Consider the following 87,617-nt stretch of genomic DNA (forward strand, 5'->3'; position numbering starts at 1 on the left):
GAGATCCTGACCATGGCACTGACCCGCGAACAAATGGCGCAACGCGTCGCCCGTGAACTGAAAGATGGGTACTACGTAAACCTGGGCATCGGCATCCCCACCCTGGTAGCCAACTACGTACCGGCAGACATGGATGTGATGCTGCAGTCGGAGAACGGCCTGCTGGGCATGGGCGAATTCCCCACCGAGAGCACGCTCGATGCCGACATGATCAACGCTGGCAAACAAACCGTCACCGCCCGGGTAGGGGCGTCGATCTTCGATTCGGCGCAGTCCTTCGCCATGATTCGCGGCGGCCATGTAGACCTGACGGTGCTGGGCGCCTTCGAGGTGGATGTGCACGGCAACATCGCCTCGTGGATGATCCCCGGCAAGCTGGTGAAAGGCATGGGCGGCGCCATGGACCTGGTGGCAGGTGCCGAGAACATCATCGTCACCATGACCCACGCCTCCAAAGATGGCGAGTCCAAGTTGCTGCCCCAGTGCAGCCTGCCCCTGACCGGTGCGGGCTGTATCCGCAAGGTGCTCACCGACCTTGCCTATCTTGAGATCGAAGACGGCGCTTTCATCCTGCGCGAGACAGCGCCAGGTGTGAGCATTGAGGAGATCGTGGCGAAAACCGCCGGCAAGTTGATCGTGGCCGATGATGTGAAGGAAATGACCTTCTAAGCCACACCCTGCAGCCCCGCAGCCGCAGGCCCACCCGCGCATTATCCGGTGTTTGCACCGGCGTATGCGCGGGCACGCCTGTTGCTGCGGGGTTTGGTTGTTGTTAGCTGAAAATGCTGAACCCGGATAAAACCAATAAAAGGAACGACACTGTGGCCGCTGAAATTCAAGACAGCCGCTCCGCCCGCTTTGCCTTGCGCTGTTCCAACTGGGCCGAACGCTGGTTCCCAGACTCCTGGGTATTCGCCGCGCTGGCGGTATTGCTGGTATGCATCGGTGCCCTGGCCATGGGGGCCAAGCCACTGGATACCGCCAAGGCGTTTGGTGACGGGTTCTGGAGCCTGATCCCCTTCACCATGCAGATGGCCTTCGTGGTGATAGGCGGGTATGTGGTCGCCAGCTCACCCCCTGCTGCCCGCCTGATCGACCGGTTGGCACGTATCCCGCGCAATGGCCGCACGGCGGTGTGCTGGGTCGCACTGATCTCTATGCTGGCGTCGCTGCTCAACTGGGGGCTGTCACTGGTGTTTGGGGGGCTGCTGGTGCGTGCCTTGGCCAGGCGCACCGACCTGAACATGGACTACCGAGCCGCAGGCGCCGCCGCCTACCTCGGCCTGGGTGCCGTGTGGGCGCTCGGCCTGTCATCTTCGGCGGCCCAACTGCAGGCCAACCCCGCCAGCCTGCCGCCGTCGATCCTGTCGATTACCGGGGTCATTCCGTTCACCGAAACCATCTTCCTGTGGCAGTCCGGTGTCATGTTGGCAGCGCTGGTGCTGGTATCGCTGGTGATCGCCTACGCCACCGCGCCCGGGCCCAACAGCGCCCGCAGCGCCGCCGACTGTGGTGTCGACCCCAGCTTCAGCGCACCGCCTGCCCCCCAGCGCACCCGGCCGGGTGAATGGCTGGAGCACAGCCCCTTGCTGATTCTGCTGCTGGTGGCGCTGGCCGCGGGCTGGCTGTACCAGGAGTTCGCCAGCAAACCGGCGATCACCGCCATTTCCGGGCTGAACACCTATAACCTGCTGTTCATCATGGTGGGCGCGCTGCTGCATTGGCGCCCGCGCAGTTTCCTGGATGCTGTTGCCCGGGCGGTACCCACCACCACGGGCGTACTGATCCAGTTTCCGCTGTACGGCTCGATCGCGGCGATACTCACGCAGGTGAAAGGCCTGGACGAGCAGACCTTGGCCCACCACATTTCGCTGTTCTTCACCCAGATCGCCACCCACGACACCTATGCGGTACTGATGGGCGTGTATTCGGCGGTGTTGGGCTTCTTTATCCCTTCCGGGGGCGGCAAGTGGATCATCGAGGCACCGTACGTGATGCTGGTGGCCAATGACCTGCAGTACCACCTGGGCTGGGCGGTACAGATCTACAACGCGGCCGAAGCGCTGCCCAACCTGATCAACCCGTTCTACATGCTGCCGCTGCTCGGGGTACTGGGGCTTAAGGCGCGTGACCTGATCGGTTTCTCCTTCGTGCAGTTGCTGGTGCATGTTCCGCTCGTGCTGTTTCTGCTCTGGGCGTTGGGGGCCACGTTGCAATACGTGCCCCCTGTGATGCCCTAGGTCTCCCCTAAACAAACGCCTGATGTCGAGGTGGCCCATGCCCATGGGCCGCCGAAAGGGGGTGTCGTTTTTTTGACTAATTCGCTCGACCTCCATTGATTTATATTATGGTGTCGGATCATTGACGTAATAGCACCCTGCCCATAAGCTCAGATCAACACCGCAGCAAATCCCGCATCATCGCGCCAATAACTCATTGAATAGCCTGTTAAAAAGGACGGGGCGTATGCGTACGACACTGATTATCAAATCCCTCTTCTTGTTGGTGCTGTTGAGCGGGGCGGCGAGGGCGGCCGATTCGTATATCAACCAGACCAGTATCATTCCTGTTTCAACGGCGGTCTGGTTCTTTGCATTTGCCGTGGTGGGCTTTGTGGCGGTGGCCAATAGAAGAAAGATTTGAACAGCTGTACCGGGCTGCATGTTCACGGTGGGCCTGCAGGGCACCTGGCTTGTGAATTTGCCAACCATTGCTATATTGCCAGTATCCCCGGTTAATACAGGGTTACTGGGCAAGTAACGCAGGGTGTTGCAAGGGCCTTCAGGACGAAGTTCAGGCCGTCGCGGGGTGTAGGCCCGCGAAGCGGAGCGAGAGTTGGTGTGTTGTTCTCTTCAGTGCTCTAAGTCGGGCCATCTGGCCGGAGGGACCCTCATGGTGCGTTCATTGATTGCCGTCGTAGGCTTGCTGGTAGCGTGGTCGGGGCAGGGCATGGCGGCGCAAAGCGCGCCAGCGTATCTGCTCAGCCCTGGCGATGTGGTGATGATCTCCGTGTGGCAGGAAGACAGCCTGCGCCAGGAAGCCACCGTGTTGCCGGACGGCAGCATTACCTTCCCCCTCGCCGGGCGCATCGATGTTGCCGGCCTGGATGTGACAGCGGTGGAAAAACAGGTCGCCACCAAACTCGAGAAATTCCTCCCAGACCCGAACGTGAGCGTGGTGGTAAAAAGCATCGCCGGCAACTTGGTGTATGTACAGGGCAAGGTGATCAAACCCGGCCCTGTGCAAATGGCCGGCCCCACGGCAGTGTTGCAGGCCCTGAGCATGTCGGGCGGGCTGGACAAGTTTGCCGATGAAAGCGAAATAAAGGTAGTGCGCGGCAGCGGTGCTTCCCAAAGGATCCTGCCCGTGCGATACAAGGACCTGGTGTCGGGTCGTGACATGTCGACCAACTTCCAACTTCAGGCTGGCGACACGCTGGTCGTTCCTTGATCCTGCCTTTAAATAAGTACATTCAATGCCTTTTCTAAAAACAACTCGCATTGCAACGGCACTCCTGGCGTTGCCGCTTACCGGCAGCGCGCTGGCAGCAACTTGGCAATCCACCGTAGTTGTCCCCACGTCGGTCGAATACGACAGCAACCCGTTATTGTTGCCCTCGGGCGAGAAAGGCGTGACCCGCACGCTCATCGCCCCCGACTACACGTTGATCGGCAACTTCGGCCGCGACGAATTGAGATTCGGCCTGGGCCTGCACGTGTTGCGCTCATCCAACACCAACGTGGTCGACAACCGCGAGGACCCGGACATCAGCCTGGGCTGGCAGCGCACTACCGAGCGCGGGCAGTTCGGGTTATTGGCCCGTTACAACGAAAGCTCCACCTTGTCGGGCACGGTGCTCGATACCGGTGTGGTGACCACCGACGGTACGCAAAAGCTCTACACGCTGAGCGGTAACTGGAGCCAGGCCGTCACCGAGCGCAGCACCCTCAGCAACGAAACCACCTTCAACCGTGCTCGCTACGACATCAGCAGCCTGACCGGCTACGACGAACTGGCGAACGTTTCGACCTGGACGTATGCCTGGAGCGAGCGGGCCGATGTGTATACCCGTTTTGGCGTGCGGCGCTACGAGCCTGAGCAGGACCTTACCGCCACCGCTTCCAACAGCTACAGCCCGGCGGTGGGTGTGAAGTACCGGATCTCCGAGAACTTCAGTGCCGATGCCCATCTGGGCGTGAACAAGGTGTCTGGCCCTCAGGGCGGCCGCCGCGGGGAGGGCGGTGTGTCGCTGCTGTACACCGGCGCGCGGACCGATGCCAGCCTGACGGTGGAGCGCAGTACTGTAGCCAGCGCCCAAGGAGGCTTTGCCCAGCTCGACCAGGTGCGAGGCGTGTGGAGTTATGCGCTTGATGAATTGACCCGCGTGGGCGCCGACGCCGCCTGGCAGGACAGCAAGGGGCAAATCCCCAACACCTTGCAGATGTACAGCGTGTGGGCCAGCAGGCAGTTCTCGCCCTATTGGGACCTGCGTCTATCGTTGATGTACAAGGAGCGGCAGCAGGACCTTCAGGGTGATGCCACCGCCACGATCGTTGGTTTGACGTTGACGTACAGGTACCCCGACATCTGAACCCATGGCAGGTGGCCCCATGAAGTCCGACTACGAGCTGTCTCTCAGAGATTACATCGCCATTATCAAGGAACGGGCCCTGGTGCTGGGGGTGAGTGCAGCGGTCATTCTGGCTGCCACCGTGGCGGTAGCGTTGATGGTGCCGCCGATCTACCAGTCGACCGGCACCATCCTGGTGGAATCGCAGCAGATTTCGCCTGAGCTGGTATCCACCAACACCACCACCTTTGCCGATGAGCGCATCGAGTTGATCCGCCAGCGGGTGATGACACGGGAAAACCTGCTGCGCATCATCGACAAGTACGGCCTGTTCGCCGACAAGCGCCTGAGTGAAGGCGACAAGATCGACCAACTGCGCAATGCCATCGTGGTGGAGCCCCTGACCACGTTCGTGAGGGGGCGCGGCGAGGCCACCGTGGCGTTCAACGTGTCCTTCGAACATCGCCAGCCCGAAGTCGCCAAGCAGGTCACCGACGAACTGGTGACGCTGTTCCTCAACGAAAACCTCAAGCAGCGCACAGAGCGGGCCAATGAAACCACCGAGTTTCTGACCCAGGAGGCAGACAAGTTAGGCGCTGAGCTCGCCAGCCTGGAAAACCAGCTGGCCGACTTCAAACAGGCCCATGCCAATGCCCTGCCCGAACACCAGACCCTGCGCATGAACATGTTGTCCCGCTCAGAGCTGGAGTTTCGTGAAGTGGACCGCGACTACAAGGCCGCGCAAGAAGAACTACGTTACCTGGAGCTGGAGCTGTCGGCCGCCAACGCCGGCCTTGCCACCAAAACCGGTGATGCCGCCCGGCCCGCCAGTGCCGACCAGCCCCAGGACCTTGCCAGCCTGAAAGCCGAATACGCGCGCCTGCTGACGCGTTACAAGGAGGCCCACCCAGACGTGGTGGCAGTGAAGCGCAAGATCCAGGCCCTCGAGGCCAGCGGCAACCCTACCGCCGTAGCCTCCACTGTGAGCCTTGATGCTGCACGGGTGCGCGCCAAGATGAGCGCTGCCCAGGAACGCATCGCGTCGCTGGCTGACCAGAAGCGCGAGCTGACCAAGAAGATGGAAGGCTACGAAGCCGAGATTCTGGAGGCTCCGCAGGTTGAACGTGGGCTGGTGACCTTGATGCGCGACCACGACAACGCCCGCAAAAAGTACGAGGAAATCCGCGCCAAGGAAATGGGCGCCAAGATCACCGAAAGCCTGGAGCAGGAAAACAAGGCCGAGCGCTTCGTGCTGCTGGAGCCGCCGCTGATGCCCGAGAAGCCGATCAAACCCAACCGCAAGAAAATCGCCGCACTGGGCCTGGTGCTGGCACCTGCCGGGGGTGGGGCGTTGGTGGTGCTGCTTGAATTGCTCAACCAGCGGGTGCGGGGCGTCGGCGCCCTGGAAAACCTGTTGGGCAAGCGTGTGCTGGTGGCCCTGCCATACATCGATACGCGGGCCGACGTTGCCCGGCGCAAGCGCTGGCGCAACGGGCTGATCCTGGCAGCCTTGGGTATGGCGGCTATCCTGTTGGTGCTGATACACCTGTTCTACATGCCACTGGATGTACTGCTGCTCAAATTCACGTCCAAATTTGCATAGGGAAGCAGTGATGGACAGGATCAAGCCCGCTGTTGGCAATGACGTGCACCCCGTCACCCCCGGGACACCCCAGGCAATCACACCCACACCGGGTACTGGCCTGGCCGAGGTGCCGGGGCAGTTCGATTACGTGAACACCCAGGTGGTCGCGTTGCGCGCAGACCATCTGGAGCGCCACCGTATCGTTGCCTACAACAAGAACTCGGTGATGAACGGCCCCATCGACCTGCTGCGCACCCAGGTGCTCAGGGCGATGGAAGAAAACGGCTGGCGCACGTTGGCCATCACCTCGCCCACGCCGGAAGCGGGCAAGACGGTGTTGGCGATCAACCTGGCCATGAGCATCGCCCATCACACCACCAGGACCGCCTTGCTGGTGGACTTCGACCTGCGTCGGCCCAAGGTGGGCAGCACGCTGGGGTTGCCCATGGAGCGTTCGCTCAACGAGTTTCTGAACGATCAGGCACCGCTGCAGGATTGCCTGGTCAACCCCACCTTGCCCCGGTTCGTGGTATTACCCACCCGCGTGCCGGTGCCGATGTCCACCGAAGTGCTGTGCTCGCCCAAGGTGAACCATTTGATCGGGGACCTGCGCAACCGGTATGAATCGCGCATTTGCATCTTCGACCTGCCGCCGTTGCTCAGTTCGGACGACGCCATCACCGTGATGCCGAAGTTCGACTGTGTGCTGCTGGTGGTGGCCAATGGCATGAACAACAAGAAGGAAATCGAAGATTGCCTGCATCACCTGGGGACGGTGAACTTGCTGGGGACGGTGCTGAACAAGGCCGACGAGAAGCCACGGACGTATTATTGATCCAAGTAGGAGCGAGCGCAGCTCGCGATGGGGCGCCCAGCGCCCCCTGCAACCTGTGACCCAACGCTGGTATCGCTGGAGCTGCGTTCCAGCCCTTCTACGTGCAACCCACCCTGTGGGAGCGGGTTCACCCGCGAATGGCCCCACGCGCCGGCCACGGGTATTGCAACTCCCACTGCCACGCATGCAGCACGATCTGCTCAAGCGCCGCATAGGCCGGCTGCCACCCCAGCACCTGCATGGCCTGGGTGGCATCGGCCACCAGCCTGGGTGGGTCGCCGGGCCGGCGGGGGGCGTCCAGGGTGGCGATGGGCCGGCCGGTGACCGTGCGCGCCGTGTCGATTACCTGTTGCACCGAGAACCCCAGGCCATTGCCCAGGTTGAATGCAGCCCGCTCACCGCCCGCCATCAGGTAATCCACGGCCAGTGCATGGGCCGCTGCCAGGTCGTTCACGTGCACGTAGTCACGGATGCAGGTGCCGTCGGGGGTGTCGTAGTCCCGGCCAAACACCGTCACGGCTTCACGCCGACCCGACGCTGCCTGCAGAATCAGCGGTATCAGGTGCGTCTCCGGCTCGTGCCGCTCACCGAGCAGGCCTCGCGGGTCTGCGCCCGCTGCGTTGAAATAGCGCAGGCACACAGACTTCAAGCCGTATGCGCGGTCGAAATCTTCCAGTATCTGCTCCACCATCCACTTGCTCAGCCCATACGGGTTGATCGGCGCCTTGGGGTGCGCTTCATTGATTGGCACCGCCTGCGGGTTGCCATATACAGCAGCGCTCGACGAAAACACCAGGTGCCTGACGCCGGCATTCACCATCGCCTGCAGCAGGGCCAGCGTCGCGGCCACGTTGTTCTGGTAGTACTTGCCGGGTGCACTGACAGATTCGCCCACCTGAATGAACGAAGCAAAGTGAAACACCGCATCGAACGGGTACATGCCGAACAGCAGGTCCAGCGCCGCCTCGTCGGCAATGTCCAGCCTGGCCCAGCAGATACCCGGGCCGGGTGATACCAGGTCGGCGACCACCACCTCATGGCCCGCCTCCAGCAGGTGGCTGACCATGTGCGAACCGATATAGCCCGAACCCCCGACCACCAGATACCTCATGCCCACCTCCGCGAAGCTGCCATTGACGCATGCAGTGAACTGCCCCAGGAACGTGCAGGTGGGTCACAGGTGACCTGAGCGTAGATGGCCATATGCCCTATTTCAAGAACAGCCAATTGGACATGTAGCTGCCATCCAGCGTGATGCGGTACTGCCCATCCTTGTAGCTGGCCGGCAGCGGCTTGAGCTGGGCCTGGGCATCTCGGGCGAACAGTTTGAGGCCGGCTGGTGCCTTGATACTCAGGTCGGCCTTGAGCGGCTCGACGTAGAAGGGCGTCTTGTCATCGGCCTTGGGGACAGCGCGGGTGCCCAGCGACAGCAGCAGGCTGCGGGATTGGCCCAGAGGCTCGCCGTCCAGGCTCTGCACTGCCACGCTGGCATAAGGCGTATGGGCCTTGATCTCGATGGCACCCAAGGTGAGGGTGCGCTCGCCCAGCCAACCGGTAGCCGCCTGGGTCAGTGGTGTGTCGATGGTGTAGATGCCCTGTTGCCAGTTGCGCGACAGCTCTCCCGTGTCACTGACCACGTGGCTGGCATCGGCTGGCAGCAACGCTTGCCCGGGGTCAACCAACACCTGCGCATCAGCGGGTACGGCGGCAGGTTTCAGCCATGGTAGTTCTGGCGTCACCGGCAGCGCGATCTGCAACTGGCCCAGGCCCACTGCCGTGCGCAGCAGTGCCGAGGTGCGTGGGGTGATCTCCTGGTTGTACAAGGTGGCAGGTGGCGGGGCGAACACGAAGTGGGTCTTGGCCAGTTGCACATCGCCCCGGCGGTACAGCAGGGCTGCTGCGGGCAGGGTGGCGAGCATGGCCGGGTCGTTGTAGGCATGCCAGTTGTCCGCGGTGCGCCAACCGGGGTTGAACGCCTGCTGGCTGTAGGCGTATTGCAGCATGGCGTCCCAGCCCTGGTAGCTGGCGGTACCGGCCACGTACAGCGGCAGTGAATGGCGGTCGGGCAGGGGGAATGGCTCGGCATTCCACTCGGTAACGGTCAGCGGCTTGCCGACAACTTGGGCAGCCGCCAGCCAGTCGATCATGCCATCGCTGGTGAGGGGGTTCTTCTCCAGCTGGCCACCGGCACCGTAGCTGTGGGCATCGATCACATCACCCACGCTCAACGCGGGGAGGGCACTCAGCCCGTTGCCACCCCAGGTGCTGGTGGTGGCAATCGGCACCCGCACCCCCAGGCCCCGCAGGTGCGCGATCATGTCGGCGTTGAAGCGCTGTTCCAGGTCATTGAGAAACAGCTTTGACGGGCCGTGCTCCCAGGCGCGCCAGGTCTGGTCGGCTGGCAGGTTGTGCTGCCTGGCGAATGCCTTGGCTGCGGCCATGTAGCGTTCGCTGTGCTGCGGTACGCCTTTGTCGGGCAACAGCGCGTTGCCGTAATGCTGGGTAATGTCGTTTTCGTTGGTGATGAGCACGGCGGCGATGGCCGGGTCATCCTTGTAGGCAAGCCCGGTGTAGGCGTTCACGTGGGTCAGGTATTGCTCGGCAAAGCGCTTCATCGCCTGCTGGATGCTGGCGTTGACGTAGGCGTAGCCCTTGAGGTCAACCCGGTCGCCGCCCTTGGCCAGCTCAGCGAAATCATCGATGCCGTCGCCCGCGGCAAGCGCCCTTTGCACATGCATGTCCAGCCAGATGTAAATGCCTTCGTCCTTCAACGCCTTGATCCACAGGTCGAGCTTGCGCAGGGCATCGGCGTCCAGCTGGCGGGTATCACGCACACGTGTGCCATCGCCGAACACGTTGGGGCTGACCCAGGGCGAGTCGTGGTGGTGCAGGCGCACCAGGTTGAACCCCAGCGCCGACAGCCGCTTGGCTTGCTGGCGAATCTCTTCGTCAGGGCTCTTGAACAATGAGTAGGCCGACAGGTTGGTGCCCCAGAAGCGCACCAGGGTGTTGTCCTCGAACACCAGTCGCTCGCCTTCAGCCTTCAGGAAGCCGTGCTTGCCGGCAGGCTTTTCCTGGGCGTTGAGAAACGACAGGTCCACCGGGGAGGTGCGCCAGTCCAACTGATCGTCTGGCCAGCTGGCGGGGTCTACCAGGCCAAAGCGTTCAGTGGCCGTGGGCGCCAGGGCGATGTCGCCGGTCACGTTGAGCACGGCTTTTATCTGCTGCTTGCCTGGGGTGATCGGGTCTTTGTACAGAAAAGCGCGGAGCTCGGCCGGGTTGCCCCGCTCGAAGTAGATGTTGGCCAGTGGCGGGTCGAAGCGCATTTCCACGCGCCGCCCCTTGTCTGCATTGCCCCACGACCAGCCGCTGTTGCCGGGCAACAGTTGTGGCGGGCCCATTTCGCCACTGATTTGGGCGGGGTCGAACTGGAACATGATGCCGCCCCCCATTACCCCGGCCTGGCGGCTGTGGGCGGTGAGGTCGAAGGCCCAGACGAGGGTTTGTGGCTGTTCTTTACCGATGCTGGCCTGCAGGTCGAAGTCCAGTGCCTTGTTCTGCCCTTGCAGGCTGTACTGGTAGGGGCCGTCTACCTTGAAGCCGGTCTGGAAGGCCGTCCAGCTCCAGTTCCCTGCCCAGAAGTCGAACTTGGCCGTCATCACTGGCCCGCCGCCCCGGGTCACGGTGGGCAAGCCATTGCTTTCATCGACACTCACTTGCCAGGCCGTCGCCCACCCGGCCAGTGGCAGCACGGCCAGTGCGGCCAGGGTAGAAAGGCGCAGCAGGGATCGCAGCCGGTGCGGGGTCATGGCAAGTTCCTGGGAAGGGAGGGCCTGGGGCCGGTGGCGGGGTCTGCCAGCGGCAACGCCTGGCGCTGGTGAAGCCTGCGCACCATGTGCACATAGGCCACACCAATGCCCGCGATTGACCAGTACACGATGGGGATGAAGGTAATGCTGCTGACGGTGAAGATGATGACCAGAATGCCGACCAGCGTGGCCAGCAGCACCCGGCCCAGCTGCCTTCGCTCGTCGTCCTTGTCTTCGAAACTGCGCATGGCCTTGTAGATGCCATGCAGTACCACCGCGAAGAACGCCACGAACAGGCCCAGCCCCACCAGCCCCACCCGCAGCGCCAGGTTGATGTAAGTGTTGACGATATCAATGATGCCTTCGCCCTGGATCATCGACTGCATTTCCGGCGTGTTGCGGAAATCGAACGAGCCGAACAGCGGATTACGCTGGATGACGATCCAGGCGTTGTCCATCAGCCGTTCGCGATAGGTGATGTTTTCTTTTTCCAGGTTGCCAATGAATGGCAGCAGGTCCAGTACCTTGTCACCACCCGGTACCACGCTGAGCAAGGGCAGGGCGAGCATGCCGGCCGCTGCCAGCAGCGTCAGGCGCTTTACCGCCCCCCTGCCCAAGGCAATGAACACCGCCACGATAACCACCGCGCCAATCCACGGCCCCCGGGACAACGGCGCAAACAGCCCGGCAGCCAGCAACAGTGCGCCCATCAGCCGGTGAAGCGGGCGGCGTACGTACCCCTGCACAAACAGGAACAAGCCAATGGCTACGCTCATCACGTAACCCAGCACGATGGCCTGCCCGGTAGTGACGCTGGCACGCAATGCCCCGCCTCGGCTGAGGTAACCGGACAGGGTCCAGGGCACGCCCATGGCGTCGATCAGCGCGCTGTAGAGCAGCCAGTGCCGCACGTATTCGGCCACCGCAATGATCGCCAGCACAAATGACACCAGCACGAAGGCCAGCAGCGCGTCCTTGAACTCACTGAGCTGGCGCAGCCCGCGGCTGGCAACGTAGTAGGGCAGGAACACATCGATGTACAGGTACAGGGCCTGGCGCAGGGTGTCGGTGAGCGTGGTTTCGCGCAGGTACAGCCCGCCCATCAGCAGCAGGCCGGCTGCCAGCAGCCGGTCGGCCCAGGTGCGGCCAAAGCGCAGCCCATCGGGTTGACGGCGCAGTGCCAGGGCCGCCGGCAACAGCACGCACAGGGTCAATAGCCGGATGTGGTTGAGATCGACCAGGTAGTTGACCACGCCAAACCCTGGCACCTGTACCGCCGCAGGGGGGATCAGGAACAGCAGCATGTAGAACAGCGCCGTTGGGTTGTGCTCCCGGCGCCCGGCCAGGTACAGGATCACGCCCGCCGCAATGACGTACAGCCAGAAGCTCTGGGACACGAACGCCAGCACCGTCAACACGAACCACAGGTTGCGCCTGCGCTTGAAGTCGGCGGGTGGAATCAGGTCAGTGGCTGGCCGGCGAGCCAGCACGAAAACCACGGTTGCCAGAAACAGGATGACGATCAGCGCGCGTAAATGTTCAGGCATCGGCTATGTACACCTTTCCCTTGGTGGGCAACGGCTAGCAACGTGGCTAAATGAAACTATAGTGACTTTTAGCCATTCAGTCAGAGATTGAACGCATGCCGTCGATTGATGTGCCAGCCGCCGCCAGCCTGCGCTCGCGGGCCCTGCATGCCGGGTCCTGGAACCTGGTGTCGCAGGTGGCATCGCAGCTCATGCGCCTGGGTGGCAACCTGATCATGGCGCGCCTTCTGCTCCCGGAAATGTTCGGCGTGATGGTGATCGCTACCACGGTATCCGTACTGCTGCACTTGCTCTCAGACGTAGGCCTTCGGCAGAACATCATCCAGAGCCACCGGGGCGATGACCCTGCGTTTCTCAATACCGCCTGGACCGTGCAGATCATCCGCGGCTTCACCTTGTTCGCCCTGACCTTGCTGCTGTCGCTGTTGGCGTGGCTGGCCCAGGTGGAGAACGTGTGGCCTGCCGATTCCACCTATGCGGCACCGGTACTGCCCTGGGTACTGGCCGCCACCGGCCTGTCTGCGGTGATTTGGGGTTTTCAGTCGACCAAGCTGGATGTGGCGGTGCGCACCTTCCAGCAAAAGCGCGTGGTGCTGGTAGACCTGGCTTCGCAATTGGTCGGTTTGCTGGTGATGCTGGTGCTGGGCTACCTCACCCATTCCATCTGGGCGCTGGTGATCGCCGGGCTGGTGTCGGCGCTGGTGTGGACGGTGCTGGGGCATACCGCGCTTGAAGGCCATGGCAACCGGCTGCAGTGGGACCGCAGTGCGCTGACCGAGCTGATTGTGTTTGGCCGCTGGATCCTGTTGTCATCGATGGTAGGGGTGCTGGCCATGTACGGCGACCGCATCTGGTTTGGCGCCAGCATGACGGCTGCGCAACTGGGCGTGTACTCCATCGCGGTGCTGATCCTCGGTGCTGTGCAGATGGCAATCATGAAGGTGGTGGGGGCCGTGGCTCTGCCCGCATTCAGTGAAGCGGCGCGTGCCGATGACCGGCAGCGCCTGAACGCCCTGTACCAGCGCTTTCGCCTGTTGGTAGACCTGCTGGTGCTGTTTGTCTGCGGCGGCTTCCTGACCGCCAGCCCACTGCTGATCGGCTGGATGTACGACGAGCGTTACAGCGAGGCTGGCCCGATGCTCGCGATTCTTTCACTCTCTTTCCTTACATTGCGCTATACATTGGCGCATCAGGTATGGATTGCCCTGGGGCTGACCAAGTACCAGGCCATGGACAACATCATCCGCCTGGTATCGCTGTGGGGGCTGCTGCCGCTGCTGTTGGCCCTGGGCGGTGTGGACTGGGCGATCTGGGGCGTCGCCCTGCATACCGCCCCCACGCTGGTGTTGATCGTGTACGTGAATTGCAAGCTGGGGATATTCAGCCTGAAACGTGAACTGGTGGTGTTGCCGATGCTGCTGGTCGGCGCCCTGTGCGGGGCATTGCTCACGGCGGTATTCGAGCAGCTGTAGTGGGGCAGGCAAGTGTAACTTTCTTGGGGACGGGTCGGGTGATCATGGGGAAGCTGACAGTGTGTGCGTCGCAAGTGGGTCGTAGGGGCTTTCTGCAGAGTTGCGTACTGTTGGGCGTGGGCGGCGCAGTGCTTGGCCCCCAGGCGGTGCTGGCGGCCAGGCCTGCCGGGCAGGCGGGCTTCGTGGTAATCAACGGTTGGGTGTTGCCCGCCCGGTATTTTCGGGACCAGCCGGCATGATTGCCGATTATCAGCAGCAGAAAACGCTGCGGGGCAGCTATGACGTGTGCATCATCGGCGCAGGCCCTGCGGGCATCACCTTGGCGCTGCGCCTGGCAACTGCCGGCCACAGCGTATTGCTGGCCGAAGGCGGCGGGCAGGAATATTCGCCCCGCTCCCAAGGGCTGTATGCCTGCTCATCCAGCGGCCTGCAACTGTATGCCGAGGAAGCCCGGCTGCGTTACCTGGGCGGTACGTCCAACCATTGGGCAGGCCGCTGCCGGCCGTTCAGCCCCTCGGATTTCACGATCGCGCCCCCGGGCGACCTGCCGGGCTGGCCCATCCCCTATGAGGAAATCGAGCGTTATTTGCCGGCGGCGATGGACATTGTCGACCTGCCTGCCGGCGCGCCGTTCAAGGCCATCAATACCGGCCTGGATGGCGGTGAATTCGACCCGGACCGCTTTCTGCTCAGCCCACCCACCCGGTTTGCGCAAAAGTACGCCACGGCCCTGGAGCAGACCGAGGGCCTGGACGTGTTCCTCAACTGCAATTGCGTCGACCTGGAATTCGACAGTGCCGCTGGCCGCCTGGCGGCAGTGGTCCTGTCTGATTACGAGGGCAACCGCCAGCGCCAGGTGGCGCGCTATTTCATCCTGGCCGCGGGCGCCATTGAAAATGCCCGGCAGTTGCTCAACAGCCAGTCGCTGGCAGATGCCGGTGTGATCAGCAAAGGCGGGCTGGTAGGCGGGTGCTTCATGGAGCACCTGAACGTCGACATGGGTACCTTCATCCTCAAGCCCGGGCTGGACCAGGACGCCCGCGAGTACTACACCACCGACGCCTTCGTCGAGCAGTACAAGATCGGCAAGGGCAACGTCAGGGCCGCGCTGCTGGCTGAGGTGCAAACCTACGGCCGCACGGCCGAGGTGAAGCATTTTCTGGAAAACCTGGCCTGTGACATGGGCGTGGCCGGCAAGGTGGAATTCGTGGCCCGCTTCAGCTGCCCGGGTGATGGGGTGATCAGCACCATGATCGAGCAGTTCCCCAGCCTGCAAAGCCGTATCTCGTTGCTGGAGCAGAAGGACGCCCTGGGCGTGGCCAAGGTCAACGTCAACTGGGTGCTCACCGCCGAGGACCGCAACACCATCAAGTGCATCGGTACCACGCTGGCCACCCAGTGGGCTGACATGGAACTGGGCTTCGTCAAGCTCAACGACTACGTCTACGACACGTCAATACCGCTGAAACTCTCGCCCCACGCCCACCACATGGGCACCACCCGCATGGCCGCTTCACCCCAGCACGGGGTGGTGGACACCGATTGCAAGGTATTCGGCACCGACAACCTCTATGCGGCGGGTAGCAGCATTTTTGCCACCGGCGGTGCTTCCAACCCGACCATGCCGCTGCTGCAATTTGCCGTACGCCTGGCCGAGCACCTTGACGGGAGGATCAGCGCAGCCCGCAGCGCAGCGGCGTAAAAAGGCGACAGGGCATGAGCGCGCACCGGTCAGCAACCACAAGAACGAGACCGTGGCGCTTCAGGGACTATTTGGATTGCATTGATCGCGAGGCCAGGCAGCATGATCGGATGGATACGCAGAGCCGTGACGCACTATGCGCACTCCACAGGGCGAGGACGCGCGTTCTACAAGAAATTCTGCAACCCGTCCGGGTTGGAGTGGGGGGCTTACCTGGCCCGCTGGGGTGGCTTTCATTCGGTGGGCAGTAACTTCTATGTCAACCAGGGCTGCAACATCACCGACCCGTCGTTGGTGCGCATCGGCAACAGTGTGGGGTTGTCCGACTGCACCCTGATCGGGCACGACGGGGTGGTGTTGCTGATCGAGCACCGCTTCGGCAAGCACCTGGATTCAGTCGGTTTCATCGACATCAAGGACAACTGCTTCGTCGGCCACGGCGCCATCGTCATGCCCAGGGTGACCATCGGCCCGGAATCGATCGTGGCCGCAGGTGCCGTCGTAACCAAGGATGTGCCGCCCGGCACGGTGTATGGCGGTAACCCGGCCACTTTTATCTGCACCACCGACGCGCTGATCAAACGGGTGGAAGCCCGCTGTGAGGCCTACCCCTGGATCGACATCGTCAAGCAGCGCAACGGCGCCTACGACCCAGAGGTCGAGCCACTGCTGATGGCGCAGCGGCGCCAGTACTTCTTCGGGGACAGCGACAATGGCTAAGCCCGTGGATGTGCTGGTGGTCAATTTCAACACTGGCGCTTTGCTGCAGCCCATGTTCGACGCCCTGCGGCACGCCGGCAGCGATGAGTTGGCCCGCTACCTGGTGGTCGACAACGCATCTGCCGACGACTCCGTAAAACGCCTGGCCCAGGTCTGCCCCGACGCTGTAGTGCTGGCCAACCAACAGAACGTGGGGTTCGGCCGCGCCAACAATCAGCTGTTGGCGCACCTGCAGGGCCGCTATGCGTTGCTGCTCAATACCGATGCGTTCGTGGCCGCCGACACCCTGCGCAGAACCTTAGCGTACATGGAAAGCGATCCCCAATGTGGGGTGCTCGGCGTCAGACTGGAAGGGCGGGATGGCGACCTGCAGCCAAGCTGCCGGTACTTTCCCACTCCGTTGAATGTGTTTGCAGGGCGTACGGGTTTGGGGCGGTTTTTCCCCGGGCTGAAAATGGTCGACGAGATGGGCTGGGACCATGCCTCGGTACGCGAATGCGACTGGCTGCCCGGCTGCTTCTACCTGGTACGCCGTGAAGTGCTGGACCAGGTGGGCCTGTTCGACCCACGGTTCTTCCTCTATTACGAAGAGGTGGACCACTGCAAGCGGGTCAAGGCCGCGGGGTGGAAGGTGGTGTTCTACCCCGACACCACGGTGGTGCACATCGGTGGCGAAAGCTCCAAGTCGGTAGCTGAACTGGAGGCGGCCAGCCGGCAGATCTCTGCTTACCAGATCGAAAGCGAGCTGCTGTACTTTCGCAAACACCACGGCATTGCCGGCCTGGCCTTGCACATGCTGCTGGTCAGCCTGGGCGACCTGGTGCTGGCGCTCAAGGCCTTGCTCAAGCGCCGGGGGCGGGCTGCGTTGCTGGCCTGCTGGCGCCATAGCAAGGCGACGTGGGCATTGCTGCTCAAAACCCGCTACGCCACCCAACCCACGAGGTAGTACGCGCCATGTTCGAGAATATTCGTGCCGACCTGCGGGCCCATGGGGGCGATTGGGGCGCACAGGGGTTCTGGGTGCTGCTGGTGTACCGCTTCGGGCGCTGGCGCTACGGGGTGCGCCCGGCCTTGTTGCGCAAGCTGTTTTCGTTCATCTACAAAGTGCTGTTCAAGTTCGTGCAGATCATCACCGGCGTCGAGTTGCCCTGCGAAGCGGTGATTGGCCGCAATTTCGTCATCGACCACTTCGGCGGCATCGTCGTCAGTGGCTATGCGCGCTTCGGTGACAATTGCCGTATCCGCAATGGCGTGGTCGTGGGGCTGAAACGGGTGGACAGGCCGGTGGCGCCGGTATTCGGCGATAACGTGGATATCGGCACCGGGGCCAAGGTGCTGGGGGAAATCCGCATCGGTAACAACGTGATCATCGGGGCCAATGCCGTAGTGCTGGTGGATGTGCCGGACGACTGCATTGCGGTGGGAGTACCTGCCACGGTCAAGGCCAGGCGCACAGCCGGTGCGGAGGCTGTCGAGTGAGCGTTACGCCCGAGCTTGGCGTGGTGGTGATTGGCCGCAACGAAGGCCAGCGCCTGGCGCGCTGCCTTCAGTCCCTGGCTGAGCGCACCGACAGCGTGGTGTACGTCGACTCCGGCTCCACGGATGGCTCTGTGGCACTGGCGCAAAGCCTGGGTGTTCAGGTACTCGCGCTGGACCTGCGCATCCCCTTTACCGCTGCCCGCGCCCGCAATGAAGGCTTTGCAGCTCTGCTGCGGTCAGTGCCGGGCTTGCACTGGGTGCAATTCGTTGACGGCGATTGCGAGGTGGCCCCGCGCTGGCTGGCTACCGCCCAGGCCTTTTTGCAGCAGCACGCCGATGTCGCCGTGGTGTGCGGGCGCCGCCGCGAGCGGTTTGCCCGACAGACGCCTTACAACCTGCTTTGCGACATGGAGTGGGACACCCCGGTGGGCGAGGCCAAGGCCTGCGGCGGCGATGCATTGATGCGGGTACAGGCCTTTGACGCCGTCGGTGGGTTTCGCCCAGGCCTGATCGCGGGCGAGGAGCCCGAGTTGTGCGTACGCCTGCGGGCTGCAGGCTGGAAGGTCTGGCGCCTGGACGCCGAGATGACCCTGCACGACGCGGCCATGACCCGTTTCAGCCAATGGTGGCGGCGCTCCCAGCGGGCCGGCTTTGCCTATGCCGAAGGCGCGCAACTGCACGGTGCGCCCCCTGAGCGGCACTGGCTGCAGGAGTCCCGCCGGGCATGGCTGTGGGGCCTGGGCGTACCGTTGGTGGTGGTGCTAGCCTGCCTGGCGCTGGGCGCCTGGGGGTTGTTGCTGCTGGCTGTGTACCCGGTGCAGGTCGTGCGCCTGGCCCGTCGTGGTCAGCGCACCCCCAAGGAAAACTGGCTGCAGGCGGTGTTTCTGGTCATTGGCAAGTTCCCGGAAATGCTGGGGCAGCTGAAATTTTGGCGCCAGCGCCTGCTGGCCGGCAAATCGACGTTGATCGAGTACAAGTGAGAGCCCACCCATGATGCTCGGCACCCTCGTCAAAAGCGTATCCAGCCTGCAACCGGGTTACTCGTTACGGGCATTGAACAGCAAGCGCCGGCTGGTGCAGCAGATGCTCATCCACCGACACGACCTGGGCCGGTTCATGCAACGCATGCAGGCGGCGTTGGGGCCTGATTGCTGGCAGCGGCTGGGCATGGACGGCATAGGCGTCGTGCAATGGCCGTACATCAGCCGGGGCTGGGCGGCGCCGCGCCGGCTGGAGGCGGTGGCTGCGCACTTTGAAGTGGTGGCTGGCCAATTTCCGCACCTGCTGGTGGAGGGCCGGGATCAGTCCATCGTGCTGTACGACCTTTCTGCCCAGTCTGCCGGTTGCAGCCTGGTACTGGACCGCCCAGTCTGGTTCAAGCGCGAGGGCGAGCTGGTGTTGAACCTGTTCCGGGGTGACCTGCGGGTCGCTTCGCTGGCGTTCACTCTTAGCCGCAGCGAAGGGCCGCTGGTAATGTTCGTCGGTGCCGTGCAGGGCATCCACAGGGGTATCGACAGCGACACCTCGCTGGCCATCTACCGCGACCTGACCAAGGATTTCGAAGGCCTGCGCCCCCGCAGCCTGCTGCTGGAGGCGCTCAAATGCCTGGCCCGGTGCCTGGGCGTGGCGGAAATCAACGCCGTGAGCGACGCTTACCGCCACCATCGGCATGCCTACTTCGGCCAAGACGAGGGCAAGCCCCTGGCAGCGGACTATGACGTTATCTGGCAGGAGAGCGGCGGCATGGCGTCGCACCGTGAAGGCTTCTTCGCCATACCCTTGGTGGCCGCACAGCGCGCCGAGGCGGACATCCCGGCCAAAAAGCGTGCTATGTACCGGCGCCGGCATGCGCTGTTGCTGGAGGTTTTCGCAGGTTTGCAGGGGGCATTGGCGGGCGCGGGTGGCAGCCATGAACTACAAGGTAAACAGGGGGATGCATGCGTTGAGCGTGTATCGGCAGTGGGCAGACCGCCGGTGATCGGCAGCCAGGAACAGGGCTGACACAGGCGCTAGGCCATCAAGCGGGTTTGGATCTGGATTCGTATGCGTATCGCCTACTTCATCAATCAGTACCCGAAGGTGAGCCACAGTTTCATCCGCCGCGAGATCCTGGCGCTGGAGCGCCTGGGTGTGCAGGTGCAGCGTCTGGCGCTGCGGGGTTGGGATGCCGAGGTGCAGGACGCCGACGATGCCAGTGAAAAGCTCAAGACCCGTTACGTGCTGCAAGGCGGCTTGCGTGCATTGATCGCACCCACCTGGCACGCACTGCGCCATCAACCCCGGCGGTTCCTTCAGGCATTGTGCCTGGCCCTGGGCATGGGCCGCCGGGCCGATCGGGCCTGGCCCTACCATGTGATCTACCTGGCCGAGGCCTGCCAGTTGCTGCAGTGGTTGCAGGCCAGTGGGGCCAGCCATGTGCATGCCCATTTCGGCACCAATTCGGCTGAGGTGGTGATGCTGGCCAACGCACTGGGTGGCCCTGCGTACAGCTTTACCGTGCACGGGCCTGAAGAGTTCGATAAACCGCAGTTCCTGCACCTGGGTGAAAAGGCCCGACGCGCCGCGTTCGTGGCAGCCGTCAGCGCCTATGGGCGCAGCCAGTTGTACCGTTGGGTGGCCCACGAGCACTGGCCTCGGATAAAAGTGGTGCATTGTGGCCTTGAGCAGGCCTTTCATGCGGTACCGGCTGTAGCGGTGCCCGCTGCGCCCAGGCTGGTGTGCGTGGGGCGCTTGTGCGAACAGAAGGGGCAGTTGCTGTTGCTGGAGGCGGCGCGCAGGCTCGCCGCCGAGGCGACGGCGTTCGAGCTGGTGCTGGCAGGTGATGGCGAGATGCGCGGGGAGATTGAGCGGTTGATTGACCGCTACGGGCTGCAGCGCCATGTACGGGTTACAGGGTGGATCAGCAGCGCACAGGTGCGTGAAGAAATCCTCGCAGCACGCGCACTGGTTTTACCCAGCTTTGCCGAGGGCCTGCCCGTGGTCATCATGGAGGCCATGGCCTTGCGCCGGCCGGTAATCACTACCTATGTAGCGGGCATTCCCGAACTGGTACGCCCTGGTGAAAATGGCTGGCTGGTGCCGGCTGGCGATGTGGAGCAACTGACCGAAGCCATGGCTGACTGCCTGGCGCAACCGGTGCAGAACCTGCAGCGCATGGGCGACGCGGCTTACCACCGTGTACTGCAACGCCATGACATCGATACCGAGGCGGCCCGGCTGGCCGGTTATTTCAAGGCAGACGCATGATTAGTGTATTGGGTGGGTTGCTGGGCGTGCTGGCGTTGATCGCCCTGGTGCCGGTGCTGGTGCTTTTGCTGCAGGTGGTGCTGGCTTGCCTGCCCGCGCGCCGGCAACGGCCGATGGCTGGTGGTGCAAGGCCGCGGGTGGCGGTACTGGTGCCCGCCCATGACGAGGCGTCGATCATCGCCACTACCCTGGCCAGTATCACCCCCCAGCTGCTGCCCGGCGACCGAGTGCTGGTGGTTGCGGACAACTGCACCGATGACACCGCACGCCTGGCGGGCGTTGCCGGCGCTGAGGTGGTCGAGCGCCAGGACGCACGGTTGCGTGGCAAGGGCTATGCGCTGGACTTCGGCCTGCGCCACCTGGCCAGCCAGGCCCCGGACGTGGTGATTGTGGTGGATGCCGACTGCGTGGTGGGCGAGGGCGCCATCGAGCGCCTGGCGCGCCGTTGCGTTGAGGCGGGCAGGCCGGTGCAGGGGCTGTACCTGATGCGCGCACCGGCAGGTGCCGGGGCGAAAGTGCAGGTCGCCGAATTTGCCTGGCGGGTAAAAAACCTGGTGCGCCCACGGGGTTGGGCCCGCCTGGGGTTGCCGTGCCAGCTGATGGGGGCTGGCATGGCGTTCCGTTGGCAGGACCTGGCGGGGGTCGACCTGGCCAACGGCCACTTGGTCGAAGATATTAAACTCGGGCTGGACCTGTGCCAGCAGGGCAAGCCCCCGCTGTTCTGCCCCGAGGCGTTGGTGACCAGCCAGTTTCCGGTGAGCCAGCAGGGCCTCAACAGCCAGCGCACCCGTTGGGAGCATGGCCACTTGGGCCTGATTCTGGCCGATGCCCCGCGGCGGGCCATGGCTGCGGTGCAGCAACGCAACGGTGCCCTGGCAGCCCTGACCCTGGACCTGCTGGTGCCGCCTCTGGCGCTGCTGGTGCTGGCCTTGCTCGGGCTGAATCTGCTGACCTGGCTGGCCTACGCCGTGCTGGGCCTGGCAACGCCAGCCTGGCTAGCCCTCTGGGCGCTTGTGTTGCTGGCGCTTGCCGTGGGCCTGGCCTGGTTGCGCTTCTGCCGGGAGGTCATTCCGTTCTCGGTGCTGCTGTACGCGCCTTTTTATGCCGCCCGCAAAATCCCGCTGTACCTGGGCTTTCTGATCAAGCGCCAGGTCGAGTGGGTGCGCTCCAAACGGGATGACGACTGATGCCTCGACGACTTTGGCGGCAGCGCTGGCAACGCATCATCGATCAGCTGCAGGTTGTGCAGAACAATGACGCAGCCCAGGGGCTGCTTGCGCAGCTCGCCGCCCCCACTGCGCCTACCGTACTGGGGTTCGTCAACGCCCATGCCATGAACCTGGTAGTGCGCGACAGCGCCTACTGCCAGGCGCTGCTGTCGGCAGGCGTGCTGTTGCGCGACGGTTCGGGCATGGCCATTCTGTACCGCAGGCTGGGGCTGGCGCCGGGCCTGAACATGAACGGCACCGACTTCATCCCCAGGCTGCTGGGGGCGTACCGTGGCCGCCGTGTGGCGTTCTGGGGCACGCGCCAGCCCTACCTGGGCCAGGCCGCGCAGCGCTGCGCGGCTACCTTTGGGGTACAGCCGGTGTCGGTGCACGATGGGTTCGCCGCCATCGACACCTACCTGGAACTGGCCGGCAAGCACCGGCCCGACCTGATCGTGCTGGGCATGGGCATGCCACGGCAGGAAGCCGTGGCGGCAGCGCTGGCCGAAAGCGGCCAACCGTGCCTGATCATCTGTGGCGGGGCGATTCTGGATTTTCTGGGGGGCAAGGTCAGCCGTGCGCCGGGCTGGCTGCGGCGCTTCGGGCTGGAGTGGTTGTACCGCCTGGTGCGCGAACCCAAGCGCCTGTTCATGCGCTATGTGGCCGGTAACCCGCTGTTTCTGCTACGCACCCTGCTGTTCAGCAGCCGCTCGCCATGATGCTACAGTGAGATCAATGCATCGGCGCTTCACCCGCTTCGCTTACGCTGTTTTCAGGTTGGCTGTTTGATCGCTGGCAGTTGCCAGGCACCCACCGAAGAGGTCTGAAATGGTTTTCGAACCCCGAAGCAGCCGTTCGTTGCTTCAGCGCAGAAGCAGTGTGAGCAATGCCATTCAGGCGGGCCTGGACGGCATCGCCGTCACCGGGATCGCCTGGTACCTGATCTACGACCAGTTTGGCTACATCACCTCCGACTACGTGATCATGCTGCTGTTGCTGATCGGTGCCCTGGCGGTCATCTATGACCATTACGCCATCTACCGCACCAATGTCAGCTTGTCGATCAAGGCGTTTCGCTTGTTCAAGGCCTGGTCGGCCACCTTCTGCTTCTTGGTGGTGATGGCGTTTCTGACCAAGCAGAGCGAAACCTATTCCCGGCTGTTGGTGGTGCAGCTGTTCATTATTGGCTACATCGCCCAGCTTTTTATGCACATCGCCGTGCGCGAGTTGCAAAAACGGTTCACGGCCCACGCCCGCCTGGAAAATGCCCTGATCATCGGTGAGGGTGACCTGGCCAATTTCCTCTACCAGAAAATCAGCAACAACCCGTGGTTCGGCGAACGGGTGCTGGGCTGCGTGCTGCTGGGCCCGGCCCCTGCCGACGCGCCAGAGGCCGCCGAGGCCAAGCAACGCCTGCCAGTGCTTGGGCATATCGGGGAGCTGGACGACATCGTTGCCCGCCATGCCATCCGCACCGTCTACCTGGTAACCCCCCTGGGCGGTTCCGAGGTGATCAACCAGGTGTATTTCAAGCTGCTGGACAAATGCATCGCCGTGAACTGGGTGCCCGATATCTTCTCGCTGCGCCTGATCAACCACAGCGTGCGGGAAATCGCCGGCATCCCGGTGCTGACCCTTTCCGAAACCCCGCTTACCGGCATGAGCCTGTTCCTGAAAAACCTGGAAGACAAAGTGCTCGCTGCGCTGATTCTGCTATGTGCTTCACCGGTGCTGCTGGCGGTGGCCCTGGCGATCAAGCTCGACAGCCCGGGCCCGGTGTTCTTCCGCCAGGAGCGCACGGGTTGGACCGGTGAGTCGTTCCGTATCTGGAAATTTCGCAGCATGCACGTGCACCAACCGGATGGCGGGGAGATCAAGCAGGCGCAGAAGCACGACCCCCGGCTGACCAAGGTGGGCGCGTTCATCCGCCGCACCAGCCTCGACGAGCTGCCCCAGCTGTTCAATGTGCTGACCGGCGAGATGTCGCTGGTGGGCCCCAGGCCCCACGCCCTGCAGCATGACACCCTGTATTCGCAGGACATCGTCGACTACTTCGCCCGCCACAACATCAAGCCCGGCATGACTGGCCTGGCTCAGGTACGCGGCTTCCGGGGGGAGACCAAGGACATCGAGCAGATGATCCAGCGCGTGGATTCGGACATCGAATACATCAACAACTGGTCGCTGTGGCTCGACTTCGTGATCCTGGTGCGCACCCTCAACGCTTTTACCGGCAAGCACGCCTATTGAGTGGGCGTCGGGCCTTGGCCCAGCGGGTGCAACTCGCGAAAACTGTGGGCCTCGGCCACCAGCCAGTCATGCACGGCCCGCGCGCCGGGTTGGCTCAGGCCGCCAGGCGGGTAGTGCACCACATAGCGCTTGTGGTTGGCGATGGCTACACCAAACGGCACGATCAGCGCGCCACGTTCCAGCTCGTCATTGAGCAGTGTCCGCCGGGCAATGGCCACGCCCAGGCCGGCAATGGCCGCCTCGATGGTGAGGTGGTTGCGATTGAAGGTGTGCCCGCGGCGCACATCCTGCGCGGCGGCGCCGATACCCTCCAGGTAGAACTCCCATTCTGCATACTCCGAGCTGCCCCGCCAGGCGGTGATGTCGTGCAGCAGCGGGTAGTGCACCAGGTCGGCCGGGCCGTGCAGGGGCGGGCGGCCACGCAGCAGGCCGGGGGAGCAGACCGGGAAGATCTGCTCGGCCAGCAGCGGGGTAGAAAGCATGCCCGGGTAACTGCCATCGTTCAGGTCGATGGCCAGGTCGAAGTCCCCCGGGGTCAGGGCCTGGGCACTGTCTTCAGCCACCAGCCGCAGTTCGATGTCCGGGTAGCGTTGCTGGAAGCGCGGCAGGCGCGGGGTCAGCCATTTGGCCAAAAATGACGGGATCGAGCGCACCCGCACAGTCCCGCGGATTTCACCCGCGTCCAGGCGCAGCAGTTCGGCCTCGATGCTGCCGTAGGCCTCAGCCACGGTCTGTGCCAGGCGCTGGCCCTCGGCGCTGAGCTCAACGCCACGCGCCCGGCGCACGAACAGGCGATAGCCCAGGCGGTCTTCCAACTGACGCATTTGCTGGCTGACGGCTCCGGGGGTGATGTGCAGCTCCTCGGCGCAACGGGTGAACGACAGGTGCCGCGCCGCGCAGGCGAAGACATGCAGCCAGACAAACGACTGGCCAGTGAGTTGATGCCGCATTGTTTAGCCCTGCTAAAGCCTTGCTTAGGAAGTATCGTTGGTCATTCCAGAGGATGAGGGCCAGTATTGCCTATAACAGGCGCTAGCGCCCACTTTCTTCGCATATCTGTTGCATGCCACAAGGCATCCAGCGGTCAGGTTTTAGCATGGCTATCAGTGTTTTCGACCTCTTCAAAATCGGCATAGGCCCCTCAAGCTCACACACGGTGGGCCCGATGCGCGCTGCGGCAACCTTTGCCCAGGCGTTGCGCGAGCAAGGCCTGTTGGCCCGCGCCCAGCGTGTCGAAGTGCGTCTGTACGGTTCGCTGTCGGCAACCGGGGTAGGGCATGCCACTGATCGGGCATGCCTGTTGGGTTTGATGGGCCAATGGCCTGATCGCATCGACCCGGCCACCATCGACTCGCGCATCGGCCAGGTGTTGCAGGAGCGTTGCCTGATGCTCGATGGCAGCCAGCCGCTGACCTTCGACTATGCGCAAGACATGCTGCTGCTGGACGAAGACCTGCCGTACCACCCCAATGCCATGCGCCTCGAAGCCTTCGACAGCGGCGCCAGCCTGCTCAGCCAGACCTATTACTCGGTCGGCGGCGGCTTCATCGTCGAGCAGGCAGAAATCGACCAACCGGCTGGCAACAGCCAGGCGGTGGCCCTGCCGTACGAATTCGGCAGCGCCGAGCAGTTGCTGAGCCTGTGCAAGGTTCACGGCTTGAGCGTGGCCCAGCTGATGATGGGCAACGAATGTGCCTGGCGGCCTGAGGCAGACGTGCGCGAAGGCCTGCTGCGGATCTGGGCGGCCATGCGTGAGTGCGTGAACAATGGCTTGCGCAACGAAGGCATCCTGCCGGGCGGGTTGCATGTGAAGCGCCGTGCGGCAAAGTTGCACCGCAGCCTTCAGGAACTGGGCAAGCCCAACGTGATCGGCTCGACCCTCAGCGCCATGGAGTGGGTCAACCTGTTCGCCTTGGCGGTCAACGAAGAAAACGCAGCCGGCGGGCGCATGGTCACGGCGCCCACCAACGGTGCTGCGGGTATCATCCCCGCCGTGCTGCACTACTACATGAAGTTCAACCCCACGTCCTCTGATGCCGATGTGGTGGACTTCCTGCTGGCCGCGGCAGCGGTGGGCATCCTGTGCAAGAAGAACGCCTCTATTTCCGGTGCGGAAGTGGGTTGCCAGGGCGAGGTGGGTTCAGCCTGTTCGATGGCTGCCGCCGGCCTGGCGCAGGTGCTGGGGGCAACGCCGCCGCAGCTGGAGAACGCGGCAGAAATTGCCCTGGAGCATAACCTGGGCCTGACGTGCGACCCGGTGGGGGGCCTGGTGCAAGTGCCCTGCATTGAGCGTAACGCCATTGCTGCGGTGAAGGCGATCAACGCCGTGCAGATGGCCTTGCGCGGCGACGGTGAGCATTTCATCTCGCTGGACCGGGTGATTCGCACCATGCGCGACACCGGGGCAGACATGCACGCCAATTACAAGGAAACGTCCCGGGGGGGCCTGGCCGTCGCCTTTGTGGAGTGCTGATGCCCCTGTGGCGCTTAACGCGCCAGCGTGCCTTTGAACAACCCGCGCAATTGCTCGTTGCCGGCATCGATCAGGTGGTTGTCGTCGAAATACAGCGGCACCCCACCCTTGGACCCCATGCATTTCCCATCAGGGCACAAGTACGGCACCGGGTCGATGACCTTGGCGTTGCACGTGGCCGCCGCCGTGTCCATGGCTGACAGCGCCAGCCGGTTGCGGGCCAGGTAACCCGCCAGTGGGGTTGAGATATCAGCCTTGATGCCCAAAACCCGCGCCTGCAGGTTCAACCCCTTGTAGACACTGAACGGCATTTCCGGGATGGGCTTGACGATGTACACGGGCCGGTGGCTTGCCAGCATGCAGACCGTGTCGGTGTAAGCCTGGATGAACCGCTGCTCGAACGCACGGCTGCCTTGGTCCTGTACCCCCTCGAAGTACAGGCTGTAACCGCTGTGGCGACGCGGGTCGGTGTACAGCGCCGCGCGGCTGAACAGGAACAGCGGCACCCCCTGGTGCTCTGTTTGCAGTATCGCGAACTTCTCGGCATTGAACGCCTTGCAGTTGCGCTCGACCTCCTTGTTGTTCATGTGGAACTCGATCAGGGTAGGGCAGCCCGCACGGGCCCAGCCAAGCGCTGCCTGATCGGTTTCCAGCATCAAGGCCGCCGCGGTTGACTGGGCATGGCTGTCACCCAGCAGAATGGCGGTGATTTCGCCAGCGCCCAACTGGCATTGCGAAGCGCCAAACGCGTTCGGTGTGCACTGCTGGGTATACAGCTTGCTTTCGTATTCCGGTTTTCCGTCCTGCTTGACCCAGCGCACCTGAGGGTTGTGCTTGACCGCAGAACCCAGCGCGCCGGCAGCGGCAACCACCAGCAGGCCCATGCCAACGTAGCGGGCAAGGCCCATGGCTGGCCGTGCCACTTTGCGTGTTCTGGCCTCGACGCCATAGTAGGAGAGCGCACCCAGGCCCACCGACAAGAGCATGGCGACCGCGGTCGCCAGCGGGTCGTCCAGCAGCCCGCAGGTATACAGAAACACCACCAGCGGCCAATGCCACAGGTAGATTGAATACGAGCATTTCCCCAGAAATTGCAGCAACCGGTTGCGTGCGAACGCGCTGTTTGAGTTGGCCTGGATCACCAGCATGGCACCGGCAACGGGCACCAGGGCCAGGTAACCAGGCCAGGCAGCGTCGTGTGGCAGCAGCACCAGGGCAGCGCCAATCAGTGCCAGCCCTAGGGTTTCAGAGGCGGCCACCGCCCGCCCCGAAAGCTTCAGCGGGTACAGGTACACCAGCCCGCCGGCAATCATTTCCCATGCCCGGGTAGGCAACAGGAAGAACGAACCTACAGGGTGGCTGGCGCTGTAGGCCATTGAAGCCGCAAGGGAACAGGCCCCCAGGGCCGCCACCATCAGCTTCACCCTACTCAGGTTGCCCAGCTTGAACAGGGCCATGAGGATCAGCGGGTAGAGCAGGTAGAACTGCCACTCCACCGACAGCGACCAGGTGTGCAGCAGCCAGTTTTCCTGCAGTGGGGCGTCGAAGTAGCTGCCGTCCTTGGCAAAGTAGTGGTTGGACGTGAACAGCAGGCTTTCCTTGGTGGTGCGCAACAACTCCCGGTAGTCGTCCGTGGGCAGGAAGAAGTAACCGAACACGGCCAGCACCACGCACAGTGCGGCAAGCGCGGGAATGATCCGGCGCGCCCTGGCGGCATAGAAAGCGATGAGCGAGAACTGCCCGGCTTGCAGGCCAGTGGCGATGATGCGGGTCATGAGATAACCCGAGATCACGAAGAACACATCCACGCCAATGAAGCCGGCGCTCAGGCCTGCGGTCTTGAAGTGGTAGAGCACGACGGACATCACAGCCAACGCCCGCAAGGCGTTGATGTTCTTGTGGAACTGCATGGGTGAGGAATCCTGAACTAACCGGGGCAGCACTGCCCGCTTCCCTTTGAGCGCCCGCTGGGGTGGCGGTGCGTTTTTTAGCGGGGCAGGTTAGCACAGGGCCTGCTGCACAGGGGGTTAACCGAGCGCTTCGCGCAGGCGGTACCAGAGCATGCCCATGGCCAACAGCGGCGAGCGCAGGGCTTTGCCGCCGGGGAAGGTGAGGTGGGGGACGGCGCTGAACACGTCCAGGCCCTGGCTGTGGCCCACGGCTATACCCTCGGCCAACAGCTTGGCGGTCCAGTGGGTCACGTTCAGCCCATGGCCCGAATAGCCTTGGGCGTAGTAGACGTTGGGGTGCTGGCGCAGCCGCCCCACCTGCGGGAACCGGTTGGCCGTGATGCCGATCATGCCGCCCCACTGGTAGTCGATACGCACGTTGGCCAGCTGCGGGAACACGTTGAGCACCTTGGGCCGCATGTAGGCGCCGATGTCCCGAGGGTCGCGCCCGGAGTAGTGGCAAGCGCCCCCGAACAGCAGCCTGCGGTCTGCCGTGAGGCGATAGTAGTCCAGGCCCACTTTCTGGTCGCACAGGGCCATGTTCTGCGGGATCAGGCTGGCTGCCAGCGCCTCGGGCAGCGGCTCGGTGGCCACCACATAGCTGCCGGCTGGCAACACCTTGCCGCTGAGCGTTGGCTCCAGGCCCTCCAGGTGGGCATTGCAACCCAGTACCACGTGCTCCGCCTGCACGCGGCCGTGGGCGGTGTGCACGGTCACCCGTGGGCCGTGTTCGATGCGCAGCACCGGGGTTTGCTCGAAGACCTGCACGCCAAGGCCTGCCGCCGCACGGGCCTCGCCCTGCACCAGGTCCAGCGGGTGCAGGTGGCCGGAGCCCATGTCGACCATGCCCCCGGCATAGCGATCGCTCGCCACGACCTCATGCAGGCGCTCGGCGCTGACCAGGCGGGTTTCGGGGCGATACCCCAGGCTGGCCAGGTCATCCTGCTCGGCGGCGAACGCTTCGAACTGGGCGGGGGTGTTGGCCAATTCGCAAAAGCCCCAGCGCAAGTCGCACGCGATGCCATAGCGGGCGATGCGCTCGGCCACCAGGGTGACCGAATCGATGCCGGCCTGCTTCAGGTAACGCACGCCCTCCTGGCCCACATGCCGAGCAAAACCCGTGACGTCATGGCCGATGCCACGGATCAGCTGGCCGCCGTTGCGCCCACTGGCCCCCCAGCCGACGCGCCGGCCTTCCAGCAGCACCACCGACAGCCCGCGCTCAGCCAGCTCCAGGGCAGTGTTCACCCCGGTGAGGCCGCCGCCGACCACGCACACATCGGCGCTCAGGTCACCCGCAAGGCTGGGGTAGGGCGCCGGTTGCCGGGCGCTGGCGGCATAGTACGAGGCAGTGTGTTGGCTCTGTGCAGGCATGGGTATTCTCAGCTCAGCGGTTGGACTTGATCTTGGTCCAGGACCGGGTCATCAGGCGCATGATCTTCGGGCTCTGGGTGGTGGAGATGTACAGCTTGTCGAGTACCTCCTGCGGCGGATAGATCTCGGGGTTGTTTACCAAGGCTGCATCCATGAAGGCCTTGGCATCCGGGTTGCCGTTGGCGTACCCGACCGTGTCGCTGACCTTGGCGATCACCTTGGGATCCATCAGGTAGTTGATGAAGGCGAGCGCCTGTTCCGGGTTGTTGGCATCCTTGGGGATGGCCAGCAGGTCGAACCAGAGGTTGCTGCCCTCCTTGGGGATGCTGTAGGCGATTTTCACACCGTTCTTGGCCTCGGCGGCGCGGTGAGCGGCCTGGAACACATCGCCGGAGTAGCCGAAGGCGATGCAGATGTTGCCGTTGGCGAGGTCAGACACGTATTTGGAGGAGTGGAAGTAGGTAATGTACGGGCGCAGCGCCAGCAGGCGTGCTTCAGCCTTGGGGTAGTCGGCCGCATTTTCGCTGCGCGGGTTCATGCCCAGGTAGTTGAGCATGGCCGGGAACAGTTCATCCGGGGAGTCCATGAACGCCACACCGCACTGCTTGAGCTTCTTCAGGTTCTCGGGCTCGAACAGTACCGCCCACGAATCGATACGGTCTATGCCCAGGGCGGCCTTGATCTTGTCGACGTTGTAGCCGATGCCGTTGGTGCCCCACAGGTAGGGCACGGCATAGCGGTTGCCGGGGTCGTTCTGCTCCAGCAGTTTCAGCAGCTTGGGGTCCAAGTGCTGCCAGTTGGGCAGCTTGCTGCGGTCCAGCGGCATGAACGCGCCGGCCTGGGCCTGGCGGGCCAGGAAGTGGTTCGAGGGCACCACCACGTCATAACCTGTGCGCCCGGCCAGCAGCTTGCCCTCCAGGGTTTCGTTGGAGTCGAACACGTCATACACCACCTTGATGCCGCTGCTGGCCTGGAAGTCGGCCAGGGTGGTGTCACCGATGTAGTCGGTCCAGTTGTACACGCTGACGCTGGATTCGGCGTGGCTGGTGGTGGCGAACAGCAGGGTGAGTGCAGCCGCCGTCAGGGTGTGCAGATGACGCATGGGAACACCTCGTTGGTCTTGTTGTTCGAAGTCGGTGTAGCGGGGCTGCGGCGCAGCCCCGGTGGCTCAGACGCTCAGCATCAGGAACTCGCGCTCCCACGAGCTGATAACGCGCTTGTAGTTTTCATGCTCGGCACGCTTGACCGCCACATACCCCTGGACGAACTGCTTGCCCAGGTACTGCTGCACGGTTTCGCAGTCTTCCATGTGCTGCAGGGCGTCTTCGATGGTGATCGGCAGGCGCAGATTGCGTCGCTCGTAGGCACGGCCCTGCACCGGTGCGCTGGGGTCGACCTGTTCGACCATGCCCAGGTAGCCGCACAGCAGGCTGGCCGCGATGGCCAGGTAAGGGTTGGCATCTGCGCCGGGCAGGCGGTTTTCCACGCGCATCGACTCGGGGCTGGAGGTGGGCACCCGCAGGCCTGCCGTACGGTTTTCTTCACCCCACTCCACGTTCACCGGTGCCGAGGTGTCTGGCAGGAAACGGCGGAACGAGTTGACGTTGGGTGCGAACATCGGCAGCAGTTTGGGGATGTACTTCTGCAAACCGCCAATATGGTGCAGGAACAACGTGCTCATGCTGCCGTCGTTGTTGGCGAAAATCGGCTTGCCCGTGGCGATATCCACCACGCTCTGGTGCAGGTGCATGGCGCTGCCGGGCTCGTCGGTGATCGGCTTGGCCATGAAGGTGGCGGCCACGTTGTGCTTGAGCGCAGCTTCGCGCATGGTGCGCTTGAACACCGTGATCTGGTCAGCCAGGTCCAAGGCGTCGCCGTGGCGGAAGTTGATCTCCATCTGCGCCGGGCCGTCTTCATGGATCAAGGTGTCCAGGTCCAGGCCTTGCAGCTCGCACCAATCGTAGACATCTTCGAACAGGGGGTCGAATTCGTTGGCGGCGTCGATGGAAAACGACTGGCGGCCACTTTCGGCGCGGCCAGAGCGGCCCAGCGGTACCTGCAACGGCAAGTCCGGGTCTTCGCAGCGCTTGGTCAGGTAGAACTCCATCTCCGGGGCGACAATGGGCTGCCAGCCTTTATCGGCGTAGAGCTTGAGTACTTTCTTGAGCACATTGCGCGGCGACAGCGCAATGGGGTTGCCCTGTTTGTCGAAGGTATCGTGAATCACGATCGCGGTGGGTTCGATGGCCCAGGGTATCTGGTAGACCGCGGTGGGGTCGGGGCGGCACACCATGTCGATGTCGGCCGCGTCCAGCAGGCTGTAGTAGATGTCGTCATCCACGTAGTCGCCGGTCACGGTCTGCAGCAGCACGCTTTCTGGCAGGCGCATGCCACGCTCATGCAGAAACTTGGCGGTCGGGGCGATCTTGCCGCGGGCGATGCCGGTCAGGTCGCTGATCACGCATTCGACTTCGGTGATGCGGTGTTCTTTCAGCCAGGCGGACAGCTGATCGAAAGGGGCGTTCATACAGACCTCTTGGTTGGGTTTTGGGCGGGTAGCAACGCAGGCAGGTGCTTCCCAGGTGACGCGCTGAGGGCTATCTTGGCGACTGATGATTGGGTGATCTATCCACTTTTACCACTTGCCAATGCACCAAAAGAGTGCAAATGGGATATTGCGTGACAGCCGCCAATGCGATGCAGGTCCAGGCGTTCCACACCACCGACGTCACTGAGCAAGTGCGTGCCACCCCTGGCTGGCAGCAGCAGTACCGGCAGATGTCCCCGGGGCATTTCAATGGTGAGCTGCGCAGCCTGGGCCTCGATGGCGTGCAGGTGTACGAGGAGCGCCTCAATACCCGGGTGGAGCAGTTTTTCCGTGCGCCGCCGGGGTCACTGACGTTCTGTTTCGACCGCAGCGATGACAGCCTGTACCTGCTGAACGAGCACAGCCGCAACATCTGGATCACGCCCGAGAACTACCAAGAGGTGGCGGTGGTGTTCGACCAGGCCTTCCTGGCGCAGCAGGGGCTGCACCCATCGCGGCTGGACGGCCTGTACATGATGCCGCTGGGCAGCAGGCAGAACGCGTTGTTCGGCAGTTGGCTCAGTGCCACATTGCGGCAACTGGCCGAAGCGGGCTGCCCGCACCAGGCCCAGGCCCTGGCGCCGCAATTGCTGGAGGACTGCCTGTTCATTCTGGACAACGCCTGCCAGCGCCTCCAGGGCGCGGCCCTGGGCCGACGTGACGAGGCGCGGGCGATCATGCGTTCGGTCAGTGAATGGGCAGCCGATTGCCCTGAAGAAACGCTCAACCTGGTGAAGCTGGCAGACGTGGCCGGGGTGTCGCTGCGCCAGTTGCAACAGGCGTTCCGCGCATTCACCGGTATGCCACCTGCACAATGGCTGCGCTTGCGCCGGCTCAATGGCGCCAGGCGCGACCTGCTGCGTGACACTGGCGTCACGGTGGCAGAGGTCGCCATGCGCTGGTCGTTTTGGCATTTAGGAAGGTTTTCAGAGAGTTACAGGCAGTTGTTCAAGGAGTTTCCAAGCGAGACATTGAAGCGGGTGAGGGTGGGGATGGGCTGACATGGGCCTGCATTCCCCCCTGAAAATTGCTATGGTGCCGCCCTGATCAACCCGAGGTGCCGATGTTCTATCTGCCTTTGTCTGGCGAACAGGCTGACCGCCTCGCCAACGACACCCCTGCCCACTTCCTGGCCGCGGCCTCGCTGCTTCAGGCTGCGGCTGCCGTGTTCGTGCAGAACCTGCCGCGCCAGCCGTCTACTGCCACAGCAGACGCACAAGAGCGCAGGTTTGCCGAGGTGGTGCGTATCGCCAGCCAGGTCGAGGCCGCCGCACCTGGGCGTTTTCAAGGCCAGGTGCAGCAGCAGTTCGACCGCGAGGCGTTTGCCATGGGGCTGGGCATGTTGGGCGAGAACGGCATCGCCCTGCTGGCGGACGATGTGCCCTGCAGCGCCGACGAACTGCTCGACGAGCAGGGTGAGTGGCGTTTCCAGTTCGCCGACCTGTATCGCCAGCGTGTGACACCGCTGCACCCCGTGTACCTGCCAGCCCTGGCCAGCGACCTGATGCTCAGTGATCAACAGAACCGGTTGCTGCGCGAGTTCCTCAGTGGCGTCGACGAATCGGTCGCCGTGCAGGGCTTCGCCGGTACCGGCAAGACCTTCCTGATCCATCAGTTCGCTCGCCTGCTGGACCCCAAGCGCACCTTGCTGCTGGCCTTGACCGAAGGCCAGTTGCGCGCATTGCAGGCACGGGTGAAGGATGCCGCCGCGTACACCGCGCTCACCTTCGGGCAACTGGCCGACGAGCTGCTCAACCGCGACCTCACCAGCAATGGCTTCCGCCTGCGTGACGCTTACCGCACCAAACGGTCCTGGCGCCCCCAGGAGGCTCAGGTGGTGCGGTGGCTGGGGATTCCCGACATCGGCCCGCTGGCAGCCCGCGACGTGGTTGCGCTGTGCATACGGGCGGTACGTACCTTCTGTTACAGCGCCGACAGCCAGCTGCAATTGCACCACCTGCCCTGGGCCGGGGCGGGCACCACGCCTCTGGACCAGGAAGTGCTGCTGGAAAAGGCCCGCCTATACTGGCAAGAGCTGATTCGCCCATCGGCGCGGGACATCCAGCTGCCCCTGCGCGACTACCACCGGATCAAGTTGTTGTCGCTCACTGGCTACATGATTGATTCACGCTACACCCATGTCATCGTCGATGAGGCCCACGAGCTGTCCGCGCCCATGCTGGCTGTGCTCGACCGCACTCCGCAGTCGGTCATCGCGCTGGGCGACGAGTTGCAGAACCTCAATGGCCTCAGCCCGCACCATGGCGGTTTCATCCGCCAGCGCTACATCGATCATTCGCTGCGTGCGGGCCCCGCCATGGACAACGTGCTCAACCCGCTGATACAGGCGCACCCGGCGTCCATCCAGGCAGCGTTCAGCGGCAGTGCCGAGCACTACACCCGCGTGAGCTTCTTTGACACTGTGACGGTGCCGGAGCAGCCCACCGCCTTGATCGTCGATGACGAATGGGGGCTGTTCGGCTGGTTCCAGCGCCTGACCCACCAAGGCGTGCCCTTTGTGCTGCTGCCAAGTGCGCGCAAGGATTTCGAACTGTTCGTCGAAGACTGCATCGAGCTGTACCGCCATGGGACACGCCCGCGCCACCCCATGCTGTTCCGCTATGCCAGCTGGCAGGCACTGGCCCAGGACAAGGGCGACGACAAGGCGTTTATCGCGGTGCACAACATGCTGGGCAAAGGCTACACGCCAGCGCATTTCGCCAAGGCCAAAAGCCGTTACCGCTGGGACAAGGCGCCCACGTTGTTCCTGGGCCGGGTGCGGGATGTGAAAAACAGGGAGTTCGCCCGGGTGATGGTGTCGCCGGAGCTGATGGTGCCCCCGCAGGTGGCGGGTAATCGCAATGAGCGGGCACGCATGCTGGCGGGGTTGTACACCGCCTGTTCGCGCGCCCGGCACGAATTGATCGTGCCAGGTGGGATGCTGGACTGGGTCAAGGACCAAGTTCGCGATTAAGCCTCAGGGGCTGTGCCACAGCCCCTGAGGGAAGGGTCAGTTGCGGTCAAGCCAAACGGTTTGCGCGTTGGTGAACTCACGCACGCCGAAGTGTGACAGCTCACGCCCAAACCCGCTTTTCTTCACCCCGCCGAAGGCCACACGGGGGTCGGACGCGCAATAGCCGTTGATGAACACCGCGCCGGTATCCAGGGCCGTGGTCATGCGCTCGGCCAAGGCGTAGTCGGCGGTGTAGATGGTCGAAGCCAGGCCAAAATCGCTGTCGTTGGCCAGCTCCACCGCATGTTCCGCATCGCGGGCCGTGATAATGGCGGCCACCGGCCCGAACAGCTCCTGCTTGAAGGCAGTCATGTCCCGGGTGACATCGCCCAGCACCGTGGGCGCATAGACGTTCGCAACGCCCTCCACCTTGCTGCCGCCCAGCAACAGCGTGGCGCCCTCCGCCAGGGTAGCCTGCACCTGGCCGTCCAGCTCATCACGCAGGTCGTAGCGGGCCATCGGCCCGACGTAGGTGTCGTCCTGCAGCGGGTTACCGACCTTGAGTGCGCGGGTAGCTTCCACGAACTTGCGGGTGAAGGCATCGGCGATGCCCTGTTCCACGATCAGGCGCTTGGCAGCCGCGCACACCTGGCCGGTGTTCTGGTAGCGGCCGATCACAGCGGCCTGCACGGCAGCATCCAGGTCGGCATCGGCCAGCACGATGAACGGGTCGGAACCGCCCAGCTCCAGCACGCACTTCTTCAAGGCAGCACCGGCTTGCGCACCGATGGCCATACCGGCACGCACGCTGCCGGTCAGGGTGACCGCGGCGATACGCGGGTCGTTGATGGCGCGGGTAACACCGTCCGGGGTCACGTTCAGCACCTCGAACACGCCGTCGGGCAGGCCGGCATCCTTGAACAACTTGCCCAGCAGGTAGGCGCTGCCCATCACGTTAGGGGCGTGCTTGAGGGCATAGGTGTTGCCGGCCAGAATGGCTGGCACGGCGCCGCGCAGCACCTGCCAGATGGGGAAGTTCCAGGGCATCACAGCCAGGATCGGCCCCAGCGGGCGATACTCGATACGGGCTTTCTCGACCTGGGTCGGTTCCGGGGCCAACATGGCCGGGCCGTGCTCGGCGTACCAGCGGCACAGGCCGACGCACTTGGCCACCTCGCCACGGGCCTGGGTGATCGGCTTGCCGATCTCACGGCTGATCATCTGGGCGAAGGTTTCTGCCTGGCGTTCCAGTGCGTCACCCAGCGCCAACAGGTATTCGCTGCGCTGAGCCAGCGATACCTGGCGCCAGTGCGCATAACCCACCTTGGCACGTTGCAGCGCCGCTTCCAGTGCGGCGTCGTTGTCGAACGGGTAGGCACCAATCTGCTCGCCGGTGAACGGGTCGAGGGAGATGGCGTGGGTCTGGCTGCTGATCGCACTCATGGCAAGGATCTCTCGCTGTTATTAGGCAGTGGAGCCAGACTAGCGGGCTAGGGGTTTAATGAAAACTGAATAATAATGAGCGAAACATTCACGCTTGGAGAATGAAGTGGACCTGGTGCAACTGGAAATTTTCAAGGCTGTGGCGGAGCAGGGCAGCATCAGCGCTGCCGCGCAGCACATTCACCGTGTGCCGTCCAACCTCACCACACGTATCAAGCAGTTGGAAGAAGACCTGGGCGTTGACTTGTTCATTCGGGAAAAAAGCCGCCTGCGGCTGTCACCCGCTGGCTGGAACTTCCTCGAGTACACCCGCCGCATTCTCGACCTGGTGCACGAAGCCCGTGCTGCGGTAGCGGGTGAAGACCCCCAGGGCACCTTTGCCCTGGGTTCGCTGGAAAGCACTGCAGCGGTCCGTATCCCGGCACTGCTGGCCGCTTATAACCAGCGCTACCCCAAGGTGGACCTGGACCTGTCCACCGGGCCCTCGGGCACCATGCTCGAGGGGGTGCTGTCGGGGCGGCTGGTGGCTGCATTTGTCGATGGCCCCATCCTGCACCCCACGCTCGAGGGGATGCCGGTTTTCGAAGAGCAAATGGTGATCATCTCGCCACTCAACCACCCACCGGTTACCCGGGCCCAGGATGTGAATGGCGAAAGCATCTACGCCTTTCGCGCCAACTGCTCCTACCGGCACCACTTCGAGAACTGGTTTGTGCAGGACCAGGCGGTGCCAGGCAAGATCCACGAGATGGAGTCCTACCACGGCATGCTGGCGTGCGTCAGTGCAGGCGCAGGGTTGGCCATGATGCCGCGCACCATGCTGGACAACATGCCCGGGTGCAGCACGGTGAGCGCATGGCCCATGTGTGAAGACTTCCGCTACCTCAAAACGTGGCTGGTGTGGCGACGGGGCACCGTGTCGCAGAGCCTCAGCGCATTTGTGAAATTGCTTGAGGAAAGTAGCCCAACCATCTGATTTGAATGAATTATTTTTAAAATATCAGGTCTGGTGGCTTGGCCACTCGTTCTTCAGGGAAGTTTTTTGGCGTCAATGATGGCATTTTCCTTTCTTCTTCCTGAACAAGTGGACAATAATCAAGAAAGTATTACTTGTTGTGACCAAAAAAAGCTTAATGGTCACCCCATATTTCGAGGGGCCAAAGCCCCCGTTTGCCGTGTACACCATCAGGAGATGTCGTCGATGAAAACCCGTATTGCAGCGTCGCTAGCCGCCGCTTTGCTTGCGTTCGCGGGGGCCAACCTGGCCCAGGCCGCGCAGATTTCCGGCGCTGTAGGCGCGACTAGCCAAGGCGACATGACCTACCGCATCGGCTTGTCCTTCGACTGGGACAAGAAGTGGCTGGAGAGCAGTGTCGGCCACCTGACCGGCTACTGGGATGCAGGCTACACCTACTGGGAGGGCGGTGACGCCAGCGGCGCGCACTCCCTGTCGTTCGCCCCGGTATTCACCTATGAATTCAGCGGCTTCACCTACACCCCTTACATCGAGGCGGGCATCGGTATTGCGGCTTTCTCCAAGACCAACGTGGGTGACCAGCACCTGGGTTCGTCGTTCAACTTCGAAGACCGCATCGGCCTGGGCTTGAAACTGCCGTCGGAGCAGAAGGTCGGCATCCGTGCCATTCACTACTCCAACGCCGGCATCAAGCAGCCCAACGACGGCATCGAGTCGTACTCGCTGTTCTACAGCAAGGGCTTCTGATACCAGGAGCCAGGCCGGTGGGTGGCTCGCTGTCCACAGGCCTGGTGCACCTTAGAACGTGTAGGCAACCCCGGCCTGCAACGTACGCGGTGCCCCCGGGTACACGTAGCTGTTGAATGAGCCTTCGTCGTAGCCTTTGTTGAACACGTTCTTCAAGTCCAGGTTCACACGTACGTGCTCGTTGACCTTGTAGAAGCTCAGCAAGTCCACCACGTTGTAGCGCTCCATGGTGTACGTGGTTGCGGCAGTCTGCCCGGCGCGGTCATCCAGGTATTTCACGCCCACACCCAGCCCCAGGCCCTTGGCCACGCCGTCCTGGAATTCGTAGGTGTTCAGCAGGCTGAAGGTGTTGCGCGGAATGTTGGCCAGTCGCGTGCCCGAGGGCAGGGTGGTGTCCTTGGTGACCTCGGCATCCACATAGGAATAGCCGCCGATCATCCGCCATTCCGGGGTCAGATTGCCGGCCACGTTGATATCCAGACCACGGCTGCGGACCTCACCGGCCGCCACTTTGAAGGTGCCGGTCGGGTCGTTGGGGTCGTTGGCCAGCACATTTTCCTTCACGATATGGTAGATCGCCGCGTCGACGCTGAGCTGCCGGTCCAGCGCTTCCCACTTCACGCCCAGCTCGTAGGACTTGCCTTTTTCCGGGTCGAACCCGCCGCCGTCACTGGCAGGGGTGCCGGTGTTGGGTTTGAACGACCGCGCCGTGTTGGCATACACCGCCACGGTGTCAGTCAGGTCGTAGAGCAGGCCCAGACGGGGCGTGACGCCATTTTCGCCCTTGCTGAAATCGCGATTGGTGGCCAGCTTGTCGTCGTAGTCATGCTCGAAGCGCTCGAAGCGTACGCCGGCCAGGGCCTTCAGGCGGTCGGTGAGGGCGACCTGGTCCTGGATGAAGAACGCCCAGGTCTGCAGGTTTTCCTTGTCCCAGGTGGTGGTACGGGTGAGCGCAGGGCGGGGCTGGCCCAGCACGGGGTGGTAGATATCGATCGGGTAGGTGCCATCTTTTGCCGATGAGCGCTGGATGATCGAGTTGTAGTCGTAATTTTCGTACTCCACGCCAGTTAGCAGCGTGTGGCTGAACGTGCCGGTGTCGAAGTGCCCGGTCAGGTTCAATTGCCAGTCGCGGTCGGTCCACTCCAGCTTGCGGTAGTTGAAGTTGCGCTGCAGGGTATGGCCGTCGGCGGGTGCCTTGTTGGCCTCTACCGCGTTGCCCTTCAGGCTGCCGTCCAGAAACTGGAAACCACCGGCCAGGGTCCAGTCGTCGTTGAGCAAGTGCTCGAAGCGGACCTGGGCCATGTTGTTGTCGTTGTGCAGCAGGTTGTCGCTGCCTTTTTCCCAGATGTAAGTGTCACGCGAGGCGCTGCGCGTCTGGGTGCCATAGCGGGTGAGCCCGCGGTCCAGCGGGTGGTTGTTGCGCATGAAGTCGCCTTCGAAGACGATCTTGGTGCTGTCGTTCACCTGCCAGCTGAGCACCGGGGCCACGTCGTAGCGTTCGCTCTGCACATCGTCGCGGAAGCTTTCACCCCCTTCGCCCAGCACGTTCAGGCGGTACGCCAGGGCGCCGTCCTGGCTCAGTGGCCCAGTGGCGTCCAGCGTAGCGCGGTGCATGCCCTGGTCATCCACCTGGGTGCCCAGGGTTACTTTGGGGTCTGCCAGCGGCTGCTTGCTGACCACATTGAAGGTGCCGCCAGGGTCGCCACGGCCATACAGGCTGCTGGCCGGGCCGCGGATGACCTCCAGGCGCTCGACGGTGTTGGCGTCTGGCGCATTGGGGTAGCCGCGGTTGATCGGGAACCCGTTGCGATAGAACTCGCCGGTGGTAAAGCCGCGAACGGTAAAGGTGGTAAGGCCCTGGCCACCAAAATTGTTGGCCCGGCCGACACCGCCGGCGTAGTCCAGGCCATCTTGCAGGCGGGTGGCACCGGTGTCCTGCAGCACATCCTTGGGTACAACGCTTAGCGACTGTGGCGTGTCGTGCAAGGCGGTGTCGGTGCGGGTGGCGCTGGCTGAGCGGCTGGCCTTGTAGCCGTCCACCGGGCCGTCAGCCCGCTCGCTGTCGGCGCTACCGGTGATGCTCAAGGCCTGGAGTTCGACCTGGGCCGCGTCACCTGGGGCACCCGGTGCGGCAAAAGTCAGGGGGGAAATGGCATGTAGTACACAAAGCGAAACGAACGTGCGACGCATCGACAGTACGGTCCTGAAAGAGGGCAGTGAAGTGGAAGTTATAACTGCGCCGCGAAAGTACTACGAATCATTATCAAATGCATTATTTAGTTACACGATGTGCTTTTGGATTAGCAGGCCCCGGCCATCCACTTGGCCAGGCCATGTCGGCCACTCACACCTAGCTTGGCGGTGGCGCGCTTGAGGTAGGTTTCTACCGAGCTGTTCTTCACATTCAGGCGCTGGGCCATCTCTGGCACGGTGCCCCCGGTGAGCAGGCCCAGGCACACTTCCTGTTCCCGCACCGACAGCCTCACCGCTTCCTTGCTCAAGCGCTCGGCAAAGGCCTGGCGCAGCGCAGTGGGTTCCGAATCGTTCGGTGCGCTACCAGGAGGGTGAATACTGTGGTCCAGTAACTGGCCGTGGTGTTCCACCAAGGGCAGCAAGGTTTCGCAAAGGTTCTTGAGCTGTGACAGGTCGCCGAGGGAGAAGGCCGGCTGGCTGGGCTGCCGGTGAAAGCTGATGACCCAGCGCTTTCTGCCGCTGCAGGACACCACATGGCACTGGTGGCTGTTGTGCTGCTGGCAGCTGCCGTGCGAAGCCTTGAACTCGATCAGCAGCGGGTCGTGCATCTGCCGGATGCGTTGCAGCAGCGGCTGACGCAAGCGGCGGCCACTGTGCTGCACAGGCTCCAGCCCGGCGCTGCCCAGTACCTGGATAGTGCTGGGCTCGGCCTGGGGCAGGTCGAGTGTCCATTCGCTGAGCTCCAGCCAGTGCACGCACACCTGGGCCTGCACCAGCCGCAGCATCTGCCCGGCAAAGCCTGCGCCACCGGTGCCGGCGATGAGTTCGCCCAACTGCAGGTACAACTGCGGGTCGGGGCGGTGTTCGCGGGGGCTGCTCAGCATCATGTCTGTTTTCCTGTAGCCGAAGGTTTGCGGCAGGTGCGCGCTCAGGCGTTCCTCGACGTTGGGGCGGATGGGTGGTTGGCACCTATTCAAGCCCGCCAGGGCCTGGGCGTCTGTAATGGGAATCGGGGACAGAACATGCCATGGTTTGCCGCTGATGAAAGGCCGGGCCGAGCGTGCGGCGACCTGTGAGGTTGCAAGATGCCAGCATTTTGACGTCAGAACTGCGACGGTTGCGACCGGATCGCGCCGCATACGGTATGCCGTGCGCCATCACACGCGCAGGGTTATAGCCAATGTCCTACACAACAATAAGCCAACGGCTGCAACTGGCAGGATGTCCGGGTTTAACAGGCCATACAGCGCGCAGGGCCAGTGGTTGAATCGGCGGATGATCAATCAGAAGGACCTGCCGAATCATGCCCGTCGCCGACACTTTCGACCTGACCGTTGCCCAGCAGGACATCTGGCTGGACCAGCTCAGCCACGGGCCTTCGCCGTTGTACAACATCGGCGCCTACGTGCATGTGCACGGCCCGGTGGACCAGGCACGGCTAGAGCAGGCCGTCGAGCACCTGGCGCGGCTGCACGATGGGCTACGGGCTGCACTGGTCACCGACCAGGGCATCGCGCGGCAGTGCTTTGCCGGCGCCACGCCTGTGCGCTTTGCAGTGGATGACGTGCAGGCCAGCCAAGACCCGGTGCAGGCAGCACGCACCTTGCTACAGGGCTGGATGCAAACGCCTTTCGAACTGAGCAAGGCGCCTCTGTGGGGGGTGATGCTGGTGCGCATCGACGAGCATCAACACCTGTTGGCGCTCAAGGCGCACCACCTGGTGCTGGACGGCTGGGGTGTCGATCAATGGTTCAAGCAGCTTGCCCACCTGTACCGGCAGCTTGAACTGGGCCAGCCCCTGCCGGGCAGCGCACCGTCCTACACAACCTTCATCGAAGACGATGCCCGCTATCAGGCCTCTGCGCGCCATGCCAAGGACCGTGCCTATTGGCTGGCCCGGTACGCAAGCCTGCCCGACCCGCTGTTGCAACCCCGCCAACAACCTGCGCACGCCCCCTCGCCGAGTGGCGCGCTGGAACTGGCGTTTGCCCCAAGCCTGCTGGCACGCATGCGCGAACTGGCCGCGCCGCTGAACGCCTCGCCATTCCACGTATTGCTGGCCGCGCTGCACGTGTGTGTGAGCCGCACTTGGCAACGCGATGAATGGGTGGTGGGCTTGCCTGTGCGCAACCGCAGCAATGCACACTTCAAGGCCACGCTCGGGCTGTTCACGCAAGTGAGTGCATTGCGCATGGGCTTCGGTCGCGGGTTGGCGTTTTCGCCGTTGGTCCAGGGCATCGCCGAGGCGCTGAAACAGGATTTTCGCCATCAACGCTACGCCCTGAGCGCGTTGCAGCGCGAACTGGCCGTTCAACCTGGCGGGCGAGCGCGGCTGTTCGAAGTGCTGGTGTCGTTTGAGGAGGACACCAACGCCCTGTGCATCGGTGACACCGCTAGCCATACCGTGATGATCAGCAACGGCCATGAACCTGCACCGCTGAGTATTCACCTGCGCTGCAACACCCACACCGGCGCAGCGCGCCTGCACCTGGTGCATGATCGCGCATGGCTGGCGGACGACGAAGTGCAGGCCCTGGCGGCGCGGCTGCTGCATGTGCTGGAGCAGGGCTTGGCCCTGCCGCAGCTGGCGGTGGCTGCGTTCGAGGTGCTGACCGAGGCAGATCAACACAACCTGTGGCAATGGAACGACACGGGGCGCACATTGGCCTCAGGCGATGCTGCGTTGATCCAGCGGCGCATCGAGTGGCAAGCCAATACCCGCCCGCACACCATTGCTGCGCGCTTCGGTGAACACCAACTGAGCTATGGCGAACTGGACCGCCGGGCGACCTTGCTGGCCCAGCACCTGGCAAGCCTGGGCGTCACCCCCGAGCAGCGGGTGGCGGTGGTGGGCCAGCGCGGGCTGGACACCTTGGCAGGGCTGCTGGCGGTGCTCAAAAGCGGGGCTGCCTACGTACCCATTGATGCCACTCACCCCACCGAGCGCATCGCCTACCTGCTGCGCGACAGCGCGCCGCAGGTGGTGCTGACCTTGTCGCGCTTCAGTGAGCGCCTGCCTGCCCATGGCCGGCCGCAGATCGAGTTGGACCGGTTTGCCTGGCAGGGCCAGCCCGCCGCTGGCTTCAGGTTCCTACCGCAGTCACCCGAGCACCTGGCCTACGTCATTTATACCTCCGGCTCGACCGGGCAACCCAAAGGCGTGATGGTGGAGCAACGCATGCTGGCCAACCTGGTCGATTGGCATTGCAGCCGCTTCGACCTCGGCCCAGGTCGCCATCAGTCCAGCGTCGCCGGCTTTGGCTTCGACGCCATGGCCTGGGAAACCTGGCCGGCACTGTGCTGCGGGGCGACCTTGCACCTGGCGCCTGTGCGCGACGGCGCCGAAGACATCGATGCATTGCTGGCCTGGTGGCGTGCCCAGCCACTGGACGTGAGTTTTCTGCCAACCCCCGTGGCCGAGCACGCCTTTGCCCAAGGCCACCAGCACCCGACCTTGCGCACCCTGCTGGTGGGGGGCGACCGCTTGCGCCGTCTTGGCCGCGAGCGCGGCTTCCAGGTGATCAACAACTACGGCCCCACAGAAACCACGGTGGTGGCGACGTCGGGCCTGGTGGTACCCGGCGGCCCATTGCACATTGGCGGCCCGGTGGCCAACACCCGGCTGTACATGCTGGATGCGCAGCGCAACCAGCTGCCGGTTGGCGCGGCCGGTGAGTTGTACATCGGTGGCGAAGGCGTTGCCCGTGGCTACCTCAACCAGCCGCAGATGACCGCCGAGCGCTTTCTGCACGACCCGTTCAGCCCACAGCCGGGGGCGCGTATGTACCGCACCGGTGACTGGGTGCGCTGGCAGCCAGATGGTGCATTGCAGTACCTGGGGCGCAACGACGACCAGGTGAAGATCCGCGGGGTACGGGTAGAGTTGGCCGAAATCGAGGCGGCGCTGTGCAGCCACGCGGCAGTGGGCGAAGCAGTGGTCATGCTGCGTGACGGGCAGTTGCAGGCCTGGTTCATGGCAGACCAGGCGGTCGCGCCCCGCGAACTGCATGATCACCTGCGTGACCGCCTGCCCATCGCGTTGCTACCGGCGGCCTACGTACGCGTTGCTCGCTGGCCGTTGACGGCCAACGGCAAGCTGGACCGGCGCGCCTTGCCGGCAGCAGACGAAGCGGCCAGCGTACGGCGTGAGCATGAGCCGCCGCAGGGCGAGGTTGAGTGCTGCCTGGCACAGTTATGGGCCGAGCTGTTGCAGGTTGAACGTGTGGGCCGGCGTGACCACTTCTTCGAGCTGGGCGGCCACTCGTTGCTTGCGGTGCAATTGATCGAACGCATGCGTCAGCAAGGCCTGCAAGCCGATGTGCAGGTGCTCTTCGGCCAATCCACCCTTGCCGCGCTGGCGGCCAGCGCTCGCCCCATCGACACCGTGGCCACGCCGGCGCCCGCCGTCCCCCCGGGCTGCCAGCGCATTACCCCGCCGATGTTGCCGCTCACCTGCCTGAGCCAGGCCACCATCGACCACATCGTGGGCACCGTGCCGGGCGGCGCCGCCAATGTGCAGGAAATCTACCCCCTGGCGCCCTTGCAGCAGGGGCTGCTGTACCACCATGTGACCGATGCGCGGGACCCGTACCAGCAGCAGGCGCTGTTTGCCTTCACCACGGCCGAGCAGTTGCAGGCGTTCGCCGAGGCGCTGCAGCAGGTCATCGACCGCCACGACATCCTGCGCACCAGCCTTGTCTGGGAAGGCCTGCAGGCACCCCAGCAGGTTGTGTGGCGAAACGCCCGCTTGCCGGTACAGCACTGGCACGGCCCGGCCGAGCAGTTGCGCAGCCACTTTGACCCACAGCGACAGCCGTTGTCGTTGCTGGCAGCGCCCATGATGGCCCTGGTGTATACCGAGGACGCTGCGCAAGGCCGTTGGCTAGGCCTGCTGCGCTTCCATCACCTGATCAACGACGCGGTTTCGCTCCAGGTGCTGCTGGGCGAGCTGCGCGCCTGCATGGCCGGGCAGGCGCAACAGTTACCAGCGCCGGTGCCCTACCGCGACTACGTGGCCGTCAGCACCCGCCCGGAGCGTCAGGCCGCCCATGAGGCGTTTTTCCGCAAGCAGCTAGCCGAGCGCCAGCCGCAGCCACCTTTGCAAGGGTGGGGCGGGGCAACGCTGGACGAACAGGACGTGGAAAGCCGCACCCTCGACCTGCAGCCTGAACTGATCGCTGGGCTGCGCCTGCAATCGCGCAGGCACGGTGCCAGCCTCGCCAGCCTGCTGCACCTGGCCTGGGCCCAGGTGCTGGGTAGCCTCGGGGGCCGCGACCAGGTGGTGCTCGGTACAGTGTTGCTGGGGCGCAGCATGGCCGGGCCCGGCGCCGACCGTGCCATGGGCATGTTCATCAACAGCCTGCCGCTGTGCGTCCAGCTGGCCGACCGCTCGCCCCAGCAGGCGCTGAGCGATACCCACGCGGGGTTAGCGGCGTTGCTTGCCCACGAAGATGCACCGTTGATCCTCGCCCAGCAATGCAGTGGCCAGCCCGCGGGCACGCCGCTGTTCGACAGCCTGGTGAACTACCGCCAGGGCGGCGTGGGCTTTGGCCAGGTGCTTCCCGGGGTGGAACTGGTGGAAGCCAGCGAAGTGCACAGCCACGGTTTGGTACTGACCGTGGATGACCTTGGCGATGCGTTGCAACTGGCCGTGCGGGCGCCCAGTGCCCTGGGCGCACAGCGGGTACTGGGCTTTCTGTTCAAGGCCTTGGGCCAGCTCAACCATGCCCTGGCATGCCAGGACACCGCCGGGCTGCACACGCTGTGCCCGATTCCGGAGGGCGAACTGCAACTGCTGCTGCACGGTTTCAATGACAGCGAGGACCGCAGTAGCCCGTATGGCCAGACCCTGCCTGCATTGTTCGAGGCGCAGGTACACCGTACCCCCGATGCCATCGCCGTACAGGACGAGCAAGGCAGCCTGAGCTACCAATGCCTGAATGAACAGGCCAACCGGCTGGCCCATCATCTGATCGCATTGGGTGTGGGCCCGGACCGTCGGGTGGCGGTGTGTATAGAGCGTGGTATCTGCCTGATGGTGGCCTTGCTCGGGGTGATGAAGGCGGGCGGTGCCTACGTGCCGCTGGACCCGGAATACCCTGAAGAGCGCCTGCGCTTCATGCTGCAGGACAGTGAACCGCGGGTTGTGCTGGTACAGGGCGCTACCCATGGCTTGTTCAGCAACGCGCCGTGCCCCGTGCTGGACCTGGGCACGGATGGCTGGCAAGCCAGCGCAGTCGGCAACCCGCAGGTGGCGGGCCTGGGGCCCAGGCACCTGGCCTATGTGATGTACACCTCAGGCTCGACCGGCACACCCAAGGGCGTGATGATCGAACACCGCGGCCTGTGCAACCTCATGCACTGGGGCTCGCACATTCGCCCACCACGGCCGGGTGACGCGTTGCTGCAAAGGGCGCCGTGCACCTTCGACGGCTCGGTGTGGGAACTGTTCTGGCCGCTCACGGCCGGGTTGCGCCTGGTACTGGCCAGGCCGGATGGCCATCGTGACCCGGCTTACCTGGTGGCGCTTGTGCAGGCCAGGCAGGTGACGGTTGTCAAGTTCGTACCCGCGCTGCTGCACCAGTTTCTGGAACAGCCCGGCGTGGAGCGTTGCACCAGCCTGACTGACATTTTCTGTGGCGGCGGCGACCTGACGGTGGCCTTGCTGCGCAGCGTGCGCCTACACCTGCCCAAGGTGCGGGTACACAACGTGTACGGCCCCACCGAGGCAACGGTGGACAGCACCGCCTGGACCTTGCACCCCCACGAACCCGTACCCGAGCAGGCGCCGCCGATCGGCAGGGCGATTGCCAATACCCGTTTGTACGTGCTCGATGAACATGATCGCCCGGTGCCGTTGGGGGCGGTGGGGCAGCTGCACATTGGCGGGGTTGGCGTGGCGCGCGGCTACCTGGGGCTGGCGCAGTTGCAGGCCGAGCGCTTCATCGCCAGCCCGTTCGTCGAAGGCGACCGGCTATACCGCACGGGTGACCTTGTGCGCTACCGGGCCGATGGCCAGCTGGACTTCATCGGGCGCAATGATTTCCAGATCAAGTTGCGTGGTTTGCGCGTGGAGCTGGGTGAAATCGAAGCCTCCCTGGCGGCCCACCCCGCCGTGGGCCAGGCGGTGGTAATGATGCGCGACGAGCGCCTGGTGGCGTATTTCACCTGCCGCCCCGGTACGTCGGCACCCGCCCTGACCGTACTGCGCAGCCACCTGTTGGGGTGCATGCCCGAGTACATGGTGCCCCAGGCGTTCGTGGCTCTGTCGCACCTGCCACTGAGTGCCAACGGCAAGCTGGACCGCGCTGCATTGCCAGAACCGGATGCGCACGCGGTGATCAGCCGCGCCTACCACGCGCCGCAGGGGGAGGTGGAAGCAGCGCTTGCAGCGATCTGGGCCGAGGTGCTGAAAATCGAGCAGGTCGGCCGGGATGACAACTTCTTCGAGTTGGGCGGGCACTCACTGCTGGCGGTCGGCCTGGTCGCACGCATGCGCCAGGCCGGCCTGCACGTCGATGCCAGGACCTTGTTCAGCCAACCTACCTTGTCGGGCCTGGCAGCCAGCACACGGCCGGAACAGGAGCAGGTCGTGATCCCGGCGACCACCATCCCCAGCCTGGGCAAGCGCAGGCGCCTGTGAGATCTGCTTAGGCAAACCAGGCGTACACGCGCACCGGTCACAGGCGTTACTGGCCTGAAAAACGCTCGCGATACGCCGTACGGGCGGCGCTCGATCTTACAAGCGCCGCACCCGCCACGACGCACACCTCTCAGCGCCCACCGCATCAGGCATATCCCCCTTGTCCCCGCTTCCCATGTCAGACCGCCCAGTCACGATCCATTAGCGTGTCGGCCACTACCCATTCCAGGCAAAGCAGGATGCTTACCGATGCACTTCAGCGAATTGATGGCTGCTCTTTCCACCCGTGCAATCCGACTCCAGCGTGAAGACCAGGACCTGATCGTCCTGGGCGACGACGAAACCCTGGACGACCAGCTGTGGGAGGCGCTGTCGCGGCACAAGCCGGCGTTGCTGGAGATGCTTGCGTCACAGGATGACGACTGGCTCAGCCCGGCCTTGCGCATCACCCCCGACATGCTGCCGCTGGTCACGCTGGAGCAATCGGCCATCGACCGCATTGTCGACAGTGTGCCGGGCGGTGCTGCCAATGTGCAGGACATCTACCAGCTGGCTCCCCTGCAGCAAGGCATGCTGTACCACTACCTGTCTGCCACCGATGGCGACCCCTACCTGTCACAGGTGCAACTGCGCTTTGCCAGCAAGGCCCACCTGGACGCATTCGCCCACGCCCTGCAGTGGGTCATCCAGCGCCACGACATACTGCGCACCGCGCTGCACTGGGAATACCTGGACGCGCCCGTCCAAGTGGTATGGCGCGAAGCCGCGCTGGTGCGCGAAGCCTTGCCGCTTGAAGGGCCCGACGCCCTCGCAAACCTGTGCGAACGCTTCAACCCACGCCGTTACCGCCTCGACCTGCGCCAGGCGCCCTTGATGCAACTGGCCCATGCCCAGGGTGAAGGTGACCAATGGGTCGGCCTGCTGATGTTCCATCACGTGATCATGGACCACACCGCGCTGGACATCGTACGCCGGGAAATCCAGGCCCACCTGGCAGGGGCCGAGGCCCAGCTAGCGCCGCCAATGCCATTTCGCAACGTGCTGGCGGCTTCGCGCCAGGCGCTGGATGAGCAGGCCCATGCCGGGTTCTTCGAAGCCATGCTGGGTGATATCGACGAGCCCACCCTTGCATTTGGCGTGCAGGCCAGAACCGATCAGCCTCTGCAGCAGGCGCGCCTGACCCTGCCAGCCACCTTGGCGCAACGCCTGCGCAGCCAGGCCCGGCAGCTGGGTGTCAGCCCTGCCAGCATGCTGCACCTGGGCTTTGCCCGGCTGGTCGGCCAGTTGTCTGGCCGCCAGGCCGTGGTGTTCGGCAGCGTCCTGCTCGGGCGCATGACCACCGGCGAGGGCGGCGAGCAAGCGCTGGGCATGTTCATCAATACCCTGCCATTGCGCATCGACCTGGGGGCACTGGGCGTGCGCGACGGGCTGCTGGCTACCCATAAGCGTCTGTGCGGCCTGCTGGCCCATGAACAGGCCTCGCTGGCACTGGCCCAGCGTTGCAGCGGCGTGGCCGCACCGGCGCCGCTGTTCAACAGCATGCTCAACTACCGCCACAGCGACGCCGGTGATGCTGACGAGATCATCCCCGTAGCGCCAGGCATCGACATCGTTGGCGCTGAGGAACGTACCGACTACCCGCTGACCGTTAGCGTGGATGACCTGGGTGAAGACCTGCGCCTGACCGTGCAGAGCCTGCCTGAGTGGGGCGCGCACCGCCTGTGCGGGCAATTCCAGCAGGTACTGACCAGCCTGGTGGACGCCCTGGAGCAGGCGCCAGATGCACAACTGCAGTGCCTGCCGGTACTGCCGCATGGCGAGCGTGAGCAGGTGTTGCGCCGGTTCAACGACACGGTCAGCGTGTATCCTCAGGGCAATACCGTGCACGCGCTGGTCGAGGCCCGCGCAGCCCAGTTGCCGGCCGCCCTGGCGGTGGTCCAGGGCGACCAGGCGCTTACCTATGCGCAGCTCAACCAGCAGGCCAACCAGCTGGCCCACCGCTTGATGGCGTTGGGTGTAACCGTCGGCGACCGTGTCGCCCTGTGCCTGCCGCGCAATTGCAACAGGCTGGTCGGCGTGCTGGGTGTGCTCAAGGCCGGCGCTGCCTACGTGCCGGTAGACCCCGGCTACCCCGCCGACCGCATCGCCTACCTGCTGGCAGACAGCGCGCCGGCCTGGGTGCTGGCAGAGTCCACGCTGGCAGGCCTGCCGGCAGAGGTGCCGCGCCTGAACATGGACCACGCCGACACCTACGCGGCCAACGTGGCCAACCCACAGGTGCCCTGGCTGGACGCCCAGCAACTGGCTTACCTGGTGTACACCTCAGGCTCCACCGGCCAACCCAAGGGCGTAATGATCGAACATCAGGCCCTGGCCAACCTGGTGCATTGGCATTGCCAGGCATTCGCCGTAGGCGCAGGCGCCCAGGTCTCGAGCGTTGCCGGTTTCGGCTTCGATGCCTTTGCCTGGGAAGCCTGGCCGGCCCTGTGTGCCGGCGCCACCTTGCACCTGCCGCCGGCGCACATCGGCAACGAGCACGTGGAAGAACTGCTCGACTGGTGGCTGCAGCAACCCCTTACCGTCAGCTTTCTGCCCACCCCTGTGGCCGAGCAGGCGCTTGGCCGCGAGCAGCAGCACGCCACCTTGCGCACCCTGCTGGTAGGGGGGGACCGGCTGCGCCAGTTCGACCGCGACCCAGGCTTTGCCCTGGTCAACAACTACGGCCCGACCGAAGTCACCGTGGTGGCTACCTCCGGCCAGGTGCAACCAGGCGGCGCGCTGCACATGGGTACGCCCATCGCCAACACCCGTGCCTACGTGCTGGACGCGGGCCTGCAACCGGTGCCAGTGGGGGTAGTGGGCGAGCTGTACCTGGGCGGTGCCCAGGTAGCGCGCGGCTACTTCAACCGCCAGGCCCTGACGCAGGAGCGGTTCATGGCCGACCCGTTTAGCGAACAGGCCAACGCACGTCTATACCGCACGGGTGACCTGGTACGCTGGAACGCGGACGGCACGCTGGACTACGTAGGCCGCAATGACGACCAGGTCAAGATCCGTGGCGTGCGTGTGGAGCTGGGCGAAATTGAAGCCACCTTGAATGCGCAACCCGGCGTCAGCCAGGCCGTGGTGCTGGTGCGCGACGGGCGCCTGCTGGCCTGGTACACCCAGGCACAACCGCTTGACCCTGTGCTGCTGCGCGACGCCTTGCAGGCCAGCCTGCCTGGGCACATGGTGCCACAGGCCTTCATCGGCCTGGATGAACTGCCGCTGACCAGCCATGGCAAACTCGACCGCCGGGCGCTGCCAGACCCTGACACCACGGGCCTGGCCAGTGCCGCCTTCACCGCGCCGCTTACCCCGACCGAAGTCGCGATGGCTCAGGTATGGGCCGAGGTGCTGGGCGTGGAACGGGTAGGGCGGCATGACAATTTCTTCGAGCTGGGCGGCCACTCGCTGCTGGCTGTAACCCTGGTCGAACGCCTGCGCCGTGCAGGCATGGCCATAGACGTGCGTGTGCTGTTCGCCCAGCCCACCGTGGCAGCGCTGGCGGCAGTGGTGGGGGCAAGCCAGGAAGCCCAGGTGCCGCCCAACCGCGTACCCGAGCACGCCACCCACATCACCCCGGACATGCTCAGCCTGATCCAGCTGGACCAGGCGGCCATCGACCGCATCGTCACGGTTGTGCCCGGTGGTGCCGGCAACGTGCAGGAGATCTACCCCCTGGCGCCGTTGCAGCAGGGTGTGCTGTACCACCACCTGAGCGCCGAGCAGGGCGACCCCTACCTGCTGCAAACCCGCCTGGCATTCGACAGCATCGAGCGCCTGCTGGCCTGGGCCGGCGCCCTGCAACAGGTCATCGACCGCCATGACATCCTACGCACCGCCGTGCTCAGCCAAGGGCTGCCGCAGCCGGTACAGGTGGTGTGGCGCAAGGCTGAGCTGAGCGTGTGCGAAGTGACGGACCTGCCCCACCAGCCCGGCATGGCCCGCATCGAGCAACTGCATGCCCGCTTCGACGCGCGCCACCACCGCCTGGACCTGGCCCAGGCGCCCCTGGCCCGCTTGTACTACGCCCTGGACCCAGACAATCATCAGGTGGTCGCGGTGCTGCTGTTCCACCACCTGGCCCTGGACCACACCGCCATGGACGTGGTCACCCACGAGATGCGGGCGCTGCTGTTCGGCCAGGGGCAGACCTTGCCGCCCCCCGTGCCTTACCGCAACTACGTGGCCCAGGCCTGCCTGGTCGATCAACAGGCCCATGAAACCTTCTTCGACGCCATGCTCAACGATGTGAGCGAGCCGACCCTGCCGCTGGGGTATGCCGACGTGCAGGGCGACGGCGGCGGAATCGAGCACGCGGTGGTGGCGTTGGACGCTGCCGTGGCCGTTGACGTGCGCAGCCAGGCCCGGCGCCTGGGTGTCAGCGCTGCAAGCCTGATGCACCTGGCCTGGGCACGGGTGCTGGGCGTGCTGGCCAACCGCAGCGATGTGGTGTTCGGCACGGTGCTGATGGGGCGCCTGCAGGGCGGCGAGGGCGCTGACCGGGCATTGGGCATGTTCATCAACACCTTGCCCCTGCGCATCGACACCACGCTGGGTGCAAGCAACGGGGTACTGGCCACCCACCGCAATCTGTCGGCGCTGCTGGCCCACGAACATGCGCCCCTGGCGCTGGCCCAGCGCTGCAGTGGCGTGGCGGCAGGGGTGCCTTTGTTCAGTGCGCTGCTCAACTACCGGCACAGCAGCGACGCTGGCGCGGCGTCGGAGGGTTTGTGGGAGGGCGTGCGCCTGTTAGGCGGTGAGGAGCGCAGCAACTACCCGCTTACCCTCAGCGTCAACGACCTTGGCAGTGGGTTCACCTTCAACGTGCTGGCCGTGCCTGGCATTGGAGCGCAGCGGGTGGCCAACTGGATGGTCACCGCGGTGCAGCAGTTGGTGCGTGCCCTCGAACAGCAGCCGCTGGCGCGCGTCGATGGCTTGTCGATCCTCGATGACGACGCCCGTCGCCAGGTGTTGGGTGCGTTCAATGCCACCGCGCAGCTGTACCCACAGGGCCAGACCGTGCATGGCCTGGTCGAAGCCCGCGCCGTAGCCACCCCGGAGGCCACCGCGGTGTGCCAGGGTGATGAGGTGCTGACGTATGGCGAGCTCAACCAGCGTGCCAACCAACTGGCCCACCGCCTGATTGCGGACGGTGTGCGCTGTGGCGACCGCGTCGCCTTGTGCCTGAACCGCACCGTTGAGCGCATCGTTGCCCTGCTGGCCGTGCTCAAGGCCGGCGCCGCCTATGTGCCGGTCGACCCGGCCTACCCGCCAGCGCGTATCGCCTACCTGCTGGCCGACAGCGCACCGGTGCTGGTGCTCACCCAGTCGGGCATCGGCGGCCTGCCTGCCCAGTTGCCGCGGCTGGACCTGGATAACCCCGATACCCGCTTCAGCCGCGCCGATAACCCGCAGGTGCCCGACCTGACCCCGCGCTCACTGGCGTACCTGGTCTACACCTCGGGCTCCACGGGCCAACCCAAGGGCGTGATGATCGAACACCACGCCCTGGCCAACCTGGTGCACTGGCACTGCCAGGCGTTTGCCGTGCAGGCCGGCACCCGTACGTCCAGCGTGGCCGGTTTTGGTTTCGATGCCATGGCCTGGGAGGTGTGGCCAGCCCTGTGTGCAGGTGCCACCCTGCACCTGCCGCCTGCCTACCTGGCCAACGAGCATGTCGAGGCCTTGCTGGACTGGTGGCTCGAACAACCGCTCACCGTCAGCTTCCTGCCCACCCCGGTAGCCGAATACGCGCTGCGCCGGCCACGCCAGCATGCCACCTTGCGCACCCTGCTGGTGGGCGGTGACCGCCTGCGCCATTTCGACCGCGACCCAGGGTTTGCCGTGGTCAACAACTACGGCCCCACCGAAACCACGGTGGTGGCCACCTCGGGCACCCTGTTGCCGGGGGGCGCGCTGCATATCGGCCAGCCCATCGCCAATACCCGGGTCTACGTGCTGGACGAACAGCGTCAGCCGGTACCGGTTGGCGTCACTGGCGAGCTGTACATCGGCGGCAGCCAGGTCGCCCGTGGTTATTTCAACCGCCCCGAGCTGACCGAGGAGCGCTTCCTGGCAGACCCGTTCAGCCGCCTGCCAGGGGCGCGCATGTACCGCTCCGGCGACCTGGTGCGCTGGAACCCCGACGGTACCCTGGACTACCTGGGCCGCAACGATGACCAGGTGAAAGTGCGTGGCATGCGCGTGGAACTGGGCGAGATCGAAGCCGCGCTCAAGGCGCAGCCCGGCATCAAGGATGCCGTGGTGCTGGTGCGTGGCGAGCGCCTGTTGGGCTGGTTCACGGAAACCGCACCCGTGGCCGTAGAGCACCTGCGCCTGGCCTTGCAGGCTTGCCTGCCGGGCCATCTGCTGCCGCAGGCACTGATGCGGCTGGGCACGCTGCCGCTGACCAGCCACGGCAAGCTCGATCGCGCGGCCTTGCCCGAGCCACAAGCAGGCGACCTGGCCCAACAGGGCTATGAGGCACCGCTTGGGCCAACCGAAACAGCCATGGCCCAGGTATGGGCCCAGGTGCTGGGCGTAGAGCGGGTAGGGCGGCACGACAACTTCTTCGAGCTGGGCGGCCACTCGCTGCTGGCCGTCAGCCTGATCGAGCGCCTGCGCGAGGCCGGTTTGCCCACCGATGTGCGGGTGCTGTTTGGCCAGCCGACCGTGGCCGCACTGGCGGCCGAGCTGGGCGGCGCGCGGCAGGTGGTCATCCCCGAACCGGGCATCCCTGCAGGCTGCACACAGATTACCGGCCACATGCTGGCGCTGCTGGAGCTCGACCAGGCAAGTATCGACCGCATCGTCGCCGCGATTCCCGGCGGTGCTTCCAACGTGCAGGACATCTACCCCCTGGCGCCGCTGCAGGAAGGCATCCTCTATCACCACCTGAGCGCGGCCGACGAAGACCCCTACCTGCTGCAATGGCGCATCACCTTCGACAGCCTGCCAAGGTTGCAGGCCTTTGCCGGCGCCCTGGACCAGGTAATCGCCCGCCATGACGTGCTGCGCACCGCCGTGCTGTGGGATGGCCTGGCGCAGCCTGTGCAGGTGGTGCTGCGCAAGGCGCGCAGCGTCGTGGTGCAGGTCGATTCGCTCGATGACGCAGGCCGCCTGCCGTTCGACCTGGCGGCAGCGCCCTTGATCCGCCTGTTGCACCAGGCAGGTGAGGGGGCCGTTGAGGCGATGCTGCAATTCCACCATATCGTGCTCGATCACACCGCGATGAAGGTGGTCTTGCAGGAGATCCGCGACCACCTGCACGGCACCGTGCCCGCCCAGGCCCCGGTGCCCTACCGCAACTACGTGGCCCAGGCCCGCCTGGGTATCAGCGAGGCGGAGCACGAGGCGTTCTTCTGCGCCGAGTTGGCCGATATCGACGAGCCCACCCTGCCTTACGGGCTGGCCGGCATGCCCAACGGCGCCAGCGAGTTCCAGCTGGCCCAGGCGGTGCTGCTGCCTGAGCAGTACCAGCGCTTGCGCCACTTGGCCCGCCAACTGGGGGTGAGCGCCGCGAGCCTGGTGCACCTGGCCTGGGCGCGCTGGGTGGCAGCCACCAGCGGCAAGGCTGACGTAGTGCTTGGCACCGTGCTGCTGGGGCGCCTGCAAGGCGGCGAAGGTGCCGGCCGCGCCTTGGGTATGTTCATCAATACCCTGCCGTTGCGCTTGAACCTGGACGGCGTGAGCGTGCAGACCGGCGTGCAGCTGGCCCATCAGCGGCTTGCCGGCCTGCTGAGGCACGAGCACGCCCCCTTGGCCCTGGCCCAGCGCTGCAGCGCGGTGGCAGCGCCCACACCCCTGTTTGGCGCGCTGCTCAACTACCGCCATGGCGCCAACGCCGAAGAGCGCCAGGCATGGGACCAAGCCCTTGCCGGGGTGGCTGTGCACGCTGCCGCCGGGCACGGCCACTACCCCATCAGTGTCAACGCCGATGACCTGGGCGACGGCCTGCGCATTACCGCACAGGTGTGTGAGCCGGTGCAGGCCGGCCAGGTCTGCGAGCAATTGCTGCAGGTGCTGGCAGGCCTGCTCGATGCGCTCGAACAGCAGCCTTCGCTGCCCGTGCAACAGCTGCCGTTGCTGGATGCGCAGGCGCGTGCGCCGTTGCTCGGCAACCACGCCGCATACCCACATGACCTGGAACAAACGCTGCATGGCCTGTTCGAGGCCCAGGTGCGCAGCACACCAAACGCCATCGCCGTGGTGGACGGTAGCCAGCAGCTCACCTTCAGCCAGCTCGACGGGCGGGCGAATACCCTGGCCCATCACCTGGTCGCCCTGGGTGTGCAGCCGGATGACCGCGTGGCCATTTGCGTTGAGCGTAGCGCGGCCCTGGTGGTCGGCCTGCTGGGCATTCTCAAGGCAGGTGCCGCCTATGTGCCGGTAGACCCTGGTTATCCAGCTGCGCGCCTGCGCCATATGCTGTGCGACAGTGAACCGCGGGCCGTGCTGGTGCAGGGGGCAACGGTGACGATGCCGCTTGCCGCCCAGGCACCTGTGGTCGACCTGGATCACCCGTCCCTGGCGCAGTTGCCCACCACAGCCCCGCAGGTATCCGGCTTGAATGCCCGGCACCTGGCGTACGTGATCTACACCTCTGGCTCCACCGGCCTGCCCAAAGGGGTCATGGTGGAGCACCGCAACGTGGTCAACCTGGTGCACTGGAGCCGTCGCCTGTGGCCGGTATCGGATGAGCGGGTGGTCATGCATAAAACGCCGATCAGCTTCGATGCCTCGGTGTGGGAGCTGTTCTGGCCGCTGTGCATTGGCCTGCGCCTGGTACTGGCGCGCCCTGAAGGCGAACGCGACCCGGCCTACCTGGCGCAGTTGATCCAGGCCCAGCAGGTGAGTGCGGTGCAGTTCGTGCCCGCATTGCTCCAGCAGTTCGTTGAACAGCCCGAAAGCCGCCACTGCTCGTCGCTCACCGATATTCTGTGCGGCGGTGGGGAGTTGACCTCCGCCCTGGCTGCACAGGTCCGGCAGTGCCTGCCCCAGGTTCGCCTGCATAACGTGTATGGGCCCACCGAAACCACGGTGGATTGCAGCCTGTGGACACTGGAGCCAGATGCGCCAGTAGCCAGCGGCGCCTTGCCCATCGGCAAACCCATCGACAATACCCGCCTCTACGTGCTCGACGCCTACGACCAGCCCGTGCCCGCTGGTGTGGCCGGGCACCTGCACATTGGTGGGGCCGGGGTCACCCGCGGTTACCTGGGCCTGCCCGAGCAGCAGGCCGAGCGGTTCATCGCCAACCCGTTCGTGGCCGGTGAGGGGCTGTACCGCAGCGGCGACCTCGCGCGCCTGGACGCCGATGGCAACCTGGTGTTCCTCGGCCGCCTGGACCAGCAGATCAAACTGCGCGGCCTGCGCATCGAGCCGGGCGAAATCGAGGCGTGCCTGTTGCAGGTGCAGGGCGTGCGCGAGGCGGTGGTACTGGCTGTAGACGGCACACGCCTGGTGGCCTGGTACACCGGCACGGCGCTGCCCGCAGACACCCTGCGCCAGGCGCTGGCGGCGCAGCTGCCCGAGCACATGGTGCCAGCCGTGTACATCCCGCTCGAGCGGCTGCCATTGACCCCCAACGGCAAACTCGACCGCCAGGCACTGCCGGCGCCGGATGTTGCATTGCAGGGGCGACGCTACGAGGCGCCAGTAGGCGCAACCGAGACGTTGCTGGCACAACGCTGGGCCGAGCTGCTGGGTGTGGCGCAGGTAGGCCGGCATGACAACTTCTTCGAACTGGGCGGCCACTCGCTGCTGGCAGTGAGCCTGACGGCGCGGCTGCGGCTGGAAGGCCTGCAGGTGGACGTGCGCACCCTGTTCGGCCAGCCGACCGTCGCCGCGCTTGCGGCCACGCTCAGCCGCAGTGAGCAAGTGCAGGTGCCCGAGAACCGCATCCCGCCTGATTGCGCCCACATCACGCCCGACATGCTGAGCCTGATCGACCTGGACGCTGCAGCCATTGCACGCATCGTTGCCCAGGTACCCGGCGGCGTGGCCAACATTCAGGACATCTACCCCCTGGCACCGCTCCAGGAAGGCATTCTTTACCACCACCTGTCCGCCGAGCACGACCCATACGTGCTCTATTCACGCCTGCGCTTCGCCAGCCTGGACCGCCTGGATGCCTTTGCCAGCGCCCTGGACAAGGTGATCGCCCGGCATGATGTGCTGCGTACCGGCATCTTGTGGGAAGGCCTGCCGCAGCCGGTGCAGGTGGTGGTGCGCCAGGCCAGCCTGGCGCGCATGGCCTGTAGCGACCCGTGGAATGCTGCGAATGAAGCCCCGCTGCTGGACATCGCCCAGGCGCCGTTGATTCGCCTGTTGTACGGCGAACGTGATGGCGAGGTCCAAGCCACCCTCCAGTTCCACCATATCGTGCTCGACCACACGGCCCTGGAAGTGGTGGGTGAAGAGCTGACTGCGTACCTGGGCGGCGCGCCAGCACCGGTGAAGGCCTCGGTGCCATACCGGAACTACGTGGCCCAGGCACGCCTGGGTGTCAGCCAGGGCGAGCACGAAGCGTTTTTCACCGGGCAGCTGGCGGATATCGATGAGCCAACACTGCCGTTTGGCCTGAGCGACGTGCAAGGCGATGGTCGCCACCTGGACGAGGCCAGCCTCACACTTGCGCAGGCGCTCGCCAGCGGGCTGCGGCAACAGGCGCGCCTGCTGGGTATCAGCGTTGCCAGCCTGTTCCACCTGGCGTTCGCCAGGGTTCTGGCGGCTGCCAGTGGCAAGGCACCGGTGGTGTTCGGCACCGTACTGCTGGGCCGCCTGCAAGGCGGTGAAGGGGCCGAGCGTGCCCTTGGGATGTTCATCAACACGCTGCCGCTGCGTGTGGAACTGACCGGCCACGGCGTGCGCGATGCTGCCCGTGATGTGCATCAGCGCCTGAGCGGGCTGCTGGCCCACGAACACGCCTCGCTGGCCCTGGCGCAACGTTGCAGCGCTGTGGCAGCGCCGTTGCCGCTGTTCAGCGCCATGCTCAACTACCGCCATGGTACCCAGCCGGGCGCCGACCGCGGGGCGGCCTGGGCAGGCATTGAGGTACTGGACGGGCAGGAGCGGACCAATTACCCGTTGAGCCTCAATGTGGATGACCTGGGGCAGGCCTTCCGCCTGGTGGCCACGGCGCCTGTCGAGGTAGGCGCACTGCGTGTCTGTGGCCAGGTGCACCAGGTGCTGGAGGCGCTGGTTGACGCACTGCAGCAGGTGCCGGACCTGCCGGTGCAGCAACTGCCTGTACTCCAAGCCGAAGAGCGCAACCGGGTACTCACCGGTTTCAATGACACTGCCGTGAATTACGACTTGGAGCACACGCTGCATGGCTTGATGGAAGCGCAGGTAAAACGTACACCCCAGGCCATCGCGGTACAGGCCGAGGAGGGCACGCTGACCTACGCCCAGCTCAACGCCCAGGCCAACCGCCTTGCTCACCATTTGATCAGCCTTGGCGTCAAACCCGATGACCGGGTGGTGATCTGTGTCGAACGCGGGCTGGCGATGGTAGTAGGCCTGCTTGGCATCCTGAAGGCGGGTGCAGCGTACGTGCCGGTGGACCCGGACTATCCAGCAGAACGTATCCGCCATATGGTCAGCGACAGTGCGCCCGTCGCCATCCTGGTACAGGGTGCAACGCGTCACGTGCTTGAGCAGGGTGTGCGAATTGACCTTGACGCCCCCCTGGACCCTGGGCTCCCCGATACCAACCCAGAGGTTGCAGGGCTCACGCCGCAGCATCTGGCCTACGTGATCTACACCTCAGGCTCGACCGGCTTGCCCAAAGGCGTGATGAACGAACACCGCGCCGTGGTCAACCGCCTGCTGTGGATGCAGGATGCGTACGGCCTGGGTGCCGAGGACGTGGTTCTGCAAAAAACACCGTTCAGCTTCGACGTGTCCGTGTGGGAATTGCTGTGGCCACTGCAAACGGGTGCGAAGCTGGTGATGGCGCGCCCGGGCGGGCATCGTGATCCGCAGTACCTGCAACACGCCATCGAGCAGGAGCGCGTCAGCACGCTGCACTTCGTGCCGTCGATGCTGGAAGTGTTCCTGTCTGCGCTTGCCGCAGGCTGGCAGGCCCCTGGGTTGAAACGCGTGGTGTGCAGCGGTGAAGCGCTGCCGGGCAGCCTGGTACGGCGGTTCCACGCGCAACTGCCGCAGGTAGAACTGCACAACCTGTACGGCCCGACCGAAGCAGCGGTAGACGTCAGCGCCTGGCACTGTGTGACGGCCCCGGATAATACCCCAATCGGCACACCCATCGCCAACACCACGCTGTACGTGCTGGACGAACAGCGGCAACCGGTACCACACGGCGTCGCCGGGGAGCTGTACATCGGCGGTGTCCAGGTGGCGCGGGGCTACCTGAACCGGTTGGAGCTCACCGCTGAACGCTTCATCGATGACCCGTTCAGCACGCAACCCGGTGCACGCCTGTACCGCACCGGCGACCTTGCACGGCACTTGCCGGATGGCAACCTGGAATACCTGGGCCGCAACGACGACCAGGTGAAGCTGCGCGGCCTGCGTATCGAACTGGGTGAGATCCAGGCGGGGCTGACCCGCATCGAGGGCGTCAACGAAGCGGTGGTCATCGCCCGCGATCAACGCCTGGTCGCGTACTACACGGGTGAGCCGCAAGCGGTCGATGACCTGCGGAGTGCCTTGCTGCTGCACCTGCCGGAATTCATGGTGCCGGCGCAGTTCATGCACCTGCAGGCATTGCCGCTGAGCCCCAATGGCAAGCTGGACCGCAAGGCCCTGCCAGAACCTGGCGCCGTGGCTGATCGCCCTTATGAAGCGCCCGAGGGCGATACCGAAACCCTGCTGGCGACACTCTGGTGCGAATTGCTGGGCGTGGAACGGGTAGGGCGTCACGACAACTTCTTCGAACTGGGCGGCCACTCGCTGCTGGCCGTGACCCTTACTGCACGCCTGCGCGAGCGGGGCTTGCAGGCCGACATCCGGGTGCTGTTCGGCCAGCCAACGCTGGCGGCCCTGGCAGCTGCGCTGGGCAGCGAGAGTGCCGTGGTGGTGCCGGCCAACCGCATCGTACCGGGCTGCACCCGCATCACCCCGGCGCTGCTGCCACTGGCCAGCCTTTCGCAAGCCGCTATCGACGGCGTGGTCAGGCAGATCCCGGGCGGCGTCGCGAACATTCAGGACATTTATGGCCTGGCGCCCCTGCAACAGGGCATTCTGTACCACCACCTGGCCAGCGAGGGCGTGGACCCCTACGTGCTGCAGGCCCGTTTCAGCTTCCCGACCCAGACCGAGCTGGACGCTTTCGCCGCAGCACTTGACCAGGTCATCGCCCGGCATGACGTGTTGCGTACCAGCATTCACTGGCACGCGCTGGAAGAGCCGGTACAGGTGGTATGGCGCGAGGTGCCGGCACTGCAAACCGCACACGGCGGCGCTCAGGCAGACCAGGGGCTGAACCTGAACCAAGCGCCGCTGCTGCGGCTGGTGCCCGAGCAAAGCGACGCGGGGCTGCAGGCAACCCTGCTGATCCACCACATCCTGCTGGACCACGCCGCCGTCGAGCAGCTGGTGGCTGAAATCACTGCCGTGCTGCAACACCAACCGCTGGCATTTGCCAGCGTGCCGTACCGCAACTACGTGGCCCAGGCACGGTTGGGCGCGGACACGGCAGCGGACGAAGCGCTGTTCAGCGAGCTGCTGGGGGATATCGACGAACCTACGGTGGTGTTCGGCCTCACGGATGCCCTGGCCAGTACCCGCGAGGTGCTGGAAACGCGCCATTCGCTGCAACCGCAGGTATCGGCGCAACTGCGCGCGCAGGCCCGGCAATTGGGCGTCAGTGTCGCGAGCCTGGTGCATCAGGCCTGGGCACAGGTACTGGCGCAACTGAGCGGGCGCGAAGAAGTGGTGTTCGGCACGGTGCTGTTGGGCCGCCTGCAAGGCGGTGCAGGGGCCGAACGGGCGCTGGGTATGTTCATCAACACCTTGCCGCTGCGCGTCAGCGCAGGTGGGGCAGCAGTGGCCGACGGCGTGCGCCTGACCCACCAGCGCCTGGCCCGGTTGCTGGCCCACGAGCAGGCCTCGCTGGCACTGGCCCAGCGCTGCAGCGGTGTTGCGCCTGGGCAGGCACTGTTCACCAGCCTGCTGAACGTCCGCCACAGTGCAGCGCCCAAGGCCGCGCTCAGCGACGCCTGGCGCGGCATCGAGCAGGTCGCGGCCATCGAGCGCAGCAATTACCCGCTTGTGGTCAACGTGGACGACACCGGCGACGGCTTCACCCTTACCGTACAGGCCGTGCCACAGGTCGACGGCGCACAGGTCTGCCACCTGCTCAGCCTTGCCCTGGCGCAATTGGCCGAGGCGCTGCACCACGCGCCCGGCACACCGCTGTGGCAGCTGCGGCAGTTGTGCGCAAGCCACCGTGAGCAGGTGCTGGAGCACTTCAACGCCACCACCCGCGATTACCCAGCCACACAGCCGGTGCACCAGCTGTTCGCGGCCCAGGCCGCCCGTGCACCCGAGGCCTGCGCGGTGGTTCACGGCCAACAACAGTGGACCTACGGCCAGTTGCAACAGCACGTGAATCAGCTGGCCCATCACCTGCTTGGCCTGGGTGTGGTGCCTGGCGATGCGGTGGCCCTGCTGCTGCCACGTGGGTTCGACCTGCTGGCCGCGCAACTGGCCACCAGCACCTGCGGTGCGGTGTATGTGCCGCTGGACAACAACGCACCCATCGAGCGCCAGGCCTATATGGTCGGCGACTGCGGCGCCCGGGTATTGCTCACCCTGGCCAGCGAGCCGCAGGTGGCCTGCACCGTGCGCGTCGAGCTGGACCGCTGCCCGCTGGCGGGCTACCCGGCAAACGCCCCAGGCATCACCGTCAGTGCACAGGGCCCGGCCTATGTCATGTATACCTCCGGCTCCACGGGTGCGGCCAAAGGTGTGCTGGTGACGCACCAGGCCATTGCCCGCCTGGTGATCAACAACGGCTTCGCCACCTTCAACGCCCAGGATCGGGTGGCCTTCGCCTCCAACCCGGCGTTCGATGCCAGCACCCTGGAAGTGTGGGCGCCGCTGCTCAACGGGGGTGCCGTTGTGGTGGTGGACCAGGATCAGGTGCTGTCGCGCGAGGCGTTGCGCGATGTACTCATAGAGCAGTCCGTCAGCGTGCTGTGGCTCACCGCTGGCCTGTTCCATCAGTTCGCCGATGCCCTGCTGCCAGCCTTTGCCCAACTGCGTTACCTGATGGTGGGCGGTGATGTGCTGGACCCGCAGGTGGTGCAGCGTGTGCTGCAAGGCGGCGCCCCGGCACATTTGCTCAATGGCTACGGGCCGACCGAAGCGACCACGTTCAGCACCACCCACGCCATAACCGCAGTCGATGGCGGCAGCATTCCGATCGGCAAACCGATCGGCAACAGCCGCTGCTATGTGCTTGATGCCCATCAGCAACCGCTGCCGGTAGGGGCGGTGGGCGAGTTGTACTTGGGCGGCGACGGCGTGGCCCTGGGCTACCTGGGCCAACCCGAGCTCACCGCCGAGCGTTTCAGCGCCGACCCCTTCAGCAGCAACCCGGCCGCGCGCATGTACCGCAGTGGCGACCTGGTCAGCTGGCAGGGCGACGGCACCTTGCGCTACCTGGGCAGGGCCGACCAGCAGATCAAGCTGCGTGGGTTCCGCATCGAACTGGGTGAGATCGAGGCGCGGCTGGCGCTGTGCGACGGTGTGCGCGACGTCGCCGTGGTGCTGCGTGAAGACCCGCCGGGGGGCAAGCGGCTGGTGGCGTATTTCACCGCGGCTGCCACCGTACCTGACATCGCCGAACTGCATACTCGCTTGCAGGCGCAGTTGCCCGACTACATGCTGCCGGCTGCCTACGTGCACCTCGACGCACTGCCGCTCACGGCCAACGGCAAGCTCGACCGCCGCAGCCTGCCGCTACCGGGCCGCGATGCCGTGGTGAGCCGTGGGTTCGAGGCCCCCCAGGGCGAGGTGGAAACCGCCCTTGCGGGCATCTGGGCCCAGGTGCTGAACGTGGAGCAAGTGGGGCGCCACGACCACTTCTTCGAGCTGGGTGGCCACTCACTGCTGGCTGTGACCCTGGTCGAGCGCATGCGCCAGGCTGGCTTGAGTGCTGATGTGCGCGTGCTGTTCGCCCAACCGACCCTGGCGGCCCTGGCAGCGGCGGTTGGCGAAGGCCGCGAGGTACAGGTGCCGGCCAACGCAGTGCCGGACGATGCCTGCAGCATTACCCCGGCCATGCTCAGCCTGATCGACCTCGACCAGGCCAGCATTGACCGCATCATCGCGACTGTGCCGGGCGGGGCGGCGAATGTTCAGGAAATCTACCCCCTGGCACCCTTGCAGGCGGGCATCCTGTTCCACCACCTGAGCGCCGAGCACGGCGACCCCTACCTGCTGCAGTCCCGCCTGGCGTTCGACAGCCTGGCGCACCTGCAGCGCTGGGCCGATGCCCTGCAAGCTGTGATCAAGCGGCATGACATCCTGCGCACGGCAGTGGTCAGCGAAGGGCTGGACCAGCCGGTGCAGGTGGTGTGGCGTACCGCCCGCCTGAGCGTGACCGCCATCTCTGGCTTGGGTGAGCAGGACGTGCTGGCCGCCTTGCAAGCACGTTTCGACGCGCGTCAGCAGCGGCTGGACCTGACCCAGGCGCCGATGATGCGCCTGGTGCACGCAGCCGACCCCGTCAACCAGCGCGTGGTGGCCATTTTGCAGTTTCACCACCTGGCCCTGGACCACACGGCCATGGAGGTGATCGCCAGCGAGATGCAGGTGCTGTTGACGGGCCGGGCAGACCAACTGGCAGCACCGGTGCCCTATCGCAACTATGTGGCTCAGGCGCGGCTGGCCGCAGATGAGGCTGCGCACGAGGCGTTCTTCCGCGACATGCTGGGCGACCTGGACGAGCCGACGCTGCCGTACGGCCTGGCCGATGTGCAGGGCGAAGGGCATGCCATCGAAGAAGCTCACCTGGGTATCGACACGCACCTGGCCCTGCGCCTGCGCGAGCAGGCCCGCCACCTTGGGGTAAGCCTGGCGAGCCTTGCTCACCTGGCCTGGGCGCGGGTACTGGGCGCCCTGGCCAACCGCACGGATGTGGTGTTCGGTACGGTGCTGATGGGCCGGTTGCAGGGCGGCGCAGGGGCGGACCGGGCGCTGGGGGTGTTCATCAACACCTTGCCCCTGCGCATCGACCTGGCCGTGCCGGTAGCCCAGGCAGTCAGCATGGCCCACCAGCGGCTGTCGGCGCTGCTGATGCACGAACATGCTTCCCTGGCATTGGCTCAACGCTGCAGCGGTGTATCCCCGTCGCTGCCGCTGTTCAGTGCACTGTTCAACTACCGTCACAGCAGCCCGGTGCACAGCGACGCCGCGGGTGCGCTGCAGGGCATGCGCCTGCTGGGCGGCGAGGAGCGCAGCAACTACCCGCTGACCCTCAGCGTCGATGACCATGGCGAAGGCCTGAGCCTGAGCGTGTTGGCCCAGCGAGGGATCGAAGCCACGCAGGTTGCCAGGTTGATGAACCAGGCACTCGGTGCCCTGGCGGATGCCTTGCAACGCCCGGGCGATAGCGTGGCAGCCGAGTTGCCGGTGCTCGACGCCGGCGCCCGCCAGCAGGTACTCGAAGGCTTCAACGCCACCGCCCGGGCTTACCCTGCCGGGCACACGGTGCATGCCCTGGTCGAAGCCCGGGCAGCGTGCAGCCCGCAAGCGGCTGCCGTGGTGCAGGATGGCCAGGTGCTGAGCTACGGCGAACTCAACCGCTGCGCCAACCGCCTTGCCCATCATTTGATCGATGGCGGTGTCGGGGTGGGTGACCGGGTCGCCCTGTGCCTGCCGCGCAACCCGCAGCGGCTGATCGCCTTGCTGGCTGTTCTGAAAACCGGCGCGGCCTACGTGCCTGTCGACCCGGCGTACCCGGCCGAACGCATCGCCTACCTGCTGGCAGACAGCGCCCCGGCACGGGTGCTGGTGGATTCCACCACCCGCGATCGGGTGGGCGGCGCCGCCTGCACGGTGCTCGACTGCGAGCGCTGGCAAGGCATGGCCGACCACAACCCACAGGTAAACGGCCTGGATGCCGGGCAACTGGCCTACGTCATCTACACCTCCGGCTCTACCGGGCAGCCCAAGGGCGTGATGGTGGAGCACGCGACCCTGGCCAACCTGGTGCACTGGCACTGCGAGGCGTTTGCCGTGGGTGCAGGCACCCACACCAGCACGGTGGCCGGGTTTGGCTTCGACGCCGTGGCCTGGGAAGTGTGGCCTGCATTGTGTGCCGGGGCCGCGTTGCACCTGCCGCCAGCGTGTATTGCGGGCGAGCACGTGGACGAACTGCTGGACTGGTGGCTGAAGCAACCGCTGGCGGTGAGCTTCCTGCCCACCCCGGTGGCCGAGCAGGCCCTGCGCCGGGAGCGTCAGCACCCGACCTTGCGCACCTTGCTGGTCGGTGGCGACCGCCTGCGCCAGTTTGAGCGCGACCCGGGCTTTGCGCTGGTCAACAACTACGGCCCCACCGAAACAACGGTGGTCGCGACGGCCGGGCGCTTGGTGGCGGGTGGCCCGCTGCATATTGGCAAGCCCATCGCCAATACCCGGGCCTACGTGCTGGATGCCCACCGGCAACTGGTGCCGGTGGGCGCGGAGGGTGAGCTGTACATTGGTGGCGCCGGTGTGGCCCGTGGCTACTTCCAGCGCGAGGCCTTGAGCACCGAGCGCTTCCTGGCCGACCCATTCAGTGACGTGGTCGGAGCACGCATGTACCGCACGGGCGACCTGGTGCGCTGGAACCCGGAGGGCACCCTGGACTACCTGGGCCGCAACGATGACCAGGTGAAGGTGCGTGGCGTGCGCGTGGAGTTGGGCGAAATCGAGGCCACACTGGCCGCACAGCCTGACGTGGACAATGCCGTGGTGCTGGTACGCGAAGACCGGCTGCTGGCCTGGTACACCGGGTCTGCGAATGTTGCCACCCTGCGCCAGGCGTTGCAGGCGAGCCTGCCCGCACACCTGGTACCGCAGGCCTTCACCCCAGTGGCTGCACTGCCCCTGACCAGCCATGGCAAGCTGGACCGCAAGGCCCTGCCGGCCCCGGACCTGGCGCAGCTGGCAAGCCGCATTTACGAGGCGCCGCGCGGCCCGGTGGAGGTTGCGCTGGCACAGGTTTGGGCTGAGCTGCTGGGTGTCGAGCTGGTGGGACGGCATGACAACTTCTTCGAACTGGGTGGCCATTCGCTGCTGGCTGTAAACCTGACGGCACGTTTGCGCCGCGACAGCCTGCAGGTGGATGTGCGCGCGTTGTTCGGCCAGCCAACCATCGCCGCGCTTGCCAGCACCCTTGGCCAGGCTGGCACCGTGGAGGTACCGCCCAACCTGATCCCCGCAGGCTGCGAGCAGATCACCCCGGCGATGCTGCCGCTGATAATGCTGCAGCAGGCGGCCATCGAACGCATCGTTGCCCAGGTGCCAGGCGGGGCCGGCAATGTGCAAGACATCTACCCCCTGGCTCCGCTGCAGGAGGGCATCCTGTACCACCATCTCAGCGCTGCGGGGCACGACCCGTATGTGTTGCAGACACGGTTCGTGTTCGACAGCCGCGCCCACCTGGACAGGTTCGCGGCAGCGCTGGACCAGGTCATCGCCCGGCACGACGTGCTGCGTACGGCCATTTTCTGGCAGGGGCTGCCGCAACCGGTGCAGGTGGTCCTGCGCCAGGCCCGCCTGCCTCGGTTACTGCAGCAGGCCGAGGCCGGGGCGTGTCCGCAGGCATTCGACCTTGGCCAGGCGCCTTTGATGCGCTTGCTGTACAGCGAGGCAGCAGGTGAGCAGGCCGTGGAGGCGACCCTGCAGTTCCACCATATCGTCATGGACCACACGGCCATGGAGGTGGTCGCCCAGGAGTTGATCGGCTTCCTGCAAGGCGATGGCGAACCCGTACGCCCCTCTGTGCCCTATCGCAACTATGTGGCCCAGGCACGCCTGGGCATCAGCCAGGCCGAGCACGAGGCGTTTTTCCGGGCGCAACTGGGTGCGGTCGACGAACCGACCCTGCCGTTCGGCCTGGGCGATGTGCACGGCGATGGCCGTGCGCTGGAGGACGCCCAGGTATGGCTCGACCCCGCCTTGGCAGAGCGCTTGCGCACCCAGGCGCGGCAGGCGGGCATCAGCGTGGCCAGCCTGTTCCACCTGGGCTGGGCGCGCCTGTTGAGCGCCGCCAGCGGGCAGGGCAGTGTGGTGTTCGGCACCGTGCTGCTGGGTAGGCTGCAAGGCGGGGAGGGTGCTGAACGGGCCTTGGGCATGTTCATCAACACCTTGCCACTGCGTGTCGACCTGGCGGATCTGGGGGTCGCAGCCGCTGCCCGCGCCGCGCATCAGGGGCTGAGCGAGCTGCTGGCCCACGAGCATGCCTCGTTGGCCTTGGCCCAGCGCTGCAGCGGCGTGGCTGCACCCTTGCCGCTGTTCAGCGCCATGCTCAACTACCGCCACAGCACCCAGGCCAGCGCTGACCAGCGCCAGGCCAGTACGGGCATGGCCATCCGTGACAGCCAGGAGCGCAGCAACTACCCGCTGAGCCTGAACGTGGACGATGTGGGTGATGGCTTCCGTTTGGCCGCCACGGCGCCTGCCGAGGTAGGCGCCCAGCGGATCTGCGGGCAGATGCAACAGGTACTGCAGGCACTGGCGGAGGCATTGGAGCAGGCCCCTGGCCTGCCGGTGCAGCAATTGCCCGTGCTGGAGGCCGCAGAGCGGGAGCGGGTGGTAGGCGCCTTCAACGCCACCGCTGTCGACTACGACCTGGAGCACACCCTGCACGGTTTGATCCAGACGCAGGTGCAACACACACCCCAGGCCATCGCGGTACAGGCCGAGGAGGGCACGCTGACCTACGCCCAGCTCAACGCCCAGGCCAACCGCCTTGCTCACCATTTGATCAGCCTTGGCGTCAAACCCGATGACCGGGTGGTGATCTGTGTCGAACGCGGGCTGGCGATGGTAGTAGGCCTGCTTGGCATCCTGAAGGCGGGTGCAGCGTATGTGCCGGTGGACCCGGACTACCCGGCCGAACGTATCCGCCACATGGTCAGCGACAGCAACCCGGTGGCGGTCTTGGTACACCGCGCTACGCGGCTTGCGCTTCAGCACGAACAGCTCATCGACCTGGACGAGCCATTGCCCAGCGGGCTGCCCGACAGCAACCCCGCCGTGCCGGCGCTCACGCCACGGCACCTTGCCTACGTGATCTACACCTCAGGCTCGACCGGCTTGCCCAAAGGCGTGATGAACGAACACCGCGCCGTGGTCAACCGCCTGCTGTGGATGCAGGATGCGTACGACCTGAGCGCTGAGGACGTCGTCCTGCAAAAAACGCCGTTCAGCTTCGACGTGTCCGTGTGGGAATTGCTGTGGCCACTGCAAACGGGTGCCAAACTGGTGATGGCGCGCCCGGGCGGGCATCGTGATCCGCATTACCTGCAACACACCCTCGAACAGGAGCGCGTCAGCACACTGCACTTCGTGCCATCGATGCTGGAAGTGTTCCTGTCTGCGCTTGCCGCGGGCTGGCAGGCCCCTGGGTTGAAACGCGTGGTGTGCAGCGGTGAAGCCCTGCCGGGCAGCCTGGTACAGCGGTTCCACGCGCAACTGCCGCAGGTGGAGCTGCACAACCTGTACGGCCCGACCGAAGCAGCGGTAGACGTCAGCGCCTGGCACTGCGTGACGGCCCCGGATAACACCCCAATCGGCACACCCATCGCCAACACCACGCTGTACGTGCTGGACGAACAGCGGCAACCGGTACCACACGGCGTCGCCGGGGAGCTGTACATCGGCGGTGTCCAGGTGGCCCGGGGCTACCTGAACCGCCCTGAACTCACCGCTGAGCGTTTCATCGATGACCCGTTCAGCACGCAACCCGGTGCACGCCTGTACCGCACCGGCGACCTTGCACGGCACTTGCCGGATGGCAACCTGGAATACCTGGGCCGCAACGACGACCAGGTGAAGCTGCGCGGCCTGCGTATCGAACTGGGTGAGATCCAGGCGGGGCTGACCCGCATTGAGGGCGTCAACGAAGCGGTGGTCATCGCCCGCGATCAGCGTCTGGTGGCCTACTACACGGGCGAGCCGCAAGCGGTCGATGACCTGCGGAGTGCCTTGCTGCTCCACCTGCCGGAATTCATGGTGCCGGCGCAGTTCATGCACCTGCAGGCCTTGCCGCTGAGCCCCAATGGCAAGCTGGACCGCAAGGCCCTGCCAGAACCTGGCGCCGTGGCTGATCGCCCTTATGAAGCGCCCGAGGGCGATACCGAAACCCTGCTGGCGACACTCTGGTGCGAATTGCTGGGCGTGGAACGGGTAGGGCGTCACGACAACTTCTTCGAACTGGGCGGCCACTCGCTGCTGGCCGTGACCCTCACGTCCCGCCTGCGTGAACACGGCCTGGAGGCGGATGTACGCGCCCTGTTCGACCACCCAACACTGGCAGGCTATGCGGCCATCACAGACAGAATGGAGATCGTCCTGTGAGCATCAATCAATTACTGGCCACCCTGGCCGACCTCAACGTTCAACTGGCACTCAAGGATGGTCAACTGGCCGTGCAGGGCAACCGCCAGGCATTGACCGATGCGGCGTTGGTGGCCCAGTTACGAGCACACAAGCCTGCACTGCTGAGCATGATCGAGCGTGGCGAGTACGTGGCCAGCAAGCAGGGGCCGGTCGACGCGCCGGCCAACCTGATCCCGGCAGGCTGCACGCACATCACCCCGGCCATGCTCAACCTGGTGACGCTGGACCAGCAGACCCTCGATGAGCTTGTCGCCCAGATCCCCGGCGGTGCGGCGAACGTTCAGGATATCTACCCACTCGCGCCGTTGCAGCAAGGCATGCTGTTCCATCACGCCAGTGCTACCGGGCATGACCCCTACGTGATGCAGGCGCGCTTCGTGTTCGCCAGCGAGGCCCGCCTGCAGGCGTTCGCCCAGGCGTTGCAGGGGGTGATCGCCCGGCACGACATCCTGCGCACCTCGGTGCACTGGCAGGGGCTGGCAGCGCCGCTACAGGTGGTGTGGCGGTATGCGGAGCTTGCCGTGTTGACGCGGGCGGGCAATGACCCCGAACACGACAGCTTCGACCTGACCCAGGCGCCGTTGATCCGCCTGTTGCGCGAGGCCCCGCAAGCGGATGGCAGCCTGACCGCCACGTTGCAGTTCCACCATATTGCGCTGGATCACAGTGCCCTGGATGTGGTGCGTCAGGAACTGATCACCTTTCTCACCGGCGAACAGGCGCACCTTGGCACGCCGGTTCCGTTCCGCAACTACGTGGCCCAGGCGGTGCTAGGGGTCACCGAGGCCCAGCACGAGGCATTCTTCCGCGACATGCTGGGTGATATCGACCAGCCCACCCTGGCGTACGGCCTGCTGGAAGTGCAAGGTGAAGGCCCGCCGCATGTCGAGCATCAGCTTGATCTGCCGCCGCCGCTCTGCCTGGGCCTGCGCAACCAGGCGCGGGCCCAAGGGGTGAGTGTGGCCAGCCTGTTCCACCTGGCCTGGGGCCGGGTGCTGGGTGGGCTTACAAGCCGCGACCAGGTGGTGTTCGGTACGGTGATGATGGGCCGTCTGCTGGGGGCGGAAGCCACCGACAGAGCATTGGGCATCTTCATCAATACCTTGCCGCTGCGCGTCGACCTGGGCGCAGGCAGCGCGCAAAGCGCCGTTCAGGCTACCCACAAGCGGCTGACGGCACTGATGCGCCATGAGCATGCGCCGCTGGCGCTGGCACAGCGCTGCAGCCAGGTGGCTGCGCCCGCGCCGCTGTTCAATGCCTTGCTCAACTACCGGCACAGCGCCGTCGACGCCGCCCAGCCCCGGCGTGCAGCACTCGCTGGCATCGATGTGGTGGAGTCGGTCGAGGCCACCAACTACCCCTTGACCCTGAGCATCGATGACTTGGGGGCGGGCTTTCGCCTGACCCTGTTGGCGGCGGCGCAAATCCCAGGGGAACGGGTGTGCGCCTACCTGCAACACACCCTTGAAAGCCTGTTGAACGGGCCAGAAGTAGCGGCCCACAGCCTGCCGATGCTGCCGGCTGACGAGCGTGAACTGCTGCTGGACGGGTTCAACGCGTGCAGCGCCGGTTACCCGCAGCCCATCACCTTGCATCAGCGCATCGAACAGCAGGCCGAGCGTTTTCCGCACGCAGTGGCCGCCGTCAGCGGTCAGCAACAACTCTCGTATGCCGTGCTGAACCAACAGGCCAACGCCTTGGCGCATCATCTGCTGGCGTTGGGCGTGCAGCCCGATGACCGCGTCGCGGTGCTGGCACGCCGCGGGCTGGATACCTTGGTGGGCCTGCTGGCTGTGCTCAAGGCGGGGGCAGGGTACGTGCCCATCGACCCTGCCCACCCTGACGAGCGCGTGCACTACCTGCTGGAGGACTGCGCACCGGTGGCCGTGCTGACCCAGCAGGTGCTGCTGCCCAGGGTCGGGCTTGCAGACCTGCCGGTGCTGGTGCTGGACCAGCCGGGCTGGCCGGTGCGGCAAGACAACCCCCGTGTACCGGGCCTTGGCCCGGGGCACCTGGCCTATGTGATCTACACCTCAGGCTCTACCGGCCAACCGAAAGGGGTGATGGTGGAGCACCAGGCGGTGAACAACCTGGTGGACTGGCATTGCCGCGCCTTCGACCTGTGCCAGGGGCGGCACACCTCTAGCCTGGCCGGCTTTGGCTTCGATGCCATGGCCTGGGAAGTGTGGCCGGCCCTGTGCGCCGGGGCCACGCTGCACCTGGCACCCACCTCTGAAGGCAACGATGACCTCGACGCCGTGCTCGCCTGGTGGCAGGCGCAGCCGCTGGATGTAAGCTTCTTGCCCACCCCAGTAGCGGAGTACGCCTTCAGCCACCAGCTGGAGCACCCGACCTTGCGCACGCTGCTGATCGGCGGTGACCGGCTGCGCCAGTTCAACCGCACCCAGCGTTTTACCGTGGTGAACAACTACGGCCCCACTGAGACCACGGTGGTGGCCAGCTCCGGCGCAGTGCAGGCCGGTGGCAACCTGCACATTGGCAGTCCGGTGGACAATGCCAGGCTGTACGTGCTCGACAGCCACTTGCAGCCAGTGCCCCTGGGGGTGCCCGGCGAACTGTTCATTGGCGGGGCCGGTGTGGCGCGTGGTTACCTGCACAGGCCGGCGCTCACGGCTGAGCGTTTTCTCGAAGACCCGTTCGTGGCCCCGGGTGGCGGGCGCATGTACCGCACCGGCGACCTGGTGCGCTGGAACACCGACGGCACCCTGGACTACCTGGGGCGCAACGACGACCAGATCAAACTCCGCGGCCTGCGCATCGAGCCCGGCGAGATCGAGAGCCGCCTGGCCGCATTGGCTGGCATTGCCGAAGCGGTGGTGGTGGCCCGCGAAGATCAGCCTGGGCACCCGCAGCTGGTGGCGTACTACACCGCCACGGCAGATGTGCAACCGCTGGCAGGTGAAGGCCTGCGCACGCAGTTGCAGGCCCACTTACCCGAATACATGATCCCGGTGGCCTTCGTCGAGCTGGCGGCGCTGCCGCTGACCGCCAACGGCAAGCTGGACCGCCGGGCGCTGCCGGCGCCTGACCGGGCGGCAATGCTGCAGGGTTGCCATCAGGCGCCGGTGGGAGAGCTGGAACAGGCCCTGGCGCAGATCTGGCAGCAACTGCTGCAAGTTGACCAGGTTAGCCGCCAGGACGACTTCTTCCGCCTGGGCGGGCATTCCCTGCTGGCCATGCGCATGGTTTCACAGGTGCGCGTGCGCCTGGGTGTGGAGCTGACCCTGGCAGGGCTGTTCGCCAACCCGCAACTGGCCGCGGTCGCCAGGTTGCTGGAAGATGCCGCGGCCAGCGACCTGCCGGCGATTCTGCCCGTGACTGGCGCACAGCCGTTGCCCATGTCGTTCGCCCAGCAACGCATGTGGTTTCTGGCGCAGATGGAGGGCGGCAGCCAGGCCTACCACGTGCCACTGGCACTCGGGCTGTGTGGAGCACTGAATGTCGATGCACTGGAAAGCGCGCTGCTGGCAATCCTTGAGCGTCATCAGGTACTGCGCAGCCAGTTCGTGGCGACTGAAGACAGCGCCGAAGTGCTGATCGCCGCCACCCCCACGCACGGCTGGCTGCAGTGTGAAGACCTCCCTGCCGAAGCGCTGGCCGAGCGTCTGCAGGCCTTGGCCGCTGCGCCATTCGACCTGGCCAGCGGGCCACTGATGCGCGCTCACCTGCTGCGCCTGGGCAGCGAGCACCAGGTGCTGGCACTCACGGTCCACCACATCGTTGCAGACGGTTGGTCGCTGGGTGTGTTGACGCAGGAGCTGAGCGTGCTCTACGGGCAGTTTTGCAGGGGGGCGAGCGAGGCACTGCCCGCACTGCCCATCCAGTACACCGACTACGCGGTGTGGCAACGCCGCTGGCTGGCCGGTGAGCGGTTGCAGCGCCAGGCCGAGTACTGGCGGCAGGCGCTGGAGGGTGCCCCGGCGCTGCTCAGCCTGCCCAGCGACCGGCCCCGCCCGGAGCGCCAGGACTATACCGGGGCCAGCCTGCCGGTGTTGCTGCAACCCCGGCTGACCGCCGCCCTGCGCACCCTGGCCAACCGCCACGGTGCAACCCTGTACATGACCGTACTGGGGGCCTGGGCGGCGTTGCTTGCACGCCTGGCTGGCCAGGCCGACGTGGTGGTCGGCTGCCCGGTGGCAGGGCGCGGCCGTGCCGAACTCGAGCCGCTGATGGGTCTGTTCGTCAATACGTTGGCCTTGCGTATCGAGCCTGGCATCGCGTCTACCACCCAAGGGTTGCTGCAACAGCTGCGGGGCAGGGTGCTTCAGGCCCAGGCGCACCAGGACCTGCCGTTCGAGCAGGTGGTAGAAGCCGTGCGGCCTGTACGCAGCCTGGCGCATACACCGCTGTTCCAGACCACCCTGAACTGGCAGGCCACCGAAGCAGTGGTGCTGAACCTGCAAGGTGTACAGCTGCAGGCAGTGAGCCAGGCCGCCGCCGTGGCCAAGTTCGACCTCACGCTCAACCTCGGCGAACAAGGGCAGCACCTGGCCGGCAGCCTTGACTACGCCACAGCACTGTTTGACGAGACCACCGTGCAGCGCTACCTCGGCTACTTCGAGCGGTTGCTATGGGCCATGGCTGACGATGACCAGCAGCCCCTCGACCAGGTAGAACTGCTGGACGATGCCGAACGCCATGCCTTGCTGCACACCTGCAACCAGACCGCCCATGCCTACCCCCGGGATACGCCTGTGCACCGGCTGTTCGAGCAGCGTGCAGCACTGCACCCGCAGGCAGTGGCCGCGGTGGAGGGGCCCAAGGCCCTGACCTACGGCGAATTGAATGCCCGTGCCAACCGCCTGGCCCATCACCTGCTGGCCAGCGGAGTGAGCCCCCAGGATCGGGTGGCCATGCTGCTGCCACGCTCGCTGGACTTGCTGGTGGCGCAGCTGGCGGTACTCAAGTGCGCGGCCTGCTACGTGCCGCTGGACCTGCATGCGCCCGCAGATCGTCAGGCATACATGCTGGACGACTGCCAGGCAGTCGCCCTGTTGACCTTGGCCGGCATCGGGGGCGAGCACCGGGTGGCACGCCTGGCGCTGGACGCCCTCAGGCTCGATGACCAGCCCTCGCATAACCCCGACCTGGCGCAGGATGCCGGCAGTGCCGCCTATGTGATGTACACCTCCGGCACCACAGGCAAACCCAAGGGTGTATGTGTACCGCACCGCGGCATCGCACGGCTGGTGTTGAACAACGGCTACCTCGAACTGCTGGGCAGTGACCACATTGCATTCGCCTCCAACCCTGCGTTCGATGCCAGTACCCTGGAAACCTGGGGGGCGCTGCTCAATGGTGCGCAGCTGCGGGTCATCGAGCACGCCACACTGCTCGACCCTGACCGCTTCGCCGCGGCCCTCGCGCAGCAGGGCGTCAGCGTACTGTTCCTGACCACGGCGCTGTTCAACCAGTACGTACAGCAGATACCAGACGCGCTATCGGGCCTGCGAGCCCTGCTTACCGGTGGCGAGCGGGCGGAGCCGGCAGCGTTTCGCGCCCTGCTGGCCAGGGCCCCTGGGGTGCGCCTGTTCAACGGCTATGGCCCTACCGAAACCACCACCTTCGCCAGCACCTGCGAGGTGCGCGAGGTGCCGGCGCATGCCACTCAAGTGCCCATTGGCCGGCCAATCGGCAATACCCAGGTGTATGTACTGGATGCCCGGCAGCAGCTCATGCCGCAGGGGGTCGTGGGTGAGCTTTATATCGGCGGTGATGGCGTGGCACTGGGCTACCTGAACAGCGCAGCGCTTACGGCCGAACGCTTCATCGACGACCCCTTCAGCCAGCACCCTGGCGCCCGGCTGTACCGCACGAGTGACTTGGTGCGCTGGCGCGCCGACGGTGAACTGGAATGCCTGGGCCGCACCGACGACCAGGTGAAGATTCGTGGTTTCCGTATCGAGCCCGGCGAGATCCAGCAGCAACTGGCCCAGGCGCCAGGTGTTGGCGAGGTGCTGGTCATGGCCGTCACCCAGGCGCAGGGGCCACAGCAACTGGTGGCGTGGTACACCCGCAGGGCCGCCGAAGTGGATGCAGCCGCGCTGCGGGAATACCTGCGCAACCACTTGCCTGACTACATGGTGCCTTCGGCGTTTGTGGCCCTGGAGCGCATGCCGCTGACCAATAACGGCAAGGTCGACCGCGCCAAGCTGCCAGCGCCCACTGCACAGGACATCGCCATGGCAGCGTTCGAGGCGCCTGAGGGTGAGCAGGAGCACGCCATGGCACTGCTGTGGGCACAGCTGCTGGGGGTGGCGGCTGTGGGCCGTCAGGACCGCTTCTTCGAGCTGGGCGGCCACTCCTTGCTGGCCATGCGCATGCTGGCGCAGGTGCGCCAGACCCTTGGCTGCGAACTGCAGCTGGCGGACCTGTTCGCGGATGATCGGCTCATGGCAGTTGCGGCTTGCCTGCACCCAGAGCGTGATGCCCTGCCGCCCATCGAACCGTTGCCCAGGGAAGGCCAACTGCCGCTGTCGCTCGCCCAACAGCGGCTGTGGTTCCTGGCACGTATGGACGCCGACAGCGCGGCTTACCACATCCCCGTCGCGCTGCAGCTCAACGGGCACCTGAACAAACAGGCGCTCGCACGCAGCCTGGCGCGCTTGGTGGAGCGTCACGAGAGCCTGCGCAGCCAGTTCGTGGCGCCTGACGGTGAACCGTACGTTGTGGTTTCTCACGATCCGCTGGTCCCCAGCTGGCATGACCTCACGCAGCAAGATGAAAGCGCGTTCGAAGCCTGGCTGCATGAAGAAGCGGTAAAACCCTTCGCCCTGGATCGTGAATTGCCCATCCGCGCCGCAGTGGTAAACCGCGGAGCGGACTGCCATGTGCTGCTGTTGGTGGTGCATCACCTGGTCGCCGATGGTTGGTCGCTGGGGGTGATGCTGGGGGAGCTGGGCGACCTGTATCAGGCGTTTGCCAATGACTGTGACGACCCGCTGCCCGCGCTGCCCGTGCAATACCTTGATTACGCCTTGTGGCAGCGCCAATGGGCAAGCGGGCCCTTGCTGCAGCGCCAGGCAGACTACTGGCGTAGCCAATTGGCAGGCGCGCCCGCACTCATCAGCCTGCCCTATGACCGGCCACGGCCAGAACGCCAGCACGCTGCAGGCGATAGCCATGAAATCCACATCGCTGCAGACTTGAGCGAGGCGCTGAAAGCCGTGTGCAGGCGCCATGGCCTGACCCCGTACATGTTGTTCACCGCGGCCTGGGGGCTGCTGCTCGGGCGGCTGGCAGGGCAGCAGGAAGTGGTCATTGGCTCGCCCGTGGCCAATCGGCAGCACCCGCAGATCCAAGGCCTGGTGGGCATGTTCGTGAATTCCCTGGCACTGCGCCTGGACCTGTCCGGCGAGCCGGATGTGGCAACGCTGCTGGCCCGGGCCAAGGCCACGCTGCTGCAGGCCCAGGCCCACCAGGACCTGCCGTTCGAGCAGGTGGTGGAAGTGCTGCGCCCAGCCCGCAGCCTGGCCTATACCCCCGTGTACCAGGTGTCGCTGGACTGGGATGCTAGCGCCGGCCACCAGGCCCTGCGCATGGGCGATCTGAAGGTCTGCGCCCTGGGTGGCCAGGCCCAGGTGGCCAAGTTCGACCTGAGCCTTAGCCTGGGCGAGCGCGCTGAGGGGTTTGCGGGTGGCATCGTCTATGCCACAGCCTTGTTTGACCGGGCGACCATCGAGCGTTTTGCCGGGTATTTCCAGCAGATACTGCGCAGCTTCGCTGCTGGCGACGCTGTAGTCCCGGGGCATGTAGCGCTGCCTGGCGCAGCCGAGCGCGAGTGCCTGCTGCACACCTTCAACGACACGGCGGTGGCCTATGACCTGGCGCAAACCCTGCACGGGCTGATCGAGGCGCAGGTACAGCGTACGCCAGAGGCGGTAGCCGTAAGCGCGCCGGATGGCGAACTGACCTATGCGCAGCTCAACCAGCAGGCCAACCGCCTGGCCCACCATCTGCTAGGCGTGGGGGTGAAGCCGGATGACCGGGTTGCCATTTGTGTGGAACGCAGCCTGGCGATGGTGGTGGGGGTGCTGGGCATTCTAAAGGCTGGCGGCGCCTATGTACCCGTAGACCCCGACTACCCGGCCGAGCGCATTGCCCATATGCTGACCGACAGCGCGCCTGTGGCCGTGTTGGTGCACGCTGCCACCCGGCATGTGCTGCAGCACACGCAACGCCTGGACCTCGACACCCCTTGCTGGGCTGCGCTGCCAGACAGCAACCCGCACGTGGCAGCCCTCACGCCCCGGCACCTGGCCTATGTGATCTACACCTCAGGCTCCACCGGCCTGCCCAAGGGGGTGATGAACGAGCATGCCGGCGTGGTCAACCGCCTGCTGTGGATGCAGGACGCCTACGGTTTAGGGCCCGATGACGTCGTCCTGCAAAAGACCCCGTTCAGCTTCGATGTTTCGGTATGGGAGCTGCTGTGGCCGCTGCAGGCGGGTGCACGGCTGCTGATGGCTAAGCCCGGTGGCCATCGCGACCCTCAGTACCTGCGGCAGGTCATTCAGGCGCAGGGTGTCAGCACCTTGCACTTCGTGCCTTCGATGCTGGACGTGTTCCTGTCTGCCACTGCCGAGCAATGGGCGCCGGAAGGATTGAAACGGGTAATCTGCAGCGGCGAGGCACTGCCGGGCAGCCTGGTGCGGCGCTTCAAGGCGCAACTGCCTGGGGTGGCGCTGCACAACCTCTATGGCCCCACTGAAGCGGCGGTTGACGTCAGTGCCTGGCACTGCACGACCACCCCGGACAACACGCCCATTGGCAAACCCATCGCCAACACCGCACTGTATGTGCTGGACGAACAGCGTCAGCCCGTACCCCAGGGCGTTGCCGGTGAACTGTACATCGGCGGTGTGCAAGTGGCCCGTGGCTACCTGAACCGTCCAGCGCTCACTGCCGAGCGCTTTGTTGAAGACCCTTTCAGCACAACACCGGATGCACGCCTGTACCGCACCGGCGACCTCGCCAGGCACCTGCCGGACGGCAACCTGGAGTACCTCGGCCGCAACGACGACCAAGTGAAAATCCATGGGTTGCGCATCGAGCTGGGTGAGATCCAGGCCTGCCTGACCGCGCTTGACGGTGTCAACGAAGCGGTGGTGGTTGCACGGGAGGGGCAACTGCTGGCGTATTTCACCGGGGACGCCTACACGTCCGAGGATATGCGCGGCGCCCTGGGCAGCCAGCTGCCTGCCTTCATGCTGCCTGCGCAGTTCGTTCACCTGCCCGCGCTGCCACTGAGCCCCAATGGCAAGCTCGACCGCAAGGCGCTGCCCGTGCCACAGACACAGGCGCACCGCGCGTATGCAGCGCCAGAGGGGGACGCCGAACGGCTGCTGGCTGCCATCTGGGGGGAATTGCTGGGGGTAGCGCAGGTAGGGCGACATGATGATTTCTTCGAGCTGGGCGGCCATTCCCTGGCGGCTATCCGCTTGGTGGACCGCATGGGCAAGGCGGGTATGCCGGTGACCCTGAACGACGTGTTCCAGCGGCCAAGCGTGGCCTTGCTCGCCGCGCACGCCGGCGAGCCGACAGCGCGAGCGCCGGCCGTCATTACCGTGCGCCCAGGCAGCGCGGAGGCGCCACTGTTCCTGGTGCACGAATTCTCCGGGCTGGACTTCTACTTCCCGGTGCTGGGCCAGCACCTGGCAGGTGAGTTTGCCCTCTACGGCTTGCCTGGCGTCCCCGCCGACCAACCGCAACCGAGCACGCTGGAGTGCCTGGCGCGTTACCACATCCAGCAGCTGCGTACGGTGCAGCCCCATGGCCCGTATCGGCTGGCGGGGTGGTCGTTCGGGGGTGTGCTGGCGTTCGAGATGGCCAACCAGTTGCGGGGCGCCGATGAGGCGGTGGCGTTTGTGGGGTTGATCGACACCTATGTGCCGCGCCTGGCCGACCACGGCAAGGCGCGTTGGGAGGGGCCCCGTGCGCTGGAGCGGCAGCTGTTGCTCAACTGCACGGCCTACTGGGAAACCCAAGGCCAGGCCGGGGTCGGCAAACGGGCGTTGTTGCAACGCCTGGACCATGAGCAGGCCGATTTCGCCACACTGCTGGCCCACTGCCGCGAGCACGGGTTGCTGTACGGCCTGTGGGCGAGCATGAGCGACGGGCAGCTGCGCCACTACTTCAGCCGCGAACTCGCCCACGGCCGCGCGCTGGCCCACTACCGCCCTGCGCCTGTCGATGTTCCGGTGCATCTGCTGCGTGCCAGGGAGGGCGGGGAGGAACACCCGTCCCTGGGGTGGCGTGAAACGTTGCCAGGCCAGCAACTGGTGGTTGTGGACGTGCCAGGTGACCATCGAACGCTGATGCAGGCCCCCCATGTGGCGACGGTAGGGCAAGCGTTGAGTGAGGCGATATCCGGTTGCCTGCCAATGCCTGCGCCTGGCCCAGCAGCACCGGTTGCCATCCAGGCCGGCGAGCCAGGGCATGCACCGTTGTTCTGTGTGCCTGGGGCAGGTGACAGCGTTACCAGCTTCATTGGCCTTGCCGAGGCGCTGGGGCCGCAGTGGCCGCTGCACGGCTTGCAGCCACGAGGGCTGGATGGCGCAGCAGTACCGCACAGCACGGTAGAGGCTGCCGCTGACTGGCACGTGCAGGCCATCGACGCCGTGTACCCGCGGGGGCCATTGAACCTGGTGGGGCACTCGTTTGGCGGCTGGGTGGCCCACGCCATGGCTGCCCGCTTCGAAGCCAAGGGCCGGGCGGTGCAATCACTGACCCTGATCGACAGCGAGGGGCCGGGTGGCGGCGGCACCTGTGGCCAGCCCTACACCTTCACCCAGGCGCTGGAGCGGTTGATCGAGGCCTTGCAGCTGTCCACCGGCAAAGCGCTGGCCATCGACCCCAACACGTTTGCCCAGGCCAGTGATAGCCAGCAACTGCAACTGCTGCACGGGGCCATGGTGCAGTGCGGGCTACTGCCGCCACGCACCACGGCGCAGGTGCTGCAGGGCACGGTGCGCACCTTTGCTAGCGCGCTGCGCACGGTCTATCGGCCAGGGCTTGCCTACACCGGCCCGGCGCGCCTGGTGCTGGTGGACGACCCTGGCCTGGATGCCGCCGGCAATGCCCACGAGCACGAGCAGATGCAGGCCCAGTGGCTGGCGTTGATGCCACAACTGGCGTCATGGAAGGCGCCAGGGGACCACTTCAGCATTTTGAAAGTGCCGGATGTATTCAGCCTGGCAGCCTGGTGGCACGACGGCCAGGCCCGCCAACCGGCGCAGTTGGCCCAATAGCCCGAGACAGAGGAAAACGCGTGTTCATGGAAAAGAAGACAGTACGCAAGTGGGGCATCGGCGTGGCTGTTGCCCTGGCGGCAGGGCTGGGCCTGTATGCCGTGCAGGCCCCGGCCAAGCCACCGCAGTACATCACCGCCCAGGTGGAGCGCGGCGACATTGAAAACGCTGTGCTGGCGACCGGGGTGCTGGAGGGGATCGAGCAGGTGGATGTGGGGGCGCAGGTGTCGGGGCAGTTGAAGTCGCTGAAGGTCAAGCTGGGCGACAAGGTCAGTGCCGGGCAGTGGTTGGCCGAAATCGACCCGCTGGTACTGCGCAATACCCTGCGCCAGGCCGAGGTGGACGAGGACAAACTGCAGGCTCAACGGCGCTCGGCGATGGCCCAGCTGAAACAGGCGCGGCGGGTGTACGAGCGCTACCGCGAGCTGCAGGTGGACCAGTCGATCTCCCGCCAGGACTTCGACAACGCCGAAGCGGAGTACGAAGTGCAGCAGGCGGCCGTGCGCTCGCTCGACGCGCAGCTCCAGAGCGCCCGGGTGGAAATCGACACCGCCCGGGTCAACCTTGGCTACACACGTATCAACGCGCCCATCACCGGCCATGTGGTGGCCATCGTCACCCAGCAAGGGCAAACGGTGATCGCCAACCAGCTGGCACCGGTGCTGCTCAAGCTGGCCAACCTCGACACCATGACCGTCAAGGCGCAGGTGTCGGAGGCAGACGTGATTCATATCAGCCCGGGGCAGGCCGTGTACTTCACCATTTTGGGCGAAGACAAACGCTACCACGCCAAGCTGCGTGGCACCGAGCCTGCACCGCAGCATTACGCCCAGAGCACCGACAAGGCCGACGCCGCCGGCGGCAAACCCAGCGGTGCGGTGTTCTACAACGCGCTGTTCGAAGTGCCCAACCCCGACCACCGGCTGCGCATCGCCATGACCGCCCAGGTGCACATCGTGCTCGACACCGCCGAGCAGGTACTGACCGTGCCGGTGGCGGCGCTGGGGGTGCGCAACGCCGATGGCAGCTACCCGGTGCGGGTGCTCGATGGCAAGGGTTTTGCGCACCAGCGCGTGGTGCAGGCCGGCATCAACAACAACGTGCGGGTGCAGATCAGCCAAGGGCTGGAGGAGGGTGACCGGGTAGTGATCGGCGAACCTGTCACCGGCGACGCGGGGGCTTGAGCATGAACATGAACGTGCAACCCAGCCCGCACCTGGCCGTTACCCACGCGTGCGATGAACCGCTGCTGCGTCTAAAGGGGGTAACGCGAAGCTTTCAGGCAGGCGACCGCGCGTTTCTCGCGCTCAAGGGCATCGATTTGCAGATTCAGCGGGGCGAGCTGGTGGCGATCATCGGCGCCTCGGGCTCCGGCAAGTCGACGCTGATGAACATTCTCGGCTGCCTGGACAACGCCACCACCGGCAGTTACCGGGTAGGTGGCCAGGAAACCCGTGCGCTGGGCCCCGATGCCCTGGCGGCACTGCGCCGCGACCACTTCGGGTTCATCTTCCAGCGCTATCACCTGCTGCCACACCTGGATGCCCTGCACAACGTCGAAATCCCAGCCGTATACGCCGGCCTGCCCCTGGACCAACGCCATGCCCGGGCGCGTGACCTGCTGGCGCGCCTGGGCCTGGGCGAACACCTGCGCCATCGGCCTAGCCAATTGTCGGGGGGCCAGCAGCAGCGGGTGAGCATCTGCAGGGCACTGATGAACGGCGGGCAGGTGATTCTGGCCGACGAGCCTACCGGTGCGTTGGACACCGCCAGTGGCAAGGAGGTGATGAACATCCTGCTGGAGCTGCACCACGCAGGCCATACGGTGATCCTGGTGACCCACGACCCGCAGGTGGCTGCCCATGCCCAGCGCATCATCGAGGTGAGCGACGGGCAGATTGTCAGTGACCGGTACAAGCAGGCCGCGCCGCCTGCGCTGGCAGTACCAGGTACGACGCACCCTGGCGGGCAAGGCGCGCGGCGGCTGTTGGCCAGCCTCGGCATGTTCCGTGAAGCGTTCAAGATGGCCTGGCTGGCGTTGGTTTCCCACCGCATGCGCACGCTGCTGACCATGCTTGGCATCATCATCGGCATTACCTCGGTGGTGTCCATCTCGGCCATCGGCGAGGGGGCCAAGGGCTATGTGCTCAAGGACATCCAGGCCATTGGCAGCAATACCATCGATGTCTATTCAGGCAGCAACTTTGGCGACAGCCGCGCGCGCAACATCGAAACCCTGGTACCCGCCGACGTGGCGGCGCTGAACGCGCTGTACTACGTCGACAGCGCCACACCGGTAATTGGCCAGGGCACGTTGGTGCGCTACCGCAACCTGGACGTGGACGTGCAACTGAACGGGGTCAGCGAGCACTACTTCCAGGTACGCAACATCCCGCTGGCGGCTGGCATCGTGTTCAGCGCCGACGACGCGCGGCGCCAGGCCCAGGTAGTGGTCATCGACCACAACACCCGCGAGCGGCTGTTCGGCCCCAATGTCGACCCACTGGGGCAGGTGATTCTGGTGGGTAACCTGCCGTGCACGGTAATTGGCGTAACGGCGCGCAACAAGAACCTGTTCGTGGCCAGCAACCAGCTGAACATCTGGGTGCCCTACGAAACCGCCGCCGGCCGGGTACTCGGGCAGCGGCACCTGGACAGCATCAGCGTGCGTGTGCGTGAAGGGGTACCCAGCAAGCGGGTGGAAGAGGAGGTGAGCCGGGTGTTGCTGCAGCGCCATGGCACCAAGGACTTCTTCACCAACAACCTGGACAGCATCATGCAGACGGTGCAGAAGACCAGCCGCTCGCTCACCCTGCTGTTGTCGCTGATTGCCGTGATCTCGCTGGTGGTGGGCGGTATCGGGGTGATGAACATCATGCTGGTTTCAGTCACTGAACGTACCCGTGAAATTGGTATTCGCATGGCTGTGGGGGCGCGTCAGGTGGACATTCGCCAGCAGTTTCTGGTGGAGGCCGTGATGGTGTGCCTGCTGGGTGGCGTGATAGGGGTCGGGTTGTCGTATGGCGTGGGGTTCTTGTTCGAGCTGTTCGTCAAACAGTGGGAAATGGTGTTCTCCCCCGGCTCGATCATCATGGCCTTCGCCTGCTCGACGTTGATCGGCGTGGTGTTCGGCTTCGTGCCGGCGCGCAACGCCGCGCGCCTGGACCCGATCGAGGCCCTGGCGCGGGACTGAGGGCCGTCGTTGGCTCAAGGCTGAGCGTACATCCAGCGCATCAGCGAGTGCCGCCCGCCAATGCCCAGCTTGATGGCTGCCCTGCGCAGGTAGCTCTCCACGGTGTTGGCCCGCAGGCCCAACTGCTCGGCCTGCTCGGGGGCAGTGCGCCCGGCCAGCAGGCCGAGGCACACCTGGCGCTCGCGCTCCGACAGTTTCAGGCCGGTCTGGGCCAGGCGGTCGATGAAGCGTTGCTCCAGGCTTTCGGGGGTGGAACGGCCCGGCGCTGGCTGCAGCGCATGGATGTGTTTTTCGAGCATGGGCAGCAACAGCGGGGAGATAGCGTCCAGACGGCTGCGCTCGAATGCGGAGAAACCATAGGTGGAGCCTGCCCGCAGCACATGGATTTCCAGCCTGGCTGGCCCGCTGCCGCGGATCCGGTGCAGGCGAGAGGGGTCGTCGAAGCCGCCCTCGGGCTGGGTGGCTGATGAGTACACGGTTTCGCTGAGGCCAGCGCCTTCACAGGGTGTGAGCGGCAATTGGCGGATTTGTGTGGCATCGATGCACAGGTGGGCCTGGATAAGGTCGTGCAACAGGCGGGGGAAATGGCGGCTGCCGGTACTGGCAATGACTTTGCCGATTTGCGGGTAGATCGAGTGGGTATTCATCGTGTCGTCCATGAGTCTGGAACAAGCCTGCCCCGCGCGGGTGCCTGCCCGAATCCTGGGCGTGCGACGGGGCTTGATAGGTATCCTAGTACAACGAACCGCCTGAGGGTAAATATAGCCCGATAATGCCACAATGATGGCACTGTTGCGCCCCATGCCGATGAAGGGCGGGTGGGGTATGATGCGGCCCTTCCACCTGTCACGAGGCCCTCCTGCATGTCCCTGTGTGCTGAACAGATTGGCGAATTCCGTGCTTTCGCCGAGCAGCTGGCCGACGCCGCTGCTGACGCGATTCAACCTTACTTCCGCGCAAGCCTGGCGGTCGAGGACAAGGGCGGGCGCCTGTACGATCCGGTGACCGTGGCCGACAAGGCCGCTGAAGACGCCATGCGTGCACTGATCCAGGAGCGCTACCCCACCCACGGCATTCTGGGCGAAGAGGCGGGTGTAGCAGTGGGTAGCAGCCCGCTGACCTGGGTGCTCGACCCCATCGATGGCACCCGTGCCTTCATCACTGGCCTGCCGCTATGGGGCACGCTGATCGCCCTGAACGATGGCAAGCGCCCGGTGGTGGGTGTGATGAACCAGCCGTTCACCGGTGAACGCTTCATCGGCACGCCCGACGGCGCCTGGAGCGGCGAAAAGCGCCTGGCCACCCGCGCCTGCGACAGCCTGGCCCAGGCCACGCTGATGTGCACCACCCCTGACATGTTCGATAGCGCCGCCCGCAAGGCTGCATTCGAATCCGTCGCCGGGCAGGCGCGGCTGATGCGCTATGGCGGCGATTGCTACGCCTACTGCATGCTGGCTTCGGGCTTCGTCGACGTGATTGTGGAAGCCAGCTTGCAGCCCTACGACGTACAGGCGCTGATGCCCATCATCGAAGGTGCAGGCGGCGTCATCACCGCCTGGGATGGCAGCAGCGCACAACAGGGCGGCTGCGTGGTCGCTTGCGGCGATCCGGCATTGCATGCGCAGGTGGTGGAGATGCTTCGTCATGCAATGTAAGCGGTGACATAGTGGACATCGCTTCTTGTGTTTTCCACAATGTCCAAGTTGGCGCAATCCTTGTGGGAGCAACTGTCTTCCACAAAATCCGAATGCTGGCACAATCCACG

Annotated in this window: 41 protein-coding genes; 29 read left to right on the top strand and 12 right to left on the bottom strand. The window is 65.1% G+C overall.

The window, feature by feature from the left end; all coding sequences use genetic code 11:
* Window positions 1-12 precede the first annotated feature (12 nt).
* From PPA02S_RS01270 to PPA02S_RS01295, 7 genes are all read left to right on the top strand, one after another.
* The gene (locus tag PPA02S_RS01270) at window positions 13-669 is read left to right on the top strand and encodes a CoA transferase subunit B (RefSeq protein ID WP_028634089.1); all 657 of its coding nucleotides are present in this window, start codon (window positions 13-15) and stop codon (window positions 667-669) included.
* Between the two features lie 113 nt (window positions 670-782).
* On the top strand, window positions 783-2,240 hold the full coding sequence (locus PPA02S_RS01275) for a short-chain fatty acid transporter (RefSeq protein WP_161629590.1): 1,458 nt from the start codon (window positions 783-785) through the stop codon (window positions 2,238-2,240).
* Window positions 2,241-2,466: 226 nt separating this feature from the next.
* The gene (eppA, locus tag PPA02S_RS23155; RefSeq protein ID WP_169338815.1) at window positions 2,467-2,643 is read left to right on the top strand and encodes an EPS-associated small membrane protein EppA; all 177 of its coding nucleotides are present in this window, start codon (window positions 2,467-2,469) and stop codon (window positions 2,641-2,643) included.
* Window positions 2,644-2,892: 249 nt separating this feature from the next.
* On the top strand, window positions 2,893-3,450 hold the full coding sequence (locus PPA02S_RS01280; RefSeq protein ID WP_028634086.1) for a polysaccharide biosynthesis/export family protein: 558 nt from the start codon (window positions 2,893-2,895) through the stop codon (window positions 3,448-3,450).
* A gap of 25 nt (window positions 3,451-3,475) precedes the next feature.
* Window positions 3,476-4,591, top strand: coding sequence for a hypothetical protein (locus PPA02S_RS01285; protein WP_028634085.1), 1,116 nt, complete (start codon window positions 3,476-3,478; stop codon window positions 4,589-4,591).
* A gap of 19 nt (window positions 4,592-4,610) precedes the next feature.
* The gene (locus tag PPA02S_RS01290; protein ID WP_028634084.1) at window positions 4,611-6,173 is read left to right on the top strand and encodes a GumC family protein; all 1,563 of its coding nucleotides are present in this window, start codon (window positions 4,611-4,613) and stop codon (window positions 6,171-6,173) included.
* 10 nt (window positions 6,174-6,183) lie between these two features.
* Complete coding sequence (locus PPA02S_RS01295) at window positions 6,184-6,990, top strand: CpsD/CapB family tyrosine-protein kinase (protein ID WP_028634083.1); 807 nt, start codon at window positions 6,184-6,186, stop codon at window positions 6,988-6,990.
* A 127-nt stretch (window positions 6,991-7,117) separates the two neighbouring features.
* On the opposite strand, the gene galE is transcribed toward PPA02S_RS01295, so the two are convergent.
* The 3 genes from galE to PPA02S_RS01310 all read right to left on the bottom strand — a co-directional run bounded on the left by galE (window position 7,118) and on the right by PPA02S_RS01310 (window position 12,346).
* A complete protein-coding gene (gene galE / locus PPA02S_RS01300; protein WP_028634082.1) occupies window positions 7,118-8,101 on the bottom strand; it encodes a UDP-glucose 4-epimerase GalE in 984 nt (327 codons plus the stop codon).
* A gap of 97 nt (window positions 8,102-8,198) precedes the next feature.
* Window positions 8,199-10,799, bottom strand: a complete 2,601-nt coding sequence (locus PPA02S_RS01305) for a glycoside hydrolase 5 family protein (RefSeq protein WP_028634081.1) — start codon at window positions 10,797-10,799, stop codon at window positions 8,199-8,201.
* Entirely contained in the window at window positions 10,796-12,346 is a 1,551-nt protein-coding gene (locus tag PPA02S_RS01310; RefSeq protein ID WP_028634080.1) for an O-antigen ligase family protein, read from the bottom strand. Before PPA02S_RS01310 ends, PPA02S_RS01305 begins: the two co-directional genes overlap by 4 nt.
* A gap of 95 nt (window positions 12,347-12,441) precedes the next feature.
* Here PPA02S_RS01310 and PPA02S_RS01315 point away from each other — a divergent pair, with 95 nt between their 5' ends.
* The 11 genes from PPA02S_RS01315 (at window position 12,442) to PPA02S_RS01370 (ending at window position 24,423) form a co-directional block, all read left to right on the top strand.
* Complete coding sequence (locus PPA02S_RS01315) at window positions 12,442-13,818, top strand: oligosaccharide flippase family protein (RefSeq protein ID WP_028634079.1); 1,377 nt, start codon at window positions 12,442-12,444, stop codon at window positions 13,816-13,818.
* Between the two features lie 235 nt (window positions 13,819-14,053).
* The gene (locus PPA02S_RS01325) at window positions 14,054-15,520 is read left to right on the top strand and encodes an FAD-dependent oxidoreductase (RefSeq protein ID WP_028634077.1); all 1,467 of its coding nucleotides are present in this window, start codon (window positions 14,054-14,056) and stop codon (window positions 15,518-15,520) included.
* 102 nt (window positions 15,521-15,622) lie between these two features.
* Window positions 15,623-16,240: an acyltransferase gene (locus PPA02S_RS01330; RefSeq protein ID WP_028634076.1), complete on the top strand. Its 618-nt coding sequence runs from the start codon at window positions 15,623-15,625 to the stop codon at window positions 16,238-16,240.
* Window positions 16,233-17,186: a glycosyltransferase family 2 protein gene (locus PPA02S_RS01335; protein ID WP_033728056.1), complete on the top strand. Its 954-nt coding sequence runs from the start codon at window positions 16,233-16,235 to the stop codon at window positions 17,184-17,186. Before PPA02S_RS01330 ends, PPA02S_RS01335 begins: the two co-directional genes overlap by 8 nt.
* An 8-nt stretch (window positions 17,187-17,194) precedes the next feature.
* The gene (locus PPA02S_RS01340; RefSeq protein WP_028634074.1) at window positions 17,195-17,719 is read left to right on the top strand and encodes a serine O-acetyltransferase; all 525 of its coding nucleotides are present in this window, start codon (window positions 17,195-17,197) and stop codon (window positions 17,717-17,719) included.
* A complete protein-coding gene (locus tag PPA02S_RS01345) occupies window positions 17,716-18,699 on the top strand; it encodes a glycosyltransferase family 2 protein (protein WP_033728055.1) in 984 nt (327 codons plus the stop codon). The genes PPA02S_RS01340 and PPA02S_RS01345 overlap by 4 nt, the downstream gene beginning before the upstream one ends.
* A gap of 10 nt (window positions 18,700-18,709) precedes the next feature.
* On the top strand, window positions 18,710-19,720 hold the full coding sequence (locus tag PPA02S_RS01350) for a DUF535 family protein (RefSeq protein WP_028634072.1): 1,011 nt from the start codon (window positions 18,710-18,712) through the stop codon (window positions 19,718-19,720).
* A 42-nt stretch (window positions 19,721-19,762) separates the two neighbouring features.
* Complete coding sequence (locus PPA02S_RS01355; protein WP_028634071.1) at window positions 19,763-20,965, top strand: glycosyltransferase family 4 protein; 1,203 nt, start codon at window positions 19,763-19,765, stop codon at window positions 20,963-20,965.
* On the top strand, window positions 20,962-22,152 hold the full coding sequence (locus PPA02S_RS01360) for a glycosyltransferase family 2 protein (protein ID WP_028634070.1): 1,191 nt from the start codon (window positions 20,962-20,964) through the stop codon (window positions 22,150-22,152). Before PPA02S_RS01355 ends, PPA02S_RS01360 begins: the two co-directional genes overlap by 4 nt.
* Window positions 22,152-22,892 carry a WecB/TagA/CpsF family glycosyltransferase gene (locus tag PPA02S_RS01365; RefSeq protein ID WP_028634069.1) on the top strand — a complete coding sequence of 247 codons (741 nt, stop codon included), beginning with the start codon at window positions 22,152-22,154 and terminating at the stop codon, window positions 22,890-22,892. Before PPA02S_RS01360 ends, PPA02S_RS01365 begins: the two co-directional genes overlap by 1 nt.
* Before the next feature lie 109 nt (window positions 22,893-23,001).
* Complete coding sequence (locus PPA02S_RS01370; protein ID WP_028634068.1) at window positions 23,002-24,423, top strand: undecaprenyl-phosphate glucose phosphotransferase; 1,422 nt, start codon at window positions 23,002-23,004, stop codon at window positions 24,421-24,423.
* Here PPA02S_RS01370 and PPA02S_RS01375 read toward each other — a convergent pair.
* A complete protein-coding gene (locus PPA02S_RS01375; protein WP_028634067.1) occupies window positions 24,417-25,373 on the bottom strand; it encodes a LysR substrate-binding domain-containing protein in 957 nt (318 codons plus the stop codon). The genes PPA02S_RS01370 and PPA02S_RS01375 overlap by 7 nt on opposite strands.
* A 146-nt stretch (window positions 25,374-25,519) precedes the next feature.
* On the opposite strand from PPA02S_RS01375, the gene PPA02S_RS01380 reads away from it, so the two are divergent.
* Window positions 25,520-26,896, top strand: a complete 1,377-nt coding sequence (locus PPA02S_RS01380) for an L-serine ammonia-lyase (RefSeq protein WP_028634066.1) — start codon at window positions 25,520-25,522, stop codon at window positions 26,894-26,896.
* A gap of 14 nt (window positions 26,897-26,910) precedes the next feature.
* Here the strand turns inward: PPA02S_RS01380 and PPA02S_RS01385 are convergent, their stop codons facing one another.
* The 4 genes from PPA02S_RS01385 to PPA02S_RS01400 all read right to left on the bottom strand — a co-directional run bounded on the left by PPA02S_RS01385 (window position 26,911) and on the right by PPA02S_RS01400 (window position 32,746).
* Entirely contained in the window at window positions 26,911-28,806 is a 1,896-nt protein-coding gene (locus tag PPA02S_RS01385) for an acyltransferase family protein (RefSeq protein ID WP_028634065.1), read from the bottom strand.
* 117 nt (window positions 28,807-28,923) lie between these two features.
* The gene (locus tag PPA02S_RS01390; RefSeq protein ID WP_028634064.1) at window positions 28,924-30,219 is read right to left on the bottom strand and encodes an NAD(P)/FAD-dependent oxidoreductase; all 1,296 of its coding nucleotides are present in this window, start codon (window positions 30,217-30,219) and stop codon (window positions 28,924-28,926) included.
* Between the two features lie 13 nt (window positions 30,220-30,232).
* Window positions 30,233-31,321 (bottom strand): polyamine ABC transporter substrate-binding protein, encoded by a 1,089-nt coding sequence (locus PPA02S_RS01395; protein ID WP_028634063.1) that lies wholly within the window; start codon window positions 31,319-31,321, stop codon window positions 30,233-30,235.
* A gap of 66 nt (window positions 31,322-31,387) precedes the next feature.
* Window positions 31,388-32,746, bottom strand: coding sequence for a glutamine synthetase family protein (locus PPA02S_RS01400; RefSeq protein ID WP_028634062.1), 1,359 nt, complete (start codon window positions 32,744-32,746; stop codon window positions 31,388-31,390).
* 152 nt (window positions 32,747-32,898) lie between these two features.
* On the opposite strand from PPA02S_RS01400, the gene PPA02S_RS01405 reads away from it, so the two are divergent.
* Entirely contained in the window at window positions 32,899-33,807 is a 909-nt protein-coding gene (locus PPA02S_RS01405) for a helix-turn-helix domain-containing protein (RefSeq protein ID WP_028634061.1), read from the top strand.
* A 62-nt stretch (window positions 33,808-33,869) separates the two neighbouring features.
* Window positions 33,870-35,780 (top strand): DEAD/DEAH box helicase family protein, encoded by a 1,911-nt coding sequence (locus tag PPA02S_RS01410; RefSeq protein ID WP_028634060.1) that lies wholly within the window; start codon window positions 33,870-33,872, stop codon window positions 35,778-35,780.
* A 36-nt stretch (window positions 35,781-35,816) separates the two neighbouring features.
* Here PPA02S_RS01410 and PPA02S_RS01415 read toward each other — a convergent pair whose 3' ends face one another.
* Complete coding sequence (locus tag PPA02S_RS01415) at window positions 35,817-37,202, bottom strand: aldehyde dehydrogenase family protein (RefSeq protein ID WP_028634059.1); 1,386 nt, start codon at window positions 37,200-37,202, stop codon at window positions 35,817-35,819.
* 106 nt (window positions 37,203-37,308) lie between these two features.
* Between PPA02S_RS01415 and ptrR the strand changes: the two genes are divergently transcribed.
* Together ptrR and PPA02S_RS01425 are read left to right on the top strand one after the other, a co-directional pair.
* Window positions 37,309-38,178, top strand: a complete 870-nt coding sequence (gene ptrR, locus PPA02S_RS01420) for a putrescine utilization regulator PtrR (protein ID WP_028634058.1) — start codon at window positions 37,309-37,311, stop codon at window positions 38,176-38,178.
* Between the two features lie 225 nt (window positions 38,179-38,403).
* Window positions 38,404-38,925 carry an acyloxyacyl hydrolase gene (locus tag PPA02S_RS01425; RefSeq protein WP_028634057.1) on the top strand — a complete coding sequence of 174 codons (522 nt, stop codon included), beginning with the start codon at window positions 38,404-38,406 and terminating at the stop codon, window positions 38,923-38,925.
* A gap of 51 nt (window positions 38,926-38,976) precedes the next feature.
* On the opposite strand, the gene PPA02S_RS01430 is transcribed toward PPA02S_RS01425, so the two are convergent.
* Both PPA02S_RS01430 and PPA02S_RS01435 read right to left on the bottom strand, forming a co-directional pair.
* A complete protein-coding gene (locus PPA02S_RS01430; protein WP_028634056.1) occupies window positions 38,977-41,115 on the bottom strand; it encodes a TonB-dependent siderophore receptor in 2,139 nt (712 codons plus the stop codon).
* A 110-nt stretch (window positions 41,116-41,225) separates the two neighbouring features.
* Window positions 41,226-42,005 (bottom strand): helix-turn-helix transcriptional regulator, encoded by a 780-nt coding sequence (locus PPA02S_RS01435; RefSeq protein WP_028634055.1) that lies wholly within the window; start codon window positions 42,003-42,005, stop codon window positions 41,226-41,228.
* 416 nt (window positions 42,006-42,421) lie between these two features.
* Between PPA02S_RS01435 and PPA02S_RS01440 the strand changes: the two genes are divergently transcribed.
* The 5 genes from PPA02S_RS01440 to PPA02S_RS01460 all read left to right on the top strand — a co-directional run bounded on the left by PPA02S_RS01440 (window position 42,422) and on the right by PPA02S_RS01460 (window position 85,852).
* On the top strand, window positions 42,422-48,760 hold the full coding sequence (locus PPA02S_RS01440) for a non-ribosomal peptide synthetase (protein WP_042141139.1): 6,339 nt from the start codon (window positions 42,422-42,424) through the stop codon (window positions 48,758-48,760).
* Between the two features lie 249 nt (window positions 48,761-49,009).
* Window positions 49,010-71,347: a non-ribosomal peptide synthase/polyketide synthase gene (locus PPA02S_RS01445; RefSeq protein ID WP_042141141.1), complete on the top strand. Its 22,338-nt coding sequence runs from the start codon at window positions 49,010-49,012 to the stop codon at window positions 71,345-71,347.
* Window positions 71,344-82,659 carry a non-ribosomal peptide synthetase gene (locus PPA02S_RS01450; RefSeq protein WP_042141143.1) on the top strand — a complete coding sequence of 3,772 codons (11,316 nt, stop codon included), beginning with the start codon at window positions 71,344-71,346 and terminating at the stop codon, window positions 82,657-82,659. The genes PPA02S_RS01445 and PPA02S_RS01450 overlap by 4 nt, the downstream gene beginning before the upstream one ends.
* Window positions 82,660-82,685: 26 nt before the next feature.
* Window positions 82,686-83,843, top strand: a complete 1,158-nt coding sequence (macA, locus tag PPA02S_RS01455) for a macrolide transporter subunit MacA (protein ID WP_028634051.1) — start codon at window positions 82,686-82,688, stop codon at window positions 83,841-83,843.
* 2 nt (window positions 83,844-83,845) lie between these two features.
* Window positions 83,846-85,852 (top strand): MacB family efflux pump subunit, encoded by a 2,007-nt coding sequence (locus tag PPA02S_RS01460; protein WP_042141145.1) that lies wholly within the window; start codon window positions 83,846-83,848, stop codon window positions 85,850-85,852.
* A gap of 14 nt (window positions 85,853-85,866) precedes the next feature.
* On the opposite strand, the gene PPA02S_RS01465 is transcribed toward PPA02S_RS01460, so the two are convergent.
* On the bottom strand, window positions 85,867-86,499 hold the full coding sequence (locus tag PPA02S_RS01465; protein ID WP_028634049.1) for a helix-turn-helix transcriptional regulator: 633 nt from the start codon (window positions 86,497-86,499) through the stop codon (window positions 85,867-85,869).
* A gap of 216 nt (window positions 86,500-86,715) precedes the next feature.
* On the opposite strand from PPA02S_RS01465, the gene hisN reads away from it, so the two are divergent.
* The gene (gene hisN / locus PPA02S_RS01470) at window positions 86,716-87,507 is read left to right on the top strand and encodes a histidinol-phosphatase (protein ID WP_028634048.1); all 792 of its coding nucleotides are present in this window, start codon (window positions 86,716-86,718) and stop codon (window positions 87,505-87,507) included.
* Window positions 87,508-87,617 lie beyond the last annotated feature (110 nt).

Origin of the sequence: Pseudomonas parafulva NBRC 16636 = DSM 17004, from assembly GCF_000730645.1 — a bacterium.
Lineage (GTDB): Bacteria > Pseudomonadota > Gammaproteobacteria > Pseudomonadales > Pseudomonadaceae > Aquipseudomonas > Aquipseudomonas parafulva.

Coding starts and splice junctions, on each gene's coding strand:
- PPA02S_RS01440 (WP_042141139.1), top strand. CDS start 42,422: ATGCCCGTCGCCGACACTTTCGACCTGACCGTTGCCCAGCAGGACATC.
- PPA02S_RS01375 (WP_028634067.1), bottom strand. CDS start 25,373: ATGCGGCATCAACTCACTGGCCAGTCGTTTGTCTGGCTGCATGTCTTC.
- PPA02S_RS01415 (WP_028634059.1), bottom strand. CDS start 37,202: ATGAGTGCGATCAGCAGCCAGACCCACGCCATCTCCCTCGACCCGTTC.
- PPA02S_RS01380 (WP_028634066.1), top strand. CDS start 25,520: ATGGCTATCAGTGTTTTCGACCTCTTCAAAATCGGCATAGGCCCCTCA.
- PPA02S_RS01355 (WP_028634071.1), top strand. CDS start 19,763: ATGCGTATCGCCTACTTCATCAATCAGTACCCGAAGGTGAGCCACAGT.
- PPA02S_RS01430 (WP_028634056.1), bottom strand. CDS start 41,115: ATGCGTCGCACGTTCGTTTCGCTTTGTGTACTACATGCCATTTCCCCC.
- macA (WP_028634051.1), top strand. CDS start 82,686: ATGGAAAAGAAGACAGTACGCAAGTGGGGCATCGGCGTGGCTGTTGCC.
- PPA02S_RS01435 (WP_028634055.1), bottom strand. CDS start 42,005: ATGATGCTGAGCAGCCCCCGCGAACACCGCCCCGACCCGCAGTTGTAC.
- PPA02S_RS01305 (WP_028634081.1), bottom strand. CDS start 10,799: ATGACCCCGCACCGGCTGCGATCCCTGCTGCGCCTTTCTACCCTGGCC.
- PPA02S_RS01275 (WP_161629590.1), top strand. CDS start 783: ATGCTGAACCCGGATAAAACCAATAAAAGGAACGACACTGTGGCCGCT.
- PPA02S_RS01370 (WP_028634068.1), top strand. CDS start 23,002: ATGGTTTTCGAACCCCGAAGCAGCCGTTCGTTGCTTCAGCGCAGAAGC.
- PPA02S_RS01290 (WP_028634084.1), top strand. CDS start 4,611: ATGAAGTCCGACTACGAGCTGTCTCTCAGAGATTACATCGCCATTATC.
- PPA02S_RS01460 (WP_042141145.1), top strand. CDS start 83,846: ATGAACATGAACGTGCAACCCAGCCCGCACCTGGCCGTTACCCACGCG.
- PPA02S_RS01445 (WP_042141141.1), top strand. CDS start 49,010: ATGCACTTCAGCGAATTGATGGCTGCTCTTTCCACCCGTGCAATCCGA.
- PPA02S_RS01285 (WP_028634085.1), top strand. CDS start 3,476: ATGCCTTTTCTAAAAACAACTCGCATTGCAACGGCACTCCTGGCGTTG.
- PPA02S_RS01410 (WP_028634060.1), top strand. CDS start 33,870: ATGTTCTATCTGCCTTTGTCTGGCGAACAGGCTGACCGCCTCGCCAAC.
- PPA02S_RS01325 (WP_028634077.1), top strand. CDS start 14,054: ATGATTGCCGATTATCAGCAGCAGAAAACGCTGCGGGGCAGCTATGAC.
- PPA02S_RS01425 (WP_028634057.1), top strand. CDS start 38,404: ATGAAAACCCGTATTGCAGCGTCGCTAGCCGCCGCTTTGCTTGCGTTC.
- PPA02S_RS01270 (WP_028634089.1), top strand. CDS start 13: ATGGCACTGACCCGCGAACAAATGGCGCAACGCGTCGCCCGTGAACTG.
- eppA (WP_169338815.1), top strand. CDS start 2,467: ATGCGTACGACACTGATTATCAAATCCCTCTTCTTGTTGGTGCTGTTG.
- PPA02S_RS01400 (WP_028634062.1), bottom strand. CDS start 32,746: ATGAACGCCCCTTTCGATCAGCTGTCCGCCTGGCTGAAAGAACACCGC.
- PPA02S_RS01365 (WP_028634069.1), top strand. CDS start 22,152: ATGCCTCGACGACTTTGGCGGCAGCGCTGGCAACGCATCATCGATCAG.
- PPA02S_RS01385 (WP_028634065.1), bottom strand. CDS start 28,806: ATGCAGTTCCACAAGAACATCAACGCCTTGCGGGCGTTGGCTGTGATG.
- PPA02S_RS01330 (WP_028634076.1), top strand. CDS start 15,623: ATGATCGGATGGATACGCAGAGCCGTGACGCACTATGCGCACTCCACA.
- PPA02S_RS01335 (WP_033728056.1), top strand. CDS start 16,233: ATGGCTAAGCCCGTGGATGTGCTGGTGGTCAATTTCAACACTGGCGCT.
- PPA02S_RS01340 (WP_028634074.1), top strand. CDS start 17,195: ATGTTCGAGAATATTCGTGCCGACCTGCGGGCCCATGGGGGCGATTGG.
- PPA02S_RS01280 (WP_028634086.1), top strand. CDS start 2,893: ATGGTGCGTTCATTGATTGCCGTCGTAGGCTTGCTGGTAGCGTGGTCG.
- PPA02S_RS01350 (WP_028634072.1), top strand. CDS start 18,710: ATGATGCTCGGCACCCTCGTCAAAAGCGTATCCAGCCTGCAACCGGGT.
- PPA02S_RS01310 (WP_028634080.1), bottom strand. CDS start 12,346: ATGCCTGAACATTTACGCGCGCTGATCGTCATCCTGTTTCTGGCAACC.
- PPA02S_RS01395 (WP_028634063.1), bottom strand. CDS start 31,321: ATGCGTCATCTGCACACCCTGACGGCGGCTGCACTCACCCTGCTGTTC.
- PPA02S_RS01465 (WP_028634049.1), bottom strand. CDS start 86,499: ATGAATACCCACTCGATCTACCCGCAAATCGGCAAAGTCATTGCCAGT.
- PPA02S_RS01315 (WP_028634079.1), top strand. CDS start 12,442: ATGCCGTCGATTGATGTGCCAGCCGCCGCCAGCCTGCGCTCGCGGGCC.
- galE (WP_028634082.1), bottom strand. CDS start 8,101: ATGAGGTATCTGGTGGTCGGGGGTTCGGGCTATATCGGTTCGCACATG.
- hisN (WP_028634048.1), top strand. CDS start 86,716: ATGTCCCTGTGTGCTGAACAGATTGGCGAATTCCGTGCTTTCGCCGAG.
- PPA02S_RS01360 (WP_028634070.1), top strand. CDS start 20,962: ATGATTAGTGTATTGGGTGGGTTGCTGGGCGTGCTGGCGTTGATCGCC.
- PPA02S_RS01390 (WP_028634064.1), bottom strand. CDS start 30,219: ATGCCTGCACAGAGCCAACACACTGCCTCGTACTATGCCGCCAGCGCC.
- PPA02S_RS01295 (WP_028634083.1), top strand. CDS start 6,184: ATGGACAGGATCAAGCCCGCTGTTGGCAATGACGTGCACCCCGTCACC.